Origin of the sequence: Halomonas sp. ISL-56 (genome assembly GCF_018612805.1) — a bacterium.
Classification (GTDB): Bacteria; Pseudomonadota; Gammaproteobacteria; order Pseudomonadales; family Halomonadaceae; genus Vreelandella.
The window spans coordinates 56,029-171,371 of sequence record NZ_JAGGRO010000012.1 but is presented as its reverse complement, the minus strand read 5'-3'; the positions used below and the strand labels follow the sequence as shown (position 1 = coordinate 171,371).

General features: G+C 55.0%; 99 protein-coding genes and 2 pseudogenes (1 of these 101 running past the window's edge). 59 read left to right on the top strand and 42 right to left on the bottom strand.

All coding sequences use genetic code 11. From position 1 onward, the window contains the following. Positions 1-74: 74 nt before the first annotated feature. The 4 genes from J7J49_RS11505 to J7J49_RS11490 all read left to right on the top strand — a co-directional run bounded on the left by J7J49_RS11505 (position 75) and on the right by J7J49_RS11490 (position 3,986). A complete protein-coding gene (locus J7J49_RS11505; RefSeq protein ID WP_215092676.1) occupies positions 75-680 on the top strand; it encodes a dimethylamine monooxygenase subunit DmmA family protein in 606 nt (201 codons plus the stop codon). Then, on the top strand, positions 677-1,645 hold the full coding sequence (locus J7J49_RS11500; protein WP_215092673.1) for a PDR/VanB family oxidoreductase: 969 nt from the start codon (positions 677-679) through the stop codon (positions 1,643-1,645). The genes J7J49_RS11505 and J7J49_RS11500 overlap by 4 nt, the downstream gene beginning before the upstream one ends. A gap of 15 nt (positions 1,646-1,660) precedes the next feature. After that, positions 1,661-2,707 (top strand): heme-dependent oxidative N-demethylase family protein, encoded by a 1,047-nt coding sequence (locus tag J7J49_RS11495; RefSeq protein ID WP_215092671.1) that lies wholly within the window; start codon positions 1,661-1,663, stop codon positions 2,705-2,707. A gap of 73 nt (positions 2,708-2,780) precedes the next feature. After that, positions 2,781-3,986 carry an MFS transporter gene (locus J7J49_RS11490; protein ID WP_215092669.1) on the top strand — a complete coding sequence of 402 codons (1,206 nt, stop codon included), beginning with the start codon at positions 2,781-2,783 and terminating at the stop codon, positions 3,984-3,986. A 386-nt stretch (positions 3,987-4,372) separates the two neighbouring features. On the opposite strand, the gene J7J49_RS11485 is transcribed toward J7J49_RS11490, so the two are convergent. Further along, positions 4,373-5,173 (bottom strand): AraC family transcriptional regulator, encoded by an 801-nt coding sequence (locus J7J49_RS11485; RefSeq protein WP_215092667.1) that lies wholly within the window; start codon positions 5,171-5,173, stop codon positions 4,373-4,375. A gap of 438 nt (positions 5,174-5,611) precedes the next feature. After that, positions 5,612-6,331, bottom strand: a complete 720-nt coding sequence (locus J7J49_RS11480) for an AzlC family ABC transporter permease (protein WP_215092665.1) — start codon at positions 6,329-6,331, stop codon at positions 5,612-5,614. 178 nt (positions 6,332-6,509) lie between these two features. On the opposite strand from J7J49_RS11480, the pseudogene J7J49_RS11475 reads away from it, so the two are divergent. The 3 genes and pseudogenes from J7J49_RS11475 to J7J49_RS11465 all read left to right on the top strand — a co-directional run. Then, a pseudogene (locus tag J7J49_RS11475) lies at positions 6,510-6,810 on the top strand (aminotransferase class III-fold pyridoxal phosphate-dependent enzyme); the annotation flags it as partial. 380 nt (positions 6,811-7,190) lie between these two features. Beyond that, positions 7,191-7,847, top strand: a complete 657-nt coding sequence (locus J7J49_RS11470) for a DUF4145 domain-containing protein (protein WP_215092663.1) — start codon at positions 7,191-7,193, stop codon at positions 7,845-7,847. 77 nt (positions 7,848-7,924) lie between these two features. Further along, positions 7,925-8,665 (top strand): hypothetical protein, encoded by a 741-nt coding sequence (locus J7J49_RS11465; RefSeq protein ID WP_215092661.1) that lies wholly within the window; start codon positions 7,925-7,927, stop codon positions 8,663-8,665. Positions 8,666-8,946: 281 nt separating this feature from the next. On the opposite strand, the gene J7J49_RS11460 is transcribed toward J7J49_RS11465, so the two are convergent. Then, positions 8,947-10,527 (bottom strand): cryptochrome/deoxyribodipyrimidine photo-lyase family protein, encoded by a 1,581-nt coding sequence (locus tag J7J49_RS11460; RefSeq protein WP_215092660.1) that lies wholly within the window; start codon positions 10,525-10,527, stop codon positions 8,947-8,949. Between the two features lie 110 nt (positions 10,528-10,637). Between J7J49_RS11460 and hmuQ the strand changes: the two genes are divergently transcribed. Then, positions 10,638-10,940: a heme-degrading protein HmuQ gene (hmuQ, locus tag J7J49_RS11455; protein WP_035560873.1), complete on the top strand. Its 303-nt coding sequence runs from the start codon at positions 10,638-10,640 to the stop codon at positions 10,938-10,940. Positions 10,941-11,025: 85 nt separating this feature from the next. On the opposite strand, the gene J7J49_RS11450 is transcribed toward hmuQ, so the two are convergent. Then, complete coding sequence (locus J7J49_RS11450; RefSeq protein ID WP_215092658.1) at positions 11,026-11,952, bottom strand: 1,4-dihydroxy-2-naphthoate polyprenyltransferase; 927 nt, start codon at positions 11,950-11,952, stop codon at positions 11,026-11,028. Between the two features lie 258 nt (positions 11,953-12,210). On the opposite strand from J7J49_RS11450, the pseudogene J7J49_RS22855 reads away from it, so the two are divergent. From J7J49_RS22855 to menH, 8 genes and pseudogenes are all read left to right on the top strand, one after another. Further along, positions 12,211-12,321 (top strand): annotated as a pseudogene (locus J7J49_RS22855) (Sec-independent protein translocase subunit TatA/TatB); the annotation flags it as partial. A 3-nt stretch (positions 12,322-12,324) separates the two neighbouring features. Next, the gene (locus J7J49_RS11445) at positions 12,325-14,103 is read left to right on the top strand and encodes a 4Fe-4S binding protein (RefSeq protein WP_215092656.1); all 1,779 of its coding nucleotides are present in this window, start codon (positions 12,325-12,327) and stop codon (positions 14,101-14,103) included. Between the two features lie 45 nt (positions 14,104-14,148). Then, on the top strand, positions 14,149-15,138 hold the full coding sequence (gene nrfD / locus J7J49_RS11440; RefSeq protein WP_215092654.1) for an NrfD/PsrC family molybdoenzyme membrane anchor subunit: 990 nt from the start codon (positions 14,149-14,151) through the stop codon (positions 15,136-15,138). A gap of 11 nt (positions 15,139-15,149) precedes the next feature. Then, positions 15,150-17,744 carry a molybdopterin-dependent oxidoreductase gene (locus J7J49_RS11435; RefSeq protein WP_215092652.1) on the top strand — a complete coding sequence of 865 codons (2,595 nt, stop codon included), beginning with the start codon at positions 15,150-15,152 and terminating at the stop codon, positions 17,742-17,744. Positions 17,745-17,767: 23 nt separating this feature from the next. Further along, positions 17,768-18,469: a 4Fe-4S dicluster domain-containing protein gene (locus J7J49_RS11430; RefSeq protein ID WP_215092650.1), complete on the top strand. Its 702-nt coding sequence runs from the start codon at positions 17,768-17,770 to the stop codon at positions 18,467-18,469. 132 nt (positions 18,470-18,601) lie between these two features. Then, positions 18,602-19,924, top strand: coding sequence for an isochorismate synthase (locus J7J49_RS11425; protein ID WP_251048264.1), 1,323 nt, complete (start codon positions 18,602-18,604; stop codon positions 19,922-19,924). 5 nt (positions 19,925-19,929) lie between these two features. Continuing rightward, positions 19,930-21,681, top strand: a complete 1,752-nt coding sequence (menD, locus tag J7J49_RS11420; RefSeq protein WP_215092648.1) for a 2-succinyl-5-enolpyruvyl-6-hydroxy-3-cyclohexene-1-carboxylic-acid synthase — start codon at positions 19,930-19,932, stop codon at positions 21,679-21,681. Further along, positions 21,671-22,429, top strand: a complete 759-nt coding sequence (menH, locus tag J7J49_RS11415; RefSeq protein ID WP_215092646.1) for a 2-succinyl-6-hydroxy-2,4-cyclohexadiene-1-carboxylate synthase — start codon at positions 21,671-21,673, stop codon at positions 22,427-22,429. The genes menD and menH overlap by 11 nt, the downstream gene beginning before the upstream one ends. A gap of 8 nt (positions 22,430-22,437) precedes the next feature. Here menH and J7J49_RS11410 read toward each other — a convergent pair whose 3' ends face one another. Beyond that, complete coding sequence (locus tag J7J49_RS11410; RefSeq protein ID WP_215092645.1) at positions 22,438-23,907, bottom strand: anion permease; 1,470 nt, start codon at positions 23,905-23,907, stop codon at positions 22,438-22,440. 264 nt (positions 23,908-24,171) lie between these two features. Between J7J49_RS11410 and frdA the strand changes: the two genes are divergently transcribed. The 7 genes from frdA to J7J49_RS11375 are packed head-to-tail and all read left to right on the top strand — an operon-like array spanning position 24,172 to position 30,750. Further along, complete coding sequence (frdA, locus tag J7J49_RS11405) at positions 24,172-25,959, top strand: fumarate reductase (quinol) flavoprotein subunit (RefSeq protein WP_215092642.1); 1,788 nt, start codon at positions 24,172-24,174, stop codon at positions 25,957-25,959. After that, positions 25,956-26,708 (top strand): succinate dehydrogenase/fumarate reductase iron-sulfur subunit, encoded by a 753-nt coding sequence (locus tag J7J49_RS11400; protein ID WP_215092640.1) that lies wholly within the window; start codon positions 25,956-25,958, stop codon positions 26,706-26,708. The genes frdA and J7J49_RS11400 overlap by 4 nt, the downstream gene beginning before the upstream one ends. A gap of 10 nt (positions 26,709-26,718) precedes the next feature. Next, complete coding sequence (locus J7J49_RS11395) at positions 26,719-27,114, top strand: succinate dehydrogenase/fumarate reductase transmembrane subunit (protein WP_215092638.1); 396 nt, start codon at positions 26,719-26,721, stop codon at positions 27,112-27,114. Between the two features lie 2 nt (positions 27,115-27,116). Further along, positions 27,117-27,503, top strand: coding sequence for a fumarate reductase subunit FrdD (gene frdD, locus J7J49_RS11390; RefSeq protein ID WP_215092636.1), 387 nt, complete (start codon positions 27,117-27,119; stop codon positions 27,501-27,503). 48 nt (positions 27,504-27,551) lie between these two features. Further along, positions 27,552-28,412, top strand: coding sequence for a 1,4-dihydroxy-2-naphthoyl-CoA synthase (menB, locus tag J7J49_RS11385; RefSeq protein ID WP_215092634.1), 861 nt, complete (start codon positions 27,552-27,554; stop codon positions 28,410-28,412). Next, positions 28,412-29,362, top strand: a complete 951-nt coding sequence (gene menC, locus J7J49_RS11380; protein WP_215092632.1) for an o-succinylbenzoate synthase — start codon at positions 28,412-28,414, stop codon at positions 29,360-29,362. Before menB ends, menC begins: the two co-directional genes overlap by 1 nt. Further along, positions 29,359-30,750 (top strand): AMP-binding protein, encoded by a 1,392-nt coding sequence (locus tag J7J49_RS11375; protein ID WP_215092630.1) that lies wholly within the window; start codon positions 29,359-29,361, stop codon positions 30,748-30,750. The genes menC and J7J49_RS11375 overlap by 4 nt, the downstream gene beginning before the upstream one ends. Here J7J49_RS11375 and J7J49_RS11370 read toward each other — a convergent pair. The 5 genes from J7J49_RS11370 to J7J49_RS11350 are packed head-to-tail and all read right to left on the bottom strand — an operon-like array spanning position 30,747 to position 36,080. Continuing rightward, positions 30,747-32,141 carry an amidase gene (locus J7J49_RS11370; protein ID WP_215092628.1) on the bottom strand — a complete coding sequence of 465 codons (1,395 nt, stop codon included), beginning with the start codon at positions 32,139-32,141 and terminating at the stop codon, positions 30,747-30,749. The genes J7J49_RS11375 and J7J49_RS11370 overlap by 4 nt on opposite strands. A gap of 2 nt (positions 32,142-32,143) precedes the next feature. Beyond that, complete coding sequence (locus tag J7J49_RS11365) at positions 32,144-33,418, bottom strand: Zn-dependent hydrolase (RefSeq protein WP_215092626.1); 1,275 nt, start codon at positions 33,416-33,418, stop codon at positions 32,144-32,146. An 18-nt stretch (positions 33,419-33,436) separates the two neighbouring features. Next, positions 33,437-34,288, bottom strand: coding sequence for a FadR/GntR family transcriptional regulator (locus J7J49_RS11360; RefSeq protein ID WP_064235350.1), 852 nt, complete (start codon positions 34,286-34,288; stop codon positions 33,437-33,439). A gap of 11 nt (positions 34,289-34,299) precedes the next feature. Next, positions 34,300-35,823 carry a sodium:solute symporter family protein gene (locus J7J49_RS11355; RefSeq protein ID WP_215092624.1) on the bottom strand — a complete coding sequence of 508 codons (1,524 nt, stop codon included), beginning with the start codon at positions 35,821-35,823 and terminating at the stop codon, positions 34,300-34,302. Between the two features lie 14 nt (positions 35,824-35,837). Further along, positions 35,838-36,080 (bottom strand): hypothetical protein, encoded by a 243-nt coding sequence (locus J7J49_RS11350; protein ID WP_215092622.1) that lies wholly within the window; start codon positions 36,078-36,080, stop codon positions 35,838-35,840. Between the two features lie 324 nt (positions 36,081-36,404). On the opposite strand from J7J49_RS11350, the gene aptA reads away from it, so the two are divergent. The 3 genes from aptA to J7J49_RS11335 all read left to right on the top strand — a co-directional run bounded on the left by aptA (position 36,405) and on the right by J7J49_RS11335 (position 40,049). After that, positions 36,405-37,778, top strand: coding sequence for an omega-aminotransferase AptA (gene aptA, locus J7J49_RS11345; protein WP_215092620.1), 1,374 nt, complete (start codon positions 36,405-36,407; stop codon positions 37,776-37,778). A 61-nt stretch (positions 37,779-37,839) separates the two neighbouring features. Beyond that, on the top strand, positions 37,840-39,336 hold the full coding sequence (locus J7J49_RS11340) for a CoA-acylating methylmalonate-semialdehyde dehydrogenase (RefSeq protein WP_215092618.1): 1,497 nt from the start codon (positions 37,840-37,842) through the stop codon (positions 39,334-39,336). A 92-nt stretch (positions 39,337-39,428) separates the two neighbouring features. Beyond that, positions 39,429-40,049: a TetR/AcrR family transcriptional regulator gene (locus tag J7J49_RS11335; RefSeq protein ID WP_035580959.1), complete on the top strand. Its 621-nt coding sequence runs from the start codon at positions 39,429-39,431 to the stop codon at positions 40,047-40,049. A gap of 7 nt (positions 40,050-40,056) precedes the next feature. Here the strand turns inward: J7J49_RS11335 and J7J49_RS11330 are convergent, their stop codons facing one another. Continuing rightward, a complete protein-coding gene (locus J7J49_RS11330) occupies positions 40,057-40,515 on the bottom strand; it encodes an Lrp/AsnC family transcriptional regulator (RefSeq protein ID WP_064235345.1) in 459 nt (152 codons plus the stop codon). 126 nt (positions 40,516-40,641) lie between these two features. Here J7J49_RS11330 and J7J49_RS11325 point away from each other — a divergent pair, with 126 nt between their 5' ends. Continuing rightward, positions 40,642-41,589, top strand: a complete 948-nt coding sequence (locus J7J49_RS11325) for a hypothetical protein (RefSeq protein WP_215092616.1) — start codon at positions 40,642-40,644, stop codon at positions 41,587-41,589. Between the two features lie 3 nt (positions 41,590-41,592). Here J7J49_RS11325 and J7J49_RS11320 read toward each other — a convergent pair whose 3' ends face one another. After that, positions 41,593-42,219, bottom strand: coding sequence for a LysE family translocator (locus tag J7J49_RS11320; protein WP_215092614.1), 627 nt, complete (start codon positions 42,217-42,219; stop codon positions 41,593-41,595). A gap of 555 nt (positions 42,220-42,774) precedes the next feature. Between J7J49_RS11320 and J7J49_RS11315 the strand changes: the two genes are divergently transcribed. From J7J49_RS11315 to J7J49_RS11300, 4 genes are all read left to right on the top strand, one after another. After that, positions 42,775-43,407, top strand: a complete 633-nt coding sequence (locus J7J49_RS11315; protein WP_215092612.1) for a hypothetical protein — start codon at positions 42,775-42,777, stop codon at positions 43,405-43,407. Between the two features lie 23 nt (positions 43,408-43,430). Next, on the top strand, positions 43,431-45,362 hold the full coding sequence (locus J7J49_RS11310) for a hypothetical protein (RefSeq protein WP_215092610.1): 1,932 nt from the start codon (positions 43,431-43,433) through the stop codon (positions 45,360-45,362). A gap of 155 nt (positions 45,363-45,517) precedes the next feature. After that, complete coding sequence (locus J7J49_RS11305) at positions 45,518-50,437, top strand: DNA repair ATPase (protein ID WP_251048262.1); 4,920 nt, start codon at positions 45,518-45,520, stop codon at positions 50,435-50,437. 163 nt (positions 50,438-50,600) lie between these two features. Next, positions 50,601-51,659 carry a hypothetical protein gene (locus J7J49_RS11300; protein WP_215092606.1) on the top strand — a complete coding sequence of 353 codons (1,059 nt, stop codon included), beginning with the start codon at positions 50,601-50,603 and terminating at the stop codon, positions 51,657-51,659. Positions 51,660-51,770: 111 nt separating this feature from the next. Here J7J49_RS11300 and J7J49_RS11295 read toward each other — a convergent pair whose 3' ends face one another. The 5 genes from J7J49_RS11295 to J7J49_RS11275 form a co-directional block, all read right to left on the bottom strand. Continuing rightward, positions 51,771-52,325 carry a zf-TFIIB domain-containing protein gene (locus J7J49_RS11295; RefSeq protein WP_215092603.1) on the bottom strand — a complete coding sequence of 185 codons (555 nt, stop codon included), beginning with the start codon at positions 52,323-52,325 and terminating at the stop codon, positions 51,771-51,773. 99 nt (positions 52,326-52,424) lie between these two features. After that, the gene (locus tag J7J49_RS11290) at positions 52,425-54,569 is read right to left on the bottom strand and encodes a TonB-dependent siderophore receptor (RefSeq protein ID WP_215092601.1); all 2,145 of its coding nucleotides are present in this window, start codon (positions 54,567-54,569) and stop codon (positions 52,425-52,427) included. A 47-nt stretch (positions 54,570-54,616) separates the two neighbouring features. After that, on the bottom strand, positions 54,617-55,747 hold the full coding sequence (locus J7J49_RS11285; protein WP_215092598.1) for an ABC transporter substrate-binding protein: 1,131 nt from the start codon (positions 55,745-55,747) through the stop codon (positions 54,617-54,619). Between the two features lie 9 nt (positions 55,748-55,756). Beyond that, positions 55,757-56,554: an ABC transporter ATP-binding protein gene (locus J7J49_RS11280; protein WP_215092596.1), complete on the bottom strand. Its 798-nt coding sequence runs from the start codon at positions 56,552-56,554 to the stop codon at positions 55,757-55,759. Continuing rightward, complete coding sequence (locus J7J49_RS11275; RefSeq protein ID WP_215092594.1) at positions 56,551-57,609, bottom strand: FecCD family ABC transporter permease; 1,059 nt, start codon at positions 57,607-57,609, stop codon at positions 56,551-56,553. The genes J7J49_RS11280 and J7J49_RS11275 overlap by 4 nt, the downstream gene beginning before the upstream one ends. A gap of 258 nt (positions 57,610-57,867) precedes the next feature. Here J7J49_RS11275 and J7J49_RS11270 point away from each other — a divergent pair, with 258 nt between their 5' ends. After that, complete coding sequence (locus tag J7J49_RS11270) at positions 57,868-58,920, top strand: class I fructose-bisphosphate aldolase (protein ID WP_215092592.1); 1,053 nt, start codon at positions 57,868-57,870, stop codon at positions 58,918-58,920. 122 nt (positions 58,921-59,042) lie between these two features. Next, positions 59,043-59,318, top strand: coding sequence for a PAAR domain-containing protein (locus J7J49_RS11265; protein WP_215092590.1), 276 nt, complete (start codon positions 59,043-59,045; stop codon positions 59,316-59,318). Between the two features lie 78 nt (positions 59,319-59,396). Here J7J49_RS11265 and J7J49_RS11260 read toward each other — a convergent pair whose 3' ends face one another. Together J7J49_RS11260 and J7J49_RS11255 are read right to left on the bottom strand one after the other, a co-directional pair. Then, positions 59,397-60,266, bottom strand: a complete 870-nt coding sequence (locus J7J49_RS11260) for a PhzF family phenazine biosynthesis protein (protein ID WP_215092588.1) — start codon at positions 60,264-60,266, stop codon at positions 59,397-59,399. Further along, the gene (locus tag J7J49_RS11255; RefSeq protein ID WP_064235327.1) at positions 60,253-60,468 is read right to left on the bottom strand and encodes a DUF1127 domain-containing protein; all 216 of its coding nucleotides are present in this window, start codon (positions 60,466-60,468) and stop codon (positions 60,253-60,255) included. The genes J7J49_RS11260 and J7J49_RS11255 overlap by 14 nt, the downstream gene beginning before the upstream one ends. Before the next feature lie 167 nt (positions 60,469-60,635). Between J7J49_RS11255 and J7J49_RS11250 the strand changes: the two genes are divergently transcribed. Further along, positions 60,636-62,078 carry an aminotransferase-like domain-containing protein gene (locus J7J49_RS11250; RefSeq protein WP_215092586.1) on the top strand — a complete coding sequence of 481 codons (1,443 nt, stop codon included), beginning with the start codon at positions 60,636-60,638 and terminating at the stop codon, positions 62,076-62,078. 12 nt (positions 62,079-62,090) lie between these two features. Here J7J49_RS11250 and J7J49_RS11245 read toward each other — a convergent pair whose 3' ends face one another. Continuing rightward, positions 62,091-63,584: a pyridoxal-phosphate dependent enzyme gene (locus J7J49_RS11245; RefSeq protein WP_215092584.1), complete on the bottom strand. Its 1,494-nt coding sequence runs from the start codon at positions 63,582-63,584 to the stop codon at positions 62,091-62,093. Between the two features lie 112 nt (positions 63,585-63,696). Here J7J49_RS11245 and J7J49_RS11240 point away from each other — a divergent pair, with 112 nt between their 5' ends. Then, a complete protein-coding gene (locus J7J49_RS11240; protein ID WP_215092582.1) occupies positions 63,697-64,188 on the top strand; it encodes an Lrp/AsnC family transcriptional regulator in 492 nt (163 codons plus the stop codon). Positions 64,189-64,212: 24 nt separating this feature from the next. Here the strand turns inward: J7J49_RS11240 and J7J49_RS11235 are convergent, their stop codons facing one another. Both J7J49_RS11235 and J7J49_RS11230 read right to left on the bottom strand, forming a co-directional pair. Further along, a complete protein-coding gene (locus J7J49_RS11235) occupies positions 64,213-64,536 on the bottom strand; it encodes a type II toxin-antitoxin system PemK/MazF family toxin (protein ID WP_215092580.1) in 324 nt (107 codons plus the stop codon). 34 nt (positions 64,537-64,570) lie between these two features. Then, positions 64,571-64,798, bottom strand: a complete 228-nt coding sequence (locus tag J7J49_RS11230; RefSeq protein WP_215092578.1) for an antitoxin MazE family protein — start codon at positions 64,796-64,798, stop codon at positions 64,571-64,573. Between the two features lie 200 nt (positions 64,799-64,998). Here J7J49_RS11230 and J7J49_RS11225 point away from each other — a divergent pair, with 200 nt between their 5' ends. Continuing rightward, on the top strand, positions 64,999-65,964 hold the full coding sequence (locus tag J7J49_RS11225) for a zinc-dependent alcohol dehydrogenase family protein (protein WP_251048261.1): 966 nt from the start codon (positions 64,999-65,001) through the stop codon (positions 65,962-65,964). 31 nt (positions 65,965-65,995) lie between these two features. Here the strand turns inward: J7J49_RS11225 and J7J49_RS11220 are convergent, their stop codons facing one another. Then, positions 65,996-66,706, bottom strand: coding sequence for an anti-sigma factor (locus tag J7J49_RS11220; protein WP_215092576.1), 711 nt, complete (start codon positions 66,704-66,706; stop codon positions 65,996-65,998). Continuing rightward, entirely contained in the window at positions 66,685-67,248 is a 564-nt protein-coding gene (locus J7J49_RS11215) for a sigma-70 family RNA polymerase sigma factor (protein ID WP_064235322.1), read from the bottom strand. Before J7J49_RS11215 ends, J7J49_RS11220 begins: the two co-directional genes overlap by 22 nt. Before the next feature lie 185 nt (positions 67,249-67,433). Between J7J49_RS11215 and J7J49_RS11210 the strand changes: the two genes are divergently transcribed. Further along, the gene (locus tag J7J49_RS11210; protein ID WP_064235321.1) at positions 67,434-67,985 is read left to right on the top strand and encodes a fasciclin domain-containing protein; all 552 of its coding nucleotides are present in this window, start codon (positions 67,434-67,436) and stop codon (positions 67,983-67,985) included. Positions 67,986-68,052: 67 nt separating this feature from the next. Here the strand turns inward: J7J49_RS11210 and J7J49_RS11205 are convergent, their stop codons facing one another. The 3 genes from J7J49_RS11205 to pdxR all read right to left on the bottom strand — a co-directional run bounded on the left by J7J49_RS11205 (position 68,053) and on the right by pdxR (position 71,059). Then, positions 68,053-68,676 (bottom strand): DNA-3-methyladenine glycosylase I, encoded by a 624-nt coding sequence (locus J7J49_RS11205; RefSeq protein WP_064235320.1) that lies wholly within the window; start codon positions 68,674-68,676, stop codon positions 68,053-68,055. A gap of 25 nt (positions 68,677-68,701) precedes the next feature. Next, positions 68,702-69,427 carry a phosphatidylcholine synthase gene (gene pcsA / locus J7J49_RS11200; RefSeq protein ID WP_353047672.1) on the bottom strand — a complete coding sequence of 242 codons (726 nt, stop codon included), beginning with the start codon at positions 69,425-69,427 and terminating at the stop codon, positions 68,702-68,704. Positions 69,428-69,577: 150 nt separating this feature from the next. Next, the gene (gene pdxR, locus J7J49_RS11195) at positions 69,578-71,059 is read right to left on the bottom strand and encodes a MocR-like pyridoxine biosynthesis transcription factor PdxR (RefSeq protein ID WP_353048374.1); all 1,482 of its coding nucleotides are present in this window, start codon (positions 71,057-71,059) and stop codon (positions 69,578-69,580) included. A gap of 92 nt (positions 71,060-71,151) precedes the next feature. Between pdxR and J7J49_RS11190 the strand changes: the two genes are divergently transcribed. Together J7J49_RS11190 and J7J49_RS11185 are read left to right on the top strand one after the other, a co-directional pair. Continuing rightward, positions 71,152-71,601, top strand: a complete 450-nt coding sequence (locus J7J49_RS11190) for a GNAT family N-acetyltransferase (protein ID WP_215092572.1) — start codon at positions 71,152-71,154, stop codon at positions 71,599-71,601. Between the two features lie 10 nt (positions 71,602-71,611). Then, complete coding sequence (locus tag J7J49_RS11185; RefSeq protein WP_215092570.1) at positions 71,612-72,067, top strand: rhodanese-like domain-containing protein; 456 nt, start codon at positions 71,612-71,614, stop codon at positions 72,065-72,067. A gap of 111 nt (positions 72,068-72,178) precedes the next feature. Here J7J49_RS11185 and J7J49_RS11180 read toward each other — a convergent pair whose 3' ends face one another. The 3 genes from J7J49_RS11180 to codB form a co-directional block, all read right to left on the bottom strand. Then, entirely contained in the window at positions 72,179-72,766 is a 588-nt protein-coding gene (locus J7J49_RS11180) for a YbaK/EbsC family protein (protein ID WP_251048260.1), read from the bottom strand. A gap of 76 nt (positions 72,767-72,842) precedes the next feature. Further along, positions 72,843-74,096 (bottom strand): cytosine deaminase, encoded by a 1,254-nt coding sequence (codA, locus tag J7J49_RS11175; RefSeq protein WP_215092568.1) that lies wholly within the window; start codon positions 74,094-74,096, stop codon positions 72,843-72,845. 16 nt (positions 74,097-74,112) lie between these two features. After that, positions 74,113-75,378: a cytosine permease gene (gene codB / locus J7J49_RS11170; protein WP_215092566.1), complete on the bottom strand. Its 1,266-nt coding sequence runs from the start codon at positions 75,376-75,378 to the stop codon at positions 74,113-74,115. Positions 75,379-75,666: 288 nt separating this feature from the next. Between codB and J7J49_RS11165 the strand changes: the two genes are divergently transcribed. The 3 genes from J7J49_RS11165 to J7J49_RS11155 are packed head-to-tail and all read left to right on the top strand — an operon-like array spanning position 75,667 to position 78,934. Then, positions 75,667-77,115 (top strand): GGDEF domain-containing protein, encoded by a 1,449-nt coding sequence (locus tag J7J49_RS11165; RefSeq protein ID WP_215092565.1) that lies wholly within the window; start codon positions 75,667-75,669, stop codon positions 77,113-77,115. Between the two features lie 4 nt (positions 77,116-77,119). Beyond that, on the top strand, positions 77,120-78,013 hold the full coding sequence (locus J7J49_RS11160; RefSeq protein ID WP_215092563.1) for an amino acid ABC transporter substrate-binding protein: 894 nt from the start codon (positions 77,120-77,122) through the stop codon (positions 78,011-78,013). 12 nt (positions 78,014-78,025) lie between these two features. Beyond that, complete coding sequence (locus J7J49_RS11155; protein WP_251048259.1) at positions 78,026-78,934, top strand: amino acid ABC transporter substrate-binding protein; 909 nt, start codon at positions 78,026-78,028, stop codon at positions 78,932-78,934. A gap of 108 nt (positions 78,935-79,042) precedes the next feature. On the opposite strand, the gene J7J49_RS11150 is transcribed toward J7J49_RS11155, so the two are convergent. Then, positions 79,043-79,666 (bottom strand): TetR family transcriptional regulator, encoded by a 624-nt coding sequence (locus J7J49_RS11150; protein ID WP_064235309.1) that lies wholly within the window; start codon positions 79,664-79,666, stop codon positions 79,043-79,045. Between the two features lie 178 nt (positions 79,667-79,844). On the opposite strand from J7J49_RS11150, the gene J7J49_RS11145 reads away from it, so the two are divergent. The 4 genes from J7J49_RS11145 (at position 79,845) to J7J49_RS11130 (ending at position 87,907) form a co-directional block, all read left to right on the top strand. Further along, on the top strand, positions 79,845-80,939 hold the full coding sequence (locus J7J49_RS11145) for an efflux RND transporter periplasmic adaptor subunit (RefSeq protein ID WP_215092561.1): 1,095 nt from the start codon (positions 79,845-79,847) through the stop codon (positions 80,937-80,939). A gap of 1 nt (position 80,940) precedes the next feature. Beyond that, positions 80,941-83,988, top strand: coding sequence for an efflux RND transporter permease subunit (locus J7J49_RS11140; RefSeq protein ID WP_215092559.1), 3,048 nt, complete (start codon positions 80,941-80,943; stop codon positions 83,986-83,988). Between the two features lie 244 nt (positions 83,989-84,232). After that, on the top strand, positions 84,233-85,912 hold the full coding sequence (locus tag J7J49_RS11135; protein WP_215092556.1) for a methyl-accepting chemotaxis protein: 1,680 nt from the start codon (positions 84,233-84,235) through the stop codon (positions 85,910-85,912). Between the two features lie 312 nt (positions 85,913-86,224). Further along, positions 86,225-87,907: a methyl-accepting chemotaxis protein gene (locus J7J49_RS11130; protein ID WP_215092554.1), complete on the top strand. Its 1,683-nt coding sequence runs from the start codon at positions 86,225-86,227 to the stop codon at positions 87,905-87,907. Positions 87,908-87,988: 81 nt separating this feature from the next. Here J7J49_RS11130 and J7J49_RS11125 read toward each other — a convergent pair whose 3' ends face one another. From J7J49_RS11125 to J7J49_RS11105, 5 genes are all read right to left on the bottom strand, one after another. Further along, complete coding sequence (locus tag J7J49_RS11125) at positions 87,989-88,870, bottom strand: ABC transporter substrate-binding protein (RefSeq protein WP_215092552.1); 882 nt, start codon at positions 88,868-88,870, stop codon at positions 87,989-87,991. 164 nt (positions 88,871-89,034) lie between these two features. Beyond that, positions 89,035-90,369, bottom strand: a complete 1,335-nt coding sequence (preA, locus tag J7J49_RS11120; RefSeq protein WP_215092550.1) for an NAD-dependent dihydropyrimidine dehydrogenase subunit PreA — start codon at positions 90,367-90,369, stop codon at positions 89,035-89,037. Continuing rightward, the gene (locus J7J49_RS11115; RefSeq protein WP_215092548.1) at positions 90,366-91,745 is read right to left on the bottom strand and encodes an NAD(P)-dependent oxidoreductase; all 1,380 of its coding nucleotides are present in this window, start codon (positions 91,743-91,745) and stop codon (positions 90,366-90,368) included. Before J7J49_RS11115 ends, preA begins: the two co-directional genes overlap by 4 nt. Positions 91,746-91,793: 48 nt before the next feature. Further along, positions 91,794-93,233 carry a dihydropyrimidinase gene (hydA, locus tag J7J49_RS11110; RefSeq protein ID WP_215092546.1) on the bottom strand — a complete coding sequence of 480 codons (1,440 nt, stop codon included), beginning with the start codon at positions 93,231-93,233 and terminating at the stop codon, positions 91,794-91,796. Positions 93,234-93,267: 34 nt separating this feature from the next. After that, positions 93,268-94,134 carry a nitrilase-related carbon-nitrogen hydrolase gene (locus J7J49_RS11105; RefSeq protein ID WP_035580851.1) on the bottom strand — a complete coding sequence of 289 codons (867 nt, stop codon included), beginning with the start codon at positions 94,132-94,134 and terminating at the stop codon, positions 93,268-93,270. Positions 94,135-94,718: 584 nt separating this feature from the next. Between J7J49_RS11105 and J7J49_RS11100 the strand changes: the two genes are divergently transcribed. After that, complete coding sequence (locus tag J7J49_RS11100) at positions 94,719-96,236, top strand: NCS1 family nucleobase:cation symporter-1 (RefSeq protein WP_215092544.1); 1,518 nt, start codon at positions 94,719-94,721, stop codon at positions 96,234-96,236. A 34-nt stretch (positions 96,237-96,270) separates the two neighbouring features. On the opposite strand, the gene J7J49_RS11095 is transcribed toward J7J49_RS11100, so the two are convergent. After that, complete coding sequence (locus J7J49_RS11095; RefSeq protein ID WP_215092542.1) at positions 96,271-97,173, bottom strand: LysR family transcriptional regulator; 903 nt, start codon at positions 97,171-97,173, stop codon at positions 96,271-96,273. Between the two features lie 202 nt (positions 97,174-97,375). Between J7J49_RS11095 and J7J49_RS11090 the strand changes: the two genes are divergently transcribed. Then, positions 97,376-100,084 carry a bifunctional diguanylate cyclase/phosphodiesterase gene (locus J7J49_RS11090; protein WP_215092539.1) on the top strand — a complete coding sequence of 903 codons (2,709 nt, stop codon included), beginning with the start codon at positions 97,376-97,378 and terminating at the stop codon, positions 100,082-100,084. A gap of 32 nt (positions 100,085-100,116) precedes the next feature. Here the strand turns inward: J7J49_RS11090 and J7J49_RS11085 are convergent, their stop codons facing one another. From J7J49_RS11085 to J7J49_RS11065, 5 genes are read right to left on the bottom strand one after another with little or no spacing between them, the layout of a single operon-like run. Further along, entirely contained in the window at positions 100,117-101,106 is a 990-nt protein-coding gene (locus J7J49_RS11085; RefSeq protein ID WP_353048371.1) for a CobW family GTP-binding protein, read from the bottom strand. A 36-nt stretch (positions 101,107-101,142) separates the two neighbouring features. Further along, the gene (gene moaA, locus J7J49_RS11080) at positions 101,143-102,177 is read right to left on the bottom strand and encodes a GTP 3',8-cyclase MoaA (protein WP_251048257.1); all 1,035 of its coding nucleotides are present in this window, start codon (positions 102,175-102,177) and stop codon (positions 101,143-101,145) included. Further along, the gene (moeA, locus tag J7J49_RS11075; protein ID WP_215092535.1) at positions 102,174-103,445 is read right to left on the bottom strand and encodes a molybdopterin molybdotransferase MoeA; all 1,272 of its coding nucleotides are present in this window, start codon (positions 103,443-103,445) and stop codon (positions 102,174-102,176) included. Before moeA ends, moaA begins: the two co-directional genes overlap by 4 nt. Then, positions 103,442-104,065, bottom strand: a complete 624-nt coding sequence (gene mobA / locus J7J49_RS11070; protein ID WP_215092533.1) for a molybdenum cofactor guanylyltransferase MobA — start codon at positions 104,063-104,065, stop codon at positions 103,442-103,444. Before mobA ends, moeA begins: the two co-directional genes overlap by 4 nt. After that, positions 104,062-104,937, bottom strand: coding sequence for a formate dehydrogenase accessory sulfurtransferase FdhD (locus J7J49_RS11065; RefSeq protein ID WP_215092530.1), 876 nt, complete (start codon positions 104,935-104,937; stop codon positions 104,062-104,064). Before J7J49_RS11065 ends, mobA begins: the two co-directional genes overlap by 4 nt. A gap of 138 nt (positions 104,938-105,075) precedes the next feature. Here J7J49_RS11065 and J7J49_RS11060 point away from each other — a divergent pair, with 138 nt between their 5' ends. From J7J49_RS11060 to J7J49_RS11010, 11 genes are all read left to right on the top strand, one after another. Then, positions 105,076-105,516 (top strand): DUF3305 domain-containing protein, encoded by a 441-nt coding sequence (locus tag J7J49_RS11060; protein WP_064235765.1) that lies wholly within the window; start codon positions 105,076-105,078, stop codon positions 105,514-105,516. Continuing rightward, positions 105,513-106,136, top strand: a complete 624-nt coding sequence (locus J7J49_RS11055; protein ID WP_064235293.1) for a DUF3306 domain-containing protein — start codon at positions 105,513-105,515, stop codon at positions 106,134-106,136. Before J7J49_RS11060 ends, J7J49_RS11055 begins: the two co-directional genes overlap by 4 nt. 199 nt (positions 106,137-106,335) lie before the next feature. Next, the gene (locus J7J49_RS11050) at positions 106,336-108,048 is read left to right on the top strand and encodes a 4Fe-4S dicluster domain-containing protein (RefSeq protein WP_215092528.1); all 1,713 of its coding nucleotides are present in this window, start codon (positions 106,336-106,338) and stop codon (positions 108,046-108,048) included. Positions 108,049-108,052: 4 nt separating this feature from the next. Next, a complete protein-coding gene (locus J7J49_RS11045) occupies positions 108,053-108,667 on the top strand; it encodes a TorD/DmsD family molecular chaperone (RefSeq protein ID WP_215092526.1) in 615 nt (204 codons plus the stop codon). A gap of 106 nt (positions 108,668-108,773) precedes the next feature. Further along, positions 108,774-108,989: a twin-arginine translocation signal domain-containing protein gene (locus J7J49_RS11040; RefSeq protein WP_064235290.1), complete on the top strand. Its 216-nt coding sequence runs from the start codon at positions 108,774-108,776 to the stop codon at positions 108,987-108,989. Positions 108,990-109,013: 24 nt separating this feature from the next. Next, on the top strand, positions 109,014-111,866 hold the full coding sequence (locus tag J7J49_RS11035) for a molybdopterin-dependent oxidoreductase (RefSeq protein ID WP_064235289.1): 2,853 nt from the start codon (positions 109,014-109,016) through the stop codon (positions 111,864-111,866). 77 nt (positions 111,867-111,943) lie between these two features. Further along, on the top strand, positions 111,944-112,558 hold the full coding sequence (gene fdh3B / locus J7J49_RS11030) for a formate dehydrogenase FDH3 subunit beta (protein WP_007112726.1): 615 nt from the start codon (positions 111,944-111,946) through the stop codon (positions 112,556-112,558). A gap of 11 nt (positions 112,559-112,569) precedes the next feature. Then, positions 112,570-113,670: a formate dehydrogenase subunit gamma gene (locus J7J49_RS11025; RefSeq protein ID WP_215092524.1), complete on the top strand. Its 1,101-nt coding sequence runs from the start codon at positions 112,570-112,572 to the stop codon at positions 113,668-113,670. Positions 113,671-113,795: 125 nt separating this feature from the next. Further along, positions 113,796-114,128: a DUF1244 domain-containing protein gene (locus J7J49_RS11020; RefSeq protein WP_176303973.1), complete on the top strand. Its 333-nt coding sequence runs from the start codon at positions 113,796-113,798 to the stop codon at positions 114,126-114,128. Between the two features lie 5 nt (positions 114,129-114,133). Beyond that, positions 114,134-114,655 (top strand): molybdenum cofactor biosynthesis protein B, encoded by a 522-nt coding sequence (gene moaB, locus J7J49_RS11015; RefSeq protein ID WP_035561152.1) that lies wholly within the window; start codon positions 114,134-114,136, stop codon positions 114,653-114,655. After that, positions 114,648-115,343, top strand: partial view of a molybdopterin molybdotransferase MoeA gene (locus J7J49_RS11010; protein ID WP_215092523.1) — the 5' portion only. Its footprint extends 510 nt past the window's final position; 696 of the gene's 1,206 nt are visible here — the first part of the coding sequence; the start codon lies at positions 114,648-114,650; its stop codon lies beyond the right edge, outside the window. The genes moaB and J7J49_RS11010 overlap by 8 nt, the downstream gene beginning before the upstream one ends.

The window sequence follows — 115,343 nt, the reverse complement described above, 5'->3', positions numbered from 1 at the left end:
TTGCAGCCGTTTGAGAACCGAACTTCATTGTTGCCGCAACACTTATGCGGTAACGGCTTAAGAGGTATATCACGATGCTTATCACCGGTATCAAAAGCCGTCCGGTCTATGACCGTCTGAGCCCAATGTCCAGCGGGACGAGCCACCTGATCGCAGGTCAAGGCAGCGGTGGTGAGGCAATGCTGCGACTGTATGCAGAAATGTCGCCCACACAACGCCAACAAAGCACCTTTTTCTACTCTACGGAGACATTCTCGGGTCATAGCCATTTGCAAGCACTGCAAGAGACAGAAACTAAAGGCCTTGAAGTTTTCGCCAGCAACCAAGCGTTGATGGAAGCCCTGGCGCAAAACCTGAATGAGGCTCATATGGGCACCCGACTCTACTTAAGCGGTTCGGAGAGCTTCATAGGCACGGCTATGCAAGCGGCCAATGCCGTCGACCTGACCCCCGATGAAGTGTTGCGTGAGCACAGCGGCACTCTTGTGCGAAGAGTTTGGTGCGTCCACTGCGATACCTATACCGAAAACGTGACTCATCGGGTGTTCACTTGCCCCGGCTGCCAGTTCGATCTTGTAGTACGCGATCACTATTCGCGAAGGCTAGCTGCTTTCCAAGGCGTTAAGGCTGACGGTGAAGTACCAGGCGAATTACCAGCCTCAGAGGAGCTTGATACATGAATAATCAAAACGGCACTATAAGTGTCCGCGTTACCCGCATTGAGTGTCTCACGCCTGAGATTAAGCGCTTCACCCTGATCGACCCTGAAGATAAGCATTTGCCAGCTTTTTCCGGCGGTAGCCATGTAGTCGTGGTTATCCAGGATGGTGACAAGACTTATCGCAACGCTTACTCATTAATGAGTTCACCCTATGATTCCAGTGCCTATCAAATCGCCGTGCGTCGGGCACCTGAAAGCCGAGGCGGCTCTCAGTGGCTGCACGACAAAGTTTGTGAAGGCGACTTGTTGGAAATCATGCACCCGGCCAACCTATTCCCTCTAGCCAAGCATGCTCGACATCACCTATTCATTGCGGGTGGCGTTGGGATTACCCCGGTGTATTCGCAGTTGGAAGAGCTGCAACTTAAGCAGGCTTCCTTTGAACTGCATTTGGCTGTAAGAGGCCCGGAGCATTCAGCCCTTGGTCTGGAGCTGCAAGCTCGATATGGCAAGCGTGTACATCTTTACATTCAGGGGCAGGATGGGCCCATGGATATACATGACCTCCTTGCCGAGCGCCCGCTGGGTAGTCACGTCTATGTATGCGGCCCAGACGGCATGATAGAGCAAACCATTGAAAGGGCTCATGACTTGGGCTGGACTAACAGCCACATCCATTTCGAACGCTTCGTCGAGCAAGGGTCTACTGGACAACCCTTCAGCGTCACCCTAGCCCGCCAGGGCGTGACCATCGAAGTCCCCTCCGAACAATCTCTGCTCGAAGCTGCAGAACAGGCCGGCTACAAATTGCCTTATTTGTGCCGTGGTGGAGCCTGTGGCTATTGCGAAGCCAATGTGCTGGAAATCGAAGGCGAACTGGATCACCGCGACGACTGGCTCAGTGAAGAAGACAAACTCAGCAAGCGTAAGTTTATGCCTTGCGTATCACGGGCTAATTGTAGCCGTCTGGTCGTAGACCTCTGACAGGAGAAAAACAAGATGACTGTATTCAAGCCGATCGAGACCTATGCCGATCAAGCCTCTAATCATACTTTCGAGAACAGCCGCGAGGCGGTTCTGCGTCTGCCCTTTCCGTATCCGGAAGATCAGTACATGTACTCGATGAATGTCGAACCTCATGTTTCTACTGGTCACGGTGCGCTCCGTGCTCAATTCGATATTGACGAACACTATATTTCGGAATGCCACCACCGTGCACAGACACTTGATGCCCAGCCGGGCGTCCACTATTCAGCTCTGCCCCACATGATGGAGGCTCAGTGGGATTTGCTAGAGCTATTAATGGAATCGTATTCGCGAGATTACCCAGAGCATTTCACACTGGAGAAGAACGGTACTCAGTGGCGCTGGATCAATCGCCCTCTGCAAATCGATGATACTTTCACCTTCGGAGATGCCAGCACTCTCCCCATGGAGCCTATGGAGTACATCACTCGACAGGCTCAAGGTGAGTTCATCCTCCTTGAAGAGCGTGACGACACTTTGGTCATGGGAGCTGGAATGGCCACCCAGCGGGCGGATTATTCGCTACGTTTTAATTTGGGCATGAGCTTTATGGAGTTTCACGGGCCAGTCCCTAAGCTGCATGAAATGGGCATTCTACAAAGGGCGTTGAAGTTTCTGCTTCGCCTGCGCTCGGGCCACCCGGTGCGCCGCACCAACTGGTCAGTCACCGTCAATCCTCGCCTAGAAACGTCAGCTGAAACTCTACCGGATTGGGCTCCTGAGCGGACCCAGGTGACAGCGGAAAATGCTGGCAAGCTAGTAAACCTGCGTATCGAGCTGCAGCCATTGCATCGCTTGCCGCGCAGCAATGCGGTGTTGTTCCCAGTGCGTACGTACCTAGTCAGCCTTGAGGAACTGGCCGAATACGCTCCGCAATGGGCCAAGCGCATGCACCGGGTAATCCGTGATTTGGATCAGGAATTGGTCGATTACAAAGGCTTTACCCGCTATCGCGAAGCCATGGTCTCCTGGTTGTCCCAATACGACGATGGCACGCCGGTCGACGAGAGCCAGCAATAACAAAGAAGTATCAAATTTGTGCCAATGCTGGCGCGTTTTTATCCACTGACGTGCTTCATCACAGGGAACACTTATGAAAACAATGCGCAACTTCTTACCCGAAAGCTGGAGCCTAGTTTTCTCCGCCGCAGGTTCTGCCTATGGCGTCGGTTTACTTGGTCTCTGGGCCTTACCCTTTTTAATAAGCGCTATCATGCAAGACCTACAGCTTAATGAAGCTCAGGCAGGCTTGCTGATGTCGGCAGAATTTGGTTTCACCATGCTGGCCTCACTGATAATCGCCCCCTTCATGGGCCGAGCACCTCGGCGGACCTTGGCTTTAATCGGAATCATATTGGCCATTGTCGCGAACCTGGTAAGTGCTAACATCGAGAATATCTATATCCTGACTGCAGTCCGCTGCTTTGCTGGCATGGGTGCCGGCCTTGCACTAGCGTGCGGGAACGCCGCCGTCTCTAGCGCCCAGAATCCGAACCGCGTTGCCGCACATATGAACGTGCTGTCAGTGTTGCTAATGATCGTAGTGATGCTGGGTTATGCCAAGGTCATGGCGCAGTTTGGCTTGCCCGGACTGTATTACGCCATGGCTGCGACCATGGCGGTTATGCTGTTAACTATCCCAATGTTGGCCCAGAGAGCGCCAGTTATTGAATACGATTCATTTGCGAAGAGTCATAGCAAAGGTACCGGTAACGTCCTGCTAAGCCTACCAGCGATCTGCATTATGCTGGCTATGTTCGTCTTCCAGGCTCGTGACACAATGGGTTGGGCATTCGTCGAGCGCATAGGCACCACGGTCGGGTATAGCGGTGAAGAACTGGGCGTATTGCTATCGCTTCAAGCGTTTGTTGGTCTGCTCGGACCAATCATTGCGGCAATGGTCGGTAAGCGATTTGGTATGAGTATGCCCGTTATCCTGGCAATTCTTTTGACAGGCGCTACGAGCCTTAGCTATGTGCTTGGCGAGTACTCTATGACTCTTTATACCGCTGGTGTGATGACTATCTGTCTCACCTACTTCTATGCCCTTAGTTATCTGACAGGTCTGGCGGCAGAGCTCGATCGTGAGGGCCGTGTGGCAGCTGCGGCAGGCAGTTTCCTTAGCCTGGGTCTAGCGGTAGGGCCTGCTATCTCTGGTGGTCTGATCTCCCTTGGAGGATTTAGTCTGGCAGCGTGGGGTATTGGCGTGACAGTAGTATTGACTCTATTGTTAGTAATCCCGCCGCTAGCCAGCATTAGGCGTGAGCTTGCACCCTCAGCGCCGGTGGCGGCTCTCTAGAATCGTACCTAAGCCTGGGTGTAGCACACAGAGTTGTTCCTACACCTTGTCAAGTCCTGATAAAGGCTTGGAATAAGGCCCAAGATCAGCGAAAAGGCATTGTTGGACGTCATTCGCGCTCTGTTCAAAACCGATATTGCTCCACCTGACGGCGGCCATTGTTATTGAACCGGTGCAAGGCGAAAGCGGCTTCTACGGCTCTAGTACCGCTGACGGTTTTGTCTGCTGTATTAGAAGAGGGCTTGAATATTATTGAGCAGTCTTTGGAAGCGCTTAGCTAATAACCTTCCAAGCACCACCTAGCCCGCCCTCGTCAAACAGTGAAAGCTGTTGGCGATGGGCGGGTTTTTCATAGGGGGGCTTGAATGTTTTGAGTTGCCGCGAGATTAGTATCCGATGCCCCTATAGTTTTTCATAAACCTAGACAACCACTGAGTGGGGGTAAGACCGAAAGCTTTCTTAAAGTGGTTTGTCATGTGACTTTGATCATTGAAACCAGCTGAAACCGAGGCGTACGATAACGAATAACCCAGGGTTAAATAGTGTTTTACGAACGAAAGGCGCCGCATAGTTAAATAGCGGTATGGGCTTGTTCCATACAATGCTCTGAAATCTCTTGATAAACTCCACTTCTCGCGACCGCTTACTAACGCTAAGTCATCCAGTGTAATCTGAGAGTCCAACGAATAGTGGATATATTCTCTAGCCTTTTCTGCAGCGCTATAGTCATATGCCACCCTGCCTATTTTATGTCCTGCCACAGCAGAGAGAACGTTGGCTAGTTCGAAGAGGATGTCTTCCTCTTCAAGCTTCTCATGAGCAGCTTCTAAATCATTCATGAGAAATTCTGTGGCGGCATAAAGTCGAGAGTCTGTGCTAATGCCATCTTTTATATAGGGCAAAGGGCGTCCACCAAGCACTGTTTGAAGCACGCGGGGTTCAATATACATGATGCGGTAGTGGAAGCCTTCGTTCGTACCAGCCTCACCATCGTGGAGTTCATCTGGATGAATTACAATGGTATTGCCTGGCAAGCTAGTCCTTTTTTCACCTCTGTAATTGAAACAATGCACCCCTGCCAGCGTTCTGCCAACAGCATAAGTATCGTGCCGGTGTGGCTCGAAGGCAACGCCAGAAAAAAAGGCTTCAAATCTTTCTATCTGCGTATTGAAAAAAGAATTTAGCATAGGCGATAGGTTGTCTGCTGTTGGCTGAAGACAGGGCAATCATGCAACGGAATATGTGGATAAGCAAAGCGGATTGGCTGTTTTGGCAATCAATATACTCTGTCCTTGAAAGACTTTCATGTTACGGGCTTCTCAGCTCAATACGTAATATAAAGTAGTAGCGATAAATGTGGTGAAAATCAACCCGCATTTTAAGATGACTGCTAGTATGAATACTGAAATAAAAGAAAAAAAGGATAGAGATAGACCGTTAGTTACTTCCGGCATCACAATATAAGTAATGAAGCAAATGAAAATAGAGCTAGGTAATACTTCCTCGATCAGATGCTGGGTCTTTGCTCCGAAGTTGACAATGATCAAAGAGGGCAGAACTCTTACCATGAGGCTCGTGAGTAAAAGAGCCATAATCACCCAAAAATTACCCATCATATTGTGCCCTCAGTACCTGCTCTTTAATAAATAATAGATAGCGGATAATAAAACTATAGATGGGATCCAAAAGTAGACAGCACCAAGGGTATAGTAGAGAAATCCACTTATTATAAAGCCTAGTATTACCTTTGGAACAGTGATCAAACCGCTTTTATAGGGTCGATTTTTAAGATACGAGATGGCAAGAAAAAGAAGCATTAAGCTTGCAGGGATGCTGGCATTTATGCCATCAGGTAAAAGGTTGGGAAACAGCCCTGCTATGATGCCGCCTGTTACGCCAAATACTATCCAGCACACAAAAATGGTGAAGCGAATTATCAGCATAGTTCGTTGGCTATGTCCCTGCTCGATTGCATAAGCTTCGTCGCCGAGTGCATGCGACGAAAAAACCTTAAGCAGCTTGTTTGTTGGTAGCTTTTTTGAGCACGAAAGCGAGATTGCAAAATATCGACTATTAATCATGATGCAAACGAAGAGAATAGTTAAAAAGGTGGCACCAGAGTCAGAAAGGGGTAGTGCGGCGAATTGCCCACTCCCAGAAAAGCCTAGTAGGCTTACGAGAAAAATTTCGCCAATGCTCCAGCCAGCTTTATAAGCAGTAAAGCCGAATAGCATGCTAACTGGTGCGATTGCAAAGATAGCAGTTGTTATATTGGCTGTCAGTCCTGGTTTCTCTGCTTCATTAGAAGTGGGGTTGGGCTTTGCAACGTTGAAGCATTCACGCATTTTTGTATTACTCTTCGTAGAGACACTGACTGGCCTTTTTGTCGTGTATTGGGCCATAGCTTCGGTTTTTTCATTCGTTTATTTCAGCAGAGTGCGCTGTAGAGCAACTAGAAAAAAGCCGCTCTGCAGACAGCCTATGTGAAGCAGTTGATAGTTGTATTGTAAGATCGTGCATGCCGAGAAGATGGGTAAGATGCTGGCCGAGCGCTTTGCGGTTTGGGAAGAGCGTTTCCCCGCCGTTGCCCATGGCCGCCAGCTTAGGCGCCATGGCAGCGTTTGAACTGCTCGGTAACGACGGCAAGCCAGATACTCAGATGACCGGCGCGCTGTGTGCCAAAGCTCGCGAGAAAGGTCTGATCCTGCTCTCCTGCGGTTTCTACGGCAATAGCATCAGGATACTGGTGCCGCTGACGGTGTCCTCTGCGGTGTTGGAAGAAGGTCTTAGTATTATCGAGCAGTCCCTGGAAGAACTTAGCTAGTAGCCTTTAAGCAGCACGAAGCCCGCCCTCGTCAGCCAGCGAAAGCTGCTGGCGATGGGCGGGTTTTTTAATAGGCGTTGAAAGCTCAAACCTAAGAGAGCCAGTCGCTCTCAGTACCTTGTGCTAAGCTGGGTTTTGCCGGGTGGATGAGAAAAACAGCAATACAGGTAACCTCCCAACGTGGAGGTACTGGCAAATGAAGCAGGAACGCGAGTTTTAAATTTTTAGTCTAGTTAAAGGTAATTTACATAAAAATCAAAGTCTTGTGATAGTATAGTATGCTGAATTGTTGAACAATTATGTCGGCGCTTTCATCCAAACATAGGACGCGCTGTCTAATACATGCTAAGACCTTCCCATATTTCACAGGGAGTACGGGGTTGATAAATAAACACTCGGAGAGGTTTGATGAGCTTAGTGTAGAAGCAGAGTTCGTCGATTCTACTAAGCAGCAAAAGCATGGCGAGTACGAAAGCTACTTTAGTGTCAACAGTGAGGCCTTCGACGAATGGCGGTTGAAAGCTAAAAGCTTAATCTCCCGGGCGTGTGGCGAGGACAGCGAATATTTGAAGGCGTTTTCAAATGCAGAACATATTCAACCCTTCGACTCGAACTACGATATTTTTAAACGCCTTAAACCTGTGTTTGCTGCTGCATGCAGTGACTTTCAAGGCGGGCACCTCGCATCTATTCGCAGTCTCGTCCAAGCGGAGTTGTTTGATAGTGAACTAGACCAAGCCCAGGAACTCTTGAACCAAGGCTATATTGGTCCGGCCGCTGTTGTTGCGGGAGTTGTACTTGAAACCACACTTAGAGATCTCTGTGATCAGCAATCAATACCTCATGGCAAGCTCGATCAAATGAATGCAGCGCTTGCCAAAAAAGGTTTTTACACCAAGTTGCAACAAAAGCGAATTACGACAATTGCCGACATTCGAAATAATGCAGCCCACGGGAAATGGTCGGAATTTTCTGAGTCCGATGTCGCGGACATGATCAAAGATGTTCAACGTTTCCTTGCCGAATATTTGTCTTAACAATCGGCTGCGCAGCGACCGATTTTCGCCGCTATAAACCGGCGTGTAAGCCGGGCGTTATGCCAGAGGAGTAATACGTGAGTCGCATAAAAATAAAAATGATCCTGATAGGTCATATGCCACTCGGACTTCAGCTTTCTAAAGTAAAGAAGTGGAAGTCTTCCGTTTTTAGCATTGAAGGGCCGATCGAGCACTATGTACTTCGATGCGATTCAGATGGTTACGGATGGGAGTTTTCAGACGAGCTTTTGGTGGAGCAGTTTCCAAAAGAGAGAAATGTCGATTTAACGGTTGCTATTGTTAATGTGCCGCTAGAGATGAATTGGTACGCTCGAAGGTTGGGAGGTAATCGAATTGCTTTCACTTTTCACGAAATCAAAGATATCCTCGAACACTTCAATATTCCGCTAGAAAACGCCATATTGCGTGTACTTTACGCGTATTCGCTCCTTTACCTCAGGTCAGGTGGCCTGATTCCTGATTACGGCGCATTGCCTGGCTACACGCATGATGAGACTAGGGGGTGCCTCTTTGACATGAATGGAATCAAAACTGACATAATAGCCTCATGTCATTTCCCAAAGATATGTGATGAATGCGAAGAACGCCTTAAACAGGACAGGGTTTCAACTTCAACAATTGAAAAAACAAACAAAGAGATCAAAAAAATAAAAAAAGATCTTTATTTCAGAATTGCCGATTCAATTAAGAAGCATCCGATTGCAGCCCTTGCTCTATCAGGCCTGATAGCGCTCGCAATAGGGGTTGCCAGTTCTTTCATGGCCACAGTGCTTATGGGGGGATGGCTAATGGATTGAAGACATAACAATTGCGTCAAAGAAACCACTTTGTTCCGCTGCTGATCCACAAATACTACCTCCTTTTATACCTAAATAAGGGCCAACCGACCCTGTTGGGGTGACGTCGGTAGACTGGTCACTAGCTTATGCCGTGATTTTCCCGGTGAGGTGCGTGTCTGTGATGGCGTCGTTAAGTAGAGCACGACCGGCGTTGATTGGCATCATCAGCTGTATAAAGTCAGCGCCAAAACGGTCACGCTTTCTGGTGAAAAGCTAGTTAGCCATACTGAAAGTAACACCTACTTATCCTCCAACCCGCCCTCATCAAACAGCGAAAGCTGCTGGCGATTGGCGGGTTTTGCTTTTTTAGCGCGCTGCTTTGAAGGCCGACGCTGGCTGGCGAGCTTGTCCACAATCGCTTGGCTGGCTTCTCTTGCATCTGGGGTGCGACGCAGCTCATAAAGCATCTTCTTCCAGTGCCGCGCTTCAGCTTCAAAGTCGTGGGGAATTGGGTAGTGTTCGCCGGGTTGGAAGCCGAAGCGCTTTTGCAGGCTTTCCGGCAGTGTCCAGGGTTTGGCGCGCCACTCTAACGGCAGTGGCGTTAGTTCTGGCACCCAGCGGGCGACAAACTCGCCATTCGGGTCGTTATCTTCCGCTTGCTTGATGGGGTTGTAGACCCGCAGCGTGTTGGTGCCTGTGGCGCCTGCCTGCATCTGTACCTGGGGGTAGTGAATGCCCGGTTCATAATCGGTAAATAGCCGCGCAAGGTACAGGGCGGGTTCACGCCAGTGCAGCCCGAGGTTGAACGTGGCGTAAGAAATCAGCATGGCGCGCATACGAAAGTTGATCCAGCCGGTGGCGATCAGGCTGCGCATACAGGCATCCACTAGCGGCACACCGGTTTGGCCGCGTTTCCAGGCAGTCAGGTTGGGGTGTTCGGGGTCGCGCTCCCGCAGGCCGCGCAGCGCTGGGTGCAGCGTTTGATGCTCAATGCTTGGTTCACTTTCGAGCTTTTGAATAAAGTGGCAGTGCCAGTAAAGCCGCGAGGTGAAAGCGCGTAGCGAGCGCGCCCAAGCAGTATCTTCAGCATGCTTTTTACGCTGGCGGCGCAGCGACTGCACCACTTCGCGCATGGAGAGCGTACCCCAGGCCAAGTGGGGCGAAAGCCGCGAGCCAAACTCCCAAGCAAGCAACGGCTTGGAAAGCGAGCCGCGGTAGCGCCGCCCGCGCTGGGCGATGAAGCTGCGCCACAGTGCGCGGCCTTCGCTGCGGCCACCTAACTGGCGCTCGGGGCATGGCGTGGTATCAAACCCAAGGGTTAGGCTGTGGAGCTGATCAACGTCAATATGATGAAAGGTTTGCCAGCCCCCAGCCGCTTGGGCGTTTTGCGGCGCAGCGGCGGTGGGGGCGGTCATCAGCGTTTCCCAGTGCGACTCCCAGCGGCTCTGGTGGCCTGTGCGGCTAGTCAGCCCACGCACCACGCCCTGCTGGCGCGCTTCCTGCCAACTCACGTGGTGCTCTCGACACCATGCGTGAACGCATTTGTCTCGCTCAAAGCTCCAGGCGTTGCCCGTTTCCTGATGAGCGTGCAGGGTAAACTCGCCGTATTGGGCTTTCAGGGCGTTGAGCAAATCAACCATATCGCCTTGCCAAATACACAGCGGCAGGCCGAGTGTTTCGAGTGCGTTGGAAAGGTCGATAAGTGAGTCAGCGGCAAACTGCCAGTGGCGCAGAGCGCTATCCGGCGCTTGCCACTGGCCGGGTTCAATCGCAAATACGGGTAGCACGGGGCCCGCCATGGCAGCGTTGGTGAGCGGCGCATGATCATGAATACGTAAATCGCGTTTGAACCAAACAACCTGAATGGGTGCCTTAGCCATTAACCGTGAAGCCTATTCGTCCAAGCTATTCGTCATGAGCCGATGACGTTACCATCAAGGTAGCGTTTGCGTAATCAACCCAGCAGGATCAGTTCAACAGGAGAGTAACAGTGTATATCGCTATGAACCGTTTTAGGATTGCCCCAGGCCGCGAAGAGGACTTTTTAGAGGTGTGGCGCAACCGAGATTCTCACCTGGATGAAGTGCCGGGCTTCAAGCAGTTCAAGATGCTGCAAGGCGAAAGCCAGGAAGATCACACCGTGTTTATCTCCCACAGCGTGTGGGAGTCGGAAGAGGCTTTCCGTGACTGGACAAAGTCAGACGCGTTCCGCAAAGCCCACGCCAATGCCAAAGCGCCGGAAGGCATCTACCTCGGCCCACCTAAGTTTGAGGGTTATGAGGTGGTGCTTTAAGGCTAGCGTTGCAAGCGTTAGTCGACTGTCAGCGGGGTGATTGCCCCGCTGACAGGGGCAGCTAAAACATTAGATAAAACGTTGACTAAGCCAGCACCAAACCAATAGACAACAGTACGCTATACAGCAGCGTCGAAATGGCGGTTTTCTTCAGCATGCCGGTCAGCACCTCGCCATCACGAGTATGACGTAACGTTCTGGCGGCATCCGTCAGTGGCTTGGCGACCAGCAGGCAACTCCAGCTCAACCAGGGAGCGGGGAGAGCTGCCAGATAAACCACGGTGAGTAACAGCGCCAGTACCAATAATGCCCAGTGGTAGTTAATCGCGTTCTCGCGGCCCAACCGCACCGCCAGGGTGATCTTGCCGTTACGCGCATCGCTTTCGATATCGCGCACGTTATTCACATTGAGCACGGCGGTGGCCAGCAGCCCACACGCTGCGGCGGGCAGTAACGGCAACCAACTGAGTTGCTGCGTATAGAGGTAGTAAGTGCCCAGCACGCCGAGCAGTCCGAAAAATATAAAGACGGAAATATCCCCCAGCCCCCGATATCCATAGGGCGTTCCACCCAACCCAACGGTATAGGTCACGGCGGCTAATAAAGAGACGGCACCTAGCAGCAGGAAAGTAACAATTTGGCCCCACTGGTTGCCAAAGGCGGTCACCAATAATGAAAGCCCTAACAGCGCTGCTACGATTGCCGTAATTACCATCCCTGTGCGCATTGCCTGTGGCGTTAGCAAGCCTGAAGAGACCGCCCGCACCGGCCCAATGCGTGCCTGATCATCAGCGCCGGAAGCCGCGTCGCCATAGTCATTGGCGAGATTAGAGAGTATCTGTAGCGCAATCGCGGTCAGCAGGGCGAGCAAAAGCACCGCGCCATTAAAAGCATCCACGCTAGCCGCTAACCCACTGCCCAATAGTATAGACGCGCAGGCCAGTGGCAGCGTTCGGGGGCGAGCGGCTAGCAACCAGGCATGGTAGTGGCGGCGTTTAGCGGGTGATTCCATTACGTCATTGTTCCTATTAACTATTTTCATTTAAAAAGCTGATGTCAGTTTGCCGCATTTAGGCTCGGTAGATCAGTATCCGCGGTTGCCGAGACACTTCTCCACAAAGAACACAATACTTCCCTGATGCTTGACCTGAATCAAGCTCGCGCCGGTCTATGCTGGCATGCTACCTCAATGCTCCTAGAGTGATGTGAATGCAGGCCGTTGCCTGCCAAGGAGCGAAATCCATGTTCCCCGAATTTTGCCACCATCCCTATGTTTGATGTTAGCACCTGGGAGATGTTGGTTGTTTGTCTGATCACCTTGATCGTCGTCGGCCCGCATCGTCTGCCAAGGGTCATCTACACCCTGGGCCTGTGGGCCAGCAAATTGCGAACCTGTTGTCTCGACTTGAACCGACAGTTCCAGCGCGAAGCCCTGGCTGAGGAAGTGCAGCAACTTCGTCAACGTTTGGAGCAGGCAAGAAACGATACCGAGCGCAGCCTGCTGGATACGGTAGATATCGACAGGGACTACAGGCAGCCGCGGGCTGTTGCAACGTCAGCACTGGGTGATGCCCCTGTCCGCAATGGAGTCGAAATGAATCAGCAACCCTTCAGCAATGGATCAACCTGTCGGACACCGATTCTGACGCGCGTCGCTGTGGGAAGGGCCGCAGTGAACGGGGTTACTTACCAGTCTGACGGGGTTGTGGCGCTGATCAGTGATCGCGCATCGACGCTGCTGGCACTCGCCAGTGATTTTACCCAGGGGCGAATCATTGCCATAGCGCCGGGGCTGGCGGCCAGCCAGACTCCCGAGAGCTGGACGGTGGTCGACGCTTCGCCGCTACGCATCGAGGGCTGGCTGGGCGACTTTCGTATCGAATCGGCGATGACGGAAACCAACGCCTCCCACTTGCTGACCGCCGACATCATCATGGATCTCTCGACGCATCCGCTACTCGCACGCTTGGTACATCCCCCGGGCTACCTGCATGCCGATGCGTCGGTCATGCCATCGGATCTTGCCGCCCAGGCAGGCGAGCTGGTGGGTACTTTCGAGAAACCCCGCTACTTCGCTTACACAGCGGAAATCTGTGCCCACGAGATCGCCGGGCAGACGGGCTGCACGCGCTGTCTGGATGTCTGTGGTGCCGACGCTATCCGCTCCGAAGGCGCCCTGATTCGTGTCGAACCCCACCTCTGCCAGGGGTGCAGCGCCTGTACGCTGGCCTGCCCAACGGGGGCTCTAAGCGTCGCCCAGCCCCGTCGGTTCGATCTGCTGGAGCGCATGAACAGTGTCATCGACGCGCGCGAACATCCCCCGTCGACACTGCATGTGGTGGCGGGAGGTGCCCGTCCCGATTGCGACGCCAATGAGTCACTCGGTTCGCATGCCGTCCTGGAGGTGCCGGTGATCGCTGCCTTTGGCGAGGAACTCTGGCTGGCTGCGCTAGCCCGTGGCGTCAATCGCGTGGAGCTGTCGCCCGAAGCCGGGCTGCCCGACGACACTCGTCAACTGTTGGATAAGCGCCTGGCCGAGATCGCCTGCATCACCGAGGCCATGGGGTTGGGCCAAGACGTTATCAGCATCGGCAGCGCTCGCCATAAATATGAACACGAGCCTGGCATCGCCATGGTTCAGCACATGTTCAACGAGCCTCTTGTCCTCTCACAGGATTCACGCAAGCGTGAGCTGCTCAATGCCGCCCTGCGCCGTTGGCAGGAAGCCCTGATGCCTGGCGACCAGCAGCCCCTTGAATTGCCGGTCGGATCGCCGATCGGCGGGATTTCAGTCGACCTGCAAGCCTGCGTCATGTGCTCGGTATGCGCCCATTCCTGCCCAACGGCGTCGATTCGCTATGGTGAGAACGAGCATACCGCCCGGCTGGAACTGGCCGAGGCCAACTGTATTCAGTGCGGTCTCTGCAAACGTCTCTGCCCGGAAGATGCCATCACCCTGCAACCTCGACTGGCCAGCGCGGGACAACGCTATGGCTGGCAGCCTCTCAATGAAGTAGCGCTTGCCACCTGCGATGCCTGCGGCAGCTCGCACATGCCGGTGACGCTGCTGGACTCGATGATCGCAAAACTTTCGGCGACGACCGGGGCCGCCGATATCGAACGACAATTTCGCCGCTGTCCCGCCTGTCGACACGGACAATGACCACTGGTAGCAGCAGACACCCTCACCATCACAAAGAGGTCGATCATGGATACGTCACCCTTCTCTGAGACACAGTTCTATGAAACACCGCTCTATGAGATACAGCCCGGCATTATCTGGGACGCGCGGGTTGCCTGGGATCTGTCCCTGGGTGGCCTCGGCGTTGGCGCTTTCCTGCTCGCCTTCCTGCTCTGGTGCCTGGCGGATCGTCGCTATCGGCCCCTGGCCCAAACAGCCGCGGTGATCGCCCCGGTAGCGGTGGCCATCGGCCTGACCCTGCTGTTTTCGAAACTTGGCTATAAGCTCCACGTCTATCAGATGGGGCTTAATTTCGCCCCGACCTCGATCATGTGGTGGGGCGCTTTGCTGCAGGGCGCCTTCGTGGGCTTGAGCACTATTTTTGCATTTCGTCTGCTGTTCCCTAACGTCTCCCTGCTCGACTGGCTGAGTGCTCGACTGGTGGGCTGGGTCGCGGTTCCTCTCGCAGTGCTCACCGGCCTCTATCACGGTGTGCTGCTGGCAGTGATTTCCTCGCACCCGCTGTGGGCCACGGGCCAGATGGTCATCGCCTCTGTGCTGCTCTTCATGGTCACTGGGAGCGCCGGTGCCCTGCTGGTGCACATGATTCGCATCGCCCTCCTGGGCGCCCGTTCGGAGGAGGGGAGCCTGAAAGACTATTGGGCAGGGTTGCGTCCGTTGGTGCTGGTCATGCTGGTGTCGACAGCTTTGTTGCTGGTCACTCTACTTGCCTGGTGGATAGATCTTCGCTTCGGCCCAACACGCGACCAGGAGGTGATAACCGCCGTGCTGGCAACCTATGGCAGCCTTATCACCCTGGCCGTCACTGCGCTGATCGGAGCCCTGGCCCTGTGCGTCGCCGCCTTGCTGGCGGGTCTACGTGGGCGCTCCTTGCCGGCCTTTGCCACCGCTATCCTCTGCGTACTGATGCTGGGAGGCGGTTTTGCCATCCGTTACGTGGCGGTACTGGGCGGACAGCTGAGCCCGCCGGTCTCGACGCTGACCACTTTATCCTGAGGAGTTTTCCCATGACGGATCAGATCCCGACATCCAAACATGATGAAGCTTGGCAGATTTCTCGCCGAGGCTTTCTTCAGGGCAGCGCCGGTACCGTCGCCGCTGCGGCAGGGGGCCCGGCACTGAGTTTATTCTCGACAGCCAGCGCCCAGGCACAACCCGCGGAAGCCGCTGGAAAATGGATGCCCTCCACCTGCCAGGGCTGCACGAGCTGGTGCCCGGTGCAGATCAAGGTGGTCGACGGCCGCGCCGTTCATATGCGTGGCAATCCGCTGGCCAAGGCCAACCACGGCAAGATCTGTCCACGCCCGCACCTGGCGTTGCAACAAGTCTATGACCCCGATCGAGTCCGCCAGCCGATGAAGCGCACCAATCCCGAAAAGGGGCGCGGTAAGGATCCAGGCTTCGTGCCGATTTCCTGGGACGAGGCGATGGACATGCTCGCCGACAAGATCATGGAGCTGCGCGATGCCGGGGAGCCCGAGAAGTTTGCGCTCTTCCGCGGCCGCTATACCTACCTGCGCGATATCCTCTACTCCGCCGTGCCGAAGATCATCGGCAGCCCGAATAATATCAGTCACTCGGCCATCTGCGCCGAGGCCGAGAAGTTCGGCCCCTACTATGTGGAGGGCCAGTGGGACTATCGGGACTATGACCTAGAACACACCCGTTATGTGCTCTGCTGGGGCGCCGACCCGGTGAGTTCCAACCGGCAGGTGCCCCACGCCATCAATTTCTGGGGCAACATGAGCGACAATGCCACCGTGGCCGTTGTCGACCCACGGCTGTCCGCCACTGCCGCGAAAGCCGATGAATGGTTGCCGGTGATCCCTGGCGAGGATAGCGCGCTGGCGGTGGCCATGGCTCACGTCATCCTCGCTGAAGGCGTCTGGAACAAGGCCTTCGTCGGAGATTTCACCGATGGTGAAAACCGCTTTGTGGTGGGACAGACCGTCGACGAGAGCCAGACTACGGTGCCGGTATTCAACGAGATCCATACCCATGGTGTGGTTCAGTGGTGGAATATTGAGCTCAAGGATCGCACCCCGGAGTGGGCGGCAGAGCGCACCGGCATTCCCGCAGAACAGATTCGGCGTGTGGCGCTGGGGTTCGCCGCTGCCGGTTCGCGGGCCATCAGTTGGCTGTCTCCCGGTGCCTCCATGCAGGCCCGTGGTGGCTATTCATCCATGGCCACCCATGCCCTCAACGGCCTGGTGGGTTCCATTGATGCCAAAGGAGGCGTGGTCGCCAAGGTCAAGGATCCTACTGGCGATATACCCGACCTGACGGCCTATCAGGACGAGCTGGCTGCAAGCCATAGCAAGTACGACAAGATCGATCAGCGCGGCACGCTGGCCTTCCCATCACTCAACGGCGGCAAGAGCGGAGGCGGTGTGGTAACCAATGCCGCCGCCGACGGTATGCTCGCCAAGAGTCCCAACGAGATTAAGGTGGCCATTGCCTACTGGTCGAATTTCGGCTTCTCCACCTCCGGCTCCTATCGCTGGGAGCAGGCGTTGTCGGAGCTTCCCTTCTTTGTGCACCTGACCACCAATGCCTCGGAAATGTCGATGTTCGCAGACTTGGTGCTGCCCGCCGCTCACCAGTTGTTCGAGAAGTGGGGATTCATCAAGAACAAGCAGAATCTGCACAGCTATGTCTCGCTGAATCAGCGGGTGCTTGAGCCGCTTTGGGACGTAAAGCAGGACGAGACGGAAGTGCCCTTCATGCTGGCGGAAAAGCTGGCCGAGCGGGGCTTCGATAACCTCTATCGTTACTACACCGAAGCCTTCGCTGATCCGGAAACCGGCGCGGCGCCGACCAATGGCGAGGAATTCACCGAATCCGCCCTGAAGATGCTGACGCGCGGCTGCTGGGACAGCACCCACCCGGATTATGGCCGGTATGGCGACCGTCTCGAGGGCTGGGAAGATTTCAAGGCGAAGGGCGTCTGGAATTCCCATCGCTATGAATATGGTCAGCGTATCGACAACTTTGCCACCCAGACAGGCAAGGTCGAGTTCTACAGCGAAACACTCAAGGCCGCTCTGCAGGGGCATGCCGACCGTCATGCCACCACGGTAGACAAGGTACTTGAGGCAACCAACTATGTCGGTCGCGGAGAGCTTGCCTTCGTTCCCCACTTCGAACCCGCTCTTCGCCATGGTGACGAGGCTGAATACCCCTTCATCTTTTTTGAACACCGTTCTCGCTTGAACCGCGAAGGGCGCTCGGCCAACTGTACCTGGTACCAGGCGCACAAGAACGTCGACCCAGGTGACGAGAACTGGAGTGACGTACTCAAAATGAACCCGGTCGATGCAGACGCCCTTGGGCTGCACGACGGCGATAGGGTCAAAGTCACCTCGACGACGGGTTCCATCACCGTTCAGTTGAAGCGCTGGGAAGGGCTCAGGCCGGGCACGGTGGCGAAATGCTATGGCCAGGGCCACTGGGCCTATGGCCGGGTCGCCGCCGCCAACTTCTCCGAGCATGTGCCGCTCGGCGGCAATAACAACGAAATTCTGTACCCTGAGTTCGAGCGCCTCAGCGGCTCGACCGCCCGCCACGGTGGCCAATCACGCGTCAAGGTCGAGCGGGTCTAAACCCTGGCAATGGAGGCTAGTATATGAGTGACAAGCGTTATGCCATGGTGATCGACCTGCATCGCTGCGTTGGCTGTGCGGCTTGCGACATCGCCTGCAAGAGTGAGAACAACGTGCCGGTGGAGTTCCATTGGTCGAATCACATCATCGAGACCACAGGTACCTTCCCGGATACCCGTTACAACTATATCCCGACCCTCTGTAACCACTGTGAAAATGCGCCTTGTGTCACTAACTGCCCGACCACGGCGATGCACAAGAGTGAGGATGGGCTGACCCTGCATGACACCGACAAGTGTATCGGCTGCCGCCTGTGTCAACTGTCCTGTCCCTATGGTGTCATCTGGTTCAACAAGGAAGATCCCCACCAGAACTTTATGCGCGACAGCGAGCCGGCCATACCGGGGGGAACCTCGACCGGCCAAGAGGTCGCCCAGGCGGCTGATGCACCGATTCCTTACTACAACCCCGCAAGGGCCACGACTTATCAGGGTATTCGTGATCGCGGCATGGTCGAAAAGTGCACCTTCTGTGACCACCGTCTTGCAGTGGGTGAGGATCCCGCCTGTGTGGTCGCCTGCCCCGCAGATGCCCGCATCTTTGGTGACCTGAACGACCTGGAAAGCCCGCCCAGCAAGGCGCTGGCCAAGTACACCCCACGGGTGCTCCAGCGGGATCAGGGAACCAAGCCTCACGTCTTCTATATCCGCAACTTTAATAAATGATGTCGACATCCTTGCAGCTGAAGGCCGGGCTAAACCGGATCGCCCCGGCGTCAGGAGTCTGCGTTATGATGGGTAGCTTATTTAGACGAAACAAATATTCGGCGCTAGTAACGCTTCCAGAACAGGCGAATTATGCGATTTAACCCTATTGAAGCCCTCAGGCATCAGCTTGATGCGCTTCGCCATACCGATAAAACAGGGTTTATCCGCCTAACTACTCCCTGTCAGGTGGATAACCTGATGGGGTGGCTAAACGTGCAAAGCGTGTACCCTCGCCTCTACTGGCATGCGCGTGATGCGGGCGCGGTTGAGCATGCAGCGCTGGGGGCTGTTAACGCCTTTGATTCACTAGCGGCACTGGATACCGACATTGCTGCGCTGGCAGGTGTCGGCGGCCAGCAGCCCGACTATTTTGGCGGTATGGCTTTTGACCCTGGTGCGCCGGGTTGGGAACACTTTCCCGCCTGTCACTTTTTGCTACCGCGCATCGAGCTTAAACGTGATCAAGATGGCGCGACGCTGTCACTGAATCTACGTTTCGATAACCGCAGTCCTACTGCCGAAATCGCCCAAGCCCGTGCCTGTTTAGACGCCTTGGTAGAAGCGCAGCCATTGCCTCGCCTACAGGCCCTCGTTTACCAGCGTAAAGACCGCCCTAGTCAACAGGATTGGACGGCGTGGGTGGGGAAAGTAACGAACCCCGACCACCTTGTGCATACCCCCAAGGTGGTGCTTTCCCGTGAAACGCGTCTTGAAACACCGCAAACCCCGAACCCCTGGGCGCTGCTGTCGCACTGGCAGGCAGGGGCCGCCGACTGTTTTCATTTTGGTGTTCAGTTTACTTCCCATGAAGCATTTATTGGCTGCCCGCCGGAGCAGCTCTATAAGCGTGAAGGTCGCCACTTAATCACCGAGGCCCTGGCGGGCACCGCGCGCCGTGGGCGTGACGCCCAGCAAGACCAAACGCTTGCCGCTGAGCTGCTGGCAGATAAGAAAAACACGCTGGAAAACCAGTGCGTCTATCAGCAACTGCTGACCCAGCTTGAGCCGCTTGCTTGCCAAATCGATATGGGCGAGGCGCATACGGTTAAGCTACGCTCGGTGCATCATATACGGCGTTTGATTCATGCTGAACTGCATTGCAACGTCACCGACCAGCAACTGCTTTCAGTGCTGCCGCCTACCCCGGCGGTGGGCGGTGTTCCTCGCGAGTCGGCGTTGGCGTTTATTCGTCAGCATGAGCCTCATCAACGCGGCTGGTATGCGGGTGTTTTCGGGCGAATTAGCCATGCCAGTAGCGATCTCGCCGTGACCATTCGCTGCGCCCATATCGGCCCACAAGCGATTCGGCTTTATGCCGGTGCAGGCATTGTGGCAGGCTCCCAGCCGGATGAGGAGTGGCGTGAACTGGATACCAAAATCGCTGATATTATGTCGCTGCTAGGGATGGGATAACGTACATGGCAACACCTTTATCGAGCGGTTTTGCGCAAGCGCACGCCACCTTTAATCATGTTTGGGCGGCGCTGATGCTGGAGGAGCTCTACCGCTTAGGCGTGCGCGACGTGGTGCTGGCGCCGGGTTCGCGTTCGTCGCCTCTAACCATGGTCGCCAGCGAGCATGCCGATTTACGCTGCCACTGCCATTTTGATGAGCGCGGGCTGGGGTTTATGGCGCTGGGCATTGCCCGGGGCAGTCAGCGGCCAGTGGTGATAATTACCACCTCGGGCACCGCCGTGGCGAACCTCTATCCTGCGGTGGTGGAAGCCAAGCTGCTTGGCGTGCCGCTGATTGTGCTCTCTGCCGACCGCCCCATTGAGCTGCTGGATAACGGCAGCAACCAGGCAATCGACCAGCGGGATATATTCTCCCGTCACACGATTGTTCACCACGATCTGCCGCCTCCCGCTGCTGAGATAAAAGCAGCGTTTCTACTTAGCACGATTGATCAAGCGATTGAGCAGCAGCAACGCACCCCTGGGCCCATGCATATTAACTGCCGTTACCGTGAGCCTCTTTACCCCGGCGCCAGCTTAGTGGACGCCAGCGACTATCTCGCCCCTCTAGGGCGCTGGCTGATGGCTTCAAAACCGTGGAGTGATTGGTCATGGGGGGATGTGAAGACCAGTACTGTCATTCCAGCGCTCAACAACGAGTGGGAAGCGTTTGCCCAGCAGCGCGGCCTGATTGTTGTCGGCAGCGTTGATGACCCGCAGCAGGCGCAGCAAGTGGTTGCGCTATCGAGGCAGTTGGGCTGGCCATTGTTGGCGGATGTGCAGAGCCAGGTGCGTTTTGATCCCCTCAATCTGATTCATTTTGATTTAGCGCTGCATGACGAATGCTTTAGCGCGGAACTGGCTAAGGCAGAAGTGCTTCTGCAGTTTGGCGGTCGGTTAATCTCCAAGCGATTAACCCAGTTTATTGCCCAGCAGCCCTGGCAGGATGTCTGGCTGGTTGATCCGCTGCCCCAACGGCTGGATCCCGACTACTGCGTTAAGCGCCGTTTGATAGGCTCGCCTGCTGACTTTATCGCTGCTTTTCCAGCGCACTCTGAGCAATCGCCTTGGCATCAATTGGATAGCCTTCAGCGCCGCACTAGCCATCTAATGGAAGAGCGCTGTACGGCATTCTCAGAGCTGGGTGTTTGCCACCAGCTGGCGCAGTTGGCCGAAGGGCAGCTGTTTATCGGCAACAGCCTGCCCGCACGGCTGATGAATATGCTAGGTACGCATCGCCAAACGCCTTTGCAGGTATTCGCCAATCGCGGTGCCTCCGGTATCGATGGCCTGATCGCCACGGCCTATGGCCTTAGCTGCACATGCTCGCAACCCACGACGATTGTGCTGGGCGATACCAGCGCGCTGCATGATCTCAACAGCCTGGCGCTGTTAAAGCAGGCGACCCAGCCGCTGGTGGTGATTATTCTCAATAATGATGGCGGCAGTATTTTTCATATGCTGCCGGTGCCCAAAGAGGGCGAACTGCTAGAGCGCTACTACCGTCAGCCTCACGGCTTGAACTTCGAGCATGCGGCGAAGATGTTTGGGCTTGGCTATTTAGCACCCAAATCACTGGAGACCTTCGTGGCGGCTTATACCCAGGCGTTAACGGCGGGCGTTACACTGATCGAGGTTAACGTACCCCATCAACAGGTCGCCGATGATCTTAAGGCGCTTGGTGCAGCGATTCGAGGGGAGCCGCGTGAGCCGTGAACCTCTGCAGCAGGCGCCAACGCTAGTGCTGCTTCACGGCCTGCTGGGTAACTGCCAAGACTGGGGAGAGGTCATCGCTGGCTTGGAAGGCATCAATTGCCTAGCGCTGGACTTGCCAGGCCACGGCCAAAATCACCAGGTACAAGTAGGCTCTTTTGAAGCGTTTCACCACTGGCTTAGCGACACACTGATAGCTCGCGATATTCGCCGTTACTGCCTGCTGGGCTACTCCCTGGGCGGGCGTTTGGCGCTGTACCATGCCAGTCGTCAACCGCCAGGGCTGGAAGCGCTCAGGCTGGAAAGCGCCCACCCAGGGCTGCCTGTCAGTGAGCGCTCTGCCCGTATTGCCCATGATGAACGCTGGGCGCTACGTTTCGAGCAGGAAACGTTGGAAGACGTACTTACCGACTGGTATCAGCAGCCGGTGTTTGCTGATCTCTCCAAGGCTCAGCGCAGTCAGCAGATTAATCGTCGATTAGATAATCACGGGCCAGCCGTCGCCAATATGCTGCGGTCAACGTCCTTGGGGCATCAACCCTCGCTATGGAATTGGCTGGAAAATACCTCGCTACCGGTCAGCTATTTTTCAGGCCAGCGAGACGCCAAGTTCCACACCCTGGCTACCCACCTAGCAACAATGGCCCCGAACCTTTGTCATATCACGCTGGAAGGGGGCCATAATCTCCATGTAGAGCAACCAGAGGCGTTCTCACAGCATCTTAACGCTTGGTTTGGCACTGATAGCTGACGGTTCAATCAGCTGATCACCATTAGCCAAGGCAGGCCGATCACTAGCCACACCACCAGGAATAGCAGTCCGAAGATCGCCCCTAGCCGCCAAAACAGTGCGCTGGGTAGGTAGCCACTGCCGTAGTAAACCGGGCTTGGCCCAGTGCCATAGGGAGTGAGGATACCCATAAAGCCGAGGGTGGGGAGTAGCAGTAGAATAAACATCTGCATATCCAGTCCGGCAATGCCCGATGCTGCCGCCAGAATCACCGGCAGCAGAGCGGTCACGTGGGCCGTCACGCTGGCGAAGAAGTAGTGCAGTAGATAGAAGATGACCACCAGCGCCACCATGGCCATCAACGGGTCGAAGTGGCTGATCTGCCCGCCCACCACATTGCCAAACCATGTCACAAATCCGACAAGGCTCAGCCCACCTGCCAGCGCGACTAGGGTGGCAAACCACACAAAGGTGTTCCAGGCGGCCCGGTTATCAAGAATATCGTTCCAGGTCACCATACCCGTTAGCAGCATGCCGCAGATGACGATTAACCCCACCAGTGAGGCAGAGATAATGTCACTCGCAAAAATCCACAGCAGCAGAGCCGAAACGACCATGATGACGAGCACTATTTCATTGCGAGTCAGAGCGCCCAGCTTGGTTAATTCCTGCCCAGCCCAGTCGGAAATTTCGTGGCCCGCCTTCACTTCTGGCGCGCATAGCCAATAGCTTAATAGTGGCACCAGCAGCAGGAGCAGAATGCCCACCGGCGCTACCGCCATAAACCACTGCCCCCAGTTGATCTCTATGCCGGTTGCACTTTCGGTTAGTGCGATGGCTAATAAGTTAGGGGCCAGCGCGGTTAAAAATAGCGAACTGGTCACGCAGGTAGAGGCAAGCGCCGTCCACATCAAAAAGCTGCCCATACGCTTCATGCTGGGGTCGTTAGGCAGTGAATCGTAAAGCGGCGGCAGGTTGCGAATCACCGGGTAGATCGTGCCCCCGCTGCGGGCGGTGTTGGAGGGGGTAAAGGGCGCCAAAATGCCATCGGCAATCATCACTGCGTAGCCTAGGGTCAAGGTGCGCTTGCCCATGGTTTTGACCAGCCAGAGGGATATTCGCTTGCCCAAACCGGTTTTTTCATACCCCAGGGCAAACATAAAGGCGCCAAAAATTAGCCAGACGGTGGCGTTGGTAAAGCCCGACACCGCCCATGAAAAGGCTTGGCTGGCGGGGTTAAATCCGTCAGCCGCTAGCTGTTCCGGGGAAAACAGCACCCAGGGGGAGAGCAGCGCCACTAGCGTCACGCCGATCAAACCCACCACCGCACCTGGTAATGGTTCAAGGATTAAGCCCACTACGACGCCCAGAAAAATAGCGAAGAAGTACCAGGCATGGGGCGCAAGCCCAGAGGGCGTGGGTAAAAGTGCAATGATAATAGCGACGGCTAATGGAGCTAGCAGTTTCCATCGCGATGAGGGTTGAGCATTAGTCGTCATGCAGCACCTCTCTTGAGCCTGTTAGGGCTATGTTTATTGCTTGGCAGATAGCTTTCTGCCCGGCAATGAGTGGCTTGAAGAGTAGGTGGTGTGGGGCGAGTTAAATAGCAATATTCACTCGATTTCCAACTTGCTTGACGTGTGTCAATAGTTCTTTCGACTAATGAGAAGCGCCTGCCAAGGGCGTGGTAAGTTCGAATAATGAAAGGGCACCGAAGAGTGTCGCTACCACCACCTTTGACTTGGCTAACGGAAGGAAGCGTCATGCAGCAGCGAGATTTCGATATCGTGATTGTCGGTGGGGGTGGCGCAGGCTTACGCGCTGCCATTGGTGCTGCAGAGCACGCCAAAGAGCACAACACCCCGCAACGCATTGCGCTGCTGTCCAAGGTGTACCCGATGCGCTCGCATACCGTGGCGGCGGAAGGTGGGGCGGCTGCCGTGACTAGTGCCGAGGATTCCCATCAGGCGCATTTTGACGACACGGTGTCAGGCGGTGACTGGCTGGTTGAGCAGGGCGTCGTCGATTACTTTGTTCATCATGCCTATCAAGAGCTGGTGCAGATGGAGCGCTGGGGCTGCCCCTGGAGCCGTAAGGACGATGGTCAGGTACAGGTGCGCCGCTTTGGCGGCATGAAAACTGCCCGCACCTGGTTTGCTGCGGACAAAACCGGCTTCCATATGCTTCACACGCTGTTTCAAACCTCGCTGAAATACCCCGAAATCGAGCGCTTTGATGAGTTCTTCGTGCTCGATCTTGCCGTTCATGAAGGTGCTGTGATTGGCGTGATCGCCCTGCAGATAGCCACCGGTGAACTGACCCTGCTGCGCGCTAAAGCGGTGATTCTCGCTACCGGCGGCGCCGGGCGCCTGTTCCGCTTCAATACTAACGCGGGAATTGTCACCGGCGACGGCATGGCGATGGCCTACCGTCACGGCGTAGCGCTGCGGGATATGGAGTTTGTTCAGTATCATCCCACTGGCCTACCCGGCTCCGGCATTTTGATTACCGAAGCGTGTCGGGGCGAAGGCGGCATTCTGCTTAATAAAGACGGCTACCGCTATCTTCAGGATTACGGCCTTGGCCCGGAAACGCCGCTGGGCAAGCCGGAAAACAAGTACATGGAGCTGGGCCCGCGGGACAAACTCTCCCAGGCCTTCTGGCAAGAGCAGCAGGCGGGCCGCACCGGCAAGTTTGGCGACAGCGACGTGGTCTATCTTGACCTGCGCCACCTGGGTGAAAAGACTATTCTTGAGCGCCTGCCTTTTATCTGCGAGTTGGCCAAAGCCTATATCAACGTCGACCCGGTGAAAGAACCCATCCCCATTCGCCCGGCGGTGCACTACACCATGGGCGGCATTGAAACCAACCCACAGTGTGAAACCTCCATCGCTGGGCTCTACGCCGCCGGGGAGTGCGCTTCGGTGGGGCTGCACGGTGCCAACCGCCTGGGCTCAAACTCGCTGACCGAGCTATTGGTGTTTGGCCGCCTGGCCGGTGAGCAGGCAAGCAAGCGTGCGGCGCAAACCGAGTGGGCCGATGAGCGCCTGCTGGAAGCCCAGGGCGACCGCCAACAAGCTAAGCTGTTGCGGCTATGCGACGGCACAGGTAGTGGGGAAAATTGGGTAGAGCTCAAGCATGCCATGGTACAAGCCATGGAGAGTGGCTGCGGGATTTACCGCAGCGAAGAGGGCATGCGCCACTCGCTGGATACCATGCGCCAGCTTCGTGCACGCTTTAACCAGGTTCGCGTTAACGATACCAGCAAGATATTCAACACCGAGCTGCTGGAGTGTTTGGAGCTGGAGTGTGGCCTGGATATTGCCGAAGCCTCCTGTTTAGGGGCGCTTGAACGCCGTGAATCCCGCGGTGCTCACCAGCGCCTGGATGAAGGCATGCAGAAGCGCGATGACGTTAACTACCTCAAGCACAGCCAGGTTTTTTACCAGGGCGATGGCCATGCCGAGCTGTGCTGGCAGGACGTTGATGTGCAATTCTCCGCCCCGGCAGAGCGGGCCTATGGCGATGCGGGCAAGGGGAGTAAGGCATGAGCACCGATCAGATCACTACCAAGCACATCAGCGTCAAACGCTACCTGCCGGACAGCTCGGCTGAACCCTACTGGCAGGCGTACGACTTGCCTGTGGATGACAGCACCTCACTGCTGGATGCCCTCAACCATATTAAGGAAGAGCTCGATAGTACTCTGAGCTACCGCTGGTCATGCCGGATGGCGATTTGTGGCTCCTGCGGAGTCATGGTCAACGGCATTCCCAAGCTCGGCTGTAAAACCTTCCTACGCGATTACCAGGGCGATATTCGTATTGAGCCGCTGGCGCACTTCCCGGTGCAGCGGGATCTGGTGGTGGATATGGAGATATTCCTTGAGCATTTGGCCGCGGTTAAGCCCTACTTAATTGACGACAACCCGGTAAAAGCTTACGACCCGCAGGCGCCGGAGACCTATCAACAGTCGCCGGAGCAGCTTGCCCGATACAAACAGTTCGCCAACTGCATTAACTGCGGCCTTTGCTACTCCGCCTGCCCGCAGTTTGGGCTTAATCAAGAGTTCCTCGGCCCGGCAGCGCTTACGCTTGCCCACCGTTACAACCTAGATAGCCGCGATCACGGCAAAAAACAGCGCATGGCCGAGCTGAACCGCCACGACGGCGTATGGAGCTGCACCTTTGTGGGCTTCTGCTCGAAGGTATGCCCCAAACACGTTGACCCAGCGGCAGCGGTCAATCAGGGCAAGGTCGAAGCGGCTAAACACACGCTTATTGCGCTGTTTAAAGGGTAGGAGAATGAATATGGATAAATCATCATCGCAACGCCTGCCACCGCTGAAACGCAACTGGTGGCTTAAACACCGCTTTTTTAAGCTTTATATGCTGCGCGAAGCCACGGTGCTGCCGCTGGTGTTTTTCACGCTGTGTTTACTCGCCGGTATGGTGGCGCTTCTGCAAGGGGCGGAGAGTTGGCAGGGATGGATTGCCTTTATGGGTTCGCCAATTGTGCTGCTGCTAAATCTTCTAGCATTGGCCGCCAGCCTGTTCCACGCCGCTACTTTCTTTGTGTTATTCCCACGGGTGATGCCGATTCGTATCGCCGGGCATAGCCTGCCTGATCAGGTCATTGTTGCTGGGCAGTGGGCAGGCGTGGTGGCGGTTGCGCTGCTATTTTTCTGGTCATTGGGGAGGGTGTAGGCATGAGCATTAGTAAACATGGTACACAGCATAAACAAGCCTTTGATGAACCGCTCTGGTGGGGGCTGTTTAGTGCAGGCGGTGTCTGTTTTGCCGTCTTGCTGCCCGCCGTGATTCTGTTTGTCGCCGTTTTACTGCCCCTGGGCCTGCTGCCCGCCGAAGCACTGAGCTATGAGCGAGCATCATCACTGCTATTTAGCGTGCCGGGCTTTCTGTTTATTGGCGCGGTGGTTTGCCTGCCGCTGTTCCACGCCGCCCACCGCTTACGACATGGGATGTTTGATATCAGTGTGGGCAATGACGCCACCAATAAAAAGCTGATGTATGGCGGTGCCGCTCTGCTAAGCATTTTAGCGTTAGGCTTGGTCGTGGCAGGCATGCTGGGTTAAACGGCGCGTGGTAATCACTATCCCTGACAGATAAAAAAAGAGATTGTCATGATTAACGGACTCACTGAAACAGACCTCTATGCGCCGGTAGAGTGGCAGGATCGCTCAGATGGCTACCAGGATATTTTGTATCACACCACTGCCGATGGCATTGCGCGGATTACCATCAACCGCCCCGAGGTACGCAACGCCTTTCGCCCGCTAACCGTGAGCGAAATGGCCCAAGCGCTTAATCGCGCCCGCCACGACAGTGCCATTGGGGCGATTATTCTCACTGGTGCAGGCGATAAAGCGTTCTGTTCCGGCGGTGATCAGCGCATCCGTGGTGACTATGGCGGTTACCAGGATGAAGAGGGCACCCATCACCTCAACGTACTGGATTTCCAGCGCGATATTCGTACCTGCCCCAAACCGGTGATCGCTATGGTGGCGGGCTACGCCATCGGCGGTGGGCATGTGTTGCATATGATGTGCGACCTGACCATCGCCGCCGAGAACGCAGTTTTCGGCCAAACCGGCCCCAAAGTCGGCTCCTTCGATGGCGGCTACGGCGCTTCCTATATGGCGCGCATTGTGGGCCAGAAAAAGGCTCGGGAGATCTGGTTTCTATGCCGCCAGTACAGCGCTGCGCAGGCGCTGGAAATGGGGCTGGTCAACCATGTAGTACTGCTCGACGAACTGGAAAAAGAGAGCGTGCGCTGGTGCCGAGAGATGTTGCAGCACAGCCCGATGGCGCTACGCTGCCTGAAAGCTGCGCTCAATGCCGACTGTGATGGCCAGGCCGGGCTTCAAGAGCTGGCGGGCAACGCCACCATGCTCTACTACATGACCGAAGAGGGGCAGGAGGGGCGCAACGCCTTTAACGAAAAGCGCCGCCCGGATTTTTCCCGCTACCCGCGTAATCCATAATGCAGCTGGCGCTCTACCGCTACTCCCTACCGTTCCGCCAGCCGCTGATCTTTAAAGGCAATCGGCTAGTAAACAGGGAAGGGCTGTTGGTGTGCATCAACGGGCAATGGGGCGAGATAGCCTCGCTGCCCGGTTTCTCAACCGAAACCCTTGCTGATGCGGAAGCTGAAAGCCTGGCCTGCCTGGCAACTATGCAGCGTGGCGAGAAAGCAACGCCAACGTTGCCGTCGGTGCAGTTTGGGTTCGACTGCGCCCAGCGCCAATGGCCTGCCAACCTTCCCGCGCCTTTGCCGCCCTATCCACTGCTTCAGGGCGTGCCCAGGGAATTGATGCTCGGGCTTGATAATATCGTGGCGAGTTGGGGGGCATTGCCGCCGTTTAGGCTTAAGCTAAAAGTGGCACGCTACGCCATGGCAGAGGAGCTGGCGCTGATTAACCAGTTCGCCATTCGGCTACCCACGACGAAGCTGATTCTGGATGCCAACGGCGGTTGGACACGGGAAGAAGCCCAGCGTTTCTGCATGCGACTCCCCCTTAAACAGATCGACTACCTGGAAGAGCCCTGCGCTGCCTTTGCCGATACTATCGCCGTGGCGGAGGCAACGGGGGTATCCATCGCCCTGGATGAGACGCTATCGCGCCAGGAAGAGTGGGTCTGTCACCCACAGATCAAAGCCTTGGTGATCAAACCCACGCTGATTGGCTCCCTCAATGCTTGCGAAGCACTCGTTCAGCGGGCAAGTGACTGCAACCTGCGGGTAGTGATCTCTTCCAGCTTTGAGTCTGACTTGGGCCTTGGGCTGTTGAGTCGGTTGGCCAGCGAGTGGGCGCCTGATGAGCCTCCGGGGCTGGATACAGGGCACTGGTTCACTGAGCGAGTTGCCACTACCGCAGGCGAGGTGATGACAGAAAACTTGCACTGTCTCTCTAAAATGGAAAATTCAGCGTGATAGACACCTGCCCCATCCACTATTGGGCAAAAGAGTCCCCTGAGCATATCGCAATAGAAGCGGGCTCAGTGCGTCTTAGTTACCGGACGCTTAGTCGTCATGTAGCGTCTTTAGCACAGCAACTGGCTCGAAAAGGTTTTGTGCCTGGTGATCGGTTAGTTGTACCCGCCAAAGGCTCGCTTAAATCCTTGCTGCTGATGTGGGCCTGCCTGCGAGCAGGGGTTGTTTTTTGTCCGCTGAATACTGCATTCCCTATTGCCCAGCAGCTCACTCTAGCTAAGCGCTTGCAGGCTGGCCGGGTTTGCCAAACGGAAAGCGACAACGATTACTCCGCACAGCTAACGCCGGTTGCCCTCGATTTTCTGGCGGAAGCTGAAGCAGATGAGGCGCCATCGCTTGATGGTCGCCAGCTGTGCAACACCATTTTTACCTCTGGCTCTAGCGGTACACCCAAAGCAGTGTTGCATCGTGTGGCCAATCATTTGGCCTCGGCGTGCGGTTCGGCGTCATTTATTCCTGTTGATCAGAACAGTGGCTGGCTGCTCTCGCTGCCGCTGTTTCATATCGGTGGCTACGCTATCCCATTTCGCGTTTTTCTCGCCGGTGGGCGGGTGATTCTCGATGAGGAGCCACACACGCTTCCCGCGCGCCTTGAACAGCAGTCAATCACTCACCTTTCACTGGTACCGACCCAGCTTTGGCGGCTGCTGAAAGTGGGCTTTACGCCCCAGCGCACGCAGCTGCGCGAGCTGTTGCTGGGCGGCGCGGCGATTCCCGCACCGCTGGTGGCGAAGATGACATCACTGGGGCTAACGCCGAAGGTTAGCTACGGGCTCTCGGAAATGGCCAGCCAGGTCTGCACAGGTATTCCCACCGCGCCGGGCGTTGTCGGTAGGCCGCTGCCGGGGCGTGAGGTCAGAATAGTTGACGGTGAAATTCAGCTGCGCGGCGAGACCCTGTTCTGCGGTTATTTGAATGACGGCGTGGTTGATCCAGCGCTCAACGATCAGGGCTGGTTTGCCACCCGCGATAAGGGGCACTTCACCAAGGAAGGCGCGCTGGTGGTGGAGGGGCGGCTCGATAACGGTTTTATCTCCGGTGGCGAGAATATTCAGCCGGAAAGTATTGAGCAGCGTTTGGTCGACCACCCTAGCATCGCCCAGGCGTTGGTGGTACCGGTGCCCCACCCCGAGTGGGGGGAGCGCCCGGTGGCGTTTATCGATTGGCACGGCGAGGCCGTATCTGAACCAGCGCTAAGTGCCTGGGTACGCGAAGCACTGCCCGGCTTTATGGTGCCCGACGCCTGCCTGGCCTGGCCGCCAGGGGTGGGTTTTAAACCCTCCCGCAAACAGTTCGCTGAGCTGGCGCGGGAGCAGACTAATCATTAGTTGGGCGGCGTTAGTGGTGGCAAGTAGCGCTCCAGCAGTTGGGCAGCATGCAGTACTTTTAGATCTTGGTATTTGCCTGCCACAAGGTGCAAGCCTACCGGCAAGCCCCTGTTATCCAGCCCGCAAGGCAGCGATGCGGCGGGCTGTTGGGTAAGGTTGAAGGGGTAGCTAAACGGCGTCCAGTCCATCCAATCGCGGTAGGTTCCACCCGGCGGCACGTTGTGGCCCGCGGCAAAGGGCGCAATGGGCATCGTAGGCGTGACCAGCAAATCATAGCGCTTATGAAACGCCGCCATCTGTGCCGTTAATTCGCTGCGCTCGCGCCGGGCGGCGAGGTAGGCGGAAAGCGATACATCCTGCCCTCGTCTGGCAATATCCAGAAATCCTGGGTCGAGCGCTGCCTGCTGCTGTTCGTTGAGTTTTTCGATCGCTTGGGTGGCGCCCGCAAACCAGAGGGTATTAAACGTTTTAATTGGATCGCTAAAGCCAGGATCCACGCGTTCTACGGTCGCGCCCAGTGCTTCTAAATGGGCAACGGCCTCCTCAACCTGCTGGGCAATATCCGGGGCTACCTCTACATAGCCAAGGTCAGCACTAAAGGCGATGCGCCAGCCACGCAGATCCGCAGGGGGCGGAGTAAGCCAGTCTGGCCCGAGTGGATTGCCGGAATAGCCATCCCGCACATCCGGCTGCGCCATCACGCCAAGCATAAGCGCGCTGTCGGCGGCGGTGCGGGTCATCGGCCCCAGGTGGGAGAGTGTACTCATGGCGCTAGCGGGCCATTGGGGCACCCAGCCAAAGGTGGGCTTAATGCCAAAGGTGCCGGTGAAACTGCATGGAATGCGGATTGAACCGCCCGCGTCGCTGCCCTGGTGAAGCAAACCCAAATTGAGCGCTGCGGCTGCGGCTGCACCACCGGATGAGCCCCCTGGGGTAAGTTCAGTGTTCCAAGGGTTGCGAGTAATGCCGTGCAGCGGGTTATCGGTGACGCCTTTCCAGCCAAACTCCGGTGAAGTGGTTTTGCCAATCACGATGGCCCCGGCGTTGCGCAGGTGGCGGCTGATCGGGGCGTCTACCTCCCAAGGGCCATCTGCCGAGGTGGTGGTTGACCCTAGGCGCGTAGGCAAACCTTTGGTTAAGGTGAGGTCTTTAATGGTAATGGGTATGCCATCCAGCGGGCCGCAGGGCGTGCCTGCCTGCCAGCGTCTAGCCGAGTCTGCGGCCAGGCGCCGAGCCTCTACATCATTTACGCAGGTAAATGCATTGACCTTGGGGTTATCGCGCTCAATCCGCGCCAAGCAGTCCTCGACCAGTGCCTCCGGCGAGAGCGACCCCTCGCCGAAACGAGCCAATGCGCCGACGGCCGTTAGTGTTTCAAAGGAGTCGGCCATGATTATTCACCATCCTCAACACCGGCTGCTTCAAGCATGGCGTGTAGTAGCACGTTACAGCCAGCGTGAACGTGCTCCGGTGTGGCGCTCTCAATTTCGTTGTGGCTGATGCCATCCTTGCAGGGAATAAAGATCATCGCGGCGGGAGCCACGCGGCCGACAAACATCGCATCGTGGCCAGCGCCGCTGATGATATCCATATGCGAGAGATTGAGTTTCTCCGCACCTTGGCGAACCGCATCAACACACGCTTTATTGAAGTGTTCAGGTGCAAAATCTGCGGTGGGAGTTAGCTCGTACTCTAAACCGTGACGTTGGCAGATTTCCTCAACGGCGGCGGCCACGGCCTGGCCCATTGCGATAAGGGCTTCAGGTTCCCAGTGGCGCATATCCAGGGTCATTTTGACTTGGCCAGGGATCACGTTGCGCGAACCAGGGTGTAGGGTCAGACAGCCCACTGTGCCGCGCCCATGGGGCTGATGATCAAAGGCAATCCTGTTGAGTGCTTGGGTGACTTCTGCCGCGCCCATCAGGGCATCGCGGCGTAGATTCATCGGGGTAGGGCCCGCATGGGCTTCCAGCCCGGTCAGGGTTAAATCGAACCACTTCTGGCCCAAACCACCGATGACCACGCCAATAGTCGTGTCGGTGTCTTCCAGAATAGGGCCTTGCTCGATATGGGGTTCAAAGAAGGCTTTTATCTCGCTAGGCGAGACCGTATCGCTGCCGCGGTAGTGAATGGCATCCAGGGCATCGCTGACCGTGACGCCATCGGCGTCGGTGCGCGCTAGCATGGCGTCAAATTCCAACACACCACTAAATACCCCGGAACCCATCATGCAAGGAGGGAAGCGGCAGCCCTCTTCATTGGTCCAGGCGACGACTTCGATGGGGGATTGCGTCGTAATGTTGTGCTGGTTAAGGGTGCGAATGACTTCCAGGCCGGAGAGCACGCCGAAACAGCCGTCATACTTGCCGCCGGTTGGCTGACTGTCCAAGTGGCTGCCCGCCATGACCGTTTTGGCGTTGGGGTCGCTGCCTTCCCGGCGGGCAAAGATATTGCCGATATTATCAATTCGAATCGTGCAGCCCTCGGCGCGACACCACTGAATAAACAAGTCGCGGCCCTGGCGTTCTAAATCGGTAAGCGCTTGACGGTTGACCCCGCCTTTGGGAGTGGCGCCCAGTTTGGCCATCTCCATCAGCGACTCCCATAGGCGGTCGCTGTCGGTTCTTAGGTCGGTGATATCATTGGTTGGTGTAACGTAGGTGTTCATTTCACTCTCCTCGCAAGATTAGACGGACGCATTTTCCGTCGGTAAGTCGTGTAGCTTGGAACGGTGATTCTGAAGGTTGGGAGATTCGTTGCTGATCAGCATCTGTTCAGCCATTTCCGCTTCCAGCGCGGCCATATGATGCTCGGCATCGGCCATATGCTCGGCCATTACCTGACGCACCCGTTGGGCATCTTCAGCGCGGTAAGCCTCTATCAACTGTCGGTGATAGTCCTGATTGGCGTGATCGAATTGCTTACGCTCGGGCACGTATGCTTTTTTGATCACTACCAAATCACGCAGCATGTCGTTTAAAAACTGGCACATAAACGCGAGTAACGGGTTAGGGCAGGCACGGGCCAGCAGTTGGTGAAACTCCAGCTCTAAAAAGCGCTGGTGGCGATGATCCTCCTCGCCCCCGCAGCACGCACAGGCCGATATATTGGCTTCCAACTGCTGGAAGTCGTGCTCGGTGAGCCTTCCCACCACCGACGCCGCAAGCTCTACTTCCAATAGCTTGCGTAACTGATATACCTGCTTGCCATTTAGTTGCTGGAAATGCAGAAAGTTGCGCAGCATGCGGCTGGCGGGCTCCATGCCTGGCTGGTTGATCACCGCGCCACCTTTAGGCCCGGTTTTTAAAGTGATAAGCCCCTCAACCTCAAGGATCTTGAGCGCTTCGCGCACGGTGGCCTTGGCGCTACCGTAAAGCTCCATCAGCGCTTTTTCGTTTGGTAGCCGGTCGCCTTCCCCTAATGACTCGGCGGCAATCCAGCGCTTGATATCGTCGCTGATCAGCTCGGCGAGTTTGGGTCTACGCCTTGAGGCTGAACCAGTGGTTGAAACTGTTTTTGTAACAGGGGCTTGCGTCATCAACACACTCCTTATCTGTGGTTAGCGCTGCTGGTAACGTCTTGGGTATAGGCGGGCAAACGTTCAGGGTGGTACTCAGCATCGTAGTCGTAGCGTGCCTGGGTAAATCTTTCCACTACTGCTGTATCGCGACGGTGCAGCGTATGGCTTAGGCCAACAAACAGCACGGCATTCAGCAATAGCCCCCAAATACCTGCATGGTAACCAAAGGGGGCGCTTAACGGGCCAAAGGTCATTAATAGCACGCAGGCAACGCCAGCCCATAACCCGGCGAGCGCAGCGGTGGGGTGGGCCTTTTTCCAGGTGATGGCACCGATGGTGGGAATCACCAGCTGTGCGGTGCCCGCCAATGCAGCAATACCAATGGTAACCAGTACGCCGGGTACGGTAAGCGCCATGATATAAGCCGCCAGAGAGAAACCCACCAGCGATAAACGACCGATATAAACAATACGTGCCTGGCTAGCTTCACGGTTCACATAGCGTTTGTAGATATCCATCGTGACCACGGTGGAAACCGCGTGAATCTGCGAGTTAGCCGTGGACATCGCGGCCGAAGCGCCTGCCGCCATAATCAACGAGGCAAGCAGGTAGGGGGCATACTCCATCAACATGATGGGCAGGATTTGATCGGCATTTTCTACATTGGGCTCAAGTAGCACGCCGGAGTAGCCAGACAGCACCGATCCCACATAAGCAAAGGCGGCCAAGCCCAGCAAAAAAGGCATTAAGTTAAACAGCTTGCCGTGTTTGACCGAGTACATGCGCAGCCAGATTTGCGGGCCCATAAAGGCACCAATAGCGGTAATAGCAAACAGCGAGAACCACATGGGGTAGCCCATCGTGCCGTTAGGTCCTGGCATGGTGAGATGGTCAGGAGAGGTTTGCTGAAGCTGGCTAAATAGCGCTGCAGGCCCCCCTACTTGGGTGGAAATGTAGTAGCCCGCGTACAGCATGCCAAAGAATAGCAGGGCGCCGTAAATAACGTCGGTCCAGGCGATGGCGCGGATGCCGCCAATCCAAACGTAGATAATAATGATGAAGTAGAACAGCAGTGCGGCGAGCCAGAAAGGAATCAAACCACCGGAGGCGACTTCGATTAAATAGGCGCCGCCAGTGAGCTGAATCTGCAAATAAGGTACGGTAAATATCAGCGTAATAGCGGCAACGGTAATGCGCAGCGCCTCGCTATTATAGAAGTCGCCAATTAAATCCGAAGGCGTTAAATAATTGAATCTCTTGCCTAAAAACCAAACCCGCTTGCCGATCCAGTAATACATAAAGCCAAACAGCAGGTTCCAGGCTAGCGCGGTAAGAAATACCGGCCCATTGGTATAAAAGGTCGCGTTAGAACCGAGGAACGCAAAGGCACTCCACCAGGTTGCCGCCACGGTGAAAAACACCGCGATACTGCCCATGGCGCGCCCCTGAACGAAAAAGTCTTCGCTGGTTTCTTGCGATTGACGCGCCGATAAAACCCCCACCATCAAGGGGATAATCATAAAGGCCGCAATAATTAATAAACTACCGGTCATGGTTAATCCCCTTTCTATGGCTGTTTATTGGTGTGAACAGTTGTCGGTACGGGGCTGCCCCAGTTGGTGAAGTAGGCCACCAAAAACAGCGCCGTTAACGCAAACCACCAGAACAAGTTCCAAACCAACAGAAAGGGGATACCCATCACCATGGGCTCTATACGGTTAGCTAACATAATGAGGGGGCTTTCCAGCATAAAAAAACTGAAAAGCATGCCGCCATAAATCGATAGCTTGAGTGGGGTTAAATATTTCATAGCGAGTTAGCCCTTTATTTACGTTGAACTGTTTGTGTTGAATTTGTGAGCAGTATTTCCAGCGTGCGGTGACGAATCACATCGCTTGTTGAAGCAACGTAATCGGTGCCGAGTACTGTTTGGGCGTGTTCCACTGATTTGTTGTATTTATTCGTATAAATATAATGATTAGGTGCTTTTTTAACCGACGTCAAGGTTAAGAGATCTTCAACGCGGCTCTATTACGTATAGATTCTCTAACGTGAACAAAAGAAGAGGGTAATTTTATAAACGTGTTCAGTGGCGCATGCTGAGGCCATGCCACATACGATGGAGCTGGACACCATGTTTGGAATAAAAAGCAAAACGAAGTCTCAAACTTCGCACTCTTCTCAGGAAGATACGCCTTCAAAAACGGCACTTAATCAGCACTACTGGATGCCGTTTAGTGCTAATCGCGATTTTCATGCTAACCCGAGGGTGATCGCCGGGGCGGAAGGGCGCTACTACATTGATGACCAGGGGCGGAAGCTGTTTGATTCGCTGTCAGGCCTGTGGACATGCGGCGCGGGCCACAATCGCGAAGAGATCCAAAAGGCTGTGTCGGCGCAGCTCGGCACCCTCGACTTTGCTCCCGGCTTCCAGCTTGCCCATCCGCTGGCGTTCAAACTGGCGGAGAAGGTCGCTAGCCTGACGCCTGCCGGGCTTGATCATGTGTTCTTCACCAACTCGGGTTCAGAAGCCGCCGATACCTCGGTCAAGATGGCCAAGGCCTACTGGCGGCTAAAAGGTAAGCCCGAGAAAACCCGTATGATCGGCCGTGCCAAGGGCTATCACGGGGTGAATATCGGCGGCACCAGCCTGGGCGGTATCGGCGGCAACCGTAAACACTACGGCCAGTTGATGGATGTGACGCACCTGCCGCACACGCTTCAGTCGGGCCATGCCTTCACCCGTGGCCAAGCCGAAACCGGCGCCGAGCTTGCTGATGCGCTGCTCGATCAGATCGCGCTCCACGATGCCTCCACCATTGCCGCGGTGATTGTTGAGCCGATGTCCGGCTCGGCGGGCGTCATTGTGCCGCCGAAAGGCTATCTGGATCGCCTGCGCGAGATCTGCACCGCCCACGATATTCTGCTGATTTTTGATGAAGTCATCACCGCCTTTGGTCGCAGTGGCGCGACCACCGGCGCCGAGGCCTTTGGGGTGACGCCGGATATCATGAACGTGGCCAAGCAGATCACCAACGGCGCAATACCCATGGGCGCGGTGATCGCTTCCAGCGAAATTTTCGACACCTTTATGCACGCCGGTGGCCCCCAGCACGCCGTAGAATTCCCTCATGGCTACACCTACAGCGCCCACCCGGTGGCTTGTGCGGCAGGGCTGGCGGCGCTTGAGATGATGGAGCGTGAAAACTTCCCTGCCCAGGTAAGCGCCATTGCGCCCACTTTTGAACAAAAGTTGCATGCCCTGCAAGGCCGCAACCATATTGTTGATATTCGCAACTACGGCCTGGCTGGCGCTATTCAGCTAACGCCCCGGGACGGCGATCCCATTATCCGCCCCCGCGATGCGCATATGGCGCTATGGGAAGCGGGCTTTTATGTGCGCTATGGCGGCGACACCCTGCAGTTTGGCCCTCCCTTTGGCTCCACCGAGGCTGAGTTAGAGCGGCTGTTTGATGCGGTGGCGACCACCTTGGATTCTTTGGCCTAAGAGCTGCGGGCATAGACTTCGTTGGCGAAAGCGACTGAACTAAATTTTAGAGAGTTTAAATATGAGTAATGTTTCACACCTGATTAACGGTGAATTAGTGCAAAGCCAGCGCACGCTGGATGTCACCAACCCCTCAACGGGCAAAGTGATTCGCCAAGTAGCGGATGCCAATGCCGCCGATGTAGAGCGTGCGATTGCCGCTGCCCAGGCGGCTTTCCCCGCTTGGCGCGATACCCCGCCCGCCAAGCGCGCCCAGGTGATGTACCGCTTTAAGCAGCTGCTCGAAGATAACGCTAACCGCCTGGTGCAACTGGTCAGCGAAGAGCATGGCAAAACCCCCGAAGACGCCATGGGTGAACTCAAGCGTGGCATCGAGAACGTTGAGTACGCCTGTGGCGTGCCGGAACTGCTCAAAGGCGAGTACTCTCACAACGTTGGGCCGGGCATTGATGCGTGGTCTAACTTTCAGCCGTTAGGCGTGGTGGCGGGCATTACCCCGTTTAACTTCCCTGCCATGGTGCCGCTGTGGATGTATCCCATGGCGATTGCCTGCGGTAATACCTTTATCCTCAAGCCTTCCGAGAAAGACCCTTCAGCGGCGATGGCAGTGGCGGAGCTGCTTCAAGAAGCCGGGCTACCCAAAGGCGTGATGAATGTGGTTCATGGCGGGCGTGAGGCTGTGGAAACGCTGCTGGATGCCAAGGCCGTAAAAGCTATTTCCTTTGTGGGCTCAACCCCCGTAGCGGAAGCGATTTACTCACGCGGTTCCGCCGCTGGCAAACGCGTTCAGGCCTTGGGCGGGGCGAAGAACCACGCCGTCGTGCTGCCCGATGCTGACCTAGAGAACGCCGCCAATACGCTCATGGGCGCAGCATTTGGCAGTTGCGGCGAGCGCTGCATGGCGATCTCGGTGGCGGTTTGCGTTGGCGATGAAACGGCCAATCGCTTAGTCGAGACCATGCTGCCTAAAATCGCACAGTTAAAAGTTGGCCCTGGCACCAAAAAAGATCTGGATATGGGGCCGCTGGTGACGGCTGAGCACCGCGATAAAGTACTTAGTTTTATCGAAGACGGGGTAAACGCCGGAGCAACGCTGGTCGCCGATGGCCGAGATCTGCAGGTCACAGGCTACGAGGAAGGCTACTTCGTCGGCGGCTGTCTGTTCGATAACGTCACCGCCGAGATGCGCATCTACCAGGAGGAGATCTTTGGCCCGGTACTCTGCGTGGTACGGGTTGGCAGCCTGGACGACGCCATGCAACTGATTAACGACCACGAATACGGCAATGGCACCTGCCTGTTCACTCGCGATGGCGAAGCTGCCCGCCGCTTTACCGATGGCGTTGAAGTGGGCATGGTGGGGGTCAACGTGCCGCTGCCGGTACCGGTGGCCTACCACAGCTTCGGCGGCTGGAAGCGCTCGCTGTTTGGTGACCTTCACGCCTACGGCCCGGATTCAGTGCGTTTCTATACCCGCCGCAAAGCAGTTTCCCAGCGCTGGCCGTCAGTTAGCGAAGCGACCCGGGCAGAGTTCTCGTTCCCCGCCAATCAAAGTTGACGTTCCAGTGTAAATAGGACATCTTCTCAGCACCGTCGCTCTGCGGCGGTGCTTTTTTAATGCCTATCTCCGATGTAAGGAACGAGCGCAGCGTGGCAAGAACCCAGGACGAAATTCGCCAGACCAACGTTAAGAAGATTCTCTTAGCCGCGGAGCAGCTATTTGCCGAAAAAGGCTACGCCGGTGCCTCTATGGGTGAAATCGCCCAGTTGGCCGATATTCCTAAGTCCAACGTGCACTACTACTTCTCCACCAAAAAAGCGCTCTACCAAGATGTGTTATTGGAGCTTCTAGAGGTCTGGAAGCAGGACGCGCTCTGCTTCGAGCTCTACGATGACCCCCGCGTGGTGCTCTCCACCTATATCCGCGCCAAGATGAATCACTCTCGCAATCGCGCTCATGGCTCAAAAATATGGGCAGCCGAAGTGATGCAAGGCGCACCCATTCTTAAAGAGCGCCTGCGCGACAACCTCTACGAATGGGCCAAGCTCAAAGAGTCGAAAATTCGTGAATGGGTGGAGTCCGGGCAGATCAATCCCGTCGAGCCTTCCTACCTGCTCTATATGATCTGGGCCTCCACCCAGCACTACGCCGACTTCGACTACCAAATCTACCTGCTCAACGATGACCAACCGCTTGACGATTTACAGTTTGAAAAAGCCGTGCAGTCGGTCACCTCGGTGATTTTGCGCGGCATTGGGCTGACGGCTTGAGCAGCACTCAACGAGAAAGCTGTACCGACGTATCAAACTTATGCCGCTTACGCGACAGTAACGTGCGGAACTTGCGCAGGTTGTCATCGCCATACAAAACGCGATCGCAGAAACGGTCGTATTCATCCAAATCAGCCACCGTCACAATCAATACAAAGTCACACTCACCGGTCACTTGGTAACACTGCTTAACTTCCGGTGCGCTCAGTGCTGATTTTAAAAACCGCTGGTAGAGTGATTTGTTATCCCGCTCCATCGTCACCTCCACCACCATATGCAGGCACTGCCCAAGGGCGTCAGGATTGAGCAGTGCCACCTCCCGTTCGACGATCCCCGTGTCGCGCAACCGCTTAACCCGCTTTAAACAGGCAGAGGGAGAGAGCCCTATCTCATCCGCTAGCGCTTGATTGGTTAGGCTGGCGTCACGCTGTAGCTGGTCAAGGATTCGTCGATCAATGGCGTCCATGAAATAAAATGCTCTTCCTGTGCTTATAAAGAACGAATAGTGATTGAGTAGAGTGTTTTGGAAAGAAGATTCTGCGTTACCCCCAGTATCATAACGTTTGTTCAAACGATGACAACCGAGGGCTTGATGCGGATCCAAATTCACCATTTATTGGCTGTAGTAGGCCGCGTACTGCAAGACGCGCTGCGAGTGTATGTGACGCTACTCAAAATCTTGATTCCTGCTTTGCTTATCGTCAAAGGGTTAGAGCTACTCGGTATGATCGAGTGGCTGGGAATGGTATTAGCTCCTTTAATGGACATACTCGGTTTGCCCGAACAAATGGGTGTTGTTTGGGCAGCAGCACTCTTCACCAATTTGTACACCGCCATTGCTGTGTTTTTTCAAGTAGCCGGTGATATGCCCTTGAGTGTCGAGCAAGTAACGGTATTAGGGGCGTTAATGCTGGTAGGGCACTCGATTCCTGTTGAGGGTGCCGTTGCCAAACGGGTGGGGGTGCCCTGGTGGGCTACGCTATTGCTACGAGTAGGTGGTGCTTTACTGCTTGCTTGGCTTTTGCACTGCTTTTACTCAACGTTTGGTTTGCTGCAGACACCGGTTGAGCTGATGTGGCAGCCAAGCCTTTCATCGGAGCCAACGCTAAGCGGTTGGGCAATTGCTCAGCTTGAAACATTAGCGCTTATTTTTGTGATTATTTTAGCGCTGATTGTACTCCTCAAACTTTTACAAAAGCTTGGCCTTGAACGCTGGATCCATCTTGGTTTGCTGCCGCTGCTCAAGCTATTAGGCATTGGCCGTTCGGCCGCTAATGTAACGGTGATTGGGTTCACGTTAGGGCTAAGCTATGGCGCCGGGCTGCTGATCCGTGACGTGCAGAATGGAGTACTCAGCAAGCGCGATAGCACTTTAGCGCTGTGCTTTCTCGGTCTCTGCCATAGCGTTATAGAGGATACGCTGCTGATCTTGATGCTCGGGGCCGACGTGGCGGGCATCTTGTGGGCTCGGTTGCTGTTTGCCGTTGTGGTTGTTGCGATAATTGCCCGCTGGCTTGCAACCGAAGTGAGTAATAAATAGCCTTTACACCGGCTGCCGTAAACGCAAAATAGAGATGCCCAATCCGATAAAAGCACTGCCCATTATGCGATTAACCCACTTCACCCGTGAGGCACTGCTCAGCCAATGGGAGAGGTGTTTCGCGAGCCCGCCATAGATCATTAAAACGGCGAAGGAGAGCGCCATAAAGGTGCCCACCATAAGCGAAAACTGGGGGAGCAAGGCACGCTGTGTATCCAAAAACTGCGGAAACAGGGCGGTAAAGAACAGAATCGCTTTAGGGTTACTCACAGCTACCAGTGCGCCTTCACTAAAGGTGCGCCACCTAGGGGTTGGTTTAGCCGCGATAGTAGAGATTGCAAGAGAGGTTCGGCTACGCCACTGACGAATACCCAGATAGATCAAATAAGCCGCGCCGCCCAGTTTAAGCAGGCTAAACAACACCTCTGAGGCATTGAGTACTACGCCTAGCCCCAATACAGCCGCACTCGCCAGTATGAGTAAGCCTGTAATATTGCCCAGCGATGATAGCGCGACGCGCTTGGTACCGCCTGTAATGCCATTGCGTACTGCGACCAGAAACGCGGGGCCAGGGCTAGCAATACTGACCATGGCCACGGCAACAAAAAGCAGCCAAGTGGAAAGCAGCATGGGCGCATCTCCTGATGAGGTTGAAATGTCTCATTCCGTTAATCCTAATGGATAACCCCCGTGTCGACGACTCAAAGTTGCATTTTAGAGAGTCTGTGAATTAGCAAGCTGCTCTGCACGACTCTAATATCTCTTTTGGCAGTGGCTCTTCTTTCAGGCTGCGAGTACATCACACGCCTGGTTCTACAATGTCGGCATGCTCTCAAGTCCGCTTCGATTTCGTCAGCATTTCAGTGGGGAGCACCCAGTTTTGTAAGACATTCGCTATAGATTTTGTAAGACATTCGCTATTGGTTTTGTAAGATATCTCTTAAAAATCGATGACCGAATTGATTTTATTAGTGGATGCTGTAGTTTTTCTTCGCACTTAAGGGGCGTTGTCAAAAGTGCAAAGCCCTATCTAATCCGAGCTCAAAGCCTAAGCGGTAATTGGCGTCAGCTTAATACTACTGTTCGTAGAAGCGCCCTTTCTCATCAAGAATGAAAAGGGCGATCACTTATGGCGACATTCGGTATCGATGACGCTTGTATTTAGCCTTACTGGACTTCAGGCGCATGCCTCTATTTATTTCGATTATCACTACCTTTCCTACCGTGATTTTTACGGTACTCCTATGTGTGGCTGTTGTTTACTGGTTACTTTCGCTATCGGGGTTGGCCGATAGCGATGTCATAGAGGGTGATGTTGGCGATGGAAGTTCGCTGGCGTTGGGGGGCTTACTGGCAACGCTGGGTTTGCACGGCGTTCCTTTGCCATTGGTGATCACACTGGTGGCATTAACCGGCTGGCTGTTTAGCTACTTCGCTACGCTGCTCCTGGGAACGTACCTTAACCCAGGCTTGTTACTGTGGCTGTTTAATGGCGCTGTGCTGGTTCTAGGTTTTGTAGTTGCCACTATCGTAACTTCCTTACTAATTCGTCCTTTGCGGCCCCTCTTCCGCCCCGTTCAACACCTGCCAATTGAGCAGCGACTGACAGGCAAGCAATGCACTGTGCGCTCAGCAACGGTGACCAAAGAGAAAGGTCGCGCCGATGCGCATATCAATGGCGACCATCTTATTTTGCAAGTACGAAGTGACTCAACGCTGGTGCGTGGTGAGCGTGCCATCATCATTCAGTATCTGGTTAATGAAGACGCGTACTGGGTGATGTCTGAGAAAAATTTTGAAGCCGGCTTAGCCGATTAATTGCCTTAGTGCAGGAGATAAAGATGGATTTGTCGTGGATCATGCCACTACTGGTTAGTGTCTGTGTGCTTGTTATTGCACTGCTTGTAATACTGTCACTGTTTAAAGCCTTTTATCGGAAGATCGACCAAGGGCAGGCATTGATCGTCAATGACCTTTCCACGACTCCCAAGGTTTACTTTACCGGTGCTATGGTGCTGCCCGTGGTTCACCGTTCAGAGACGATGAAGATCTCTGTTATTACCCTTGAACTTAACCGGACGGGGAAAGAAGGGCTGATCTGTCGCGATAATTTGCGTGCTGATATCAGCGTGGCATTTTACTTACGGGTTAATGCCACCGCTGATGATGTCTTGCGCGTTGCTAAATCCGTTGGTGTTGGCCGTGCGTCAGATCGTGATGCCGTTAACGAGTTGTTTAACGCCAAATTTAGCGAAGCATTGAAGACCGTCGGTAAAAAAATGGACTTCATGCAACTCTTCGAAGAGCGTCAGCAGTTCCGTGATGCCATCGTTGAGACCATTGGCCAAGACCTGAATGGCTATATTCTCGAAGACGTTGCGATTGATTATTTAGAGCAAACGCCGAAAAGCTCGCTGGATCCGAACAATATTCTGGATTCAGAGGGTATCAAATGTATCACTGAGATTACCGCTCGGCACAATGTTGAAACCAACCGCCTAGAGCGCGACCAAGAACTAGAAATTCAGCGTAAGAATGTCTCCGCTCGTGAAGCTGCGTTAGAGCTGGAGCGCACTCAAGCCGATGCCGAGGCGCGCCAGCGTCGTGAAATCGAAAGCCTGCAGTCGCGTGAACAGTCCGAAGCTGAACAAGTACTCCAGCAGGAGCGTGCGAAAAGCGAAGCCGCGCGGATTAAAACCGACGAAGAACTGGCGATTGCGGATGAGAACAAGCAGCGTCAGATTGAAATGGCCATTAAGGCTCGTGAGCGTGCGGTACAGATCGAAGAGGTGCGGATTCGTCAGGCCAAAGAGCTTGAGGACGTTACCCGTGAGCGCGCGGTAGAAATTGAACGAATCGGCATGGAAAAAGCGCTGGAAGAGGAGCGCAAAGAGATCGCCGAAATTACCAGCCAGCGTATTGCGGTTGAGCGCAGCGTGGCGGAAGAAGAAGAGAATATTAACGATGTGCGCAACCGTGCTGAAGCAGAGCGCCAGAAGGTCACTCGCCTGACCGCCGCTCAAGCCGAAGCCGAAGAGCGCAAACTGAAAGAAGTACGCGCGGCAGAAGCGGTGTTCGAGCGCTCCAAACTGGAAGCGGAAGAAGCGGTTATTCGAGCGCAAGCAGACCTGGATGCGGCAGAGAAGAAATCCGCTGCAGAAGAGAAGCAGGCGCGCGGTCATCAAGCCCTTGCCGCGGCAGATGGCTTAGCCGAAGCACAGGTACTAGAAGCACGTGCTCACGCTCAGCGTAGCGAAGGCTTTGCCCAGGCCGAGGTTAAAACGGCCAATGCGAAAGCTGATGAAGATGCGGGACTGGCGGAAGTACGTATTCTTGAACAGCGCCTTGAAGCAGAGGCGATGGGCGAGGAAAAACTGGGCACCGCAAAAGCACAAGCCCGAGAAGCAATGGCCAAAGCCGAAGCCAATGGCTTGGTCGAGAAGCTGCGTGCTTACGACAATATGTCCGAAGAGGCTCGCCACTTCGAAGAGTTCCGTATGAACCTGGAAGTGCACGAAAAAGAAGTCATGGCGCAAATCGAAGCCCAGCGCATCGGCATGCTCGAGAATGGCAAGGTGATGGCTGCCGCGATGAACAATGCCAAGTTTGAACTGATTGGTGGCGACAGCGATGTGTTTGAAAAACTCACCGCCGGCCTGGGCTACGGTAAAGCAGTACAAGGCGTGCTCGATAAGTCGCCAGCGCTACAAGCCACACTGGCGGGCTTGGCAAACCGTGCCTTGAACCCAGGCAAGTCTTCCGAGTCTGCCTAAAGGCTGGGCGGCTCTCGAAGGGGAGAGCCGCCTCACCCTTACCGGTAGTCTCGTACTAAGCAGCCGGTGACCTTTCGTACAAACCCTAAGACCGCAACTGTTACCCCATTGCGGTCTTTGCTATTTCTAGTGAGCACTTTTTCAGGATGAACACTATGTCGAAGGAGCACTCTTCGGTTGAAAATATCGTCAGAGAAAGCACCGCATTCGAGACGATTCAGCGGCGGTTGAGAACCCAGGGCGGCGAACTGGGCGCTTCGATTGGAGAGCTGAACGCAGCCCGCGCTGATGTTTTCGGTAGCAGCAGCATGTCGCTGTTGGGCAGGGCTCGGGTACGTACCGAAAATAACGCCATTGCCCGCGATATGGTGCGTATTGGTGAGCAAATCCTGTTTGGCTTCAATGTTCAATTAGGGTTGCGTAAAGAGCTGGAAGCGAGCGATATCTTTGCGCTCTACCACCTCAAAGACGACGAAGAGGGGCTGGAGTTAAGCGAAGCGCCGATGGCGGATAGCTTCCTCACCGAGAGCCGCTTTGTTCAGGATTTCAAAGAACTTCAAAAATACTATAGCCATGCCACGCTGGTTCAACTGGTCACCCTGAACAACAAACTGCTGATTGCTTTTCAAATAGGTGAAAAGCTTAGCGACCTGCGTGTCTTCCGCTGGGAATTAGCTGCAAGCGGTGAGGTGAGCCGCTATATCGATAACCGCGGCGAGCGCGACCTAGTGTTTCCCGACCGCTTCGCCTTTCCCTGGCAGACAGCGGGCCGGGATATGCAGGAGCAGGGCCGCGCGCCGCATCTGAATATCCTTGATACCGTCTTTGTCGATAACCTGCGCGGTAACATTACTTTCAAGATCGAGAACAACACCAGCAGCGGCGAGGGTGTATTCGTCGACCCGGTGGAGTCAGACTCCCAGTCGCTGGACGATGCCACCTTTGAATACGCCGACCTTGGTGCCGTCATCCTGATTCGTATCCTGCCCTTTAATGAGCAGCAGTGGCGCTATTACCTTTTCAATCGCGCCGAGCAGCATGTGAAACGCGTCGATGCCATGGCGGGCTCGGTGGTTGAGCTGCCGGAAAATCATGGCCTGATATTTCCTTCTGGCTACTATTTGAATACCGGGGAACTGACGACTTACGAGGTGCCTGAAGAGGATCTGCGTTTCAAGCGCATGGTGCGCTCGCCAAACGGCGAAGATGTTCTGTATCTCTTCTACGCGCCACAAACCGGGCAGGTGGTGCTTTATCGCTACAACTTGATCCGCAAGCAGGTCGATACCCCCATGGTGGGGCATGGGGCGGCGATACTTGAAAACGGCCATCTGGCGATTTTTTATGCCGAAGATGAGCCGACGCTGGTTCACCCCATCCAGGTATGGGCAACGCCTTTTATGTCGGAGCGCTTCCATGCCCAGGATGAGGTGCGTAACGATACGCCGCTAGGCCGAATCGGCAATCCTGATCTGGTGCGCGGCATTGCCGAGCTTAATAGTATTGTGCAACTCGCTAACGAGCAGCAGGCGTCCGAGCGGCACTTTAATGCCATTATTCGTCGGGTCGACCGCACGCTGAATCAGTTCCACTGGATTGGCGAAGCTGACTTTCAAGCCATTCACGCCGCGCTTGAACAGCTAAAGCACACCGCTGAACTGATGCTCGATGAGTATGAGAAAGTTCAGGCGATTCGTGCCCAGACTGCTCAGGCGCTAGACGAAGTTGAGAAACAGCAGGCGGCGCTGCTGCGGGAGTTAAAGCCCAGCAGTTGGAAAACCCCTGATCTATTTGTCACCTACCTGAAACACCTACGCGACCATCGTGGCCGGCTCATGGCGCTGCGCGAGCGCCGCTACCTGGATGAAGAGCGTTTGCAAGCGTTAGAGCAAGCGCTGGATAAAGCGGAGCAGTCGCTGACCCAGCAGACCTTCAGTTTTCTTGCCCAGCCTGAAGCCTTGGACGGTTACCGAGAAACCCTGGCCGCACTAAAAGAGCAGGTAGGCGAGGCGGAAAATCGCCAGCAGCTGGCGGAGTGCGTAGGGCGTTACCGCGAATTGACCTCGGGCCTGGATATGATCCAAGGGTTGCTGTCGTCGATGTCCGGCGGCGATGCTATCGAGCAGACGCGAATTACCGAGAATATCTCGAGTATCTACGCCTCAATTAATCAGCAGCGCTCCGAAGCGGAGATCCGTTTAAGAGAGCAGGGGAGTGCCGAGGCCCAGGCACAGTTTGCAGCGCAGATCCGCCTGTTTGAGCAGAGCCTGGCCAACGGTGTTGGCGCGCTGCGGGAGCCCGACGACTGCGATCAGCTAATGACCCGCATACTCGACCAACTCCAGGAGTTGGAGAGTCAGTTCGGTGAATTTGATGAATTTTTGACCACCATTCTCGAACAGCGTGAAAGCGCCCACGAAAGCATCGAAGCACGCCGCCAGCAGCTGCAGGACGAGCGTCAACGGCGTGTCTCCACGTTGACGGACGCCAGTCAGCGGATTCTGGCCAATGTGGAGCGCCGTACAGAACGCTTTGAAACGTTGGAAGAGCTGCATAGCTTCTTCGCGGCGGATGCCATGGTGGGTAAAGTGCGCAGCATGGTCGATGAGCTACGCGCAATGGGCGGCAACCTTGAGGCGGACGATATCGCTGGGCGTTTACGATCCTCTCAAGACGCCGCCATGCGTAGCGTGCGCGACCGTTCCGATATCTATGAATCCGGTGGCGACGTCATTCGCTTAGGGCCACGCCACCGCTTTAGCGTCAACCAGCAGCATCTCGACTTAACCCTGGTGCCTCGCCAGGAACGCATCATGCTGCACCTGACGGGCACCCAGTATTACGAGCCGCTGGAAGATGAGCGGCTGACCGAGCTGCAAGACTACTGGGGGATGCTGCTGCCTTCCGAGAGCCCCGCTGTTTATCGCGCCGAGTACCTTGCCTATCGTTTTATGAGCGAGCTGGCGCAGCCCGGTGCCAAGCCCATTAATGTGGAAGATTTCAGCGAACTGCAGCGTCAGATTGCTAACTTTGCCTCGCCGCGCTATCGCGAGAGCTACGAGAAAGGTATCCACGATCACGACGCTGCGCTGATCGTACGCACCCTGTGGCCAGCTCGCCAAAGTGCCGGTTTGCTAGGCTTTGGGCCACTGCCCCGGGGGCTGGCGATGTTGTTCTGGGCCGACCGTATTCATGATGAAGAGGCGACCCGCAACCTGCGCGCCCGCTGCCTGTCGGCGGGTATTCTGTGCCGCATTATGAACAACGAGGATCTGCTCAACGCCTTGATCCAGGAAGTACAGCCGCAGCTTGACGCTTTTGTATCGGCCCAACAGATCACCTGCTCGGTGAGCCAAATAAGCAGTGCCACTGACTTTCTGGTGCGCCAGCTGGCGGAAGAGGGCGAGCGTTTTCCGGTCACTCAGTACGCTGCCAGCTTGGTAGAGAGCTTTACCACTTCCATGCAGCAGCAGGGCCACTACGCACACTTCCAAGAGGCCTTGGCGGTGGTGGCGGGCAACCCTGGCGCGCGCTGGGTGATCACTTCCCATTGGCTGCAGGCCCACGCGGGACAAGCCAAGCAAGAGGCGTTGCTGCACTACCTGCCTGAAGCGATAGCCATGCTCAACACGGCGGATCGGTTAGCCACCGCGCCCCATAATGTCGAACTCGCCTTCACCATTACCGGCTTGCTGGGCCAGCATGGGCGGCTTGAGCAGCAGGAACTCACGCTTCAGCTCGACGACTTTCAGGAGCGACTGCGCCACCATGAGCAGGTCGTTATACGCGACTGGACGGCACTGCAAGAGCGTCGTCAGCTCATTCTCCGCGAGCAGCGGGAGCGGTTGAGGCTCGAAGAGTATCTGCCCAAACCGCTCAACTCCTTTGTGCGTAACAAGCTGATTACCGAAAGCTACCTGCCCATTATTGGCGATAATCTGGCTAAGCAGATGGGTACGGTAGGCGATACGCGGCGAACGGATAACAGCGGTTTGCTAATGATGATCTCGCCCCCCGGCTACGGTAAAACCACCCTGATGGAGTATGTGGCGAACCGCCTGGGGCTGATCTTTATGAAGATTAACTGCCCCAGCCTTGGACATGATGTGACCTCGCTGGATCCTGACGCGGCGACGCACTCCACCGCCCGGGCAGAGCTGATCAAGCTCAACCTCGCCTTTGAGATGGGCAACAACGTGATGCTCTATCTGGATGATATTCAGCATACTCACCCGGAGTTTTTGCAGAAGTTTATCTCGTTATGCGACGGCAGCCGCCGGGTAGACGGTATCTGGAACGGGCGCACCAAGACCTACGATATGCGCGGTAAACGTTTCTGTATCGCCATGGCGGGTAACCCCTACACCGAAAGCGGTGATGTGTTCAAAGTGCCCGATATGCTAGCCAACCGCGCCGATGTTTATAACCTGGGCGATGTGTTAAGCGGCATGGAGGAGGTGTTTGCGCTCTCCTACATCGAGAATTCCATGAGCGCCAATACGGTGCTCGCCTCTTTGGCCACGCGTGGCATGGACGACGTCTACCGCTTTGTGGATATCGCCATGGGCCGCGAGGTGCCGAGCACCGACTTTGAACACGACTATAGCGCCGCAGAGCGCGAAGAGATCGTCGCGGTGCTGAAAAATATGTTTAAAGCCCGTGAAGTGGTGCTGCGCGTTAATCAGCAGTATATCGCCTCCAGCGCCCAGGCCGATGAGTACCGCACCGAGCCCTCTTTCCGGTTGCAGGGTAGCTACCGCAACATGAATCGCTTGGCGGAGAAGATGTCGCCGATCCTCAGCGACGACGAACTTGAAGCGATCATTGATGATCACTACGTCGGCGAAGCGCAGCTGTTAACCCAGGGCGCCGAAGAGAACCTACTCAAGCTGAAAGAGCTTAGAGGCACCTTGAGCGAAGCGGAAAAGCAGCGTTGGGAAGATATCAAACGAGAGTTCCAGCGTCGGCAATTAACCGGGGGCAATGAAGAGACCGGTGCCTTGGTGGTGCGCCAACTAAGCTTGATTGCGGAGGGGGTTGGGCAGTGGGGGAAGGCTGGGCCGGGGGAGAGTTAAGACCAACTGGGACAAAGGAGCTAACACCCTGCCATTTCACGAGAAGCTAATACCAGTGCTACGAGTTCCAAAATTTGGCTGAGTTCCTCTGTGGTGGGAGGAGCCGCATGGCTAGTGAGATTTGGACGTTCGGCTCACAGCTCAGAGTGTAAGCGCTGCAGGAATGTATTTAATCAATAAAACTAAGCGATGTGGGTTGCTGCCCATAAGGGCAATTCAAGCTCCATCGCCTTATAAATCAAAGTTTGAGGGGTTACAGGTGAAACACTTTTTCTGGTATTTGTTGATTGGTTTATCGGTTGGGCAGGCAAGCTGGGCTGAGTCGTTGACGCCTCGCCTTCCTGAGGAAATGGTCATGGTCGCCCCGCAGCTAACAGCCGTCAGGAGAGGCCTCGAAATCCAGCGTCTCGTGCATGGACAGTTCAAGCAGGATGGGGATCAGGTCACCGTTGTACTGCACCTTATCCGCCATCCAATGAATCATACGCCTACGTGTCACTCAGGTGATGATGATTGCTTACCCAATGTTTCCGATTCGATGACGTTACGTCTGAATGATCCTGAAATGTCGCAGCTTGAACAATATCAGACTCTCATACACCCTCAAGACGACTCGACCTACTTAAAGTTTCCCATTTTTCGCGAAATGTTCGAAATGCTGGTTGCCGACGATCTCGATATTCAGCCACAGGGTGATACTTGGACGATGACTCGCGATGACGACGTTGCAACAATATGGCAGCCGATGAGTCTTGAACAGGCATCTAACGCTTCCTATTTCGTTCGTAACTTTGCCCTGTTGTCCACCTCCGAGGTAGAGCAGTGTATTGCATCACAACTGGCTCGCGTTTACGCGATCGAAGCGCCTAGCGCAGAGCAACAAGCGCTGCTCGATGCGGTGTCACTGAACGCGGAAAAGCACCGTTTTCGTGATCGTGAAGAAACGAATCGCTATAAACAGGCTAGGATGATGGAGCACTCGGCCAAATACCTCAGCGGGGTGGATAACTGGCCGCAGAGCGCCGCCGAATTCGTATCCATGGAGCCGTTCGAGGGGATTATCGACGCCATTGACGCGCATGTTCTGTTTATGGACAACTTCGAACGTATCAGCAGCGCTGCTCACTATTATCGTCGACTTGATCTCTTTTCCAATGAATATACGCCCGACGAGCAGGTACGTATCATCTGCAGTGACTTGGTCAATCTTGACTCGCCCTAAGCCGTTCCAGGTGTAATCATGTGTTATTGATTAATGATGCAGCATAGATAAAACAGCCGCTGGTTATCAGCGGCTGACTAATCATTTATCTAAAGCACTAGCCTAAAGCACTTAATCAATAGCGGAGAAAGGATTTTCGGCCATTAAGAAAGCACGTAAGTCAGCTTTTTGAGCGTGGTTGTGTAGCCACTCACGAACGTCGCAGGCTTTTTGATAATCGGACTCGCCAAATTTGCTGCGATAAAGATTTTCAAAGGTGTCACTGGTTTTTTCCTGACGTATCCGCTTTTGCCAGGGATCTGTCAGTATGCTGTTCAGGTTGCCCGCGAGTCCTTCCGCAATCAGCATTTCCCACTCGCCTTTATTCAACCAAACGCCCCCAACGCGGGCGCTGTAGTCGATTCGGTGGGCATTATCTTTAGTAATGCGAAACTTACTCATAATGCCGCCGGTCATCGGGCAAATAAGCGCGCCTACGGTGTCTTCAGCTTCAACGCTCTCGACACAAATGTCATCAAATACGTGTTCGGGGTGACGCTCTTTCCAGCTTATGTAATCTTCAATCAAGATCCAATTGCCGCCGCAATTGTCGCAAGTATGACTGCGGAAAAGAGCATCAATAAAGCTCGGGACTAAGTTCCCTTGTTGGCATGCGGTACATTTCATCGGCGCGTTCCTGCTGTTAAGTCCATGATATCTTTCTCATGTATGAAAGTTGTCACAAAGGCTAATTAAGAGCAAGTTGTCACGCCGAGAAATTGACACTTAAAACTTAACCGATGCCTGCAGGCTAACTTCCAGCGGGTCGCCGACCACTACCCGGGTGCTGCCGCCGCTTGAGGGGTAGTAAGTGGTGTCGAACAGGTTCTTGGCGTTGAGCTGCAAGTGCAGGTTGTCGCCCAGCCAAGGCGTATCCCAGCCGATAAAGGCATCGGCGACGGTATAGGCGTCTAGCTGGAAGCTGTTGTCAGCGTCGCCTTCGCGCTCGCCCACATAGCGTACCCCGCCACCCAGACGCCAGTTGCCCAGCCCAGGCGCGGTGGTTAGGTCGTGCGCCAAGTAGAGGCTGGCGGTATGGCGTGCGGCGTTGGTTAGCGCGTTGCCCTGGGTGCCTTCGGTATCTTTGAGTACTTCGGTATCGGTGTAGGCGTAAGCCCCTAGCAGTGAAAGCTGATCGGTCAACTGGCCGGAAACAGTCAGTTCGACACCCTGGGAGCCTGCTTCGCCTACCGTACGGGTCACGCCGTTGTCGGAGACGGCAACATTCTCCTTGCGGATATCGAACAGCGCAGCGGCTAACGAGAACTGGTCATTCCAGAGGTGTTTAACGCCGATTTCGCTGCCCATGCTGTGTTCGGGATCCAGTGTTTTGCCGGTATCGCTGTCGGCCCCATTCGGCACAAAGGCTTCGCTATAGCTGGCGTAAACAGACGTCTCCGGAGTCAAGCGATGCAGCAGGCTGACCGATGGTAGGAAGATATCGTCGCTGATATCAGTGGCGGTCACGAAGGGGCGGCCACGGCCACCAAACTGCTCGTAGTGGGTGTAGCGCCCGCCTAGCCCCAGCGTCCAGCGGTCGTTGAAGTGCCAGCGGTCATTCAAGTAGACGCCCGTGGTATTGATCTCATCCAAGCGCTGGCTAAGCGAGTTGTTAAGGCTATCGCTATCCAGGTTCAGGCCACCGTAGCTCATGTCGTAAATATTTTGATCCGTCACCGCCGTGCCGCGATACACCTCGGCCAGATAATCCCGCTGGCGCTCATGATCCACACCGATCGTGAGGTCGTGGCGCATCCCTGCGAGGGTGGCGGTGCCGGTAGTATCCCAGGCGGTATATTGCACGCGGCGGTCAAAACCGTAGTTAGCATCGGCACGGCGGGTTAGCGCTCCGCTGTCTTCATTTACGCGCAGTACCCGCGGTTGGCCATCGCTGTACTGGCGGCGGTTCCAGCCGTAGGTCAATCTTGTCGACCAGTCGTCATTGATATCCTGTTCCCACCAGGCGGTAACGGCTTCGTCGTGACCGAATACCCGTGACCAGGGTTCGTCGAAACGGCGGTCGTTGGGCACCTTGGCGGGCTCGCCGTCGATCATCACCGTGCCGCGATCCAGATCCAAGTCGTAGTCGCGATACTCATAAGAGATCTGCGCACGACTGTCGCTGCCTTCCCAGCGCAGCGAAGGGGCAACGATCGTTCGTCGGTTATTACCGAAGTCGCGAAAGGAGTCCTCATCTTCATGGTGAACGATAAACCGGAAGGCCAGCCCGGTATCGGCAAGCGGGCCGGTGACATCCACGCTGGCATTGCCGCCTCCCAAGGAGGTGGCTTCGGCGCTGATCACGCGCTGCCACTGGTACTCAGGGCGTTTAGTCACCAGGTTGATCACCCCGCCAGGATCCTGCTGGCCTTGAAAGAGAGAGGCTGGGCCCTTGAGCACCTCGACATGATCCACCGTTGCCATGGAGAAGGTGCCGCGGGGCTGGCGAATGCCGTCGATCAGCGTCGAACCATCGCTGTTGCTACCAAAACCGCGCTTGATAAAGCCGTCCTCGGTGCCGCCCATATTGTTGCCTTCGGTCACCCCCGCGAACATCGCCATCGCTTCAGTGAGGCTGTCGATATTATGATCGGTCATCACCTGGGCGGTGACGGTTTCCACCGTGCGGGCTTCTTCCAGAAATGACACCGGCTGTTTGCTGGCCAAACGGGAACGCTGGGCACGATAGCTTTGCGGGGCTACGTCAGTGATGCGATCCGAGGTCACGATCACTGTTTTTGAAACAGTTTCTGAAACAGTTTCTGAAACTGTTTCTGAAGCGGCCTCGTTGGCTTGTTGAGCGTAAGCATAGGGCAGCGGGTTCAGCAGTAGCAGCGGCGAAAACAGCGCAATGGTTCGGGAGCGAAGCATAGGGGATATAGATCCTTTTTATCGTCAGTGGGTTGGGGGAGTAAGCGTTATTGAGCGTTAAGTGCGCCCCAGAAGTGCCCCTCGCGACTTAGCGCGGGCGTAGTGGGTAGCAAGGCGTCGAAGGTGGCGGCTGGGTCGAGGTCAGCGAAGCGTTCGGGGTAGAGCCATTGGGCAATGCGTTCCAGTGCGACAATGGCAAAGGGGCCTTGGTGAAAGCCGTGCCACAGGGCATAGAATTGCCCCTCCTGAACGGCGTTGAGGTGCGACCAGCCGGGCAGTCCTTGACTAAGCGAGCGCAGGTCTTGGGTAATTTCTGGTTCGCTAATCCCAAGCCCGACGCTGATACCATCCCCCGCTGACCATTGCCCTGCGGTGTTGAGGATGACGTCGGGTGGATGGCTGAGCACCCACTCGTTGCTTAGCGTCGCCGATGCGCCGGGGGTTAACGCATCGGCGATATTATCGCCACCGGCTCGCGCTACTAAGTCGGCTAGCCCGTTGCGTAGATTGGTACGGCAGCAGTCAACTTTGACCCCGGGAGCCACATTGATCAGCACAGTGGGTGGGTCTGTGGGCAGGTCTGCCAAACGCTGGTCGATACGCGCTAGGCGCTGCTCAATCAGGGCAATCATAGCGCTGGCCCGTGGCGTTGCGTTTAATGCCTGGCCTAAAAGGGCAAGGCTTTTGGGCGTGTTCTCCAGCGGGTGACGGTTAAAGTCGATAAACAGGTAGGCAATGCCCAGCTCGTCCAGCAGCCGTGCCAGTGGGGAGCCTTCTACGCTACCCGCACGGGAGAGATCGAACAGCACCAGATCCGGGGCCAGATTCAGCAGTGCTTCGCTATCCAACTGAGGTGTCGGCGCACTGGAAAGCGCTGGCAGTCGATCCAGCGCAGGCCACTGGAAGGCAAAACGTTGCGCCATGGCGGGGTCAAACACGGCCAGCGGATAAGCCCAACCCGCCAAGTGTGGTGTCGGGTCATCCAGTAGCGTTGCCAAGGCATACAACTGGCGCGGCTGGGTTAGAAACAGCCGAGTCGGCGGCGCTGAAAGGGTCACTTGGCGGCCTGCTAAATCGGTGACTTGTTTAGGGAAACCCTCTGCAGGCTCACCCGCTAGGCATGCGGCAGTGCTTAACAAACTTATCCAACACAGCAAACTAATAGCCAAGCGGCGCATGCCGGTATCCTAGTGGGTATTCGCGGAGAGATGGCTGACGCGATCGCTTAGCACCACCGGCCGCCCCAGCGAGCAGTGCTCTACTCGCGCCTCTACACCGTAGGCGGCGCGCAGTACGTCGGGTGTAATCGCGTCGTGTGGGTCGCCGGCGGCCAGCAGCCCGCCGTTACCAAACAGCAACACCTGGTCGCAGAAGCGCAGGGCCAAGTTGATATCGTGAATCGCCATCAGGCAGACCGCCTGACGCTCCGCTATCACTGCTCGTACGGTATCGATCAGCGCCAGCTGCCAACGCAAATCCAGCGCGCTGGTGGGCTCATCCAGCAGTAATAGCGCGGGCTGGCGGGCAATCGCCTGGGCCAGGCCCACCATCTGGCGCTGGCCGCCGGAGAGTTCGCTTAACGGGCGCAGGGCGAGCGGACGAATGGCCAGGGCATCGAAAACCCGCTCGATTAATGCGTCTATCTGTGGTCGGCTGAGGTCGGGACGTACGGCCCGACAGGCGCTAAGCACCGCTTCATAAGCGACTAAGGTGGTGGCCTGAGGAAGCGTTTGCGGCAGATAGCCCACATGGCGCATCCGCGCGGCGCCGCTAAGGGTGGCAAGGTCGATATCATTCAGCTGCATGTGCCCGCTAGAGGGCTGTAAACCAGCAATGGCTTTTAACAGGGTCGATTTGCCCACCGCATTGGGCCCCAGCACCGCGACCAGCGAACCGGGTGGCAGTGTGGGCAGGTTTAGCTGCTCAAACACGCGCCGTTTGCGATAGCCGGTAGAGAAATCGCTGAGCGTAAAGCCTGCACTCATCTCGCTCGCCCCTGCAGCATGATCAATGCCATAAAGAAGGGGATGCCCACCAGCGAGGTCACCAAGCCGACGGGCAGCACTAGCCCATCAACCAGCGTTTTACTGGCGATAGAGGCGAGTGACAGCACCAGCGCCCCGGCCAGAGCGCTGCCCGGTAGGTAAAAGCGGTGATCTTCTCCCAGCGCCAGCCGGGCCATATGCGGGCCGACTAAGCCGATAAAGCCAATGGTGCCCACAAACGCCACCGCAGCGGCGGCGAGCAGGCTGACTCTGAGCAGCGAGATAAGCCGCAACCGTTCAACCCCAATACCGAAGCTGCGCGCGTGTTCATCACCCGAGCGTAGCGCCGTCATAGCCCAGGCGCTGCGCAGTGAGAAGGGCAGGCAAACGGCCAGCACTGCCGCCACAATGGCCACTGTCTCCCAGGAGGCGCGGGACAGGCTGCCCATTGTCCAGAACACTAGCTGCTGCAGCGCATCGGGGCTGGCAATCAACTGCAAAAGCGCGACCAATGCATTGAGCACAAACACCAGCGCAATCCCAAACAGCACGATAATCTCGCGGCTGGCGCCATAAAGACGTGATAGCGCATTGATGGTCAAAATCGATGCTGCCGCAAATACAAACGCCATCAAGGCGGTGGCGTAGTGAGCATTTAAACCAAACAGGGTAAGGTTAAACACAATCACCAGCGAAGCGCCCAGGGTGGCCGCCGCACCCACGCCCAGGGTAAAGGGGCTGGCCAAGGGGTTATTCAGCACCGTTTGCATTTCGGCACCGGCCAGGCCCAGCGTGGCGCCTACCAGCACCGCCATGAGCGCCGCAGGCATGCGGATCTCCCAGACAATGGCCTGCTGAATGGGCCCTTGGGACTGCGCATCAAAAATCAGCGTGATCAATTTATTAAGCGAAATAGGCGCTGGGCCGGTGGCGATATCGGCAAGTAGCGACAACACCAGCGCGATTGCTAAGCCTGCAACGATCAGTAGGCGAGTAACAATAAAGCGCCGATAGGTGGATGCCAGCGGAGCAGCAAGCGGCGAAGAAGCGGGCATTGTGAAGGTGTTTCCAGGTGAGAACACAAAGTTAACAGATTTAGTCTTATTTGCGACTAAAACTCATTCGTGATCGTATTTTCATCCTTTAGTCGTAGCCTTGTCAACCGCAGGGAAACCTAGCGCCGTCTGATTGCCGTACTGGTTCCCCTATGTTCTATTGAAGGTCTTAGGGCTTTATTTAAGAGCTAGGCTTTATTGAAGAAGTATCTGGCCTACACTTACCTTTTGTTACAGATAAGTATAAAGGAGTTCATCATGACCGATATAACCGCTCTGCTAGGCAGTGACGCCGAGAGTTTGCTTAACCACACTTGTCAGGGTGTTCGTCGTGAGGATTTGCATCTGCCGGGCCCGGATTTTATCGACCGTGTTATGGCCGATAGTGATCGCAGCCCAGCGGTATTGCGCAATATGCAGGGTTTCTTTAACCATGGACGCTTAGCGGGCACTGGCTATCTTAGCCTGCTGCCGGTGGATCAGGGTATTGAGCACTCGGCGGGCGCCTCTTTCGCGCCTAACCCGCGCTACTTCGACCCGGCCAATATCGTTGAGCTGGCCCTCGAAGGGGGCTGCAACGGCGTCGCATCAACGCTTGGGGTTCTCTCTTCCGTGGCGCGGCGCTATGCCCACAAAATCCCGATGATGCTCAAGTTGAACCACAACGAAACGCTGAGCTACCCAGCGATATACGACCAGACCTTATTTGCCGATGTGGAGCAGGCCCACGATATGGGCTGCGTGGCGGTGGGGGCGACGATCTACTTTGGCTCCCACGAGAGCCGTCGGCAAATCATGGAGATCAGCGAAGCCTTTGAACGCGCCCACCAGTTGGGCATGGTCACCGTGCTGTGGGCCTATCTGCGCAACCCGGCCTTCAAGCAGGATGGCACCGATTACCATGCCGCCGCTGACCTCACCAGCCAAGCCAACCATATGGCGGCAACCCTTAAAGCGGATATCGTCAAACAGAAACTGCCTGAGAATAACGGCGGCTACAAAGCGGTCGGTTTCGGGCATACCCACGATAATGTTTATAGCAAGCTGACGTCTGATCACCCCATTGACCTGGCCCGCTATCAGGTCGCTAACTGCTTTATGGGCCGTGCTGGTTTGATCAACTCCGGCGGTGGCTCCAAAGGGCACTCCGATCTTGGTGAAGCGGTACGCACGGCGGTGATTAATAAGCGCGCCGGGGGTATGGGCCTAATCTCTGGGCGTAAGGCGTTCCAGAAACCCATGCAGGAAGGCGTTGAACTGCTGCACGCTATTCAGGATGTCTATCTTTCTACTGATGTGACGGTTGCCTAATGGCGAGCTATTGGCTAACCGTAGACCTTAGTGAGCACCGGCAAACTTGATGAATATTAATTAATATTAAATAATTGTCGTATCAGAATGTTTAAAACGGCATACGCTTAAGGAGCTATATTATGAGTGGAAAGCCCGCAGCACGTATTACTGACCTTACCGCGTGCCCTATACCAGGGCACGGCACCAACCCGTTGGTAACTGGCTCGCCTGATGTTTTTTACGATAGCTTGTCTGCCGCAAGGTTAGACGATAAATCTGCTTGTGGTAGCCCGATTACTCACGAAGTTTCGTCTACCGTATTTGTAAACAGTAAGCCAGCCGCTGTCCTGAGCAGTGTTGGTGCCCACGGTAATGTAGTCATCACCGGTTCGGGAACCGTGAACATCGGTAAGTAGTTGTTTCCGCATTACCGAGGAGCCAAAAGCCCTCATACCGGTGACCGGTATGAGAGGTGCTTTTTAGATAGTTAGCTATCACTTTAGGTAAAGTGTGCCTTTGCCCACCACCGTTGCATTACCGCCCACCGTCACGAGGCCTGGCTTGATCTCGCCATTGGCGGCGGTACGGATAACGCTGGGCCGCCCCATCTCAACGCCCTGATGAATCTTGTACTGCAAGGCGTCTGGCTGGAGGGATGCTAAATAGCCGGTCAAGGCGGCTGCGGCGCTACCCGTAGCGGGGTCTTCGCAAATACTGGCGTGCATACAAAACATGCGGCTGCGTACAACTGTCTCTACCCCGTCGTGTTGTTCAATCACGTACAGATAAACCTGCTCGGCACTGCTAGGCACAACAGCACTCGCCCAGGTGGTCGTAGAGATGTGTACGTTCTCTAACGCGGCCACGTCAGTGAGTTCAATTAAATGAAAGGGCAGTCCGAAGGAGGCAATGACCGGATCGCCCACTACCTGATGAATGTCTAATCCCAACAGCTCAACGGCAGTGATGCGATCAATCGTGCTGTCTTTCAACATCGCGGGCTGGGCAGTGGTAAACGTTGCCCTTTCTTGGTTATAGCTAACGGCTAGCTCTCCGATAGGGGGGTGAAGCACAACGCCTTGCGCGCGGTTTACTAGGCTCAGCTCCGCGAGTAAATGCGCGGTACCTACCGTCGGGTGGCCTGCAAAAGGCAGCTCGCGCGTTGGTGTGAAAATCCGCATCGGATAGTGATTCGGGCCAGTGGCAGCACTGACAAACACCGTTTCAGCCAAGTTCAATTCATTGGCCAGCGCCTGCATGGTGCTGGTCTCGAGTCCTCCAGCATCTAAAAACACGGCCAATGGATTGCCGGTAAACGGCTGATCGGTAAAAACGTCGAGCAGGTAATACTCAGCGGTTTTCATGGTGACCCCTTTTATTAAAAGATGCGTGTTTCCAAAAAGCTTTATGACCCTCTTTTTGCGCCTGCTCTCGGGTAATACCAACATCTTCTAGCAGCCGGTCATCCAGCGCCAGTAGCTGACGGCGGCTACGGCGATAGTGACGATAAGAGTGAAACTGGCAGCGCAACTGATAGCGAAGCTGAGTAAGGCTAATGCGTGGCATGGCGACTCTCCTTGAGTGCTGTGTGCCTTACAAGATTACTCAGTGACGTCGTTACGATACAGATATAGGTTTTTATATTTTTTGGATACAGACGAAGTGCTTTTCTTCTCTGTATGGGCTATAAATAAGCATCTGTATTGTTTCTGTGTTTCGAGAGGGTCGTTGTCATGACGCGCTATGAAGAAGTTGCCACCATTTTGCGCGAGCGTATTGAGCATGGCATTTACCGCGTGGGGGATCGCTTGCCCTCTATTCGTGCAGTCTGCCAGGAGCTGGACGTCAGCATTTCAACAGCTCAGGAGGCCTATCGCCAACTGATGGATGTGGCATTGATCGAGTCGCGTCCCAAGTCTGGCTACTTTGTGCTGCCAAGCCGGGTGCCCTCGGTGTTGCCTTCGGTCTCAAGGCCTGCCCAACGCCCGCTTGATATTTCCCAATGGGATCAAGTCCTAGAGCTGGTTGCCACCCAACGGGATGATGAGCGGCTGCTATTAGGCCGTGGCATACCTAATCTTGAGTATGAGACGCTGCGGCCTCTGTCGAAAATTCTCGCTGGACTGCATCGCGGCAATGACCTGCATGGGTTTAACTACGACAAGCTGAGCGGTAGCCCCGAGCTTCGTCAGCAGGTAGCCCGACTGGCGATTAACTCTGGCTGTTTGCTGCACCCGGACGACATCATGGTGACCACTGGCTGTCAGGAGGCGCTAGCCATTTCGCTGCGCACGCTCACCCAGCCTGGCGATGTGGTGGCGGTGGACTCACCCAGCTTTTACGGCACCATGCAGATTCTCAAGGCCAACGGCTTAAAAGCGCTGGAAATCCCCACCGACCCACAAACGGGCATCAGTTTGGAAGCCCTTGAGCTGGCATTGGAGCAGTGGCCTATCCGGGCAATACAGGTCACGCCGACCTACAACAACCCGCTGGGCTACACTATGCCTGAAGCACGCAAGCGGGCACTGTTTCAGATCGCCCAGCGTTTTGATGTGGCGATTATTGAAGACGATATCTACGGTGATTTGTCATTTACCCTGCCCAGGCCACGTACCGTGAAATCCTTCGATGACGATGGCCGCGTCATGCTATGCAGCGGCTTTTCCAAAACAGTGGGGCCAGGGCTAAGAGTGGGCTGGCTGGCGCCGGGCCGCTACCGGGATCAGGCGCTGCATATGAAGTACGTCTCCACCGGCGCCTCGGCCACGCTGCCGCAACTGGCCGTGGCGGAGTTCGTCGCCAAAGGCCACTACGAGCGCCATGTCCGTTACGCCACCCGCCAGTATCAGCGCCAGCGCGATATTATGATTAGCTGGGTGCAGCGCTATTTTCCTGAAGGGTCTGGCATCAGCTACCCGCAGGGGAGTTTTCTGCTCTGGGTAGAGCTGCCCGCCGCAGTGGACTGCGTGCGCCTAAACGAACGCTTGGCAAAGCGAGCCCTCCACGTCGCACCAGGGTCGCTATTTTCAGCCTCGGGCAAGTTTCGCCAGTGTTTGCGCTTGAACTATGCGTTTACGTTAACGCCTGCTATCGAAAGCGCCGTGCGCACCGTGGGGGAGCTTGCTTGCGAGATGGTGGAGGAGGCGCAGGCGCATGAAGTGGGTGTAGGGTAAGTAGTGTTCCTTTCAGTTAGCTGGAAAGGCCGCCAGTAACGAGTCGGTAAGTGTTGGAGGAGGATTGGCTCCGGTCAGAATGGTGGCGACATGGGCATTCTCAGGCCACTGATCACGCATGGTATAGGCGGCTGCCAAGCCAAGAGCGCCTGCGGGTTCCAGTAGCAGCCCCAGATGTTCCAGACCAAGGCGCATGCCGTCTTCGATGCTGGTTTCGTCCACCAGCCAAATGTCATCGACTAGGTCGCGCATATCCTCCAGTGCCTCGATAATAGGAGCGCGAACCGCCACACCATCTGCCATGGTATCCACTCGATCATTAACAACGAGCGTACTGCGCTTCCAACTTTGCCAGGTGGCATCCGCGCCTTGAGGGCAGATGCCGATCACCCGGGTGGCGGGTGAAGAGGCTTTGAACCAGCGGCCTACGCCGTTTATCAGTGCGCCATTCCCAAGGGGCACCAGCAGCGTATCGAATGTGTCACCGTGGGCGAGCATTTCGACCGCAATAGTGCCTGCGCCCTCGGTAATCTCGGCTTGTCGTCCATCCTCTACAAACAAGCTTCCGTGTTGTTGAGCAAAGCGAGCCGCTGCCTGTTTGGCTTGATCAAAGTCCTCTCCCGCACTGATGACCTCCGCACCTAGTGCGCGAATACCGGCGATTTTGAGTGGGTTAGCGTTTTCAGCGACAAAGACGCTGAGGGGCAGCTCGTGCTGCTTGCAGGCATGCGCCAGCGCTAGCCCCCAGTTACCGGCGCTGGCGCAAACCAGCGGAGCAGGCTTCTCTTGCTGAATATGGTGGGAAACAAAATGGTCGGCACCGCGCCCTTTGAAGTTGCGCAGGGGGTTGAGCGTTTCGACCTTCAGTGTCATGGCGACCCTTAACGTGGTATCGAGAGAGGGAGAGCGATACTGTGGGGTTGCCAGGAAGGTGGGGTTGATGCGTCTGGAGGCAGCGGCAATATGCTCCAGCTTGATGCGGTGCTCGCTGCGCTGGGGGGCAATTAGCTCGGCATGGTGAGCGATAGGCTGCAAATCCTCCTGGCGCTCTATCCGATCCACCATTAGCACACCATCAAGATGGTCTACCTCATGCTGGATCAGTTCGGCCAGTGACGCTGAAAGGCGATTCCAGTGGCAGGCTTTGCCTCTATCGTCCTGGTAAGTCAGGCTGATGCTGGCGTGGCGCCTAACATTGGCAATATGGTTGGGCACGCTCATGCAGTCGTCCCATACCGGTTGCGTCTCTTCGCTTCGCCAGACAATAACGGGATTGATCAATGTAAACGGGCGGCCTCCCAATTGAACCGCCACGATGCGTAACGGCTCGCCTATTTGAGGGGCAGAGAGGGCACGGCCAAAGCCGGTTCGCGCTTTGAAATCGGCAAGCGTGGCATGCAGTTCGGTAATCGCCTTTACTATATCGGAGGTGATTTCTTCTATTGGCTGGGAAGCGGCTCTTAAGCGTGGGTCGCCCTCGGTCAGGATCGTGCGTACTTGGCTCATGGTGTTGTCTCCGCCTGTATGGTTAAGTCTTTGCTTGAGTTGCGTTAGCTTAACGGGCAAGACCTTTTTACTGGCCGCATATCCTAGCGGGCCATTGCGGGGAGACTGCATAATGAGTGACCAAACTGCGGGCGAGCGGCCCGCGGAGCAATTGGATGATTTTGATCGTCGGATTTTGGCTATTTACCAGCACGATACGCGCGTGACGGGGGAGAGTATCGGGCAAGCGGTTGGTTTGTCGGCGGCGGCGGTTCAGCGGCGGCTCAAGCGGTTAAGGGCGCGGGGTGTTATTGTTCAGGAGGAGGCGCGGCTAGATGCGAAAGCACTAGGCTTGCCAATTACCTGTATCGTCGGTGTAGATCTCGAATATGAACGCAACCAGCATGTCGACGAGTTCAAGCAGCGGATGCGGGAGCACCCCAACGTGCAGCAGTGCTATTACGTGACAGGGAGTATGGACTTCGTTTTGATAGTGGTGACCCGTACGCTGCAGGAGTACGAAGACTTCACCCGGGAGGCGCTGATGGAGCACCCTAATGTGCGCTCGTTCACAACCCTGGTTTCCATGGACGTAGTCAAATCGGGATACGCGCTGCCTTTATGAGTTGTGGGTATGGAAATTGATGTTCTAAGCAAAGCCGAGGAACAGGGCCAGCGAGCGGTTAATCATTACCATGGTGCTGTCGTCGAGGTGACCGAAAGGCTCGCCTAGCTTGTCACGTTTTACCGTCATGGGTTTATCCACCATGACCTGGGATCGCTTTTGCAAGCCGTTTTCCGACGTAGGCAATACCTCAATGCGCATCAGTGGCGCATCAATGAGGGTGCTTGAAAGCAAGAGCACGGTGACAGTCGCGGTGGAAGAGAATTGATCGGATTGTATGACCAGTGCTGGGCGCGGTTTGCCAAACTCCCCTGGCGGGGCAACCGTCATCAGATCTCCGCGCCTCATGCTTTCCACCTCATACTTTCGGTGATTTTCTGCCTTAGACTTCCCACTCGTCATCCACATCTAGCAAAGTAGCATCCATGAGGTCTTGTAGATCGTGGTCAGCATTGTCTGCTTTTGCCACTGTTTCGCACTGTCGCTTTATCTCTTCGCTAAAGCCGGGACGCCGCGTATCCGGCACCCAAATTTGAATAGGGCGCAGCCCAGACGCCCTAAGCGTTGCGCGGTGCTTCTGCACACGATCATTGATGTCGGAGGCAGTCATGGTGAAAGCTCTTGGTTGTTGTGTTACATGTAACAGCTTAGTTGCCTTTCTTCTATTTGCAATATCGACATCAAGGGTTACCTAATAAACGGGTTGCGTGGGTCTGTATAAAGGCAAAAGCGATGTTGGGCCGCATCCTTGCCCCCTTCAATCTGATTCATATCGTTTGATCAGCGAAATCTCCCATTTTCGAGGTATCCATGCGTCGTCATGCTCTTACCTATCGCACGTTCGGAATGCCACTGGAAACATTGAAAATGGAAACATCGGATGTCCCAGGCCTCAGTGAAGACAAACTCAGGGTTCGGATGTTGTACGCCCCTGTTAATCCGTCTGACCTCATTCCCATCACCGGTGCCTATTCACACCGTGTAAGGCTTCCCGCTGTCGCTGGTTACGAAGGGGTGGGGTGTGTTATTGATGCTCCGCAAGAGTATTCCAGCCTGATCGGAAAGCGTGTGCTTCCATTACGAGGCGATGGTACCTGGCAGACGATTGTGGAGTGTGATCCCGCTCTTGCAGTGCCCGTTCCCGATACCATTGCTGACGACGTTGCCGCACGCGCCTACATTAACCCCTTGGCTGCCCTAACCATGCTTGAAACGTGGCCCGTCGAGGGGAAGCGTGTGCTTCTTACTGGAGCGGGTTCGAACTGTGCTGAATACCTTGGGGCATGGGCATATCAATACGGCGCCAAGGAAGTCGTTGGCATATATCGTTCCGACAGCAGAGTTACCCGCCTGAAAAAGCTTGGTATCAAACCGGTATCTATCCAAAATATGTCCCAGATCTCCTCTGTGGCCCGTGAGACGGACATCGTGTTTGACGCTTTAGGAGGGCCCGTTGCGGCAAATATCTTGCAACTAATGGCACCGGGAACGAGGTTTATTGCTTATGGGCTATTAACGGGGCAGGCGATTCAGTTGGCGTCCAAGCCTGGCGCTCACTATAAACGGTTCCACCTGCGCGATAGTTTGGCCGGAATGCCTGCAGAAACCTGGCAGCGTAAATTCTTAGCTATCTGGGGCCTTTTAGGCCAGACAGAGCTGCCGAATTATCAAGTCTTTCCCAGCCAAGAGTGGCGCCAAGCTATCGAGATGGCGCTTTGCCCGAGTAGCCAGAAAGTAATTTTAGATTTCGCTGATCTGGCGCCTCATGATAAGTGACTTATTTGGAACGAATAAAAGCAACTTATTATCAAAAGATGATGTTGCTGCCCGCCACCGGCGTCAAACGGCCATGGTCGATAATCGGGCCGGTTGGCTGGCCTCCTGGGGCGCCTCCCAGGGGCTCAACACTGACGGCTAAATCGGCGCTGAATAGCTGTGCGCGCAGCTCGGCACTGGGCTCCAGGCGATGACTACCTTGATCAGGTAATAGGCCAAGCGAAATGGGCGTGCCATCGGCGATCAACCATAGTTCACCGGTCTGTTCGCTGTCGACCTGGGTCGGTTGAACCGCTTGCACGATCAGCTCTCCCTCTTGAGTCGCGCTAATGATCCAGCCTGGCGTGCGTGATTCGTCCTGAACAACGAAGACCGCCTCTCCCTGTGATGGTAGGGTCAGTTCAGCTTGTTGCCAAAGAAGGCCCAGCGCTACCGCAATGACCCCAAAACTGGCCGCCATGGCCTGCCATGCGCCCAGGCGTTGCCACCAGCGCAGAGGCGAGGCCCCAGTTGCCTGGGTAATGCGCTGCCAGACCTCCTTGGGCGGTGTCTTAGGATCCAACTGTTCGTTGAATAAGTGCAGATATTCCCGCCAATCTTCCACGTCATTACGTAGGTCATGGCTGACAGCCAACAGCGCTTCAAAGCGTGCTTTCTGATCGCTATCCAATACGCCCAGCACGTACTCGCCAGCCGCTAAGTGGCGGTCGTCAGGGTCGCTTAAATCCCATTGGTTAGACATGTTTTTAACCTCTCAAGTCCACGGCGGATCCAGCTTTTGACGCTGCCCAGCGGTTGGGACAGAGAGTTAGCAAGCTCGCTGTGAGTCATGCCCTGAAAATAGGCCATCTCCATTAACTGACGCTGATGGCGACTGAGTGTATCAAGGCAGTCTTTAAGTTTAGCGTTTTGCTGATGACTGATGCTGTCATCCTCAGGATCGTCGGTGCCTAACAGGGTAGCCAATAAAGGTTCATCGGTGGTGGTGTCCTGGGGCTTTTGGCGGCGCAGCCAGTCGATGCCAATATTGCGGGCGAGTGTGGAAAGCCAGGTCATTGGCTTGGCTCGCGTGGCGTCGTATTGATCGGCAGCATGCCAGACTCTGATAAACACATGTTGCAGACAATCCTGTGCGGCACCTTCATCTCTTACTATACGCAGCAACTGAGCATATAGATGCGCACTGGAGACACGATAGAGGCGCTCGAATGCGCTGCGGTCGCCCTGGGCGCAGCCGTTTAGTTGCTCAACAAGATATTGGTGGCGTTGCGTAGCATCTAGCATTCAGGCATCTCTGCACAGTAAACCGAATCGTCAGTCTTGGTGAGTCAGCCGTTGAAGGCAATAGGAGAGGTCTCAGCGGTGAATAAATATTGTTGAGATAGTTGCATCCACTCGCTACCTGGCGCCGTAAGTGTTAGTGAGCTTGCATTGTTGAGCTCTGTTAACAACAACCAGGAGATGCCCCAATGAAACTTAAACTTCTTACTGCTAGCCTTTGTGCCGCTGCCCTATACACGAGTGTAGCTGTTGCTGCTCATGGCCCCACCACAGTAGGCGGCTCTAGCATGCTTCCTGAGCGCAATATCATCGAAAATGCGGTGAATTCGGGTGACCATGAAACACTCGTCGCCGCCGTTCAAGCGGCTGAACTGGTTGATGTGCTGCAAGGCGAAGGCCCTTTTACCGTATTTGCCCCCATTGATGATGCTTTCGCAAAACTTCCCGATGGCACCGTGGATATGTTGCTACAGCCTGAAAACCAAGCGCAGTTACAAACCGTATTAACGTACCACGTGGTGCCTGGCAATCTGACCCGAGAAGTATTGTTAGAACAGGTAATGGAGAATGACGGCACGGTAGCGTTTAAAACCGTGCAAGGTGAGTATCTCTCCGTTATGCGCAACGGCAACAACTTGATGGTCATGGATGCTCAGGGTAACAGTGCCAATATCACGGTCGTCGATGTAGCGCAGGCGAACGGCGTTATCCACGTGATTGATAGCGTGTTAATGCCCTAAAGTTTCAGCTCATATCGGATAATGTCATTTATTCTTTTGAGGTTACATTTGCCCACCGCCTGGCTTGCTAGGCGGTGGTTTTTTGTCGATCAGATGGCCGCACAAATCCTTCTCGGGCGCGAGCTGCTTGTTCGCGAACGACACATCCTTCCGTGTGATCATTAAGCAGCCCCATGGCCTGCATATAGGCAAACGCGGTGGTGGGGCCAAAAAATTTCCAGCCGCGTTTTTTTAACTCCTTGGCAAGGGCGACGGATTCGGGCGAGGTAGTCTGGGTTTGTGGCTCTGCTAACTCGGTTGGCTCATAGCGCCAGAAGAACGCCGCCAATGAGCCTTCCTGCTCGACCATTTCCTTTGCACGTTGGGCGTTGTTGATGGTTGCTTCGATTTTTCCACGGTGGCGAATAATCCCCGCGTCTTGAAGTAAACGTTGCACGTCGTCTTCGCCAAAGCGAGCGACTTGGTGGAAATCGAAGTGGTGAAAGGCGGCGCGAAAATTCTCGCGTTTGTTGAGAATCGTGCGCCAGCTTAAGCCTGACTGAAAGCTCTCCAGGCACAGCTTCTCGAACAGCCGCTGATCGTCGTCTACCGGAAAGCCCCACTCGTTATCATGGTAGGGCAGAAACTCTGGTGCGCCGCCACACCACTGGCAGCGAGGATGCCCGTCAGGGGCGATAAAGTCGTTGGTCATCAGCTACTCGCTTCTTAAACAGGCCCTAATCAAACCATTCCTGGGCGGTACGCCATAGGCACATGCCGATAAAATAAACCGATGTAATGCCCCACCCCCACAGTGCCCATAGAGCGTGCTCGGGGCTGGATAACACCAGTGATGTGGCGCATACACACCACACCAGCGTGACGGCGATATTGAGCGGCATGAACTGGCGCACCCGAAATGGGTGGAGGAACTTCATTTTAGTCACGGTGAGAATGGCCAGCAGTACGATAGTGGCAAAGGTGACGAACGGTGGGAAATCGAGAATATAAAAATAGGCGGCGGCGATGTTCCAAGCGGCAGGAAAACCAACAAAGTAATTATCCCGACTTTTCATATTGGTATTGCAGAAACAGAACATCGATGACAACAGAATAATAAACACCGATAGCAGCCCTAAATAGGGCGGTAATTCAATAAAGTAGTAAATAAATAGGGCGGGTATAAAGGCCCAGGTCAGATAGTCGATGACCATATCGAGGGTTGAACCATCGAAATGGGGCAGTATGGCCTTCACTTCATACTTACGCGCCAGGGTGCCATCGATACCATCGATCATCATCGCGGCGCCTAGCCACAGAAGGCAGGCAACCGGGTTATCGTCGACCAGTGCGAGCAACGCCATTGTACCGAGCAGCACACCACTGGCGGTAAATATATGCACGCTCCATGCTTTACATCGTGAGGCGCGGGATTCTGTGTGCGAAGAAAGAGATTGAACCACGTTGACCCCATTGGGAACGTGTTGTCCCCTTTGCGTTTGGTGAATAGATAAGCCTGTAAAGAAAGATACACTACTACAGGAATGCTTCCAGAGAATACGCCAAGTGCATCCATTTATGGCAGGGTGGGTCTTGGTTTATCAAGGTAATGATTATGAGTCATCTCTTATTGCCAAATAAGCGTCGCTTAGCCATCTACCTGCCTCCATCAGCTCGTATTCCGTTGAACCTGCATAGCCAAGCACTAAACCTGAATGTTTGTTTCCAGAGAGGTAATAGCGAGAAAGTGGCGAAAGGGTAATGCCCACTTTGCCAGCGCGCTCAACGAGCTGGTCTTCTTGCGCACGGGTATTGAGCCTGGCCAACAGATGCATACCGGCATGACCATCAGAAAGCTCAAGCCCTTTGGCTACCGCAGGCGCTAATGCCGTTCGTAAGCACGCCTGTCGTTGACGATAAGCAGTCCGCATGCGGGTGATGTGGCGTGTAAAGTGCCCGTTGGCAATAAATTCAGCAAGCGCTGATTGTACGGGGTAGTTACCTTCGCGGTGCAATCGCGCATGGGCGTGCCTAAAGTCTTCGGCGAGCGTGATGGGGAGTACTAGATAGCCTAAACGTAAGCCGGGATAGAGCACTTTACTGAAGGTGCCGACATAGATAACCGATGTCTGCTCCGCGAGCCCCTGTAGCGAAGGTGTGGGCGGTGTATCGTAGCGAAACTCACTGTCGTAATCGTCTTCAATGATCCAACTGCCGGTGCGGGAAGCGTGCTCAAGTAATGCCAGCCGTCTGGGAACTGGCATGGTAACGCCACTGGGGTATTGGTGGGAGGGTGTGACATAAATAAGCCGAGGTGCTGTCGCATTCGCGGGAGCGAGTGAAGGATTTAGCCCTTCTCGATCTACGGGAATCGGCGTTACCGTTAAGCCTGACGCCAAAAAACAGGCCTGGGCGCCGCCGTAACCCGGCTCCTCCATCCAAACAGAATCACCATGATCGGTGAGTAGTTGAGTAATCAGTTCAAACGCCTGCTGGGCGCCTTGGGTAATCACGATCTGCTCCGGCTGGCAGCGCACGGCACGGGAAAGCCGCAGATAATCACAAAGGGCCGTTTTCAGTTCAGGTAGCCCGCCATTGGTTTGATAATCCATCCATGCTGTCTGTGCGTGATAGTAATGACGACGCAACAGGCGCTGCCACTGCTCGCGGGGAAACAGGTCGAGTGCCGGGACGCCTGGGGCAAAGGCGCGATGTCCCTGGCTTAACGTTCCACTCAGCGCTAACAGCTTGTTGCCCCGCGTTGAGTAGCGAACCGGCGAATGCGGTGGAAGCTCGGTCTTGGTTAACAGCGTGGGTAGGTCGGCCACATAGAGCCCCGCCCCCTGGCGGGAAATCAGCAATCCTTCCGCCAGTAGCCTATCCATGGCGGCCAGCACCGTATTGCGGCTAACACCCAAAGCGCGGGCCAAGTGGCGGGAAGAGGGCAGCGCATCCCCTGCCGTTAGCTCACCGTGTTGAATCCACTCTTTAAGCGAGCCATAGAGCTTCCGAACAAGCGTGGCAGCTTCATGCGTGTTTAGCCTGAGTGCTAACGCTTCCACTACCCAGTCGCTTGCAGCGTCTCGTCGTTTCACTGGTTCTCTCAATTTAGCCATAAGTGGCTCTTTATCGTAGACCACTATAGCGGCAAGCTGGGGTTAATCACCACACTCAAGGAGCATCCGTTATGGCTAACATTCGTTCGGCAGTACTCAGTGACTTAGAACCTCTTAGTGCATTACTTGATGGCTATCGCCAGTTTTATGCACAACAGAGTGATATTCAGGCGGCGCGTGATTTTCTGCGCCAGCGCATGGGACTCGGGGACTCGTTTATTTTGGTGAGCGAAACCAGTGCAGGAGAACTCACTGGCTTTGTGCAGCTTTACCCTGGGGTTTCCACGGTGGGCTTAAATGCGCGCTGGACGCTGAATGATCTCTTTGTGCTACCCGACTGCCGTGAAAAAGGCACGGGACGAGCGTTAATGGAAGCCGCCACTCAGCTAGCCCACGATCACGGCGTCGCACGTTTGATATTAATGACGCAGGTAGAGAACGAGCGTGCCCAGCGCCTTTATGAATCGTTAGGCTGGCAGCGCAATACCGCGTTTTATGGTTATTTGCTGGACGTGAAATAAGGGGAAAACGATGAGCAATGAGCATCAATCTGCAGTGCTGGCATTTCCTCCTGTAAAGCCTGCCTCCATGGCCACCGCGATGTACGACAAGCTTTGTTATCACACCGATGCCTGGGATGTGGCGCAGGACTTGGCTAATGGCATTAGCGACATTGTCGTGATCGATACCCGCAGTTTTGAACACTACTGTGCCGGACATATTCCTGGGGCGATAAGTCTACCGCACAAGGAAATGACACCAGAGCGCTTGGCTGAACTAGATAATACGTTGGTCTATATCGCTTACTGCGATGGCATTGGCTGCAATGGCTCAACCAAAGGTGCTTGGAAGATGGCAAGTGCTGGGCTGCAGGTAAAAGAGTTGCTCGGAGGGTTGGATTTTTGGCGTCGAGATCAACACCCCATCCAAACAGGTACGCCACAGGGAAGCTTGTTGAATGCAGTGCCTGTAGCGTGTGGGTGTTAGCTCGCTTCGTATTTTAAATTAAGCGAGCTTCTGTTTTGAAGGCATGATGAATAATAAGCGATTTGTTGAAACGTAAGCTGCTCAGTTAAAGGTGGAGAACTGGATTGAGAACTACCGATTCTTAAACTGCTGCTCATCCATTAATGGGCATTGTTTTGTTTGCCCAGAATGGTATTGCTCAATTGATGTCTCTAAATGTTTGGCGTTGGCTTGAGAGCTGAGTAAGTAATCACTCTCTGGCAACCTACATACATCCACCCATTCTGCATTGACTAGCTCGGCCAGTCGCTTGGGGCTTAGACGTACGGCGCTATTGGATGAGCCCGCCGCAGGGAGGACTTCGTCATAGGCGTGGAGCGACTCATCGCAGTAAACCGGCAGGTTTGTGGCGAGGCCGAAGGGGCAAACGCCGCCGACCGGGTGGCTGGTGAGTTCCATGACGGTTTCAGCATCGAGCATTTTAGCCTTACCGCCGAAGGTGTCGCGAATCTTGCGGTTGTCGATACGCGCATCGCCACTGGCGACAATCAATAGCGGCTTTTCACCGACTTTGAATGCCAGGGTTTTGGCAATTTGGCCTGGGGCGACGCCATGGGCGTCGGCGGCCAACTGCACCGTAGCGGTGCTGGTATCAAGTTCTTCGATTTTTATATCCGGCGCGTGCTCGGCAAAAAACTGGCGAACGGTCTCTATGCCCATTGTGGTTCCCCCGGTTATTAATACTCGTTGCTAACATTGGACAGTTAAATGGTTAATCTAACGTGCCGTTGGTGCATTAGCCAAGCCACTGGGGTGTCGTAATCTTTGCGGGCGTGCGCTGCATGATGATGTCGCCATGGCGCACCGAAAGCAGCACCTCGCCCTGGGTGCGCAGCACGCTGTAGTCATCTTCGCCGTCTAACAGGTTGAAACTAGCGGGTTTACCTACCTCAATGCCGTAACGCGCTTCGATATTCATTGTGCGGGCGCTGTTGTCGGTGATCAGAGAAAGCGCTTGGCTGAAATCCTGATAGCCCATCATTTGGCAGATATGCAGGCCAAAATCCAGCGTGCGTAGCAGCTTGCCGTTACCTAGCGAGTACCAGGGGTCGAAGATGGAGTCCTCGGCAAAACAGACGTTGATACCCGCTGCGTTGAGTTCTTTTACCCGGGTTACGCCGCGCCGTTTCGGATAGGTATCAAAACGCCCCTGCAAATGAATACTTTCGGTGGGGCAGGAGACAAAGTTAATGCCCGAGCGCTTGAGCAGCAGGAATAGCTTGGAGCAGTAGGCGTTATCATAAGAGTGCATGGCCGTTGTATGGCTGGCGGTAACGCGGCTGCCAAGATCGTTAAATAGTGCTTCGCAGGCTAATACTTCGAGAAAGCGCGAATTGGGATCGTCGATCTCGTCGCAGTGAACATCCACCAAACGGTCATACTTGATCGCCAGTTCGATGACCCGCTTCATGGAAGCGACGCCCAGCTCGCGGGTGTATTCGAAATGGGGAATGCCGCCAACCACATCGGCGCCAATTTCCAGCGCCTCTTCCAGCAGTTTGTCGCCGCCGGGGTAGGAGAGCAGGCCATCCTGTGGGAAAGCGACTACCTGGATATCGATTTTATCCTTTAGCTCATCGCGCAAGGCGCACAGGGTTTTGATGCCGATCAGGCTGGGGTCGCTGGTATCGGCGTGGGTGCGCACAAACTGAACGCCGTTGCCGATTAGCAGGTTTAAGGTTTTCAGGGCGCGCTCGCGAATATCCGCTTCGGTGAGCATCGGCTTACGCTCGCCCCAGCGCTCAATGCCTTCAAATAGGGTGCCGCTCTGGTTCCAGCTAGGCTCGCCTGCCGTAAGGGCGGCATCCAAATGAATATGCGGCTCGATAAAGGGCGCACAAACGAGTTTGGCGCCCGCATCTATTTGCCCTTCGCTCGCGGTTTGCGGCGCCTCCTGGGCGGTAATCGCAGTGAACGTGCCGTTTTCGATATCTATACGATAAAGCTCAGGGCGCTGGCGAAGACGGGCGTTAATGATCTGCATAGGCATATAAAAAACGGCTCACTTATTGTTTAGCAGTAGAGGGAAGCGTATCGCTCAGCGTAGCGTGGTTTAAACGCAGCAGCACGGCATAGCTTCCCGCGGCCACCGCGACACCCACCAGCGGGGGGAGTAACGGGGAGACGTAGGCAGCTCCAGCCCCCAGCGCATACGCAGCTAACCCCCGGCGATTGAAATCGGGTAGCGCAGCGGACGAAAGCGACGGGTAGCGGCCTTTATGTTTAAGCCAAAAGTCCGCCATGATGACGCCACCCATGGGTGGGATAAAGGTGCCGAGTAACACTAAAAATGGGATAAGAAGGTTATACATGCCGCCCACCGCCAACACGGTGCCAATGGCCGCCCCACCTACCGTCACTAAGCGGCGCTTTTCGGTACGTAGCAAGTTGCAGCCCGCCACGGCGAAGTTGTAAATGGTGTTGTCCTGGGTTGTCCAGATATTTAAAAACAGCATCAGCACGGCGATGGTGACAAAGCCCTGAGCGATCAACACATCCACGATATCCGCCTGCTGGTAAATCATGGTGCCCAGGGCGCCAGTCAGTACCATTAAACCGTTGCCCACAAAAAAGGCCGCCATGGTGGCAATGACGGCGATTTTCGGCGTCTTGGCAAAACGACTCCAGTTAGTCGCCTGGGTGCCGCCGCTGATAAAAGTGCCGATGATGACGGTAATCGCCGCCGCCACGCTCATGCTTTCTGTCGGCGTTTGCTGGCTCAATCCCGCGAAGCCACGCACATCCACCAGCCCAGTAAACAGACTGATTAATATAAATAGCATCATGGCAGGGACGGCAAAGCGGGAGAGCCAGTCCATACCTTTATAGCCAATCATGGCCGTCACGCAGAAACCGAAACCAAATAGCACCATTAAGGGGATTTCCAGCCATTCAGGCATCCCGGTGGTGCGTACTAACACTAGCGCAATCGTCGCGGTGCCCCAGGCGTACCAGCCGATCTGGGTAAATCCGAGAATGAAATCAGACAGCTTGCTGCCCTTCTCGCCAAAGCAAAAGCGCCCCATCAGCACTGAATTAAGCCCGCTTTTACAAGCGATATACGCAAGTGCTGCCGCGTAAGCCCCCAGCAGTAAATTGCCGATTAGAATGATCGATAGCAGTTGGCCAATCGGAAAGGCTTGGCCTAACGTGCCGCCGGCCCACATGGTGGCGGTGAAAAACGTAAAGCCGAGCAGTACCGCTGAGGTGGAAAGCAGGCCTTTGCGGGCGCCGATAGGAACCTCTCTGAGCGGGTAATCAGACTGGTGCATCATGACCTCCTAACATAGATAAGCGAACCTGTTAGCTACTTGCTGTTAGCTACTTACATAGCAAGAGATATGCCAAAAAGCCTAGATCAATAAGAATGATTTCGCTTGTAATGTTTTTAAGACATGCCCGCTCTTTTTAATGATACTTTAGTGATTAAAGCCTAAATGATTTTATACGCTTAGCGAAGCAATAGAGTGGTCAAAAAAAACCAGTCGAAGAAGCAACTGCTCATCGCAATTACACTAGATAGGCCTGCTGTAGCTATAGCCATAAAGGAACCGGAGTACATGCCAGAACCCCAGCATAGGAATGCGTCACTGCCTGCGGCTAAACTTCCTTGGCATCATACCCTGGTAGGTAAGGTGGTGATGTTTATGCTGATGGGCGTGTTGTTTGCGTATTTAACGGGGGCGCTGTCGGGGTTTTTTATGGTTGAACGTGGGGCGCGGGAGCAGTGGTTGCGCGAAGCGCAGGTGAATGCCCAGATAGTGAGTGCGACTATTAGGCGTATTTATACCTCAGTGGCGGTTAAGACAGATGGTACTGGTCAGGTCACGCAGATTATCTCCGAACGTCCCATTGGGGATGAGGAGTCCGTTCTGGAAACGGGGTTTAGTCCGGTGGACGTATTGGCGCTGGCCAGTGCACAAACACGCAACAATGTTTGGCTATTGACCAAGTCGTCGGATGGTTCACTTGATGTAGTGGCGGATGCGCTAAATCCACCATCAGATCCGACAGCTAGCCTGACGGTCAGTTCATGGGAAAACAGCGAAGAAGCTGATGATTTTTATGTAGGCTTTGCCCAGGTTGGTGATGCAGAGCATTTTATTAGTTCGCTGCCCATTGTGACTGCTGATGGTCAATTATTGGGCGTTTTAGTGGCTACTATAGGCCAGAAAGAAGGGTTGTATCAGATGCGTAATGATCTGATCAGCAAAGCATTTATGGCGCTGTTGGTGGTGTTGATCGCAACAGCCCTGTTAGTGACTATTTTAATGCGTCAGTTATTTACCCCTGTGCCGGTATTAATTAGGTCGCTCACTGACATCGCTAAAAATCAGACCGCAAGCAGTACACCTTACACTGATCGTAACGATGAGATCGGCCGGATGGCAAAGGCCATAGATGGGCTTCGCAAAAAAGTCATTGAGCGTGAACACTTACTTGAAGTTAAAGACGAAGCGCTACGCTTTCAGCACCTTGCTCATCATGATGAGCTAACCAAATTGCCCAACCGCGTGCAATTAAATAACGCGTTAAAAACTGCTGTGCACTCACTGCTTCAAGGCGACGTATTTAATGTCCTGTTGTTTGATCTTGACCATTTTAAAGCAGTTAACGATAGCCTAGGCCACGCGGCGGGTGATGCTCTGCTCGTTGAAGTCAGTCAGCGGGTGCAGGGGCTACTTACCCATAATGATTTGGTGGCGCGCCTTGGCGGCGATGAGTTTGCCATCATTCAACGCGTCGTGGGTAGCGCCACCAATGAGGCAAAGGTGCTGGCAGAAGCGATTGTGTCTACCCTGCGTGAACCGTATCAGTTTAATAGCCAGGAAATTAACATTGGCGTAAGTGTTGGCATTGCCACCGCGCCAGTCGATGGTCGCAATAGCCACGATCTGCTTCGTCACGCAGATCTGGCGCTCTATGCGGCCAAGGCGAAAGGGCGCGATCGCTGTATGCACTATGCCGCAGGGATGACAATGGATTCTGGGATCATCGAAAAAAGGTAAGCCTATGAAGTGGCTAGTAGCGGTATTAGTGAGTAGTGCGATGTGGCAAGGTGCCGCCGCTAATGAGCAGGTCGCCGCCTCGCCTACTTTGTCGCGTATTGCATCGGCTGGTGAGATTGCTGTCGGCCATCGTTCCAGCGAAGTGCCCTTCTCCTACCTGGTAAACGACCAGCCTACAGGTTACGCGATTGACCTGTGTTTAAACGTCATCGAAGGCCTGGAAGAAACATTGGGCTTGGGTGATCTTAAGATAAATTACGTGCCGGTAACGCCTGCTAATCGATTTATATTAGTGCGTAATGGCGAAGTGGATATCGAGTGTGGCGTAACCACCAACACCCCTGAACGTCGCCGCCAAGCCGCTTTTTCATACCCTCATTTTCTGACCGCGACACGCTATGTATCCCTCGCCGAGCAGCATATGGACAGTGTGCAGGATTTGGCGGGCCGCAGTGTGGTGTCAACAACGGGCACTATCAATATTGCCCAGCTCAACGAACTCAATCGCACCGAGAGGCTGAATATATCGGTAATGCTAAGCCGTAATCATGAAGAAGCGTTTGCTATGGTGGCTTCAGGACAGGCATCCGCGTTTGTGATGGACGAGATTTTGCTGGCAGGGTTAGTGTCATCAGCCACTGAGCCTGCTGCTTTTCATATTTCTCAAGCAACCTTAAGTAGCGCTGAGCCGTACGGCATAATGATGCCGCCTGACGACCCTGTTTTTGTTGAGATGGTTAATAAAGAGCTGCGCGATATTTATCAGAGTGACACCATTCAAAACTTGTATGAAAAGTGGTTTTTACAGCCACTCCCGCCTGATGGTCGCGTGTTGAACCTGCCGCTTGGACCAAAGCTTGCCGCTATCTTCGCCAATCCCGAACAGCACGTGGAATAGATGAGGTGTTTAATGCGCAGGAGTTTCTTGTTTCGCTGGGGTAGCTTACTGGGAATGGTAGTGATGCTAGCGGGAGTAAACGCACACGCCACCACCGTTATTAATACGCTTGAGCGCATAGAGAAAACAGGCACGTTGCGTGTTGGCTATGGTGATACGGCGCCATTCTCTTATGAAGACCAGCAAGGCAATGTAGTGGGCTATTCCATTGATATCTGTCAGCGCCTGGCCCAACGATTAGCAACACAATTGAGGCTTCCCTCCCTTGATATTGTGTATGTGCCTCGTACGCCAAGTAACCGGGTACAACTCCTCAATAGCGGCGATATCGATATTGAGTGTAATGCCAGTACGAATACCCAAGAGCGGCGGCAGAGCGCGCAGTTTGCACTTAGCCACTTCTTTGTGTCGGTGCGCTATGTGGCACTGAAAACGAGCGAGTTTACCACTCTGGAAGACTTGGCCGGGCGTAGCGTGAGCGTGGCGCGTGGCACCGTCAATGTCAGCCAAATCAATCAGGTAAATCGAGAACGGCAGCTGAACTTGTCGGTCGTGCCAGTAGAGACATTGCAGGAAGCGTTTGATTTAGTCGCTGATGGGCGCGTAGCGGCTTTCGCGATGGATGATATATTACTGAGCACAATGATTGCTGAGTCCGATCACCCTGACGCTTACGCGCTTTCCGAAGAAGCCATAAGCAAGACAGAGCCGTTAGGCTTTATGGTGCGACGAGGGGATAACGATTTTGCTGAGCATGTGAATAAAGCCCTCACGGAGATTTATACCAGCTCTGAGATGCCTTTGATTTACCAACGCTGGTTTCAGCAGCCGCTACCTGGAAAAGGAATTACGCTTAACGTACCGATGAGCGATGCATTGGTTGAGCATTTTATTGCCCCTCGCGACGTGACTTTAGATTAAAGATGCTGAGAGCAAAAGGGGGAAGAAATACCCCCGAGCAATTGATCTAAACATAGTTTTTAAATGCCCATGTCTATAGTTATCAGCGCCTTAAGCTTGGGTCTAGCCTCATGCCGTTTGAGTGCTGAATAAACCACGCATTAACGTTTCCACGATACCGCTGCTCTCATCGGCCAGAGAATGCTGCTGGGGATCCTGTAGCCAGTCAAAACAGACACCAATCAAAAAGCCATGAAATTGTCGTCGGGCGCTGGCTGGGGTTAGGTTAGCGCGTAAAGTGCCGGCTAGTTGTGCCTGTTCAAACAAATGCTCTACCTGTGCCTCTGCATGCTCAGAAAGTCGAGTGATCATGCAGATCCTTGGGTGCTCATCTTCCAATTTCTCGCAGCGGTGTAGCACGATAGTGGCTGCTCGCTGCAGCGGTAAATCGTGACAAATGCCGGCGAGTGATCGTTGGGCAATATCGTGCAGGCATTCGATCGGTGTCGCGCCTAGCTGCTGTACCGCATCATCAACGATTTCATCAAGTGGAATACGTACTCGCTCCAATAATGCATCAAAGACCGCTGCTTTATCCTCAAAGTGCCAATAGATCGCCCCCCGGGTCACCCCGGCCGCTTGGGCGATATGTGCCAGCGTAGTACGTGAAACGCCTTGAGCCATAAAGGTGGCTTCCGCAGCGTCAAGAATCGCCTCGCGGGTACGCTCAGCGTCAGCCTTACGACGGGACATAGCGGCTCCTATTAATAAAATTCGCAGTATTTTGGCAGCGATGGATAGCAAAGTCGCCAGTTGGTGATTATTATACACTTCACTGACATTCATGAATGTCAGTGAAGTGTATGTTACTGACTTTATTTTCTGAAGGCCGGTTTGAAAATCCGCACTGTCCGCCATCAAGGAGCCACTCGTGCCCGTTACTTTTCTTCGTTCACTGCCCGTCATACTGGCCCTGCTCGTGCTAACGGGCTGCGAGCAACCCCAGGCGCAGTCAGCAGATACCACACGGCCAGTAAAGTTGATCACCTTGCAGTCAGCCAATGCCGCGGCCTTGCGGCAGTTTCCGGCGCGGGTGGAAGCCTCTACGCGCAGCAATTTGTCATTTCGCATGGCCGGGGAACTGCTGGAGCTCAATGTTAGCCCCGGCCAGCAGGTGAGCGAGGGTGAGGTGATCGCCCGCATTGATGATCGCAATGTCCAAAGCGAGCTTGATAGCGCCCGCTCACGCTTGGAGCTAGCCGAGGCAACCCTGGAACGCATGCGCTATACCCTGCAACGTGGGGCGGTGAGTCAATCCCAGTTTGATGAGTCGCAGAGTGAGTGGCGGGCCGCGCGAGCCACGTTTGAGCAGGCCCAAGAGCAGGTCGAACATACCAAGCTACGCGCCCCTTACGACGGCGTGATAGCCCAAGTACCGGTGGATAACCGCCAGATTGTGCAGGTTCAGGAGACGGTCGCGGTGATCCAGCAGCCAGGGCAGCTAGACGTGGTCTTTCATCTGCCCGAACAGATCGTGCAACGCATACCACGCAGCAATGGAGCGCCCTTCGGGGATGCATTGGCGTTTGAAGTACGTTTTGGCAATAGCGATAAACCTTATCTCGCCCAGCTAGCCTCCTATACCACTCAGGCCAGTGCGCAGAGCCTGGCTTATGAAGTCACGCTCACGCTGCCCCAGCCGGACGATATCACCCTGTTGGATGGCATGAGTGCTAACGTGCGCTTGGATTTAAGCACTCTACAATCCGGTCAAGCTGTTCCGCTTTGGCGCCTTCCTCCAGACGCCGTGAGCTATTCAGGCGATAACCCCGACCAGGCCCAGGTTTGGCGCTTTATTGAATCCCAAAGCGTCGAGGCGGTGCCGGTTGAGGTAGGTACCCTAACCTCTCAGGGGCTTGAAATTACCGGTGATTTATCAGCGGGCGACCGTATTGTGGCAGCTGGAGCCCACCGCTTAACCACGGACACCAAGGTGACGCCGTGGGAAAAAGAGCAGGGGCTTTAATATGGTCGACTACTTCTTACGCCACCGCGCCGCCAGCTATTTAATGACCGTGGTGCTGCTAGCGGGCGGCGCGCTATCATTTTTAGGCATGGGGCAGCTGGAGTTCCCCGAATTTACTATCCGCAATGCGCTTATCACCACGCAGTACCCCGGTGCGACGCCTGAAGAGGTCGAGCAGGAAGTCACCTCGACGCTAGAAGAATCGATCCAGGAGATGTCGTCAATCAAGCGGGTAAGCTCGGTGAGCTCCGATGGCCTATCGCAAATCACCGTTGAGCTCTATAGCACGGTACAAAGCGAAGAGCTTGAGCAACTGTGGGATTCGCTGCGCCGTAAAGTGCAGGACGCCCAGGCTGCGCTACCGCCAGGTGCGAGTCAGTCCCGCGTTAACGACGATTTTGGCGATGTATTTGGCTTTATGGTCAACCTGACCGGCGATGGCTATAGCATGCCGGATCTTGCGGATCACGCTGACTTTCTCAAACGCGAACTTGCGCTGGTTAATGGGGTCGCGAAGGTATCTCTGAGCGGGGAGCACGAAGAGCGCATCTATATTGAAGTTGATCGCGAGCGCCTGCGTGCACTCAATATCCCCCTTTCTCGCCTGCAGCAGTTGCTTGAGACTCAGAATGCCGTGGCGGATTCAGGACATCTTAAACAGGATGGCCGTCGTTTCCGTATCACGCCGACGGGCAGCGCAGCGAATATTGAAGATCTGCGTGCGCTGATTGTCAGCGAGGGCGATGGCGAACTGGTGCGGCTAAGCGATATTGCCGATGTATACCGCGAACTGGCGGAGCAGCCCCAGCAGCTTTACCGCGATATGGGTAGGCCGGCGATCTCGTTGGGCGTCTCTTTTGAAAGCGGTGTCAATGTGGTTGAAGTGGGGGAACGGCTACAGCAGCGTCTGGCTGAACTGCAAACCCGCACGCCACTCGGCATGGAGTTGAACGTCGTTTACGACCAACCTCAGGTGGTCGATGAAGCGGTGTCGGGCTTCTTAATGAGTTTGCTGCAGGCCGTAGCCATTGTCATCGTGGTGCTGATGCTATTTATGGGTTGGCGCAGTGGCCTGTTGATGGGATTTATCCTACTGATCACCATTGTCGGCACCTTTATGCTAATGCGCTTTCAAGGTCTGCAGCTCGAAAAAATCTCGCTGGGGGCGCTGATTATCGCCCTCGGCATGTTGGTGGATAACGCCATTGTAGTTACCGAAGGCATGCTGGTGGGGCTTAAGCGGGGTCAAAGTATCCGTGATTCAGCGCACCAAGTGGTTAGCCAAAACGCCTGGCCCTTGCTGGCGGCTACGCTGATCGCGATTGCGGCCTTTGCGCCCATCGGTTTATCGCCAGACACCACCGGTGAGTTTATCGGCTCGCTATTTTTCGTGCTGCTCTACTCACTGCTGCTGAGCTGGATCACGGCGCTGACGTTAACGCCGTTCTATTTCAAGCTGTTTTTCCGCAATGTTGCTCCCGGTGACGGTCAGGAGGATCCCTACAAAGGTGTGGTTTATCGGTTTGTAGGCCGCGTGATTATCGCTGGTATTCGTTGGCGCTGGTTAACCTTGGCGTTGATGGTGGCGGTGTTGGCGGGTGCGGTGGTCGGCTTTGGTTCGGTTAAGAATGCCTTTTTTCCGGCCTCGAATACGCCGATCTTTTTTGTCGATTACCGCACCCCGGAGGGCACCGATATCCTCGAAACCCAGCGCCGCGTTAGCGAGCTGGAAGAGAGCGTGATGGAGATGCCGGGGGTTCGTCACCTGACTACCACCGTGGGCGGCGGGGCGCAGCGCTTTACCCTGACTTATTCGCCGGAAGACCGCTACGCAAGCTATGCGCAGTTGATTGTCGAAACCGACGATAAAGCGACCCAGCACGACCGCATGGCCGACGTTGAGAAAGTGCTGGAGCGCGATCATAGCGATATCGACTATAAAATCGCCCCGCTAGAAGTTGGCCCCGCGCCAAAAGCCAAACTAGAGGCACGCTTCTACGGCAGCGATCCAGCGGTGCTACGCCAGTTGGGTGACCAGGTAGAGGCCATGTTCCGTGATACGCCGCACATGACCAGCGTGCGCACCAGTTGGCGTAACCGCGTGCAGGTGATTGAGCCCGTCTTTCTTGAGGATACCGCGCGCAGGTTGGGTGTCTCCCGTGAAGACCTGGCCAGCACTCTTGCCCTGAGTACTAGCGGCAGCCAAGTGGGTGTGTATCGCGATGGCAGCGACCTGATACCAATAGTGGCGCGGGCAATCCCCGAGCAGCGTCACGATGTGGATAACCTTGGCTCACTTAACGTGTGGAGTGATGAGCAAAGCCGCTATATCACCGCCGATCAAGTGATCAGCGATATCACCACCCAGGCGGCCGACCCGCTGATTATGCGCCGTAATCGCGAGCGCATGCTGGCGGTGTACGGCGAACCTGACCCGTTAAGCGGGGTGACCGCCGCCAGTGTATTGGCCGAGATTCGCCCTAGAGTGGAAGCGATAGATCTACCCTCGGGTTATCGGTTGGAGTGGGGCGGTGAATATGAAACCGCAGGCGAAGCGCAAAGCGGGCTATTCGCTTCGCTACCGCTGGGCATCGTGATGATGTTTATTCTTACTGTGGTGCTGTTCAATAACTTCCGCCAACCGCTGGCCATTTGGTCACTGGTGCCATTAACCATTATTGGCGTCGTCGGCGCGCTGTTGCTCACGGGTATGCCGTTTTCGTTTATGGCACTGCTGGGCACGCTAAGCCTGATCGGTATGGTGATCAAGAATGCCATTGTGCTAGTTGAGGAGATCAATGTGCAGCTACCGCTGCATCAAGACCGCTACCATGCCGTGGTGCAGGCGGCGGTTAGTCGGGTTAGACCGGTGTCGATGGCCGCGTTAACCACCATGCTGGGGATGATCCCGCTGATTAGCGATGCCTTCTTCGCCAGCATGGCGGTCGCGTTGATCGGTGGCCTCGGTGTCGCCACGCTATTAACCCTAATTGTACTGCCGGTGGTTTATTGCGTGCTCTACCGGATTCGCATACACCCCGATAAATAGCCCCGTCGTTACCCGCTTCTTTGTCACATCACCGAGGCTTGGCTAATCCACGCTTCGGTGACGTGATAATCCTCGCAGCATTAAAATTTTTCTAAATTAGACTAAAGTCTAGATTCTATTGGCCGATAGCATGTCTGTTGAAAATAAAACGGTTGATTTAATTTAGTCTAATATCGCTGGAATTTCTCTAGCTAGATTATATAGATGGCCAATAACTAATCTAACCCTGGAGCTGTTCCGCATAATGAATCGCATGCTTAGTAATATCTCAATTAAAATGAGCTTGACGCTTGTTTTAGCCATTTTTGGGCTGTTAATAATTATAATTGCATTTCTCGGTTATCGGGGAGGTGAAGAGGGCAGCACCTCGCTAGAAGAGCTAGATCGCTCAGCTGATCGCACCTTGGCTTTGGGCCGTAGTCAACGCTCAATTGCCTATGCACAGCTATTTTATATCAACAGCTTTGATGCCACGGAAAAGGGTGATACCCGCGCGGCTCGTGATTACTTAGACCGGGCGCAAACTAACCAGCAGGCTGCTCAAGACTATTTTTCAGCGTTCGAAGCAACCGGTCCTAGCTCAGCGCTCGCTGAAACGGTGATTGCTAATTTTAACAACTTGATGCAACAGGCAATTTTACCGCTATCAGAAATACTGCAGACAGGTAATGAGGCTCAATTTAACGCAGCCAGATCCACGGTTAGTGATTTAAATGAGCAGTTAATAGAGGCAGTGATTGCCTACAATGACCACATTGCTGAACAAAATAGCTTGATGGTTGCCGATTATGAAAGTGATATGCAACTAATTGGTTATATTGACTTAGCTATGCTTCTGATTGCCGCGTTAATGATTCTCTTTGTGCGCATCGCCATGGTGGGGTCTATCGTAAAACCGCTTAACGAGGCAGTGGCGCACTTTGAGCGAATTGCCCAAAACGATTTGTCGGGCAAAGTCAGTGATCGTGGCCGTAACGAGATCGGTAAACTGTTTAGCGCCATGCAGCATATGCAGAGTAATTTGGCTAAAACGGTTTCGGAAGTACGCGACAGTAGCGGCTCGATTCATATCGGCGCGCGTGAAATTGCCAGTGGCAATGCGGATCTATCGTCCCGCACCGAGCAGCAGGCGGCATCGTTGCAGGAGACTGCCGCCAGCATGGAGCAGTTAACCGCGACCGTTAAACAAAACGCCGATAATGCCCGTCAGGCCAGTCAGCTAGCGAACGACGCCTCAAGCACGGCAAGTAACGGTGGCGAAGTGGTTGAGAAAGTCATTACCACCATGCACGGTATTAATGATAGTTCGCAAAAAGTGGCGGATATTATTAGCGTTATCGACTCTATCGCCTTCCAAACCAATATCCTGGCGCTTAACGCCTCCGTGGAAGCGGCGCGGGCAGGCGAGCAGGGTCGTGGTTTTGCCGTGGTGGCGAGTGAAGTGCGTAACCTGGCAAGCCGCAGTGCCGATGCCGCCAAAGAGATCAAAGCGCTGATTGATGCCTCATCAACCCAAGTGAAAGAGGGCTCGGCATTAGTCGAAAGTGCCGGGGAAACCATGCGAAACGTGGTCTCCTCTGTGCGCCGCGTGACCGATATTATGGATGAAATCTCCGCGGCATCCCAAGAGCAGAGCTCGGGTATTGAACAGGTTAACCAGGCGGTTGCCCAGATGGATGAAGTGACCCAGCAGAATGCGGCCCTGGTTCAAGAGGCCTCTTCAGCGGCAAGCTCACTGGAAGAGCAGGCGGCACGGCTTGAAAGCGTTGTTTCGGCCTTCCGTTTAGCGGAAGACGGGAGCCCTACGCAACACGCCCCGCTCATCTCGCCCCAGCAATCTCCTCAACGACAGCCCGCGCTTGTGCGGCCAGCACCGCGTAGTCAAAAAGCGCATGGCGCGGATCAGGACTGGGAAGCTTTTTAGGCCTCAGGCTATATTTGGCTTTCACTCGCTCAACTGCAGTGATGTGCAAGAAAAACCGGCAAAATCTAACGTGTGGGTGAGAGATCACCTGCGCGAGTCTTTATGAGTGGGTGAATTACTTAGACAATAATTAGTTTGCAAACAGGGTAATTGTTAAAAAGTATGAACTCTATGTTTTAAGTTGGGTGGGAGTTGTAGTATTCAATAACCCAAAAGGGTACTGAATTTTTCCTTAAATAGGATTAGCTAAGCTCCCCAGTCAACTTAAAGCAGACCGACGCATTAATGCATCGGTATAGAGACTATAAGCCCATGAATCGACTACTTAGCAACACCTCAGTGAAAATGAGTTTGACTCTCATACTTGCTATTTTCTCGATAATAATACTAATAATTGCTTTTCTCAGCCACCAGTCTGGGAAACAGGGGGATATAGCTCTCGTCAATTTGGACGATGCGGCAATGCATCAAATGCTACCTCTCAATCGTGCTCAACAGTCGGTAGCGAATGCACAGCTTAACTATATGAATAGTTTGACCGCGAGAGAGGAAGGTAATGCCCGTTTAGCCCAGGAGTACTTGGAGCGAGCACGAACCTTTCAAGTTGAGGCACAGGACTTTTTTACCAGCTTCCAATCATATGACCCTCATGCTTTACAGCCAGCTCTTGCAGACGCCGTGGTGACTACCTTCAACAGCCTTATGCAGCAAGGAATAATACCGTTAAGCGAGTCCGTTCAAGCGGGTGATGATGTTGGACTAAGAGCTGCGCAAGAGGCAACAAGTACTTTGAACCGTGAGTTTATCGCTGCAAGTAGTGCTTTTAGTGATTACTTGGTGGATTACGCTGACCAACTGGTAGACGACTACGAAAGTGAGATGCAGTTCTTTGGGTACATTGAGTTGGCAGCCCTGATTATCGCTGCGTTAATGGTGCTGTTCGTTCGCATCGCCATGGTCGGCTCTATCGTAAAACCGCTGGACGAGGCAGTGGTGCACTTTGAACGTATCGCTAAAAATGACCTTTCAGGGAAAGTCAGTGATCGTGGGCGTAATGAGATTGGCAAGCTGTTTATCGCTATGCAGCATATGCAGAGTAATTTGGTCAAAACGGTTTCGGAAGTGCGTGATAGCAGCGGCTCGATTCATATCGGCGCGCGTGAAATTGCCAGCGGCAACGCGGATCTATCGTCGCGTACTGAGCAGCAGGCGGCATCGCTGCAGGAGACTGCCGCCAGCATGGAGCAGCTAACCGCTACCGTTAAACAGAATGCCGATAATGCCCGTCAGGCCAGCCAGTTGGCGAACGATGCGTCCAGCACGGCCAGTAACGGTGGTGACGTGGTTGAGCGCGTAATTACCACAATGCATGGCATTTCAGGCAGCTCACAGAAAGTTGCTGATATTATCAGCGTTATCGACTCTATCGCCTTTCAAACCAATATTCTGGCACTCAATGCCTCGGTGGAAGCAGCGCGGGCGGGCGAGCAAGGGCGTGGCTTTGCCGTGGTGGCCAGCGAAGTGCGTAATCTGGCGAGCCGCAGTGCAGATGCCGCCAAAGAGATCAAAGCACTGATTGATGCCTCATCAACTCAGGTGAAAGAGGGCTCGGTATTAGTTGAAAGCGCCGGCGAAACAATGCGCGAGGTGGTCGCTTCGGTGCGCCGCGTGACCGATATTATGGATGAAATCTCTGCGGCATCTCAGGAGCAGAGTTCGGGCATTGAGCAGGTCAACCAAGCGGTCGCCCAAATGGATGAAGTGACCCAGCAGAATGCGGCGCTGGTGCAAGAGGCTTCTTCGGCAGCAAGCTCGTTGGAAGAGCAAGCGGCGCGGCTTGAAAGTGTCGTAGCATCCTTCCGTTTAGTGGAAGGTGGCGCGGCTACTCATTCCGCGCCTTTGGCTCCGGCCAAGCCGCAGCAAACGTTGCTTCGGCCAGCGCCCCGGTTAGCGCAGTCGAAAAGTGCTGCGGATAACGAATGGGAAGAGTTTTAAGTCCACCCCTTTCTTGTCGGGCCGCACTACCCCCTCTTAGCGGCTGTGGTGATGTCGTAAGAGGGGGCGTTTCGCGAATACTTAGTTATTTGATGAGCTTAGCGCCGCTGATACTTCATCGATTTGCAGGGCTAAGCTCTGCAAACCACCGCCAGAGAGATACCACAGCGCGGGTGTTAACATGACAACCCGCGTTTTTTCAGCACCCGCTTCTAAAAGCATTTGCGCTATGGCATCCGCGTCTGCGGCCTCATCGCCAATCGCCGCGCTGCGATCAACCACCAGCACAACTTCCGGATCAATGTCACTAATCGCCTCGGGTGAAAGCGGAGTAAAGGTGCGTGTGCCACGGGTTTCGCTTGTCACGCTATCGGGCATCTCAAGCGCTGCTATGCCCAGTACATCGTGAACCACCGGGTGTTGGTTGAGCATCAGGTTGCCGCCATTGTGGGTGACCACTAGCGTGCGGGGAGCGTTGCTTAGTGCTTCGCGTTGGGTCTCGATCTCGTTGTGCAGGATTTCAAGTGCGTCTTCCGCTTCAGCTTCGGCTCCTGTCTGGCTGGCTAGCTCGCGAACGTTGTCATCAAAAGTAGTGAGGTAGTTATCGCCTTGCAGGCTTGTGTTGAGCAGCGGGGCAATCTCGCCAAGTTCGTCTTCCCACTCTCCTTGACGACCGGTGTAGAGAATTAGGCTGGGATCGCTTTGGCGAATGGCGTCCATATCTGGCGAGCGCAGACCACCAATATCGGCGTAGGTCTCTTCTGCATACTGCTTTAGATAGCCGGGTAGGCTAGATTTAGGTGCGCCCACCACCTGATCGCTTAAACCTAAAGCATCCAGTGTATCCAGGCTGCCTAAATCGAAGGTGGCGATACGCTGGTCGGCGCTCGCGGCGGCGCTGGCCAGAAGTAGCGTTGCAGTGAGGGTTGTGAGAGCGCTTGTGGTAATAGCTGCGTACTTCATTGGGCTTCCTTTTATGAGAAAATATTCTATATGCGATAGCTTCTCATACTGTCAAGGAAGTTGCCTCTTGTCGCTATTCGATTATGGAACAGCATGTTGCGCAAAACGCGCCCGCCCTCATTGGTTGAGGGCGGGCGGCTGTGAGTGGTTGTTTAAAACAGTGCTTAAGAGACAACCCGGAAAGGGTTACGCGGATCATTATCCCAGGCTAGGAACGGTTGACCAGTCTCTTGAGGCACCATGGTGATGCAGTTTTCCACCGGGCAAGTGATCTGGCAGAGATTACAGCCCACGCACTCCTCTTCGATCACTTCATAGCGGCGCGCGCCGTCCTGCTCGGTGAGTTTGGCAATCGACTGATGGGAGGTGTCCTCGCAGGCGATATAGCAGCGGCCGCACTCGATGCACAAATCCTGATCGATCTTGGCGATGGTCTTGAAGTTGATATCAAGGTGTTTCCAGTCGGTGGTTTGCGGTATTGCCTTGCGGGAGAACGCCTCAATGGAGTCGTAGCCTTTTTCCGCCATCCAACGGGAGAGGCCATCTTTCATCTCTTCCACAATCCGAAACCCGTTGAGCATCGCCGCCGTACACACCTGAACGCTGCCTGAACCGAGGGCGATAAACTCCGCCGCATCTCGCCAGGTGGAAATGCCGCCAATGCCTGAAATCGGCAGCGTTGGCGTCGCCGGGTCGCGGGCAATTTCCGCCACCATGTTCATGGCTATAGGTTTAACGGCGCTGCCGCAGTAGCCGCCGTGGGTGCTCTGGTGGCCCACGGTTGGTTTAGCGACCATATTGTCCAGGTCGATGCTGGTGATCGAGTTAATGGTGTTGATCAACGACACCGCATCGGCCCCGCCGCGCAGGGCCGCCTGAGCACCCACACGAATATCGGTAATATTGGGGGTGAGTTTGACAATCACCGGCTTGGAGTAGTGCTTTTTACACCAGTAGGTGACTTTTTCGATCAAATCCGGGTTTTGGCCCACCGCCGCGCCCATGCCGCGCTCTGGCATACCGTGTGGGCAGCCCAGGTTAAGCTCGATACCGTCAGCACCGGTGGCTTCCACCAGCGGTAGAATATACGCCCAGGCCTCTTCATTGCAGGGCACCATGATGGAGACGATCAGCGCGCGGTCAGGCCAATCCTTCTTCACCTGGGTGATCTCTTTAAGATTGATCTCCAGCGAACGGTCGGTAATCAGCTCAATATTGTTAAAGCCAATCACCTCGCGGTTTTTGCCGTAGTGGGCGGAATAGCGCGAAGAGACGTTTACCGCTGGTGGCTCTTCGCCAAGGGTTTTCCATACCACGCCGCCCCAGCCCGCTTCATAGGCGCGCACCACGTTATAAGCTTTATCGGTGGGTGGCGCAGAGGCCAACCAGAACGGATTGGGGGCTTTGATACCGGCGAAATTTACCGAGAGATCAACCCCATTAACAACGCTATCGCCGCTGTTTTTCTTACCTGGGAAAGAGAGAGGGGTGGTGTTCATGCGGCCTCCTGCTTGGCGGCAAGCGCTTGATGAATGGCGTGGGCCGCCAACTTGCCGTGTTGCACGGCCTGTACGGTGAGATCCTGGCCAGGTTTGACGCAGTCGCCGCCAGCATAAACATTGGGCAGTGACGTTTGGAACATCTCATCAACGTGAATGCGTTCGCCGTCCCGGGCGAGCTCGGCGGCGGTAGCATCGCTTAGGCTTGCGGCTTCGAAGCCCTGGCCGATAGCGGTGAAAATGGCATCGGCAGCGATCTCGAAGGTTTCCCCGGTGGTAGTTAATCGCCCTGCTTGATCGAAGGTCTTGGCAAAGCGCATGCCTGCGACGCAGTCTCGATCGTCCAACAAGATCTCATCAGGCTGTGCCCAAGTCACCATACGCACGCCGTTGGCTTTAGCGATCTCCTGCTCGTGTTCGGTGGCGGACATTTCCTCCACGCCACGGCGGTAGACCAGCGTTACTTCGCTTGCCCCTAAGCGGGCCATTTGGGTGGCCATATCAATGGCGGTATTGCCCGCGCCAATCACAATACAGCGCTTGGCCACAGCCAGGCTGCCCAGGTCGTCGGTTTGGCGCAAGGTTTTAATGTAATCCACGGCGGGCATAAGGCCTGGCGCATCTTCGCCCGTTAGCCCCAACGCGCGGCTGGCACCCAGGCCCAAACCTAGGAATACACTGTCGTATTGCTTGTGTAGCGTGGCGAGTTCGAGGTTATCGCCAAGGCGCTGCCCGTACTGAATGTCGATGCCGCCGATCGCAAGCAAAAACTCCACTTCCTTGCGGGCAAAGTCGTCGGTCATCTTGTAGCGGGCAATGCCGTACTCGTTGAGCCCGCCGGGTTTCTGTTCGGCCTCAAAAATGGTCACCTGGTGGCCGAGTATGGCCAATCGATGGGCACAGGAGAGTCCTGCTGGCCCGGCACCAACCACGGCAATATGACGGCCGGTGCTGGCGGCACGCTTAAATGGATGGCTATCAAACTGCATGTTATCGGTGGCGTGGCGCTGGAGTAGGCCAATTAGCACCGGCTGGCACTCGGCGTCGTGGTTACGCACACAGCTGCGTTCACATAGGATTTCGGTGGGGCACACCCGGGCGCAGCTGCCGCCGAGGATATTGGCTTCCAGGATGGTTTCTGCCGCACCGTTGATGTTGCTTTCGCTGATCTGGCGAATAAAGCTCGGGATATCAATATCCGACGGGCAAGCCTCCACGCAGGGGGCATCAAAGCAGTACAGGCAGCGCTGGCTTTCGATGATTGCCTGGCGCTGAGTTAACGGTGGATGAAGATCGCTAAAATTGTTTGCCAGCGTTTGCAGGTCGTAAGTGCCGACCTCTTTGGCGCTGGGTAGATGGTTCAGTTGGCTAGTCACGGTAGAGCCTCCACTGTTTTTATAGAAATAACAGTTATTAAGCGCCGGTTATCTCTTAACGGCGATGGGGGCATTAAGTTCAGCACGCTTAGCGAGCAGCTCGAACACTCCGGGGTAGGCGGGGCGCTCTAAATAGCGTCCTGCACCGCGCTCGGCGCGTAGATCGCCGTCACGCCACACCCACTTGCCCTTGCTAATGGTGTGGCGAGCGATACCGCGTACCGTTTTGCCCTCGAAGATGTTGAAGTCGACGTTCTGGTGGTGGGTCTTGGCAGAAATCGTGCGGGTGCCGTTGGAATCCCAGACCACGATATCGGCATCGGAGCCGACCTGAATCGCGCCCTTGCGTGGGTATAGGTTAAAAATCTTAGCGGTATTGGTGGAGGTAATGGCGACAAACTCTTGGGGCGAGAGCTTGCCCGTATTGACGCCTTCGTCCCAGATGACGGCTAGGCGGTCTTCTACCCCGGCGGTCCCGTTGGGGATCTTGGTGAAATCATCTTTACCAGCGGCTTTCTGTTCTTCGCAGAAGCAGCAGTGGTCGGTGGCGGTGGTTTGCAGATTGCCGGATTGCAGGCCATGCCAAAGGGCTTCCTGGTGGCCTTTGGGACGGAAGGGCGGGCTCATTACGTGGGCCGCTGCCGTGGCCCAGTCGGGGTGCTGGTAAACGCTGTCGTCAATCACCAAATGCCCTGCTAAGCACTCGCCAAACACCGGGTGACCCTGCTGGCGGGCGTAAGCGATCTCATCCACCGCGTCCTTGGTGGAAACATGCACCAGGTAGACCGGCGCGCCCAGGGTAGTGGCAATGCGAATGGCTCGGCTGGCTGCTTCGCCTTCGACCTGGGGCGGGCGCGAAAGTGGATGGGCTTCCGGCCCGGTAATGCCCTGGGCGAGCAGTTTTTGCTGCATGTGGTAGACCAGCTCGCCGTTTTCGGCGTGTACCGTGGGCACCGCGCCCAACTCCAGGCAGCGTGAAAAGCTCTCCACCAGAATGTCGTCGGTGGCCATGATGGCGCCTTTGTAGGCCATAAAGTGCTTGAAACTGTTGACGCCGTGCTCGCGCACTAAGGTGCCCATCTCCTCTTTGACACTTTCATCCCACCAAGTGACCGCCACGTGAAAGGCGAAATCAGTGGCGGCTTTTTCTGCCCAGCCCTGCCAAGTTTCAAAGGCTTCCAGCAGCGATTGGCCGGGACTGGGAATCACGAAGTCGATAATGGTGGTGGTACCGCCCGCCATGGCGGCGGCGGTGCCGGTGTAGAAATCTTCACTGGCCACTGCGCCCATAAACGGCATCTGCATATGAGTATGGGGGTCGATGCCGCCGGGCATGACAAGCTGATCGCTGGCATCGACAATCTCGCAGCCCTCGGGGATGTCTAGATCGGTGCCGATGGCGTGGATTTTACCGTCGACGCAGAGTACGTCAGCGCGATATGTGTCGGCATGGGTGACGACGGTGCCGCCCTTGATTAATAAGCTCATGGTTCGCTCCTGCTATATTTTTTCGCCAACGTCATTACTCACCGTCGGTCAGGCGGGTATAGGTCTCTGGGCGGCGGTCGCGGAAAAACTGCCAGTTGTTGCGAACCTCTCGCACCATATCCAAATCGATCTCGTGCACCAGCAGCTCATCTTCTGTCTCGCTGGCCTGGGCTTCGATTTTGCCGCGGGGGTTAACGATGTAGCTGGAGCCGTAGAAGTCGCCGATATTCCAGGGCGCTTCGGTGCCGACGCGGTTGATGGCAGCGATAAAGCAGCCGTTGGCAGCGGCGGAAGCGGGTTGTTCAAGCTCCCAGAGGTATTGGGAAAGTCCTGCTACGGTGGCGGAAGGGTTAAAGATTACTTCAGCGCCATTCAGTGCCAGTGCCCGCCAGCCTTCGGGGAAGTGGCGGTCGTAGCAGATATAAACGCCGATTTTGCCGTAGGCGGTATCGAATACCGGCCAGTTGGATTGCCCCGGCTTAAAGAAAAACTTCTCCCAAAATCCGGCGACTTGGGGAATATGGGTTTTGTGATATTTACCTAAATAACTGCCATCGGCATCAAATACGGCAGCGGTGTTGTAGTAAACGCCGGTTTCGGTCTCTTCATACACCGGCACGATAATCACCATGCGGTGCTCGGCGGCGAGTTTTTGCATCATCTGGCAGGTGGGGCCTTCCGGTACCCGCTCAGCGGCGGCGTACCATTTACCGTCCTGGCTGGGACAAAAGTAGGGCTGGTTAAACACTTCCTGGAAACACAGTACCTGTACGCCTTGATCAGCCGCTTGCTGAATCATCGGCAGATGCGCTTCGTTCATCGCGTCGCGGATGGCTTCGGGTTCCAAATCGGTGCTGGTTTTTAGGCCCATTTGAATCAGGCCGATTTTCATCTTCTGCATAAGACACTCCCTCTGGTGTTTGATTCTGATTGTTGATTTGAAGCGTGTTTAGGCGTTGAGAATTAATATTATAAAGCTGACCAATGCGACAGCTTTTGTTGAAAGTATCGCTGGGTTGGTGGTTTTAGCAAGTCTTAAAATTCTATTTATACAGTCGCATTTAACTCTTTGAGTTTGCTTGTTTTTATTTTTTTGAGCAGTGATATTCCCTTTTTTGGTGAACCCTTGCACCGTTTTGATTGATTTATTTTTTATTTTAAAATCATGTGTTTATTATATTTATAATGAGTGGTTGGTAGATTTTTTTGTTTAATATTGGTGCAAATATTTTTTTTGACCTAGCTTTGTTTAATCGGTTTTTGTTTGAGGTGGAGAGGGTTAAAAGGTAACAAGCTAACAATAATATTGTTGTCCATGAAGACAGTTTTTTAATCAAAGGGTTAGTTGCCCTGCTTTTATGGGTAGGCACACTTATTGCTTGGATTTTAAAAGGATGGTTTCTAAGAGCGATGATTTCTAAGCGTCTTTTGAACAGCTCCACTGACCGTGGGAGTGATGGGCAACGCAATGCTGAGGAGATAAAAATGACCGAAACAACCTCACAGATGGTGGATCGAGGCGGACTAATAGAGCTTGATGTAGGGGGCGACGTGCGCAGTAGTTCACGCTTCAATGAGGATATTGCCCCTACCCAGGCCAGCGAACGCACCTGGAGTAAATGGAACATTGCCGCACTTTGGGTAGGTATGTCGATCTGTGTGCCCACCTATACCTTGGGCGGGGTATTAACGGCCTACTTCGGCTTGAGCGTGGGGGAGGCCCTGTTCGCTATTCTGTTAGCCAACGTGATCGTACTGATTCCTCTCACCTTAAACGCCTTTCCTGGCACAAAATTTGGAATCCCATTTCCCGTGGTGCTACGCTCATCGTTCGGTATTTTAGGCTCCAATGTGCCCTGTCTAGTTCGCGCTTTAGTGGGCTGCGGATGGTTTGGCATTCAAACCATGTTTGGCGGACTTGCTATTCATCTGCTGCTCTCCGAGTTGATTCCCGCTTGGGCTGCGCTTGGCGGCGTGGGCGAAGTGATCGGCTTTTTTGTCTTTGGCGCGATGAACCTCTATGTGGTCATTCGTGGGGCAGAATCTATTAAATGGTTGGAGACCCTAGCTGCGCCGCTGTTGTTAGCCGTTGGTGTGGGGCTGATGATCTGGGCGTGGCCCAACATGTCGATGACCGAGCTGCTGGCACAGCCGCCTTCGCGCCCGGAAGGGGCATCGGTGTATGGCTATTTCTTCGCAGGCTTAACCGCCATGGTGGGCTTTTGGGCCACGCTGTCGCTGAATATTCCCGATTTCAGCCGCTTTGCCAAAAGCCAAAAAGATCAGATCGTTGGCCAAGTGATCGGTCTGCCGCTGACGATGTTTTTCTTTGCCGCCCTCGGCGTCGTGTTAACCGCTGCTTCCGAAACGCTGGTGGGCCAAACCGTTGCCGACCCGGTACGTTTGATCGGTTATATCGACAGCCCTTTCTGGGTGGTATTAGCGATGCTGTTGATCATTATCGCCACGATTTCTACCAATACTGCTTCCAACATCGTCTCGCCGACCAATGATTTTCAGAATATTGCGCCTAAATTGATTAACCAGACGCGCGGCGTGCTGATGACGGGTGCGGTGGGCGTAATGCTGATGGGCTACGATCTGCTGCAAAAAGCGGGTGTTATCCCACCTGGGGTCTCCCTTGAGCAGATGTACTCTAACTGGTTACTCGGCTATTCAAGCCTCCTCGGGCCCATCGCGGGGATTATGGCGGTGGATTATTTCCTGATTAAAAAGCAGCGTTTGGATATACCGAGTCTGTATATGGATGACCATGCCTATCCTGCGGTCAACATTGCAGGCTTTATCGCCTTTGGCGTCCCGGTGCTGCTCACCTTGATTTCGCTGTTAACCGGCACGATGAACTGGTTCTATGACTATGGCTGGTTTACCGGTTCGGCGCTGGGGGCCATTGTTTACTATGTGGCAAGCCAAGTGTTTGCGTCATCGCCTCAGGCGGGGCCTGCGCCGATTATGGCTAGTGAGGCGACAGAGCAGAGTTAAACCATTAAACCCGGCTCCGTGCCGGGTTATTACTTTAGCTGCTCTTGATTAAGCGCAAAAAAGCATCAACGACTCTATTGGGGCGTCGGTCATGGCGGGTAATCAGTACAAACGGTATGCGGTAGTGTTGGGTGGCGGCATGCAGTGCCCGCATCTTACCCGCGGCCACCCACTGCGCAGCGACATGCTCAGGCAGAAAGCCGATGAAGCGCCCAGTCAGGATCAAAAAGGCGGCGCCTTCGCGATCAGAGGCCGAGGCTTGCAGGCTGAGCGCATCATGCGCTTGGCGTGCTTCAACTGGTAGCGGATAGCGGGGCGAAATAGCAGCCTGCTCGGCGATATCCGCAAAGCTGAGCGTATCATCGTGTTCAACAAACAGTGGATGGCCAGCCGCGCAGTAAAGATACGATGGCTCATCATAAAGGTGGCGGGTTTCCAAGCTGGTGGGCAGGTTGACCGCCGGCACCACGCCCACATGCAAGTGACCATCCATCACACCACGAATAACCGCATCCGAAGGCTCCATATGAATATGCAGCGTTACCTCATGTCCCGGCGCGCTCAGCTCCGCCAGGGCATTGGTCACGTGCATGGCGGGGAGTGTCACCAAGTTGTCGGTGATGCCGATATTCAGCTCACCTTTAATTGTTTGATGCAGGGCATTAACGTCGCTTTTGAAGGTTTCAAGCGCGGTCAGTAGGGTTAAACCCGCCTGGTAAATTTCTTTGCCCTCTTCGGTTAAACTAAACCCACCACGCCCGCGCTGACAGAGCGAAAAACCTAGCCGTCCTTCTAGATCGTTCATGTGCTGACTAATCGCCGAACGGCTAATCCCCAGCGTGGTTTCCGCCGCGGTAAAGCCACCGCACTCAACAACCGTCTTAAAAATACGGATGAGGCGTATCTCGTAATCGCTCATTTGTCCCAGTGATGCCATAACAATTCCCTGGTAGTTGTCTATCAATGCCTAACGTTACGCTTTTCAACGTATTAACGGCGATAAAAACTGATATACATCACAAAAGCGCCGCGGCACTATCGGACAAAGCGACGTACCAATGCGCGCTATGTATTGTTTGTGGTTACTTTTTACACTGTATCAGGTGTCCCGATGGTTACCTGGATAAGGCTTCTATGCGATGTCCCTGACTTCCATTAATGTAAATGATGATGTGTTGAAGGCTACCAAAACTTACCGTCAGCAGCGTCGCCATGTGATTGCGTTATATCTATTAGCACTGTTCGTCATGATGGTACTTTTCGGCTGGCTGCTGAGCGAACAGCATAAGCAGGAAATTGAGGCCGCCGAGTCGCGTATTACCGCCCGTGCTAACGTGGTTACTGAGTGGGCAAAAGGCGTGTTTGCGCAAAGCGGGCAAGCGTTATTTGGGCTTGAGGAATTGTTAGCACTGCAAGGGATGCCTGATAGCGAAAATGCTCAGGCGCTTCAGCGTTCGCTAGAAAATTTGACCCGATATGTCCCCATGGTAGATGAAATCGCTGTTGTGAGCGCCGAAGGGCGCGTGCTTGCGAGTGGCCGCGGTAACCGAAAGGCAGATGCTGACATCAGTGATAGCGTGTTTTTTAATGCCTTTAAGCAAGAGGAACAAGAGGAACTGATTACCCCGCTTTACTGGTCTAACCGCGATCAGCGCTACTATTTGTATCATGGCCGGCGACTAGAGACCGCCACCGGCGAGTTTTCCGGCGTGGTGATCTCCAGCATTGTGCCTGAAGTATTTGCCGACGCGCTTGAACAGATGAGTGTCTACGATGGTGAAAGCATTGCCTTGGTCGACCCCAACTTAAAATTTATTGCTCGGTACCCGATACCACAAGTGCAATTTGCCACCGGCAGTCAAATTGAAAGCCCAAAAACGATTGCGTGGCTCGCCCGTGGCGAGTCTACTTGGTCAATCAACTTTGACTCACCTATTGATGGACGTAAACGGTTGTTCCGTATGCTGAGGGTTGGCGAGTACCCCATGCTGGCCGTGGTCGGCGTTGATCTTCACGAATTGCTTTCCGCTTGGCGGCAGCGCGCTTTGATTTTAATGCTGGTGATGGCAGTGATTGCTCTGCTGGGCGCTTGGGGGGTACGCCACTACCTGAACCGTTTGGCGTTGGCGCATCAGTTACGTCAACGTATCGAAGAGCGCGAGCAAGCGCGTGCCGAAGCGCAAATCGCCGCTGCCGCCTTCCAAACCCACTTAGGCATCCTGATTACCGATCCTCAAGGCACCATTCTCAAGGTTAACGAGACCTTCAGCCGTATTACCGGCTATAGCGAAGCCGAGATCATCGGTAACAACCCGCGCATGTTTAGCTCTGGCCTACAAAATGCGACCTTTTACCGTCGTTTATGGAAGCGTGTTATCAAAACCGGTAACTGGGAAGGCGAGATATGGAACCAGCGTAAGAATGGCGAACTGTTTCCCGAGTGGCTAACCATTAGCGCGGTGTACAGCGTTGAGGGCGCCTTAACTCACTACGTGGCCACTATGAGCGATATCAGTGAGCGTAAAGCCGCTGAACAGGAGATTCATCAGCTGGCGTTTTATGACACCTTAACCGGCTTGGCTAACCGTCGGCTGTTTATGGATCGCATAGGAAGCGCTCTCAAGGAGCTTCAGCGTCATCAGCGTTGCGGCGCACTGCTATTTATCGATATCGATAACTTTAAGCAAATCAATGACACGCTGGGGCATTATGCGGGAGATCAGGTATTACAGAGCGTTGCGCGGCGGCTGGGGCAAATGCTACGCGATACCGATACCTTGGCGCGGTTGGGTAGCGATGAGTTTGCGGTGTTAATTGAAGGCGTTGATAGTAATTACGCCCAAACCACTCTGCTTGCAGAACGTATCGCGCATAAGTTGCTGGCCACCCTTAATACCCCAATCACCCTTGCCGAAGAGGGTATTACGGTGACGGGGAGTATCGGCATCGCGATTATGGCGAGCAATGAGTACGGCGTTGATGACTACCTGCAGCAGGTGGATATGGCGCTTTTTCAGGCCAAGAGCAACGGTCGCCATGGCGTGTGCTTTTTTGATCCCTCAATGCAGGCTGCGCTACTGGCCCATGTAAAATTAGAGGCGGATCTACGCCAAGCCCAAGCTTACCAGCAGTGGCAGCTTTATTATCAGCCCCAGGTGGATCACCACGGAAAGATTACCGGCGTGGAAGCGCTACTGCGCTGGCATCATCCCGAACGCGGTATGGTCTCTCCGGGTGATTTCATTCCGTTGTTGGAAAGCACTGGGCTGATAAACGATGTGGGCGAATGGGTGTTGGAAGATGCCTGCCACCAATTAGCGCGTTGGGCGCAGCACCCCCGGCTAAGCCAATTGACCATATCGGTGAATATCAGTCCGCTACAGTTTCGTGATGAGCAATTTCTGGCCCGCGTAGAGGGGGTATTTGCGCGAACCCAGGTGCCGCTTCAGCGGCTAAAGTTGGAAGTGACCGAGTCACTGTTCGTGGAGGCTCGAGATGACGCGCGGGATAAAATGCTCACCCTTAAAGCGCGAGGCGTACGCTTCTCGCTGGATGATTTCGGCACCGGCTACTCGTCACTGGCTTATTTAGCCCAACTGCCGCTGGATCAGCTAAAAATCGACCAATCCTTTGTGCAACAGGTGCTTGATAGTCAGGCTAACGCGGCGATTGTAGAGAGTACTATTGCCCTGGCAGAGAGCCTCAATCTAGAGGTCATCGCGGAAGGGGTAGAGACCAAAGCGCAGCAGGCATGGCTACTGGCCCACGACTGCCACGCTTATCAAGGCTATCTGTTTGGGCGTCCGGTCACCGCAGAGGCCATTGAGCGTTTGATTATTGGCGATTAAGTCTGTGTTTAAGACAGTGTTTATGACAGTGCTTAAGCCAGTGCCAGCGAACGGAGGTGGTCTTCTATATCGATAGCGAGATCCGTATCGGGAACAATTACTTCCAGCCGGGAGTCTTGCCGCCATGCGCTGGTTTCGATGCTTAAGGCGCCATCCGCGCGGTTAAGTCGTTTCCAGCCGCTATCGGTATGAAACACGCCCTTAATGCGGGCTGCCTTGGGTAGCTCTCCCAAGCTTTTGGCTAAGCTATCCAAGTCGAAGCGCTCGCTTGGGTGCCAACGTAAACCCGTACTGGTGTAACCCAGCGAGGAGCCGATTTCGCGCTGGGGCTTGCCGGGCGGCGGAGGAAAATCAAAAAACGCGCCCTCCAGGCTGGGCGTGGCCGCCAACTGTTGGTGGTTGGCGGGTATGCTTACATCGCTTGCTTCGGTGCTTGTGCTTTGCATCAACAGCGTAAGAGGAAGCTCTCCTTGAGGGGCTTCCTGCACCCATTTACGCGGCGGCCAGCGCTGCGCCACAAAAGCATGGGCGGCGCTGAGCTGTTCTGGGGTGCTGTGGTCGAGCATGGTCAATGCCACGGCATCGGCCATATCAAGCTGATCGCGGAAAGTATCATGTTGCAGGGCGCGGGCGTCGTCCATGCGGCGTGGGTCGAGCGTGGCAATTATATCGCGCACTTCCACCACCTCTTGAAAGGCTTCGCTGCGCAGTAGATCCAGCAGGCCCGCTGGGTGGCCGAGGCCAGAGGGTTCGATGATTACCCGGTCGGGTTTGCTGCGGGCGAGCAGGTTGACCAGAGCCGCCTGGAGGACAAAGGCGAGCTGGCAGCACAAACAGCCGCCGGGCAGGCCTTTCACCACTACATCATCGCGGGCGTCGAACATGGCTTGGTCTATACCGATTTGACCAAACTCGTTGACCAGGATGGCCCACTTTTCATCCACAGGCTTCTGCTCAATCAGGCTGTGGATAAGCGTGGTTTTGCCGCTACCAAGGAAGCCGGTAATGATATGTACCGGCACTTTTCGCGTGATCCTTCCTTCTGAACCAGCCAACGCCTAGCCCCCTGTCATATTCATAAAGCGTACCACCTGCACATCGCCATCGGTGGTGAAGTGGTGGCGCTCCGGCTTAAGCGGCAGGGCGTTGATAATCGCTTCTTTTAGCACTTGCATATTGCCAGGGTGGCGGCGCAGCACGGCGCGCAAATCCACCGAATGCTCATTGCCTAGACAAAGTAGCAATCTGCCTTCCACGGTTACCCTCACTCGGTTGCAGGTATCACAAAAGTTGTGGCTATGGGGGGAGATAAAGCCAACTCGGCTGTCGCTATCCGCCATTTTGAAATAGCGCGAGGGCCCTGGGGTGGTTTCGGTGGTAGGGATCAGCAGGTAGCGCGTCTCGATCAAATCTTGGACATCGTCACTTGAGTAAAAGGTTTCCGCCCGAGAGTGGTCTGAAACATCGCCCAGGGGCATCTCTTCGATAAAACTAATATCGAGCTTTTCCTGACGGGCAAAGGTGACCAGGTCGATCACTTCGTCGTCGTTGCGACCTTTTAAGATCACCGCATTGAGCTTGATACGTTTAAAGCCGGCTTCCTGAGCGGCGTGAATACCGTCGATTACCTTGGTTAAATCACCGGTACGGGTGAGCTGCTTAAAACGCTTCGCATCCAGCGAATCCAGGCTGATATTCAGCCGCCGCAGGCCGCTGGCGTAAAGCTGCTTGGCGTGCTTGCGTAGGCTGGCACCATTGGTAGTCATGGTGAAGTCATTAAGGCCTGGCATGGCGCCAATCTCATCGACCAGTTGCTCAATGCCGCGGCGTACCAGCGGCTCGCCACCGGTAAGGCGAATCTTCTCAACCCCAAGCTCGGTGAAGGCACGCGCTACCATGGCGATCTCTTCCAGCGTCAGTACCTGGGCGCGGGGCAGAAAAGTCATCTCCTCGCTCATGCAGTACACGCAGCGGAAATCGCAGCGATCGGTGACCGAGATGCGCACGTAACTAATGCGCCGACCAAAGTCGTCGATCAGTTGCTGGTTAGTCAGCGGCTGTGACTGTTGATGTGCGGTTCGTTGCTCGCTCATAGCCATCCCGTTAGTGGTTGTATGCTGACTACCTCGCCTGGTTGGGCGCCGTCTTGGTCATCGGCAAGCTCAATCAAACAGTTAGCAGCCACCATCGAGGTTAAAATGCCCGACCCCTGGGCGCCGGTACTACGCACGTGTAGCTGCCCTTGCTCATCAGTATGGTAAACGCCGCGAATAAAATCAGTGCGTTTGAAGCGGCTTTTTAAAGCGTTATCGGCAATCGCAGTAAGACAATGAGGTGACGACAGTGGCAGTCCATAAAGCCGATCCAAGAGCGGCTTTACAAACTGTAGAAAGGTTACCATGACCGCCACCGGATTGCCGGGTAAGCCAACAAACGGTGTGCGCGCAGCACCTAGCCAACCGCAGACCATAGGGCGCCCAGGGCGCAGCGCTACCCGCCAGAAGGCCAAACGACCCAGTTGTTCAAGGGCATCGCGGGTAAAGTCAGCTTGGCCCACCGATACGCCGCCGCTGGTAATCACCAGGTCGCTCTGCTTGGCGGCGTTTTCAAGGGCTGTTTTAGTCGCTGTTAAATCATCTGGCAGAATGCCCAGGTCAATCACCTCGGCGCCCTGTTCGGTCAGCAGGCCCATCAGCGTAAATCGGTTGGCGTCGTAAATGCCTGCCTTGGGTAGCGGCTCGCCAGGCGCAGTGACTTCATTGCCGGTGGAGAAAATTGCGACCTTCGGGCGTCGGTAAACCGTTATTTCGGCATAGCCCAAGGAGGCCAAAAGCCCTAGGGAGGCCGCATTAAGCCGTGCCCCCTCAGGCAGTGCCGTGTCACCAATGGCAATATCTTCACCGGCCTGGCGAACGTGTTGGCCGTGTTTGAGGAGCTCCGGCGACTCAATGATGACATGCGCTGGCTGCTCTTCATGGGGGGCACGCAGCTGTTCGCTCATTACCACGGTATCGGTGCCCGGCGGCAAGGGGGCGCCGGTGGTGATGCGTACACAGTGACCGGCAGGTACCATTTCGCGGCGATACTGCCCGGCCAACACTTCACCGGCCAGTGGCCAATGGGTCTGCTTGGCTCCAACACCTTGTCTAGGTAAGGTTAGCGCTACGCCATCCATGGCCGCATTAGTATTCTGCGGCACGTTAATAGGGGCCTGAACAGCTGTGGCCAGGCGGCGGCCGTGGGCCTGCGCCAATGGGATTTGCTCAATGCCTAGCGGGCGATCAATAAGAGTGGCAAGCGCCTGACGTGCTTCGTCGACGCTGAGCATCTGTTCGCCAAGATCAAAGCAGGAGAGGGTCATTTTACCCCCTTGCTAGGAGATCCCATGAGTACCTTTTCCAGGCGCAGCTTCTCCTCTTCGGTATTGAGATTGGCAAAGGCGTCGGGGCAGTCCGACATATCGACCTTGCACCAGTCGTGGCGGGCGTACCAGCGGTCAATTTTTCGCTCGCCTTCGGCAAGGGTGGTCGCCAGATCATCGGCCAGCGAGGTGCGCAGCAGTGCAACCACCGGGTGCAGCCGTTCACCGTCAAAGGCCACGGCGATGTCATGCTCGCCGTTCTCTGAGACAATGCCTGCCACCATCCGCGCTACTAAATCGTCGGGCAGCGCGGGGGAGTCGCAGGGGGCCACCAGCAACCAGGGAGTGTTTGCCGCGCGCAGGCCGCTATAGATGCCCATCAGCGGGCCTTTAAAGCCGCCTTCAGCATCCGCAATGACCCTATCAGCGAAAAAGCGGTAAGCGTCGGCATTGCGGTTGGCGTTAATCACTAGCTCGGCTACCTGGCCTTCAAGGCGCTTGACCACATGGCCGACTAGCGGCAGGCCTGCAAAAGGTTCAAGCCCTTTGTCGCGCCCGCCCATTCGCCGCCCTTCGCCGCCCGCAAGAATCATGCCGGTGAGTTCGTGAGTGGGTATCATGAGCTTGCCTTTTTTGATGAGCGATATTCTTGTGAAGAACGGGCATGGGAGGGGCGCGACGGGATCGCGTCCAGCGCTAAACGGTTTTGGGTATTGATCGCCTGAAAGTGGCGGCCTTTGGCGCGGGCGATCAGCATCACTCCAAAGCGTTCGGCCAGTTCAACGCCCTTTTGGGTGACGCCCGAGCGCGATACCAGCACGCTAATACCCATTTGGGCTACTTTCAGCACCATCTCAGACGTCAGCCGCCCGGTGGTGTAGAAAATATCCGCATTGGCGCTATCGGCCTGTTGTAGCCATTGGCGACCCGCCAAGGTATCTACCGCGTTATGCCGCCCTACGTCTTCAACAAAATCAAGCACCTCGGTTTGCTGGCATAGCGCGCAGCCGTGAACGGCGCCAGCGCTGCGATACGTCTCGTTGTAGGCGTTGAGGTTTTGCAGCAATTGATAGAGCGTGGATTGTGCCAGTTGGGTATCGGGCAGCGCAGTGAGTGCAGTTTGATCGAGCAGCTTACCAAAGACCGTGCCCTGGCCGCAGCCAGTGGTGACTGTGCGGGTGCTTAAGCGTGCTTCTAAATCTTCGGGCAGATGGCGAGTAATCACTACCGCCGCTTCTACTTCCCAATCGACTTGCACGGCTTCTAAATCAGCCGCGGCGTTCAGCAGCCCTTGATTGCGCAGATAGCCGACCACTAGTGCCTCCGGGTCATCGCCCAGAGTCATCAAAGTGACAATTTCACGCTTGTTGAGGTAGACCGTCAACGCTCTTTCAGCGGCGATCGCCTGCTGTCGGGCATCGCCATACTCGTCAACGATGCTGATCTCGGTGGTAGCCGGTAAGCGGGCTCGGCTTATCTGAAGGGCGTGCATCCGCAATCCTCGCTACTAAAATAAAATACCTGACTAAAAAAGTCAGAGTTGACGATGATGGCGCTGGAAAGGCTTACTTGTCTAGCTATTCAGGGCTATCCGTTCAAGGCCTACGTTATTTCGCTAGGGGCTAATGCAATGACTGATAATTTACGTTCACTGAGTGTCGCCCTGGTTGCTGAGCCTAAGCAGGTGAAAAGCTTTACGCTAACCCAGTGGCGTATTGCAGAGCTGACCCTGGGAGATCAGGGCCCCAATGTGCTTAACCTGCAGCTATCGATGACCGAGCGTGCTGCCTACCGTTTCAACCTGACGTCTAACACCCCAAGGCTATTCGTGCGGGCGGGCTTTACCGGGCAAACACCCAAGCCAGACGCGATCACCGCCAGCCAGGATGTGGCGGCGGGCTGGATGGATGGCGAGCAGCAGGTGCTTGAAGCACCGATGCCGATGGCCATTCAGGTCTGGATTGAGAACTACCTGGCACGTCACGGCGAAGCGCCGATGGAAATGCGCAAGAAAAAACGCAAAGGGGCGGGGCGCGCCAAAGAGACCCCCACCAAGGAGCAGCCGCAATGAGTCGCTTAGAGCGCTGGTCGCGACTAAAACGCAACGTTCCCCAAGAGCAGGATGCGCCGCCCGCCTCATCATCTGCTGAAGAGCCTGTTAATGAGCTAGCAGCTGAGCCGAATGCTTCGCCAAATGAAGTAGCGCAGCCACCTCATGGCCCTGACGCAACGCAGACACCGCCAGAACCGGGCAGCCTCGACCACACCTTGCCCGACCCTGAAACGCTGGAAGCGGGCAGCGACTTCAGCGCCTTTATGGTGCCAGGAGTAAGTGGAGCCCTGCGACGGCGTGCTTTGAAACGCCTGTGGTCCACCGGCAACTACAACGTCCGCGATGGTCTGGATGACTACGACGCCGACTATAATAAATTGTTGAAGCCCATGGGCTCCGAGCTCGCCAGCAAATTACGCCGTTGGACACATAAAGTAGAAGAGGTCGTTGATAAGTCGCTAGAGGACGCCGAACCCGAGTCTCACAAAGAGCTGACAGCTGACGAGCCGACAAATGAGCCAGCGGTTACGTTAGAGGCAGAGTCCTCAATGCCTTGCGCTGACAGCGACAACATTGTAAAAAATGCGCCGCTAGACGACCAGTCTGATTATTTATCGGGTACTAAGACGAAAACATGAGATAGATGTTAAGTCGTTATAAGTCAATAGCTTAATGTTGAAAGAGATCCACAGCGTTGGCAGCGTTGACGGTAATCAGGTTGGCAAATGTCGTATTTCGCCATAGGCTGAACTTAGCTTCAACGCATTGTTATGTCACAATAGTTAATCAATATAACTCAAAAATATAATAAGAATTATTCACTGACCGTGAGAACGCATGAACCAACGAATCCAACTGGCGTCGGTAGACGACCAGCGCAATGCCGAGGCTCGGGAGACGGTACGCCAGCGTATCTCTTGGCCCGCTAACCTGACGCCTGCCAATGTGACCTATCACAGCCGTGGTCATGGGCTGCTGATAGGTTCTGTCGACGACGTTTACCCAGCCGCTCGCGCGCTTCAAGGGCGCGGTCTGGCATCGCTTACCCTGCTCATCACCGATCAAGGCAACGACCCTGTCGATACCCTTGGGTCTAGCGAGCCACTAGTTACCCAAACATTGACCCTCACCCAGCTTAGCCAACTGCGTATTAACGGTTATCTGGGTGCCTTTAGTGTCCAGCTTGATGACGGCGATTCAGTGCTGGATCTTGCCCGTGCGCTAATTGAGCGCGACGGCTTTGACCTCATACTCGACCTTGCCGCGACGTCCCACACTCAGCGCTGGGAGTTGCCGCCACCTGGATATGTGGTAATGCAGTGGCAGAACGTTGAGCAGCGCAGCGACACTCTCGACGATTTTGTCGGGCTGGTGGGCGAGTTCGACAAGCCACGCTACTTCCAGGTCAATAGCGACTTATGCGCCCACTCCACCAGCGGCAATATTGGCTGCACCCGCTGCTTGGACGTCTGCCCCGCGGATGCTATCTCCAGCATTAAGGGGCGGATTGAGTCTCACATTGAGATTGATCCCTTTCTCTGTCAAGGCGTGGGTAGTTGCACCAGCGCTTGCCCCACTGGCGCTATCGAATTTCGCCTACCGGAAACGCGCCGCCAGCAGGATACACTCTCCGCTTGGTTGGGTGCCTACCGCGAAGCGGGTGGCCAGGTGCCGGTGCTGCGTTTTATTACCCATGACTCTCAGGATGCCGAACGGGCTGCTGGCATCATGCCCGCAGGCCATGTCATTGACGCACCGCTAGAAGAGCTGGGTGCAGCAGGCCATGACCAGTGGCTAACCGCTCTGGCCGCCGGTGCCGCCGAAGTGCGTATCCAGCTGCACCCCAATATGCCCGCCCGCTTAAGTGCCTTTTTGACCGATCAGGTCGCTCAGGCGCATGCCCTGTTAGACGCCCTAGGCCATGATCTTGCCCGCGTAAAACTCATCGAGATAGCCGATGCTGCAGGCCGGGATGCGCTACCGGCGCTAACGCCGTTGACAGACTCACCGCTTAGCCTGCCAGAGCCAGAAAAGCGTGCGCGTTTTAACCGAGTGCTGGCCCGGCTGGCTGAATTGGGTAGCCCCAGCGGCGAGCGGGTTGCCATGCCGTCAGGCGCTGCCTACGGCGCTATTCAAGTCGATAGCGATGCCTGCACGCTCTGCCACGCCTGTGTCAGCAACTGCCCGACGCCGGCATTGAAGTCAGGCGGCAACACGCCCGCGCTGAGCTTCCTTGAAGCGGACTGTGTGCAGTGCGGTTTGTGTGAGCAGGCTTGCCCTGAAAATGCGATTACTTTGATGCCCGGCTTCCTGGCATCCGATGCCCGCGAAACGCGCCACATATGCCACGAAGAAGCAGCTTTCGAGTGCATCAGCTGCGGTAAGCCGTTTGCCACTGTCAGCACGGTAGCGACGATTAAACAGAAACTTGCTAACCACCCTTACTTTGCCGGTGAGGCAATGATTCGCCTGGAAATGTGTGAAGACTGCCGGGTAAAAGATGTGTGGAAAACCATGATTCGCGACCCTGACGCGCAACTGAAGGTATAAGCCGATGACGGATGCACTGCCCACGCTTAAAGAAGCGGATGCGCTACGCGCCGATATCTATCGGCTGTTAGCCACGCTGTTGCGTCAAGCGCCGGACACGGAATTGCTGGATTGGCTGGCTGAGTTGGCTATCGAGCAAGATGGCAGCCGCCTGGCGGAATGCTGGCAAGCGCTGGCCATCGCCGCCCAGAATGCCAACGTAGAGCAGCTGCAGCGAGCCCACTTTCGACTCCTGGTCGGCGTGATTCAAGGTGAAGTGGTGCCCTACGCCTCCTGGTACCGCAACGGCGAATTGATGGAAGCGGCGCTGGTGGCACTGCGCCGTGATTTGAAAGTGCTTGGCTTTGTACGCAGCGAGCATACCCGTGATCCAGAAGATCATCTTGCTGCGCTATGTGAAGTGATGGCGATGTTGATTGACGTCGAAAGCGCTGAGCAGCGCTATTTCTTTGACCAACATTTAGCACCCTGGGCGGCCAGCTGTTTTGCCGATCTAGGACAGGTAGACACCGCTTTCTATGCAGCGCTGGGGCAGTTAGGTAGCGCTTTTATGGAGAGTGAGCAAGCTCGCTTAAGCGTTGATGCGGGCCACACACCGGTGCGGATCGTTGAACCTTAGCGAAGGCTCCATAAAAACATTACATAAAAACATTAGTAAAGAGCCAAAATCAGTATAAGAAGCTGCATAAAAGACCCTGGATAAGAGCATGTTAGAGGAGAATCTCATGCAACCGTCTTCAAAAGCATCAGCACATAACCCTGAGCGCCGCCGGTTTATGAAAACCGTTGGGTTGGGAACCGCCGCTGCTGGCGCCGCGGCGGCAGTCGGCCATGTCACTCTGGCCCAGGCCGAGACTGCCCCGGTAAAAAACGAAAAACCATCGGTTAACTACCGTGAGACTGATCACGTCCGTGCTTATTACGCCTCGCTGCGTGACTGACGGCGGAATGCCAGGAGATTTGCCATGCGCTTAACTCGCAAAACAGACGCCCCCAAGGCCTCCGGGCTGGGTATTTCCCGTCGCCAGTTCCTCAAACGCAGCGGTGCTGCCACCGGCGGTGTGGCTGCCGTTGGCTTTATGGGTGCGCCCATGATGCGGCGCTCAGAAGCCGCTGACAAAACACCCGTGCTGGACTCGCCGGTCGAGACCAAACGCACCATCTGCTCACACTGCTCAGTCGGTTGTGGCGTGTATGCCGAAGTTCAAGAGGGCATTTGGACGAAGCAAGAACCCGCTTTCGATCACCCTATTAACCGCGGTGCGCACTGCGCGAAGGGCGCTTCGCTGCGCCAGCACGGTCACTCCACGCGGCGCCTCAAGTACCCGATGAAGCTGGTCGCGGGTGAGTGGGAGCGCATGAGCTGGGATGACGCCATTAACGAGATTGGCGATAAGCTGCTAGAACTGCGCGAAGAGCACGGCCCGGACAGCGTTTACTGGCTGGGTTCAGCAAAGTTCAGCAACGAGCAGGCGTATTTAATGCGCAAGCTTGCCTCGCTATGGGGCACCAACAATACCGACCACCAGGCGCGTATTTGCCACTCCACCACCGTGGCGGGCGTGGCGAATACCTGGGGTTATGGAGCGATGACTAACTCGCTCAACGATATGCATAACAGCAAGGCAATTCTGTTCATTGGCTCGAACCCCAGTGAAGCGCACCCGGTGGCGATGCAGCACATTCTGATCGCCAAAGAGCGCAACAACTGCGACATTATCGTTGCCGATCCGCGCTTTACCCGCACCGCCGCTAAGGCCAACAAATACGTTCGTCTACGCCCCGGTTCGGACGTCGCCTACATTTGGGGCTTGTTGTGGCACATTTTTGAAAATGGCTGGGAAGACAACGAGTACATCAATCAGCGCGTTTACGGTATGGATGAAGTGCGTGCGGAAGTCGCCAACTTCCCGCCCAGCGTTGTAGAAGAAGTCACCGGCGTCCCCGAAGCCGAGATGTACGATGTCGCCAAACGCCTCTCCGACAACCGGCCTGGCTGTGTGGTCTGGTGTATGGGCGGCACCCAGCACACCACCGGTAACAACAATACCCGCGCTTACTGCATTCTTGAGCTGGCGCTGGGGAATATCGGTGTGGCGGGCGGCGGCGCTAATATCCTGCGTGGCCACGATAACGTACAAGGGGCGACCGACTTAGGCCTTGGCTGCGATTCACTGCCGGGATACTACGGCCTGGCGGAAGGTGCCTGGCAGCACTGGGCGCAGGTGTGGGATCTCGACTACGAGTGGCTTAAAGGCCGCTACGACGATACCGAATACGCCGACGGCAAACCGATGTATACCAGTGGTATTACGGTCTCACGCTGGGTCGATGGTGTGCTAGAGGAAGACGAAAACATCTCCCAGCGCACTGCGCTGAAAGCGATGTTCTACTGGGGCCACGCGGTTAACTCCCAGACCCGCGGCGTCGAGATGCAAAAAGCCATGCAGAAGCTGGAGATGATGGTCATCGTTGACCCTTATCCCACCGTTGCCTCGGTAATGCATGACCGTAGCGATGGCGTGTATCTGCTACCAGCGGCGACCCAGTTCGAAACCACCGGTAGTGTCACGGCGACCAACCGTTCGATTCAGTGGCGTGACCGGGTGATTGAGCCGCTGTTCGAATCCAAGCCTGACCACGAAATCATGTACCTGTTTGCCCGTAAATTGGGCTTCGGTAACGAGCTGGTCAAGAATTATCAGATGAACGGCGATGAGCCACTGATCGAAGATATTCTGCGCGAAATTAACAGCGGTATGTGGACGGTAGGCTACACCGGGCAAAGCCCCGAGCGTCTCAAAGAGCACCAGCAAAACTGGCACACCTTCAGCTTCGAGAATCTGCGCGCAGAGGGTGGACCTGCGGACGGTGATTACTACGGCTTGCCGTGGCCCTGCTGGGGCACGCCTGAGTTCAACCACCCGGGCTCGCCCAATCTTTACGATACCAGCGTGCCGGTGATGGAAGGTGGCATGGGCTTCCGTGCCCGTTTCGGTATCGAGCGTGATGGCGTCAACCTTCTGGCGGAAGGTTCAGCACCAGTGGGCGGCGATATTGACGACGGCTATCCAGAGTTCAATGACCAGTTGCTTAAAGATTTAGGCTGGTGGGACGACCTAACCGCCGAAGAGAAGCAGGCGGCGGAAGGCAAAAACTGGAAAACCGACCTCTCTGGCGGTATCCAGCGGGTCACCATTGAGCATGGTTGTGCGCCCTACGGCAACGCCAAGGCACGCGCCGTGGTGTGGACGTTCCCCGACCAGGTGCCTAAGCACCGCGAGCCGCTCTACACCACGCGCCGTGATTTGGTTGAACGCTTCCCAACTTGGGACGATTTCGACTCCATCATGCGCCTGCCAACCATGTACAAAACCATTCAGGATCGCGATAACAGCGGCGATTACCCAATCATTCTTACCTCTGGGCGACTGGTTGAGTACGAAGGTGGTGGGGAAGAGACGCGTTCCATGTCGTGGCTGGCCGAGCTGCAGCAGGAGATGTTTGTTGAGATCAACCCGGCGAATGCCAACGACCTAAGCATCAAAGATGGTGATGATGTCTGGGTCGAAGGTGCAGAAGGCGGCCGTGTGAAAGTTAAAGCCCTGGTCACACCGCGTGTCGACCGTAACGTGGCGTTTATGCCGTTCCACTTTGGCGGCATGTTCCAGGGCGAAAGCCTGCGCGACCGTTATCCAGATGGATCGGATCCGTACATCATCGGTGAAGCGGCCAATACGGCCACCACCTACGGCTACGACCCGGTGACACTGATGCAAGAGACCAAGTGCACCATCTGCCGCATTGAGCGGGCTTAAGTTTAATAAGAAAGCCCCGACCGACCTGACAGCACGACGGTGCGGGAGCCATCCCGCACCGGCATGAGGAGAACACCATGGCTCAAATGAAATTTATGTGTGACGCCGAACGCTGCATCGAATGCAACGGCTGCGTCACCGCGTGTAAAAACGCTAACGATGTCGAGTGGGGCATTCAGCGCCGCCGCGTGGTTACGCTCAACGACGGCGAAGCGAGTGAAATGTCCATTTCCGTCGCCTGTATGCACTGCGACGACGCGCCGTGTATGGCCGTTTGCCCGACCGACTGCTTCTACAAAACCGATGACGGCATCGTGCTGCACGACAAAGACCTCTGCATTGGCTGCGGTTACTGCCTCTACGCCTGCCCGTTTGGCGCTCCGCAGTTTCCCCAGCAGGATGCGTTCGGTGAGCGCGGCAAGATGGATAAATGCACCTTCTGCGCGGGCGGCCCGGCCGAAAGCAAAGAAGAGGAGTACCAGAAATACGGCTCCAACCGCATTGCTGAAGGTAAACTGCCGCTATGCGCCGAGATGTGCTCCACCAAAGCGCTGCTGGCCGGTGATGCCCAAGACGTTGCGGACATCTTCCGCCAGCGCGTTGTCCATCGCGGCCACAAAGATGGCGCCTGGTCGAATAACCCACAGGCCAGTGCCGACAACCTAGCCTATGATGCTGCCCATAAAGGGTAAGGAGGCGTGTCATGAACCTGTTGACTGCACAGGCACCCGGTGGGGTGCCGCATTCAGGTAAAGGGCTCGCCCTGGGCATTTGGCGCTTTATGTTGGTGGCGCTTGCTCTAGTGCTAAGCCTCGGCTTCACGCAAGTGGCTGTTGCGCAGGCGGATCCTGATCGCGAAATGACCACTGCTGCACCCGGCATTACCGCTGACCAGTGGCGTCAGGTACGCAGTGGAGAGACCGGGCCTAACTACCGTGATTCACGTGCTGATAGTAACTACAGCCTGATCAATTCAAGCGGTGAAACCTGGCGGCAGATTCGCAACCGCTGGGTATCGCCGTTTGGTTTGATTGCGGTATTTGGCATGGCGGCGCTGATCGCGCTGTTCTACTTTATTGTAGGGCGTAAGGAGCTTGAGGCGCCGCGCACGGGCCGCCTGCTCTTGCGGTGGACGCTGATGAAGCGAGCGCTGCACTGGACGGTAGCGACGCTGTTTATCATTTTAGCGATAACGGGGATGACGCTCCTATTCGGCAAGTTTGTGTTCCGCCCGTTGTTTGGCGATGGGGTTTGGGCTTGGATGATTGCGGCCACAAAGGTGCTGCATAATTACCTGGGGCCGATCTTTGGTGTACTGCTGGTGATACTGCTGGTGAGTTTGATCAAAGAAAATATTCCCAAAAAGCACGACTGGGTGTGGTTTAAGAAGGGCGGCGGCATGATTGGTAAAAAGCATGTCGATGCCGGTTTTGCCAACGGTGGTGAGAAAGCCTGGTACTGGATACTGGCGACGATCGGTATTCTCGTGGTTGCCAGTGGCTTTGTACTCGACTTCCCCAACTTCGACCAGAGCCGTGACACCATGCAGTGGGCGAATATTATCCACGCGGTGGGTGCGCTGGGACTGACAGCGATTTCCTTAGGCCATATCTATATCGGTACGCTGGGTACAGAAGGCGCGCTAGAAGGTATGACTACCGGCTACGTGGACGAGACCTGGGCCAAAGAGCACCACAATTTGTGGTACGAAGAGGTCAAAGACCAAACGCTATCGGAACAAGAAGTGGCGGCACGTAAGTCAGGTGGTGATAGTGGCGAACCATCGGCGACACGGACCAGCTGATAAGTGCTTGTGCTTGTTAAAGTGCTTATGAAGTAGCCTAAGACACCGCCTTCCGGCGGTGTCTTTTGTTATGCTTCACCTTAAGTTATTAAATAACCAAACGTCATTTTAGGAGAAAAACGGTTATGTCAGCATTTGATGAGTTAGACCCTGCTACGCGTACCGAGCTTGAAGCCGCCGCGTTTCGGCGCCTGCTACAGCATCTGGACGATAACAAAGATGTTCAGAATATCGACCTGATGATTTTGGCGGACTTTTGCCGCAACTGCTTATCGAAATGGCTGGTGAGCGCCGCTGAAGCGCGGGATGAAAGCCTCAACTACGACGAGGCCCGTGAGTATGTATACGGTATGCCTTACAGCGAGTGGAAGGAGCTTTACCAACCGGAAGCCACGCCAGAGCAGATGGCCGCTTGGGAAGCGCACCACGCTAAAAAGAAAGCAGCCAAACAAGGGTGACGTCGATGAGTGAGCCAATGGTGCCCCTCAATATAGCTGTCCTCACGGTCTCCGATACCCGCACTGAAGAGACGGATCGCAGCGGCCAAGCATTAGTCGAGCGCTTGACCAGCGCTGGGCACACGCTCGCTGAAAAGCGTATTGTGCCAGACGATGTCTACCGTATTCGTGCGGTGGTCGCGAACTGGATCGCCGAGGCGGATGTGCAGGTGGTGATCACCACCGGTGGTACCGGCTTTACTGGCCGCGACTCCACCCCTGAAGCGATTTCGGTGCTGCTGGATAAGCGCATTGAAGGCTTTGGCGAACGTTTTCGTCAGCTAAGTGGTGAGGAAATCGGCAGCTCCACTATTCAAAGCCGCTGCCTCGGCGGGCTAGCCAACGCCACGGTAGTGTTCTGCCTGCCAGGCTCAACAGGCGCCTGCCGCACCGGCTGGGACGGCATTCTGGCCGAGCAGTTGGATAGCCGCCACAAGCCCTGCAACTTCGCCAACCTGGTCATCCCAGGCCGGGGGCAGCATGGCTGATTTGCAGCCGATATCCGCCGCACTTGAGGCGCTACTGGCAGACGTTAGCGCACTCGACGCAGAGAGTATCCCGCTGGAAGCCGCCGGTGGACGTGTGTTAGCCGAAGCCGTCACCGCTCAGTTGGATGTGCCGCCATTTGATAACAGCGCGATGGATGGCTACGCGCTGCGGTCTTCCGATGCAGGGCAGTGGCTGCCGGTGAGTCAACGCATTGCCGCAGGCACTCAGGCTAAAGCGCTTGCGCCCGGCAGCTGCGCGCGTATTTTTACCGGCGGCGAGATTCCGCCAGGCGCCGACTGCGTAGTCATGCAGGAGCGCGTAGAGGTTGACAGTGAGCAAGCGCTAATACCTGCTGATATTCCCACGGGGGATAATGTCCGCCGTCAGGGGCGCGACGTGAAGAGCGGCTCTGTGCTGCTCAATGCCGGTGAGCTGCTTGAAGCCGCAGCCCTTGGCCATTTGGCAGGCCAGGGGATTACCCAGGTCAGCGTGCGCCGTCGGCCTCGGGTGGCGCTGCTCTCCACGGGGGATGAGATCGTCGATCCGGGCACGCCGCTAAAACCGGGTCAGCTCTACAACTCCAACCAGCCAATGCTTAAACGGCTGCTAGAGAACTTTGGCGCGGAGGTGGTGAGCACCGTTAGCGTACCGGATGATTACGCCCACACGGTGACGCTGTTAACGGCG

Bases quoted from the DNA above. Each gene is read 5' to 3' on its own strand.
- J7J49_RS11265 (WP_215092590.1), top strand. From the start codon at position 59,043: ATGAGTGGAAAGCCCGCAGCACGTATTACTGACCTTACCGCGTGCCCT.
- J7J49_RS11090 (WP_215092539.1), top strand. From the start codon at position 97,376: ATGTCCCTGACTTCCATTAATGTAAATGATGATGTGTTGAAGGCTACC.
- J7J49_RS11315 (WP_215092612.1), top strand. From the start codon at position 42,775: ATGCCTCTATTTATTTCGATTATCACTACCTTTCCTACCGTGATTTTT.
- J7J49_RS11355 (WP_215092624.1), bottom strand. From the start codon at position 35,823: ATGACCGGTAGTTTATTAATTATTGCGGCCTTTATGATTATCCCCTTG.
- J7J49_RS11215 (WP_064235322.1), bottom strand. From the start codon at position 67,248: ATGCTAGATGCTACGCAACGCCACCAATATCTTGTTGAGCAACTAAAC.
- J7J49_RS11250 (WP_215092586.1), top strand. From the start codon at position 60,636: ATGACGCGCTATGAAGAAGTTGCCACCATTTTGCGCGAGCGTATTGAG.
- J7J49_RS11165 (WP_215092565.1), top strand. From the start codon at position 75,667: ATGCCAGAACCCCAGCATAGGAATGCGTCACTGCCTGCGGCTAAACTT.
- preA (WP_215092550.1), bottom strand. From the start codon at position 90,369: ATGAACACCACCCCTCTCTCTTTCCCAGGTAAGAAAAACAGCGGCGAT.
- J7J49_RS11035 (WP_064235289.1), top strand. From the start codon at position 109,014: ATGCGCTTAACTCGCAAAACAGACGCCCCCAAGGCCTCCGGGCTGGGT.
- J7J49_RS11245 (WP_215092584.1), bottom strand. From the start codon at position 63,584: ATGAGCCAAGTACGCACGATCCTGACCGAGGGCGACCCACGCTTAAGA.
- J7J49_RS11330 (WP_064235345.1), bottom strand. From the start codon at position 40,515: ATGGACGCCATTGATCGACGAATCCTTGACCAGCTACAGCGTGACGCC.
- J7J49_RS11240 (WP_215092582.1), top strand. From the start codon at position 63,697: ATGAGTGACCAAACTGCGGGCGAGCGGCCCGCGGAGCAATTGGATGAT.
- J7J49_RS11185 (WP_215092570.1), top strand. From the start codon at position 71,612: ATGAGCAATGAGCATCAATCTGCAGTGCTGGCATTTCCTCCTGTAAAG.
- J7J49_RS11430 (WP_215092650.1), top strand. From the start codon at position 17,768: ATGAGTGACAAGCGTTATGCCATGGTGATCGACCTGCATCGCTGCGTT.
- J7J49_RS11040 (WP_064235290.1), top strand. From the start codon at position 108,774: ATGCAACCGTCTTCAAAAGCATCAGCACATAACCCTGAGCGCCGCCGG.
- moaA (WP_251048257.1), bottom strand. From the start codon at position 102,177: ATGAGCGAGCAACGAACCGCACATCAACAGTCACAGCCGCTGACTAAC.
- J7J49_RS11305 (WP_251048262.1), top strand. From the start codon at position 45,518: ATGTCGAAGGAGCACTCTTCGGTTGAAAATATCGTCAGAGAAAGCACC.
- moaB (WP_035561152.1), top strand. From the start codon at position 114,134: ATGAGTGAGCCAATGGTGCCCCTCAATATAGCTGTCCTCACGGTCTCC.
- J7J49_RS11460 (WP_215092660.1), bottom strand. From the start codon at position 10,527: ATGGCTAAGGCACCCATTCAGGTTGTTTGGTTCAAACGCGATTTACGT.
- J7J49_RS11150 (WP_064235309.1), bottom strand. From the start codon at position 79,666: ATGTCCCGTCGTAAGGCTGACGCTGAGCGTACCCGCGAGGCGATTCTT.
- nrfD (WP_215092654.1), top strand. From the start codon at position 14,149: ATGGATACGTCACCCTTCTCTGAGACACAGTTCTATGAAACACCGCTC.
- mobA (WP_215092533.1), bottom strand. From the start codon at position 104,065: ATGATACCCACTCACGAACTCACCGGCATGATTCTTGCGGGCGGCGAA.
- J7J49_RS11140 (WP_215092559.1), top strand. From the start codon at position 80,941: ATGGTCGACTACTTCTTACGCCACCGCGCCGCCAGCTATTTAATGACC.
- J7J49_RS11340 (WP_215092618.1), top strand. From the start codon at position 37,840: ATGAGTAATGTTTCACACCTGATTAACGGTGAATTAGTGCAAAGCCAG.
- J7J49_RS11125 (WP_215092552.1), bottom strand. From the start codon at position 88,870: ATGAAGTACGCAGCTATTACCACAAGCGCTCTCACAACCCTCACTGCA.
- codA (WP_215092568.1), bottom strand. From the start codon at position 74,096: ATGCCTATGCAGATCATTAACGCCCGTCTTCGCCAGCGCCCTGAGCTT.
- J7J49_RS11160 (WP_215092563.1), top strand. From the start codon at position 77,120: ATGAAGTGGCTAGTAGCGGTATTAGTGAGTAGTGCGATGTGGCAAGGT.
- J7J49_RS11300 (WP_215092606.1), top strand. From the start codon at position 50,601: ATGTATTTAATCAATAAAACTAAGCGATGTGGGTTGCTGCCCATAAGG.
- J7J49_RS11180 (WP_251048260.1), bottom strand. From the start codon at position 72,766: ATGGGCATAGAGACCGTTCGCCAGTTTTTTGCCGAGCACGCGCCGGAT.
- J7J49_RS11505 (WP_215092676.1), top strand. From the start codon at position 75: ATGCTTATCACCGGTATCAAAAGCCGTCCGGTCTATGACCGTCTGAGC.
- J7J49_RS11100 (WP_215092544.1), top strand. From the start codon at position 94,719: ATGACCGAAACAACCTCACAGATGGTGGATCGAGGCGGACTAATAGAG.
- J7J49_RS11205 (WP_064235320.1), bottom strand. From the start codon at position 68,676: ATGACCAACGACTTTATCGCCCCTGACGGGCATCCTCGCTGCCAGTGG.
- J7J49_RS11395 (WP_215092638.1), top strand. From the start codon at position 26,719: ATGGATAAATCATCATCGCAACGCCTGCCACCGCTGAAACGCAACTGG.
- hydA (WP_215092546.1), bottom strand. From the start codon at position 93,233: ATGAGCTTATTAATCAAGGGCGGCACCGTCGTCACCCATGCCGACACA.
- J7J49_RS11285 (WP_215092598.1), bottom strand. From the start codon at position 55,747: ATGCGCCGCTTGGCTATTAGTTTGCTGTGTTGGATAAGTTTGTTAAGC.
- J7J49_RS11325 (WP_215092616.1), top strand. From the start codon at position 40,642: ATGCGGATCCAAATTCACCATTTATTGGCTGTAGTAGGCCGCGTACTG.
- fdh3B (WP_007112726.1), top strand. From the start codon at position 111,944: ATGGCTCAAATGAAATTTATGTGTGACGCCGAACGCTGCATCGAATGC.
- J7J49_RS11050 (WP_215092528.1), top strand. From the start codon at position 106,336: ATGAACCAACGAATCCAACTGGCGTCGGTAGACGACCAGCGCAATGCC.
- J7J49_RS11485 (WP_215092667.1), bottom strand. From the start codon at position 5,173: ATGCTAAATTCTTTTTTCAATACGCAGATAGAAAGATTTGAAGCCTTT.
- J7J49_RS11220 (WP_215092576.1), bottom strand. From the start codon at position 66,706: ATGTCTAACCAATGGGATTTAAGCGACCCTGACGACCGCCACTTAGCG.
- moeA (WP_215092535.1), bottom strand. From the start codon at position 103,445: ATGACCCTCTCCTGCTTTGATCTTGGCGAACAGATGCTCAGCGTCGAC.
- J7J49_RS11410 (WP_215092645.1), bottom strand. From the start codon at position 23,907: ATGACGACTAATGCTCAACCCTCATCGCGATGGAAACTGCTAGCTCCA.
- J7J49_RS11450 (WP_215092658.1), bottom strand. From the start codon at position 11,952: ATGGAATCACCCGCTAAACGCCGCCACTACCATGCCTGGTTGCTAGCC.
- frdD (WP_215092636.1), top strand. From the start codon at position 27,117: ATGAGCATTAGTAAACATGGTACACAGCATAAACAAGCCTTTGATGAA.
- J7J49_RS11130 (WP_215092554.1), top strand. From the start codon at position 86,225: ATGAATCGACTACTTAGCAACACCTCAGTGAAAATGAGTTTGACTCTC.
- J7J49_RS11065 (WP_215092530.1), bottom strand. From the start codon at position 104,937: ATGCACGCCCTTCAGATAAGCCGAGCCCGCTTACCGGCTACCACCGAG.
- J7J49_RS11365 (WP_215092626.1), bottom strand. From the start codon at position 33,418: ATGAACACCTACGTTACACCAACCAATGATATCACCGACCTAAGAACC.
- J7J49_RS11095 (WP_215092542.1), bottom strand. From the start codon at position 97,173: ATGGCATCACTGGGACAAATGAGCGATTACGAGATACGCCTCATCCGT.
- J7J49_RS11495 (WP_215092671.1), top strand. From the start codon at position 1,661: ATGACTGTATTCAAGCCGATCGAGACCTATGCCGATCAAGCCTCTAAT.
- J7J49_RS11320 (WP_215092614.1), bottom strand. From the start codon at position 42,219: ATGCTGCTTTCCACTTGGCTGCTTTTTGTTGCCGTGGCCATGGTCAGT.
- J7J49_RS11105 (WP_035580851.1), bottom strand. From the start codon at position 94,134: ATGCAGAAGATGAAAATCGGCCTGATTCAAATGGGCCTAAAAACCAGC.
- J7J49_RS11275 (WP_215092594.1), bottom strand. From the start codon at position 57,609: ATGCCCGCTTCTTCGCCGCTTGCTGCTCCGCTGGCATCCACCTATCGG.
- frdA (WP_215092642.1), top strand. From the start codon at position 24,172: ATGCAGCAGCGAGATTTCGATATCGTGATTGTCGGTGGGGGTGGCGCA.
- J7J49_RS11290 (WP_215092601.1), bottom strand. From the start codon at position 54,569: ATGCTTCGCTCCCGAACCATTGCGCTGTTTTCGCCGCTGCTACTGCTG.
- J7J49_RS11055 (WP_064235293.1), top strand. From the start codon at position 105,513: ATGAGTCGCTTAGAGCGCTGGTCGCGACTAAAACGCAACGTTCCCCAA.
- J7J49_RS11310 (WP_215092610.1), top strand. From the start codon at position 43,431: ATGGATTTGTCGTGGATCATGCCACTACTGGTTAGTGTCTGTGTGCTT.
- J7J49_RS11190 (WP_215092572.1), top strand. From the start codon at position 71,152: ATGGCTAACATTCGTTCGGCAGTACTCAGTGACTTAGAACCTCTTAGT.
- J7J49_RS11045 (WP_215092526.1), top strand. From the start codon at position 108,053: ATGACGGATGCACTGCCCACGCTTAAAGAAGCGGATGCGCTACGCGCC.
- menD (WP_215092648.1), top strand. From the start codon at position 19,930: ATGGCAACACCTTTATCGAGCGGTTTTGCGCAAGCGCACGCCACCTTT.
- J7J49_RS11155 (WP_251048259.1), top strand. From the start codon at position 78,026: ATGCGCAGGAGTTTCTTGTTTCGCTGGGGTAGCTTACTGGGAATGGTA.
- J7J49_RS11060 (WP_064235765.1), top strand. From the start codon at position 105,076: ATGACTGATAATTTACGTTCACTGAGTGTCGCCCTGGTTGCTGAGCCT.
- J7J49_RS11360 (WP_064235350.1), bottom strand. From the start codon at position 34,288: ATGACGCAAGCCCCTGTTACAAAAACAGTTTCAACCACTGGTTCAGCC.
- aptA (WP_215092620.1), top strand. From the start codon at position 36,405: ATGTTTGGAATAAAAAGCAAAACGAAGTCTCAAACTTCGCACTCTTCT.
- J7J49_RS11295 (WP_215092603.1), bottom strand. From the start codon at position 52,325: ATGAAATGTACCGCATGCCAACAAGGGAACTTAGTCCCGAGCTTTATT.
- J7J49_RS11280 (WP_215092596.1), bottom strand. From the start codon at position 56,554: ATGAGTGCAGGCTTTACGCTCAGCGATTTCTCTACCGGCTATCGCAAA.
- J7J49_RS11370 (WP_215092628.1), bottom strand. From the start codon at position 32,141: ATGGCCGACTCCTTTGAAACACTAACGGCCGTCGGCGCATTGGCTCGT.
- J7J49_RS11350 (WP_215092622.1), bottom strand. From the start codon at position 36,080: ATGAAATATTTAACCCCACTCAAGCTATCGATTTATGGCGGCATGCTT.
- J7J49_RS11400 (WP_215092640.1), top strand. From the start codon at position 25,956: ATGAGCACCGATCAGATCACTACCAAGCACATCAGCGTCAAACGCTAC.
- J7J49_RS11230 (WP_215092578.1), bottom strand. From the start codon at position 64,798: ATGACTGCCTCCGACATCAATGATCGTGTGCAGAAGCACCGCGCAACG.
- J7J49_RS11225 (WP_251048261.1), top strand. From the start codon at position 64,999: ATGCGTCGTCATGCTCTTACCTATCGCACGTTCGGAATGCCACTGGAA.
- codB (WP_215092566.1), bottom strand. From the start codon at position 75,378: ATGCACCAGTCTGATTACCCGCTCAGAGAGGTTCCTATCGGCGCCCGC.
- J7J49_RS11020 (WP_176303973.1), top strand. From the start codon at position 113,796: ATGTCAGCATTTGATGAGTTAGACCCTGCTACGCGTACCGAGCTTGAA.
- J7J49_RS11255 (WP_064235327.1), bottom strand. From the start codon at position 60,468: ATGCCACGCATTAGCCTTACTCAGCTTCGCTATCAGTTGCGCTGCCAG.
- J7J49_RS11260 (WP_215092588.1), bottom strand. From the start codon at position 60,266: ATGAAAACCGCTGAGTATTACCTGCTCGACGTTTTTACCGATCAGCCG.
- J7J49_RS11210 (WP_064235321.1), top strand. From the start codon at position 67,434: ATGAAACTTAAACTTCTTACTGCTAGCCTTTGTGCCGCTGCCCTATAC.
- J7J49_RS11135 (WP_215092556.1), top strand. From the start codon at position 84,233: ATGAATCGCATGCTTAGTAATATCTCAATTAAAATGAGCTTGACGCTT.
- J7J49_RS11425 (WP_251048264.1), top strand. From the start codon at position 18,602: ATGCGATTTAACCCTATTGAAGCCCTCAGGCATCAGCTTGATGCGCTT.
- J7J49_RS11435 (WP_215092652.1), top strand. From the start codon at position 15,150: ATGACGGATCAGATCCCGACATCCAAACATGATGAAGCTTGGCAGATT.
- menB (WP_215092634.1), top strand. From the start codon at position 27,552: ATGATTAACGGACTCACTGAAACAGACCTCTATGCGCCGGTAGAGTGG.
- J7J49_RS11025 (WP_215092524.1), top strand. From the start codon at position 112,570: ATGAACCTGTTGACTGCACAGGCACCCGGTGGGGTGCCGCATTCAGGT.
- J7J49_RS11235 (WP_215092580.1), bottom strand. From the start codon at position 64,536: ATGAGGCGCGGAGATCTGATGACGGTTGCCCCGCCAGGGGAGTTTGGC.
- J7J49_RS11500 (WP_215092673.1), top strand. From the start codon at position 677: ATGAATAATCAAAACGGCACTATAAGTGTCCGCGTTACCCGCATTGAG.
- J7J49_RS11270 (WP_215092592.1), top strand. From the start codon at position 57,868: ATGACCGATATAACCGCTCTGCTAGGCAGTGACGCCGAGAGTTTGCTT.
- menC (WP_215092632.1), top strand. From the start codon at position 28,412: ATGCAGCTGGCGCTCTACCGCTACTCCCTACCGTTCCGCCAGCCGCTG.
- J7J49_RS11490 (WP_215092669.1), top strand. From the start codon at position 2,781: ATGAAAACAATGCGCAACTTCTTACCCGAAAGCTGGAGCCTAGTTTTC.
- J7J49_RS11480 (WP_215092665.1), bottom strand. From the start codon at position 6,331: ATGCGTGAATGCTTCAACGTTGCAAAGCCCAACCCCACTTCTAATGAA.